Here is a 115,343-nt window from a genome sequence, read left to right as displayed (position 1 = left end):
TAGCGTTATTGGCAGGAGAAGTAATGCTCGTTACCGGCGGTTTATTAACGGTAGTACCACCAAAGAAGTATTCGTAATAGGTATTCGCAAATTCATCATTATTTACCTTATCCCAGTTAACAGACCAGGTCATGATACCTCTAACTCCTGGGTAACCGGCTGGTTTGCGCAGGGTATAGGCACCACCGAAGGTTTGTCCTTTGATCAGGTAATCCAGTGCTTTTTTCACGTTGGCAGGAGTAGTATAACCGCCACCAGCTGCTCTGGAGGAAGCAGGCAAACCAAAGGCTACCTGATCTTCACGCAATGCAGGGAAAGTTTTTCCGGTACCGGATACAGGGAATCCTTGCAACAACATTTCTGTCATAGAAACGATGAAGTCGGAAGTAGTCTGGCCATAGATGCCATTATCCAGTCCCATTACAGAACCGGTATTATAGTATTGTGTATGGATGAAGGTCAGTTCTGAACGCAGCGCATAGATTACCGGCAGATAAGCACCTACCAGCGGAGCGTAGTTAGAACCGTAAGCGGTTTGTACATAGTAAGTTTCAGGAGCCATTGTCAGCCAGCCGTTTTTACCCAGCCCTTTACGATAGCTCAGTACTTCTTTCACACCTGCAATGAGGTTTACTACTTTCGGTGTAGTTGGATTGGTGAAGTCATTGTCGCCATTGTTCAGTTGCAGGTTAGCACCACCTTCCAGGTCAATATCAATACCATCGAAATTGTATTGATCCAGTAATCCTTTCAGGGAAGTGATGAAGGCTTGTTTCTGTGCTGCTGAAGTCAGATCCAGGGAACCGGTTTCGCCACCGATAGACAGCAATACTTTTTTACCTTGTGACTGGAGGTACTGTACATCTGCTGCAAATGCGGCAGGAGTCGTATTTTCAGGTACAAAGTTCAAAGTAGCCTTGTCTGTTCCGCTCATCGCAAATGCAATCTGAATAACATTGTATTTAGGGTTTACATCACGGAGAGGAATATACGGAGAAGCATCTGTTGGTGATCCCCAGTTCTGCCAGTAACCAACGATTACTTTACCGGAATCTCTGATAGGACCACTACCTACTGAAACGCTTACAGCGGAGGAAGTAGTAGAAGCGCCTTTATCGTCTGTAGCAACAGCCGTCAGGGTATAACTACCCTGGCCAACGTTTGTCCAGCTATAGCTATATGGAGCTACGCTGTCTGTAGCCAGTACAGAGGTGCCATTGTAGAAAACTACTTTTTTTACTACGCCATCTGTATCACTGGCAGCAGCTGTGATATTAATGGTAGCAGGCGTAGTATAGGTAGCATTGTTTGCAGGAGAGGTAATGCTCACTTTAGGAGACTGGTTACCAGTACCGCCAGCGGCGAATGTTTCATTGATTTTATTTACCAGTGGGTGACGGGTGTTAGGGCAGAAAATCAGTTTGCCTTTAGGCACTGTGGAGGAAGTCATGTTTACCATGTCTCCGTATACCTGCCATACAATCGTACCTGCCAGGTTATTATCTTTAATATACTGTGCTTTTGCAGCTACAGAACGCTCATTATCATAACTCAGGAAATATTTACCATTGGTTTTGTATGGCACCTTTGCCACATCATCCCAATATTCCGTCCAGCCGGAACCACTGCCTGTGTTATTCACGATATAGCTATAGCTGGGGGTACCATCCCATACGTCTTTAGCCCAGTTGGTATAATCCGCACAGGTTTGTATCGGACCATCCGGCTGAACCGTTTCAGGACGTTTGGTAGTAGGACCGTTTAAGGCAGCATTGCCGGTAGTGATTACACCACGGCCATAGAAAGGAGCGCCCAGGGTTACTTTGCTCAGGTTAACACCCAGTGTACGCAGTGCTTTGGTAGCAGCATCCAGGGAGAAGTTGTTGTACTCAGCACCTGGATAATCGTATAAAGGAGAGTTGTGTCCTGCTTTGTTTGACCAGCCACCGTTAAAGTCGTAGGTCATGATGTTGAAGTAGTCAAATGAATTGTTGAGCCGGGGCCAGTTGAAACCCTGCAATTTAGCCGGAGCAGCGGAGAAGCAGGAAGTCAACAGTTTGTTAGGTCCGATGGCTTCACGTACTTTTTCTGCCAGTGTCGCAAAGTTGGTATAGTCGGCAGCGCTGTAATTTTCGATATTCATACCGATATCGTTGGGGTATTCCCAGTCGAAGTCGATACCATCAAAACCCATGGCAATCAGCTCTTTCACACCAGCAATGAAGCGGGCGCGTTTAGCTGTATCCTTTGCCATTTCAGGGAAGTGTTTACACATACTCCAGCCACCAATAGCTGCCAGTACTTTCACACCTTTCTGATGGGCCAGGTCGAGCAGGCCGGGAGCACCGCCCTGTTTAGGAACAGACAACGGGAAAGAACCGGATTTACCGGTGTTTACGTTGGTCCATCCACCGCCTGAATTGCGGTAGCCCAGGGAGTAGGCATAACTGTTATCTGCAACGTTATACAGCACATCCAGTTCGCCGTAAAGCAAATACAGATCCCAGCTGCTATAGATATCTGTATTCAATAAAGCGGCAGGTTGTTGTACAGCGCCTACCTGATAGATATTTTTGTTCCGGTAATCTCCGCTGTGTAACGAACCGTCTACCGCTACACCGAAGAATGAAAAGTTAAGAATTGTGTACTGTGAATAATCCAGGTTCAATTGGTTGTAACCACCTAATGGAACGGTTCCTGCCACATTTTTCCAGGCGTCCCACTGGGTAATATAGCCAATTACCTGCTTGTTGTGTTGCTTTGTAGTGGCCGCTACAGGCGGGCTTACCTGTGCCATGAGATTGCTATGCAATACCCCAAGAAATAGCCAACATGTCAATAACGATCGACATAATTTGCCTCGTTTGGATGTAAAAAGGGAAATCATAATACTCTCAGTTTTATTTTATGGTTGAAAAAAATGCTCATTTACTCGTCGCTGATATGGTTATCAGAATAATGCTACAGGTTTTCTATCTATGCTATTTTTCCAGGTTTTCTATCTATGCTGTTTTTCAGTGAACTGTGGGCTAAGCTGATCGAATAATTCCGTTTTATAAAGTCAATATTAGGCTCTCCTTGAAGACGGTGTGACTCTTCATAACGATTCCAACAGGCACAATTGTGACTGCAGGGAATGTCGGTTAGGTATGCAGATGGTACCATTTACATTGAAAAAATATATTTTGTCCACTGCGATGTGATTTCTGCCAGTACAACACTACTACGTCTTCAGGGTTTTCAAACGCAATGCAGCCGGTTATTTACAGCTAAAATATTCTTTGGGAACGTACACTTATTAATGTTTTTCTATCTCCTGGTACAATTATTTTTCAGGTATCTATTAAATGAGGGTTTGTTTTTGTAATGCGTGCAGTATTTTCTGTTAATATGGTTTTCTGTTATAAAAATTGCCGTTCCATTATTTCAAAATCGTGACAGGTAATTTTTAAATTACGACGAAACACAATACAGTCAATCATTTCATCAAAATAACTTTTCTTGATAAGGTAATATATCAGACAGATGATAACTTGATTACATTTTCATTTTCACCACAAATCAACACGACAAAAATGTCTTATTACTTTTCCATATCGATTATTAAATAAGGTATCCTTCCCTTTTTTAAAGAGAAGGACACTTATGATATGATTGCAATTGTTGTGCTAACCGACCCGGTTTATTATCTTCTTTTTTAACACGCCTCTTTACCTAGTGGCAAAACGGAGATCCCGCATAGCCACTGGCAACGGTATTCACGCCCTCATAGGTATTGGCCCAAATATCATAGCGGGCATAGATGCCACCACTGAACAGATATAATTGTGGGCGGCCTCCATAATGCCAGGTATCCACATATGCCGCATCTACACTAGTGAAAGGCATATTCGGGAAATTGGTAATGGAAGTAGTGCCTTCAAATGTATTGGCTAAAATATCATAACGGGCATACCGGTTGCCGCTGAACAGATACAATTGCGGCCGGCCTCCGTAATGCCAGGTATCCACATATGCCGCATCTACACTAGTGAAAGGCATGTTGGGGAAATTGGTAATAGCAGTAGTACCTTCAAAGCTATTGTTCTTCATATCATACCGGGCATATTGGTTGCCGCTGAACATATACAATTGCGGCCGACCTCCATAATGCCAGTAATCCACATAGGATGCATCGATGGAACCGAATGGCATATTGGGATAATTGGAAATGGAAGTAACGCCATTGAAAGTATTGGCTAACACATCATACCTCGTATATTGGTTACCGTTAAAAATGTATAGCTGCGGCGTATTATTGTAGTGCATCGTATCAATATAGGTACCGCTAAAACAGGATTGCGGTCCTTTTTTTGATACCTGTACGGCGGCCGTTTTATCAGACAACGCTGCTTCCGTGGAATGATTCAGCTCATTTTTCTGACATGAAGCCCACAGCAGGGCCATAGATCCCGACAGGATCAGTAATACAAGATTTCTTTTCATAAAATTAAAGGTGGATGTTGAGTTTCGCTGTAAGGTTTTTTGTTACGGGTTCAGGATTAGTGTTTAAAAGCAAACATGCGATTAAATGTAGGGGGAATTATTTATAACAACCTTTATTTATAATCCTTGTAAAGATTATTACTGTCGTCAAGACAATTATATTTTTCGGCGTAAAAAACCGGCAATCGCTGTCTCCCTTATCTAATACGGTCTTACCGTTCCGGGAGTTGCTATTGCCGGTTACAATCATTTTTTGCTGCGCCATCCGGCAACTATCCGTGATATACGCGGGAAGCTGTGATACTACCATCTTTGATCTCGAGTACTTCCGCGACCAGCATATCCGGTTCGGTACCTACCTGACGGATGTATTCCATGAATACCCGATCGTTATTGGCGGTTAAGGTAGTTACTTCATAGTGCAGGGTGGGTAAGCGGTCAAATGCATCTTTCCACCAATCGCGCAAGGCCTGCTTGCCCCGAACCAATCCATTGGTTTCCGGCAGCCGGATCTTCAGTTTAGGGCTGTAATGCACGGCTTCATCATGATAAAGCGATAATAATTTTTCCAGGTCATGTTCATTAAAGGCGGCAAACCATCTGGTGGCTATTTGTTCTGGTGTTACGGGTGCTGACATACCATATTGCTTTACCGGTAAAAGTACAGCTTACCGGTAAAGCAGCCAACAACCGTTTAATCCGTAATTTTGGTATTGTTCACGGATTGCCGTTAAAATGTACATATAGCGATGAAGATCGATGATAAAGTAGCCGCGCTGCGCCAGATAGTGCCCATAGGTATTCGTTATGCCATCACCCTGCTGGAGCAGACGAACGGTGATCTCCTGCAGGCACAGCAACTATTTGAAGCAGCCACGATAAAGCTGATTATTGACAAAGTATCCGTTTCTCCGGAAACAGCCGTACAACATCTTCGCAAAAACAACTTTGATATTCCTGCAACACTTACCAGTATTGATGAAGAACGGTTTACCCTTACAGAACGTATCCTGAAAAGATATGCGCATAACATCACTACCGGTTTGGATCATATCATCCTCGCCATTGCTGATATTAAAAAAGTGCAACGGAATTACTGGATACAGCTGGATGAACCAGGTACCTTAAATCCCTATGAATATTGCCTCGTAGCGGTGAATGAGTGGCTGAACTACGAAGCGTATGAAGGGTTTGATGCAGCCGTTTATTTCTATCCCGAGGTAGTCACCAACCAACTGATCACACAACTGGAACTACCGCAGGTAGCCGCCTGTATCCGTGCGGCACGTAGCCGGCTGGATGACATCAGGCTATTACATACCGATATGATGCAACTGTCACAGGCGATAGCCGCAGATCCTATATACCAGGAAAACGAAGCCTCCTTTGCAGCCGCCAAAGACCAGGTGGTTGACCGGTTATATACGTTTGTCAAAAACAATATCACACAATTTCCGTAACCCATCTGTTTAAAAGATGATGGGATAACCGTCCCATACAGCTGTTGTCATCCTGTTCATTTATCTGATAGCTGTTGTATCCACTGGTTCTTTCACGACTTAATATGCACAGTCATGCCTACACGACGATCCCATTGCATATAGCCATATGCCAGGCATACCATCAGGTCGTGGACATACATTAACAGTAGTAATAGTAGTAAACAGGTGATTAGAATGCTGCGGGTTATAAATGAAGTATGCAGAAAGTTGAGTCGTGGTACTCAGGCTGAAGTTTGTTTTTTCTTTTTCTGTATGTTGTTCGCGTTAATAATCAATGTTGCAATGACGATTTCGTTTAGGCCTATTAACTCCGATAGTTTGGTAATTTCCTTGATGGTAAAACGGCTGCAATCTTTTAGTTTATTCGTAAAGTTATTATAGTTGAGTCCCATGTGCCGGGCTACAGTTGATGGCGGAACAATGTCGAAAATACTGTGAAACTCAACATTGCTGCTATTTTCTATTAGCCGCTTAATGGTCTTGTATCGCTTATCCTTATCCATGTTTAGAAAAATAGCATAAAATAACAAATATGTAACAAATTGGTTATTAATGATAAGCAAAATGGTTACAGATAATACTATTTTGCTTATCATTAATAGCATTTTTTTATTTATTTTTATTCAACGGGAATTTTAAGGAGCTGTATCAGCCACCTCCATACAGCATATCACCTGTTGTTTTAGATGCTGTTTCAAATGTGAGAATATTACAAAAGCAATATAGCACGCGTATGGTGCCTCCGGGTATCTTAAGTTTATTACTGCCTGGCAGTAAATAATGTGTTATGGATGCCTGCTCCTGAAAGTCCTTTCCTTCCGCCTGTCATCCTGTTTTGGGAGAAGGAACATCTCTTATAACCATTATCCTAAACATGCAGAAAATGAAAACATTATCTGATAACCGGGAAACTGCCAGTAACATCACTGCTATAGGAATGACGCACTGTCCGGATCAATCCGGAGGTGAGGTCTGTTATAACCCCGCGCTCCTGTATGGAAGCGGCGGTTACCATATAGTTGCGGTTTGGCGGACATACCCGGCCTCCATGTAATATTATCCCTGTATGATAAAGGGGCTTAACGATACCCTTACAGCAGACAAAACTACATCACGCTAGTTTTATCATATAACCCCGGTACTATTCCTGGTACCGTGCTTTTAATTATCAAAGTAACCATCATGAGTAATGTATATACAAAAGATACCGTAAGCCTTGAAACGCATCGATACTCGCTGAAACTGGCTGTTACAGCGGCAGAAGCGCGTGCCCATATACAAATGCAAGTGCAGCTCAGCATGTATAAACAACTGTGCCGGTTGTTGATAATAGTACTGGTATTGATGGCATTGATATCCATATGGATATCTGCCACGGTGCAGCAACACCGTATGAAAATCAATAACAGCAGCACGTTATCTGCTACAGTATACACGAACGACCCACATAAAATTAACATGTAAATACGCAATACCGCGGCCTTTCAAGGTCGGGGTTTATTATATATGACGAAAGGTGTATGCCTTTTTCATATATCGTATATGCATGTACGTTAATTCATGTAAGGCTTTGTTCATGAATTGGGAATACAGCTATTGTCGGTAGCACAACGGCATCCCTGGAGTACACATTCCAATCCGGCCAGCAGGGAGCCACAGATTACACGTGGACATATAATTTTCGCCTGGCCACCCAGGACGGTTTTCATTTCATTTCTGTTCAGTTTTTTACCGGTAAACGTGTGTTTTTTCATACAATAAATATAGAAGTGATGGAATCGGAATACCAGGCTAAAAGGTTACGAATATACAGGCCGGCAGGCTTTACTAAATTAACTTCCGGCAGTGCTAATAAACAGCAGAACAGATTTACCTGTTTCTTCCCGCATTTGTTTATATAGCTGGCAGGAGAGGGTGGAGCAGGGAAAGCACATCGTTGTTTTGCCAGGCAGCTGTATGGGTTACGGTATCAGCCTTTTACCTGCAATACCTTGTATAGCGGTTCTTCGAGTGCAACGCATAGTTTAATGAGCGTCGAATAGGTAGGGTTAATTTTACCTCGTTCGATTTTACTCACATCACTTTTATCTATACCACTCCAGGCTTCTATCTGAAGTAAAGTATATCCCTTTTGCGTCCTCGTTTTCCTGAGGCTTGCTCCTAGTTCCTTTAATAACGCTATTTCATTTATTTCTTCCATATTCCCTGAGGGGGAAAGTGGAATGATTTTTCAAATATCAATTAGGGATAAAACCCTAATTGAAGAAAAAAGACTATCTTTATAAACAAAAAAAGCACCAAATTTCTCTGATAAATTAAATAACAGATTGATTTTTAATATATTAATCTGTTTAATATAATTTCTATAAAAAAATTAGATTTGCGATTCTAACTTATTGATCGCATTGTCATCGATCTTATCTCATGTAGCTTGGCGGCCCTGAGATAATGAAGGCGATGCCTGCACCTTATGGCGCAGGCTCGCTTGCATGTACCCGGGGCCGCCAAGCTACACGGACTGCAAGTTGAGCCCTGCGCCTTTTTTATATCTTTAAAAGGCTCCGGAGCGTCAACACATCAATAACCATTATTACAGACAGGATCTGCCGGCAACCGGCTCCTGTATCGGGTATTCAACCCTGCATCCTGCCGGATGAAAACTAACGTATCCGTAAACGACGCCCAATCTTGCTATGAAAAGTATAAAAGAGTTTCATAAAACGGTGGTTTTTACCAATGTGTTTGAAAAACTACCCCCCATCCCACTATTATACACCGCTGAAGAGCGGAGAGAACTGGAGAAAAAAGCACAGCAGATAGGAGCGAGGTATTTCAGATCTATAGATCCTACTGCCACCTGCAGCGTGGTCATTGCAGACGGCGCTTACAACATGTATGTACATACCGGCAACATCGGTGCAGGTGCTACCTTTCAAAGCTATAGTTATAGTTCAAATACTCCCTGAGTGCTTTGTGACACGCTGATAAAATGATAGATAAAATAAGGGAAGATAATGACGACCTGATTCAATTTCTTTTTCAAGATCGATACCCCAGCGCTATTCCTGGCTGCCGGGCATTTTCTTTCTGATAACCACAACATCATATTGCCTTCAACAGTATAAGATATCAATTTATAATTTAGACATATGACCGAACCCTCCGGCTAATCATAGCCGGGGTTTCGCTTGGCAGCGACGCGCACTACAGCCTGTAATCCGGATACCATGCAGCACGAACACTACACAACCGGCCAAACCTTATCCAAACAAAAACCCCGGCAAGTTGGCTGTTACAACTTACCGGGGTGCTATTACAAAGTGTATTCGGCTATTTATCCCTGATGATGGTAATAAAGCCTTTAGCCGTTTTATTACTACCTGTTATATGCAATATATAGTAATAGGTGCCTTCTGCCAGCGGATGCCCGTTTAAGGTACCATCCCAATCATTGCTGTAGTTCCTGCGATGAAATACCGTACGACCAGACCGATCATAGATCGTCACCTCGTTGTCCGGATAGCTGTCCAGGTTACGGACTACCCATCTATCATTTTTCCCGTCTCCATTAGGCGTCAGGATATTGGTGGCATCTATCTTAAAGTCATCAGTTACCTGAATCGTTATTTCCCCTTTAGCAGCACATCCTACGGCACTGGTGGCCGTTACCTGGTAAACATTTGTTTGCTGTGCCCGCACGGTTAATACCGCTTGCTGTTCCCCGCTAATGATCCCTGCAACAGGCGCCCAGCTGTAAGTCTTGCCACCACTGGCAGTCAGCCGGACTACATCTCCCCGCGAAACAGTAGTACCATTATCACTGGTAATGGACACCACCGGCGTACTATGAACAGTTAAGGCGAAAGTCCTGCGTAAGGAATCAACACCGCCATGAGCAGTCCCCCCATTATCTTTTACAATAACAGTTATCCGCGCAACACCACTTACATCCGGTTTCAGCTGGTAACTGATTTTCCCGTCAGCACTGATCGTAAGCTTATTAAAATAAGGCCGGTCTGCTATTACCGCGAAGGAGAGCGTTTGCCCATCTTCCACAGGAGATACCCCTGTTACCGTTATTTGCTGCATATCATCCGTATAGCAAATCGCCTGATCTTTAACAGGGTCCATTACCGGCGCCTTATTTACCAACAATAAGTTGATGGTAAACATCTTTTCAACAAATAGTCCTGTAGGCTCTGCGGCACGTACCCTTATCGCATACGTCAGTTTTGCGGTGTTCAATATTGCTGCCGTGGTAAGCTGATTCGCCGTAACAGTAAACAAGTGGTTATCATCACTACCGGCACCTGCTACCAACTGGTAGGTAAATGCCGTAGACGCCGGGTCTGCGGTAACAGCCGACAGATTACCCACCAATGTACCCACCGGACTATTTTCCTTAATGGAATAGTTATCCAGCAGCAAATCCGTTGGTGGTAATGCCACATATAATACCTTGATACTAACTGTAACGGGTACACTAACATTAAGCCCATCGCTCACACTTACCTGTAAGGTGACTGTCGTATTCATCCTGCTGTTCAGCATGGTCACATCTTTGACAGTAATAGCGCCGGTAGCCGGATCTATCGCCAGTGCGCCGCCTGCACCATCCTGCGTAATTTTCCATTGCTGCAGGATACCGGTTGTTTCAACAGCAGCGACTGTGCCCACTACCTGTCCGGCCGGGCTTCTTCCTTTTACACTAAACACCTGCCCTGCAGTAATAACAGGGGCAGTAAGATCTGCCCTGGTAACCAGCACATTGGAAATAAGATTACCGTTCAAACCAATATTCACAGCTGCATCTGCCGGCAATCCAACACTAACACTACCATCTGCCGCCGGCGTTACCAATAGGGTATAGGTAGTGTTACCCGTTGTTGTTTGCAGGTTACTCAAGGTGGCATTTGAAACAACAAAATCATTTAATGAAAGACCGGTTACCCCTTCGCTGAAAACTACATTTACAATGAAAGCCTTGTTGACAGGGGATACTGCAGTAGTAGACAACGTAACTGCCGGATGTACGGTATTCACAAAGATGTTATTGGTATTACCTGTATTATTCAAAGTGAGAATAGCCACATTGCCCGCCACATCCACTATACTACCACCATTTAACAACAACTGCGGCACCAATACAATACCATCCATATCCAGGTCGCCGGGTTGTACCGTGTAACTGAACAAGAGGTTGTTTGTACCCGAACCACTGCTGTAAACAGCCTTCACCACTGCGCTACCCAGGTTGATGTTCAATGATGGTGTACCACCTACTGTATGAACCATTACCGGCTCACTATATTGGACGGAGAAGGTCAGCACCTTGGCTGCGTTATAATAACCATTAGCCGGTACCTGTACCTGTGTAATAACCGGTGCGGTGATGTCTGCAGTTAGTTGAAGGGAATTAGCTGCTGTATTACCATTACCACCCATATTCACGGCCACATCTGCCGGCAACGATATATTCACCAAACCATTGGTATTAGGTGTTACCTGTACCGTGTAGGTGATACCATCAGTCGTCTGCAGGTTACTCAAAGTAGCATTTGAAACCACAAAATCATTGAACGAAAGCCCTGTTACGACTTCACTGAAAGTCGCATTTACAGCAAATGTTTTATTGACAGGAGATACCGCAGTAGTAGCTAACGTTACGGTTGGATGCGCGGTATTCACAAATACACCACTGGTATTACCCACGTTATTCAGGGTGAGTGATGCTGCATTACCGGCTATATCCACCAGAGTACTTCCATTTAATGATAACTGCGTACCCAATACAACACCATCTATATCCATATCTCCCGGTTGTACTGTGTAACTGAAGGAGAGGCTATTCGTACCCGAACCACTCTTGTAAACAGCCTTCACCACTGCGCTACCCAGGTTGATATTCAGTGATGGTACACCACCTCCCATATGAACCGTTACCGGCTCACTATATTGGACGGAAAAATTCAGCACCTTGCCCACATTGTAATAGCCATTAGCCGGCACCTGCACCTGCGTCACAACCGGAGCAGTGACGTCTGCGGTTAATTGAAGCGTATTAGCTGCCGTATTACCATTACCACCAATATTCACGGCCACATCTGCCGGTAACGATACATTGACCAAACCATCGGCAGTTGGCGTTACCAATACCGTGTAGGTGATATTATCAGTCGTCTGCAGTTTACTCAACGTAGCATTTGAAACCACAAAATCATTGAACGAAAGCCCTGTTACGACTTCACTGAAAGTCGCATTTACAGCGAATGTTTTATTGACAGGAGATACCGCAGTAGTAGTTAACGTTACTGCCGGATGCGCGGTATTCACAAATACACCACTGGTATTACCCACGTTATTCAGGGTGCGTGATGCTGCATTACCGGCTATATCAACAATAGTACCGCCATTTAATGCCCCCAATGCAATTCCGTTCATATCTATGTCACCCGGTTGTACCGTGTAACTGAATAAGAGGTTATTCGTACCCGAACCACTGCTGTAAACAGCCTTCACAACAGCACTACCGATAACAATATCCAGCGATGGCGTACCTCCTCCCGTATGAACAATTACCGGCTCACTATATTGAACAGAGAAGGTCAGCACCTTGCCGGCGTTGTAATAACCATTAGCCGGCACCTGTACCTGTGTAACAACAGGAGCGGTCATATCTGCGGTTAGTTTAAGTACATTAGAAGCTGTATTACCATTACTACCGATGTTTTCCACTACATCTGCCGGTAAGGAGATGCTCACCAAACCATCAGTGGCCGGCGTTACCTGTACTGTGTAAATAATACGATCGGTTGTTTGCAGATTACTCAAAGTCGCATTTGAAACCGTAAAATCAGTTAATGATAATCCGGTTATTGCTTCACTGAAAACTATACTTACCGTGAAAGGAGCATTGACAGGGGATACCGCAGTAGTAGACAACGTTACTGCCGGATGTACGGTATTCACAAAAATGTTATTGGTATTACCTGCATTATTCAAGGTGAGTCCCGCTACATTGCCCGCAGCATCACTGATCGCACCACCGTTCAATGACAACTGTGTTCCCAATACAATGCCATCCATATCCAGGTCGCCCGGTTGTACCGTGTAGCTAAATAAAAGGCTATTCGTTCCTGATCCGCTACTATAAAGCGCTTTCACAACGGATCTGCCCATCGTTATCGCCAGCGATGGTGTACCTCCTCCCGTATAAACAATTACCGGCTTATTATATTGGACAGCGAAAGTTAACACCTTCGCCACATTATAATAACCATTAGCCGGCACCTGTACCCGTGTAACAACAGGAGTGGTCATATCAACGGTTAGTTTAAGTGCATTAGAAGCAGTATTACCATTACTACCGATGTTCTCCGCTGCATTTGCCGGTAAGGAGAGGTTAATCAAACCATCAGCGCCTGGCGTTACCTGCAATGTGTAAATAATACGATCGGTTGTTTGCAGATTACTCAAAGTCGTATTTGTGGACACTATAAAATCACCTACTGATAATCCGGTAACGGCTTCGCTGAATACCACATTTACAGTGAAAGCACCTTTGACAGGAGATACTGCAGCTGTAGATAACGCTACGGTTGGATGCACCGCATTTACGAAAATACCATTCGTATTACCCACATTATTCAAGGTGAGTAGGGCTACATTGCCCGTCATATCAGCAATAGTACCGCCATTTAATGTCAATTGTGTCGCCAGTGCAATACCATCCATATCCAGGTCGCCTGGTTGTACTGTATAGCTAAATGAGAGGTCATGCGTTCCCGAACCACCCGTATAAAGTGCTTTCACGACGGATCCGCCCATCGTTATCGCCAGCGATGGCGTACCGCCTCCAGTCTGAACGATTACCGGCTCACTATATTGAACAGAGAAAGTTAACACCTTACCTGCATTATAATAACCATTGGCAGGCACCTGTACCTGTGTAACAACGGGTACCGTTACATCCGCGGTTAATTGAAGCGAATTGGAAGCAGTATTGCCATTATTACCAATGTTTACGACTACATCCGCTGGTAACGATACGCTAACCGGGCCATCACTGATCGGCGTTACCATTACAGTATAGGTAATATTATCGATCGGGTGCAGATTACTTAAAGTGGCATTACCAACAGTAAAATCAGTTAATGATAATCCTGTAACGGCTTCGCTGAATATCACATTTATGTCGAAAGCAGTTTTAACAGGAGATACTGCCGTAGTAGATAACGTTACTGTCGGATGTGCCGTATTCACTAAGATACCATTGGTACTTCCCACATTATTCAACGTGAGTCCAGCTGCATTACCAGCCATATCAACAATAGTTCCCCCATTTAATGACAACTGTGTTGCCAGTGCAATACCATTCATATCCATATCTCCCGGCTGTACTGTATAGCTAAACGACAAGTTATTCGTACCAGTACCGCTGGTATAAAGGGCCTTCACAGCAGATGCGCCAATAATGATCTCAAGAGATGGCGTACCGCCTCCCGTATGCACGATTACCGGCTCACTATACTGAACGGAGAAAGTTAACACCTTTGCTTCGTTATAATAACCATTGGCAGGTACCTGTACCTGTGTAATAACCGGTGCGGTAACATCGGCAGTTAATTGTAGTGTATTGGCCGCCGTATTACCATTACCAGCAACATTCACCACTACATCCGCCGGTAAGGAAATGCTTACCAGCCCATCGCCGGAGGGCGTTACCAACAAGGTATAAGTAATGTTATCGGCAGTTTGCGGGTTACCTAAAGTGGCGTTCGATGCTATGAAATCATTAGCAGACAGTCCGGTTACGGTTTCGCTGAAAACAGCACTTACGGTGAAAGCCACATTAACAGGAGACGCCGCCGTAGTAGATAATGTGACGGTCGGATGCGCCGTATTTACGAAGACACCATTGGTACTTCCCACGTTATTCAACGTGCGTACAGCTGCATTACCGGCCAGATCAACAATCCTTCCGCCATTTAATGACAACGCCGCAGGCAAGGCAATACCGTCTATATCCATATCTCCTGGCTGTACTGTATAACTAAACGACAAGCTATTCGTACCACCACCACTATAAAGGGCCTTCACAGAAGATGCACCTATAATGATATCAAGAGATGGCGTACCACCTCCCGTATCCACGATTACCGGCTCACTATACTGAACGGAGAAAGTTAACACCTTTGCTTCGTTATAATAACCATTGGCAGGCACCTGTACCTGCGTAACAACAGGTGCGGTAACATCCACATTTAACTGCAGCTGATTGGAGCTGGTATTACCATTACCACCTGTGTTCTCTGCAGCACCTGCGGGTAAGGATATACTCACCACACCATCCCCGGCAGGAGTTACCAACAGGGTATAAGTAATACCATCGGTTGTTTGCAGATTACTTAAAGTGGCATTCGATGCATTAAAATCACCAGCTGATAATCCGGTCACCAGTTCGCTGAACACCGCACTTACCGTGAAAGCGGTATTGACAGGGGATACCGCAGTAGTAGATAAGGTTACTACCGGAGATCCTGTATTCACAAAGATGTTATTGGTATTACCCACATTATTCAACGTGAGGACAGGCACATTACCCACCACATCAACAATTCTACCACCATTTAATGACAACATCGCAGACAAGGCAATACCGTCCAGGTCCATATCTCCCGGTTGTATTGTATAGCTAAACGACAAGCTGTTTGTACCCGATCCGCTATTGTAAAAGGCTTTCACGACAGACTTTCCAATCGTTACGTCCAGGTATGGTCTGCTACCGCCACCTATATTCACCGTTACCGGCTCACTAAACTGAACAGAGAAGTTCAACGCCTTTGCCGCGTTGTAATAGCCATCGGCAGGAACCCCTACCTGTGTAACAACCGGCGCAGTGATATCGGCAGTTAATTGCAACTGGTTGGAAGCCGCATTACCGTTACCACCTGTGTTTTCCACCACATTGGCCGGTAAGGAGATACTTACCAAACCGTCGGCGGCAGGCGTTACCTGTACCGTGTACTTAATGTTATCTTTAGTTTGCAGGTCACTTAAAGTAGCATTTGAAACCGTAAAGTCACTTAACGATATTCCTTTAATGTCTTCACTGAAAGTTACGTTCATGATAAAACTACTGGCAGGAGACGCGGGGCTGGCAGATAACGTTACGGTCGGATGTACTGTACTCACGAAAATACCACTGGTATTACCGGCATTATTCAAGGTGAGTAGGGCGGCATTCCCTGCCACATCAACAATACTACCCCCATTTAAAGACAACAGTGCAGACAATTCAATCCCATTCAGGTCCATATCTCCCGGCTGCACCGCATAGCTGAATGACAAGCTGTTTGTACCTGAACCGCCATTGTAAAGGGCATTCACAACAACGTTGCCTACAGTTATCTCAAATGATGGCGTACCACTAACCGTTACCGGTTCACTAAACTCTACAGAGAAGTTCAGCGGCCTGGTTACATTATAATAGCCATTAGCTGGCACGTGTACGGCTGTAACAACAGGTGCAGTAACATCCGCAGCTAATTGCAGCGTATTCGCCGCGGTATTACCATTGTGTCCTATATTTTCCGCCACATCCGCCGGTAAGAATATGTTTATCAATCCACTGGCAACAGGCGTTACCTCTAATGTGTAAGTAATATCATCGGTCGTCTGCAGGTTACTTAACGACGCATTTAACGCCGTAAAATCACTTAATGATAATCCCGTTACCACTTCACTGAACACCGCACTTACTGTGAACACCCTATTAACAGGGGATACCGCAGTAGTGGATAATGTTACTGCAGGATGTACTGTATTCACGAAAACGTTATTGGTATTACCCACACTATTCAATGTAAGTATGGCTGCATTACCTGCCACATCAACAATAGCACCACCATTTAATGTCAATTGCGCCGCTAATACAATACCATCCATATCCATATCTCCTGGCTGCACCGCATAGCTGAATGACAAACTGTTTGTACCTGCTCCACTCTTGTAAAGTGCTTTTACGACAGCTCCACCAATAGTTATATCAAGTGACGGCGTTCCACCTCCTGTATTAACCGTTACCTGTTCACTAAACCAAACGATGAAGTCCAACACCCCTGTCGCGTTGTAATAGCCACTGACAGGTACAAACACCTGCCCGACAACAGGTGCAGTGACATCAGCAAAGAGATGAAGGGAATTAGCCGCTGTATTACCATTATTACCAATATTCACGGCTACATCCGCCGGCAAGAAAATATTGATCGCACCATCGCCAGCGGGCGAAACCTGTATCGTATAGGTAATATAATCAGTTGTCTGCAGGTTGCTTAACGTTGCATTTGACACAGTAAAATCACTTGATGATAGTCCGGTTACCACTTCACTGAACACCGCAGTTACGGTGAAAGCTGTATTAACAGGAGACGCCGCTGAAGCAGACAATGTTACCGTCGGATGTTCGGTATTTACAAATACACCTGTTGTAGCCGGCACATTATTCAGCGCAGATGGCGCCAGGTTACCGGCGACATCATTAATAACAGCACCATTTAATGACAACTGCGTGTCCGGTGCAATACCATCCATATCCATATCGCCCGGCTGAATCGTATAACTGAAAGTAAGCGCATTGGTACCGAAACCACTGGTATACATAGCGCGTACGGTAGTACCCTGCATATTCACCGCGAGATAAGGCACCCCGTTCAGGGTATTTACTTCCACCACTTCACTATAATGTACCGTAAAAGACAGCGTATGGCCGGCATGATGATACCCGTTGGCAGGCACGTCTACACTTGTTATCTGCGGAGGTGTTATATCCGCCATACCACTAAGCTGATTGGAAGCACTATTACCATTTAACAATCCATTCACAGCAGCATCTGCAGGTACTGCGATACTTACAGCCCCACTGGCCGATGGTGTAACTACCATCGTGTAGGTAATGTTGTCTATTGTTTGTAATTGGTCAGCAGTGGCATTTACCAGACTTAAATCTGCCGCGGTAAATCCGGTGACTACTTCACTGAAAACAGCTTTTATAGTAAAGGGATCTTTCAGTATAAGCGGCCACACAGCTGATAATGTAACAGTAGGCCGTATGGTGTTTATCACAATCCCTCCCGGATTATTGACAGGCAGCTTCGTAACAGCGATGTTGCCTGCAAGATCCTGAACAAGTCCGCCACCAAAAGAAAAACCTGTACCCAATGATATACCACTCAACGCCTGGTCGCCATACTGGGTGGTATAAGTGAATGTTAGTGCATTAGTACCACTGCCGCCTGTATAAAGTGCAGGAACAGTTTTCCCTTCCAAATTAATTGCCAGATAAGGCGTACCGCTACTGGCAACGACTACCGGTTCATTAAAATGTAGCTTAAATAACAAAGTACTACCCGCTCCATACGTTTTACTCAAAGGCAGATCCAGTGTTACCGGCTTGGGATCCCGGTAGTCCGCTGTGAAGCTCAGTGTATTCGATGCCGTATTACCAGTTGAAAAACTGTTTACAGCCGCATCCTGCGGCAGGGATATTTGTACCGCTCCATTCGTTTGGCCCGATACCTCCACTACGTAATGAATATTATCACTCGTTGTCACGTTATCCACATAGCAGTTGGTTAACAGAAAGCTGGCCGCTGTAAGTCCGGTTACGGCTTCACTAAAATCAGCCAATACGGTGAATGGATTATTGATAAGCGCCGGAGCGGTCGTGGATAATACTACCGAAGGCCGTACAGTATTGATCAATATACCAGCCGGATCAACCACCGGTAATTTAAGATCAGCCTTATTACCACCATTATCTTGTATCCGCGCGCCTCCCAGGATAAGATTATTCTCCAACGCAATACCATCCATATCCACGTCTCCATCCTGAATGGGATAACTAAAAGTCATGGTGTTGTTGTCATAAGCGGTTAGGTTGGCAGCAACGGTTTTGCCGCCAATGCCTATATTCAGATAGGGAGTTCCTCCCTGTTGCCGCAAGACCACATCTTCACTGAAGTGCAGGGTAAAGTCCAGGGTATTGGTGGTACCATATTTTCCTGCAGCCGGAATATCCACCTGCGTAATAACAGGTGGTGTGAGATCTGCCACTACATCAATCTGGATAGAAGCTGTATTCCCATTAGGACCATTGTTAAAGGCTACATCTGCCGGAATAGAAACACTTACAGGTCCATCATCTATTGGCGTGATCTCAATAAAATAGTTACGGACATCAGATTCCGGCGTGATAACAGCAGTAGCATTGGTTAATACAACATCTGATGCCGTAAATCCCGTTACATCTTCACTAAAAACAGCCAATACCGTAAAGGGGCCTTTCACGATGGTATATCCCGGACCTGAAAGGTCTACCTGGGGCTGCGTGGCATTCACCTGTACCTGTCTTGTATCAGCTACCTGGTGTAAGGCAGGCAAGGCCTGTACGCCCGAAGCATGTTGTATGGCAGCCGGGGCAACCAGCAAGGCTGGTCCCACTTCTATACCATCGATATCTTTGTCTCCCGGTTGTATTATATAGCTGAAAAGGATATTGTCCCCGCCAGATCCTGTATGATAAGCCACCTGTACCTGTTTTGCGCCAATGGTAACAGGCAGGTAAGGGGCACTGCCAACCTGGTTGACTATTACGTTATCAGAAAAATTCACCTTAAAAAAAATCTGATCACCGGTAGTATAGTTGCGCGCTGCCGGCACCTCCACACCAGTTACTTCCAACACAGTATTATTCACTGTCAGCAGCAACGGATCTGAGGCCTTATTACCATTACCCGCTGTATTAACCACTTTATTCGCAGGTAAACGGAAGGTGAGCGTGCCTGTTGCCGGTGACGGTACTTTTAGTACAATAACATAACCAAAGGGGGGTGTAAACCCAATACTCTCCACTACGGTACCAGGCACACCATCCAGTTGAAAGTCATCAGTCGTCAGGCCGGAGATGGTTTCATTGAAAGTAAGCGTCACAGTGGCTGTTCTGCTGTTACTGGCAGTTGCCCCTGAACAGGTAGCCTTTGGCTGCACACCATTTACACCAGATCTCAATTGCAGGGACGGGATATTATAAGAGAAAGTCAGTGCTACATCTTTTCCCCCTGCATTTTTAATGGCGCCTCCGTCCATCTCCAGGTTATTGCTGAGGGTCAGCTCATTCGCAAGATCATCTTCTGCTACCGTATAACTGAAGATGAGGTCATTGGTTCCGGAACCACTTCTATAAACAGCCTTTCTGGTAAGGGCGCCAACCGCAACCGGCACATAAGGTGTACCCGTTACCGTTACATTCTCCGTGAACCTCAGCGTAAAATCAACCCGCTCTCCCAGCTTATAGTTGCGGGGAGCCGGCAAAAACACGATCGATACATAAGGAGCGGCCGTGATGTTCATCTTTAGCTGGTTGGATGAAATATTACCATAACCATTCGGACTGGTAATTTTGTTAGCCGGCACATATATGGAGAATAAACCGCTGCCATTAGGTACTACGGTGATGATAGCTCTTGTACCATAGATGTACTTTATGCGGGTAACGGAGCCATTTGTTACGGTAAACGCTTGTGCTGTCACCACATTTATCTGCTCCGAAAAATCAATGTTGATATCAAATGGTATGTTTGCGACAATAGTGGAAGCAGTAGTGGATAAGGCTACATTAAAACCGGCCCTTCCCGTGCCAGGCTTCGTATCCTTCGCTGCTGCCGTCAGCCGGTGCGGTGAGGCTTTCGCCGCCAGGGCAGTCAGTATAAGGAGAGATAAGGTAAGATAACGGCGTAAATATGTCTTCATATATATTTGTTATTGCCGGGAAGAACGGCTGAAAAGAGATAGGGATATTATGTGATGTTGTACGCTTAGCGGAACAGGTGCAGGGTAGCGCCTACTTCAAAGGCGCCGTTTACGTGCGTACCGATTCCTCCGGTCTGGGCTGTGTATAGCAGGCTGATATCGAGTGTTTCCTTTATGTTCACGCCGAGGCCGGCGGTAATACTCTTAGAAGTATGGTACATCGCCATTACATGGGCAACGTTATGCAGCAATGCCATCTTTACACCGATATCGACAATATTGTCATACCCCCTTACACCGCGGAAACATATTTTAGGCTCCACACTGGTGATAGCTGCATCAGCGGGTGTAAACCGGTAAGATGTTGCCGCGAAGAATACATTACCGCCGTCCACCGTGTTATGATCTCCTTTAAGCAATCCCCGTATATTGGGGATCGTTCCCTGGATAGACCATCGGCCATCAGTGTATGCTGCTCCGAATTCTCCTTCAAAATAATCGTCCCGCCGGTTGAATGCCCCAATGGAAGGATCGCTGGCATCACCATTCAACTCTTTAAGGTTTAAACGCTGCATCTGCAACGCCAGGGAAAGTCCCAGGCTTAATTGTTTTCCTTTTCCGTTTAAGGGAAGATGATAGGCATAGGAGAGCGCGATCCGGGTACGGGTCAGCAGCCCTGCTACGTCATTGAATACACGTATCCCCGTACCTACCCGGTTCATAATGTTCCCGTCGGCCGACATAAATTTCGTGACCGGCGCCCCATCAATACCTTTCCACTGACTGCGGTAGGCCGCCGTTACATGCAGCCCGGTATCTATGCCTGCCGTCGCAGGATTAGCCAGGTATTGATTTTGGAAATATTGCATACCGGAAGGTTCCAGTAATGCAGGGGTATTACTGAGTGTTTGCGCTGTGCCCCTCATCGATAACAGAAAAAAAGCGGACAGGTATAAAAAGCGGATATAGGGATTGTTATACATCATCTCTTATTGGTTCATTTTTAGCCGGTTGTACTAACAGGCTCACAAGAATATTTTGTGGGTGATGAATAGCTGTTAGCAGGCCAGACTTCCAGGGGTCAAAGAGAGCATATCCGGCATTAAAAAACCAATAACAGGTGTATACAAAGTGTATACATGTCAAAATTTGTCAGGAATGAAACAGGGGTGTTATATGTATAATCAATTAGTAATAAGATAATTATGCTACATTTTGTTTTACAGGTCTTCATCCGGAGCAAGCAGGGTGTCCGGGGTCTGGGTGTTCATCTTTTTGTTTAGCCGAGCTTTGGCCTGCCTCACACTGGCCGGAGCAATATTAAGTAAAGTGGCAATTTCCTTGGTAGATAACTGAATATGAAAATAGGCATATAAGCGCATTTCATTCCGGGTTAAAGCAGGATGGGCCAGCAGCAGGTCTTCAAAGAAACGGGGATGCACCTGTTCAAAATGCAGTTTGAACTTATCCCATTCTGCATCCAGGAACAAGCCTTCATTGATGGAAGACTTCATACTTTTTAAACCGGGATGCTTTATATGTGGATAAAGTTGGTCAATATCCTGTAGTTGATGTTTGAGGTCTGTCAGTAATTTATTTTTCTGATGGATATACAAACTGTTACCGACTAACTCCCGCTGATTGGCTTCCAGTTTCTGTTGCAATACATCATTTTTATCCTTTTCCTCCCGGATGGTGAGGACTATCTGTTCATTCTCCTGTTCAATCAGTTTACACTTATAGGTCGCCTCCACGATATCTGCTTCCAATCTGGTTATTTCCAGTTCTTTGGTTTTCAGCTCTCCGGTAACCACTTCCATACGGGCTATCAGGGCTACCGCAAAAGTGAATATCTGAGAGAAAACAGCCATTTCCGGTAGCAGGGATTGATGATTCAGATAGGAGGGAGCCGAATAAACGATAAAGTAAATGGCAATACCAGCCACGAAGAAGAGGGGGACTATATTGGCCAGCAAAAAATATTTGGCCGCCCGTATCCGATGCCGGTAAGCGACTATACACACCGCCATGATGATCAATGCAATCAGCAGAATAAAAATATTGTCAAACAACAACGTATAGTTATCGAGATAAAACAATCGGGTAATAGTGACCGTAGCCGGTACCAGTTCAAAAACAACGAACCCATAACAGAGGTATTGCAATAGCCGGTCGCAGGATGGCAGCAGTTCCCTGGTTTGCAAATAGAGGCGGGTTAATTGTATAATACCGAAGAGAATAATCAGCATACCCATATGCAAAAAGAAAGCGTTAAGATCATAGGTATAGGCTGACCCGTCTTCATTTAACCGGATATGATAGATGCCTGCAGGTAAAAACAGGTTAAAGAAATGTTTGAAGGAAGTGATAAAGAGCATGGCGCCACTCTGGATCATCAGATAATACAGGTAGATGGGATCCCGCAACTGAAAATAGACATAGAGATTATAACACGAGAAACAGACCAATAACACACCAGCAATAATCCAGGAATACCATAAAAAATTTTCCCGGCTATCAAGTGATAGTTTTTTTTCCAGTATCACAGTAGGGTTGATGAAATAGGGATAAGATTGTACGTCCTGTAAGGCTACTTTTAAATAGAGGGTAGTGGTGGATCCTCCTGGTAAAATACAGGGTATGCTGCCTTTATCGCGTTGCCGGCGATCGGATGCCAGTCCGGCCTGCTGCTGCAGCCATCTTCCATTGGTACGATCCAGGGAATAAAGCGTATAGTTCAGCTGTAACGACAGCGAAAGCTGATATCTCTCCGTATTGGGATAAGGATTTGTAATAGCCAGCCGTATCCAGTAATAACCTCCTGCAGCCACACTGAATGCATGATTCGGTTCAAAATGCAATGTTGTATCCGTGCGTATTTGTCCGAAACTGTACTGGTTGTCCTTTAATACATCGTAAGCATGTATCTCTAAAACCTGATTGTTGGTTAATACGTGAGCAGCCTGCGTATGCCATGCTACAACCGTGCAAAGCAATATCGTGAATAAATATTTCATTGGGAAGCGGTATCCGGGATCCAGGTAGCGGGAAAGTCCGTACAGCCCTTAAAGTTAGTAACTTTAAGCTATTCCGGAAAATTGTACATCATTATCTTGATGCTGATGCAATAAAATCTTTGTGAGTTAACTGCAAACGGTGGCCAATAATATCCTGTTAAGAGGGGATTCAGTACAATAAAACACACAAATCGGGGACACGTTGTACCAAGTAAAAACTTAAAATTGGCATATGAATAAATTACAATCTATATTTTTATTTTCTATTTTACTGATTGGTTGCTCAATTACTACCCAAGCGCAGAATAGTGAAAAGCAGCAGTTGGAACTTGCCATCAAGAAACAATTTAGATACCCGATGGACTTATCCTTGAAGAAGGTTACATCTTTATTTGCTATACGGATTTTCTTATCAACAGATAATAAGGTAGATAGCATCCAAACGTCTAAACACACCCCGGAAAAGATGATTAAACAGTTAACCAATACCACTTACTTGTCTGATATAAACTGGGAAAATATTATCCGGCATAAAATTCAAAGTGGAGAATCCGTAATTATTCCGTTGGCTGCATATTATGACTCAGGAGAAAACGTACAACTCTTTTATGAGTATACATTAGATGACCTTTATAATTTTAATGGAAGAAATGATATTATTTCAAATTGTACCATTGTTCCAACTATTACTGTGCCTTATCGTGTGTATCATTAACAGATAAAAATGAAGGTAGCGGTGTGGGGCTTTCGCCGACGGGAGTAAAAGGTGACAGAAAGCCACCTTTTACTCCCGTTTCTCTGATTAATGATCTTGACTATCACTGAATAAAGGAGTAAAGTACGCTATCTGATAACTATTTTCTCCAGCCTGTTAACCCTCAATAGTGCCAATGTATAAATTTTACTTTTATAAATAAGATTGCCTTTAGATCGTCTTTACTTTATCTATCATTCCTTTAATTAAATCCTCATCGCATTTCGCCCAAAAAATATCATCATTACTGCCTTGCCATTCATTGACGGTATTAAACGTGAAAAAATGAATGTTATCAGTTAGTTCATATACTAATTTTCGATTGTTGTCATTAACAATTTTTTGAGTAAAAAGAATAATTTCCGTTTTTTTATTGTTTAGAGAATAAATACCCTTTAATTCATTTAAGTGCTTTAATAACAATGGGAAATTGGAGTTTGCGCAAACTCTATGATGATAAAAGATGTACACTTCTTTCTTATTGAGATGTTTTTTAAGATCTACCACTCTTTTATGCATCTTATCCCTTGTTTCACTATTTTTAATCACATCATGATGAGTGAACTCCACGCCATTCATATGAAGCTCATTATAATTATTTTGAATGTTGGTATATTTCTTCAATCTAGGTACTGATTTTCCGTCGACGCTTTCATACTTTAAAAAACCAAGATTCAGGAAATCTTCAAAATTGGCTTTTTCTAATTGTAAAATATATTCAATATTAGATCGCCCATGTGAAAAGGCTGTTGTCAGAGATTTTAAATTATGTCTATCAAGGATATTATCTGTTAAGCAATTTTCACCAAACGAAATATAAACTTTCCGCTGAAACAAAAGCTTAGATTTCCAGATCGTTTTTTTGACAGCAAGAATGGCCAGGCTTTTTAACACTTTAAAATTCAGATTCATGAAACTTATTTTAAACCCAATTATATATTAAAATAAAAATGTACAGCATCAATAAGTAATGATTGAAAATCATATTTAGGCCTATCCATCTATTGATGTATGTAGAGATGATATATAGAGAGAGTATTATGTCCGTCAGAATCTTGCCTTTGGGAAATACACTGCTGGCTATAGGGATAGGGAGAATGGTATAGATTTCAATTATTTTATCGTTTGTACTTCTCGAAAAGAGGTCAAATCTTATTTCATCAACGGTTGGCTATTCGCCGGCAATTAGAAAGTAATAAGTCCTCCACTTTCTATAGTTTAGAATATTGAGATTTATCTAAAAACACTGATGCAAAAAAAGCTTTCCACGGTTAACCGTGGAAAGCTTTTGTATAATGTGGTCCCACCAGGGCATGATCCTGGGACCCCCTGATTATGAGTCAGGTGCTCTAACCAACTGAGCTATAGGACCCGTTCCGAAGAACTAAAATTCCCTTTTGAAGGGAGGGCAAAATTAATTATTTTCCTGAATTATCCTAAATTTTTTATTTATTTATTTCCCGCCTACTACGCTCATGCCTATACTATGAGAAAAACTGTTTTCTTTGTATTCAACTTATGACCATATGAAAGGTATTAAAAACATCATATTTGATCTGGGAGGTGTTATTCTCAATATTAATTACCAGCTGACCAACGATGCTTTTGTGAACCTGGGCGTTAAAAACTTCAGTGAACTGTATAATCAGTTCCATGCGTCCAACCTGTTCAACGACCTGGAAACGGGGCATATAAGTCCGGATGCATTCCTGGCTGAAATGCACAGGCATGTACCGGAAGGGGTGACCGATGCGGATATTACAGCCGCCTGGAACGCCATGCTGCTGGACTTCCCGTTACAAAGACTCCAGTTGCTGCAGCAATTAAGGCAGCATTACAACCTGTATTTGCTCAGTAATACCAATGCGATCCATCTGGAAGCATTTAATCAGCTCCTGCAGGAGAGCAGGGGTATACCGTCGTTAAGTACGTTCTTTGATAAAGCATATTATTCGCATCTGATGGGCTACCGGAAGCCGGATGCCGCCTGTTATCAGGTGGTATTGGATGAAAATGGCCTACAGCCATCCGAGACGGTGTTCATTGATGACCTGTTGCAGAATATCGAGGGGGCGAAAGCGGTAGGGTTGCATACGATCCACCTGAAAGCGCCGAAAACCATTTTAGATATCTTCCGCCCGCAAAATGTGGCATGAGTATAAATAGAGAAGCCGGTTCCTGGGAACCGGCTTCTCTATTATAATATGGTCAGTACTGCCGTGGGCAGGTTATTTGATCTCTTCAAAGTCGATATAATCATCTTTGCCGGGTTTACCTGCCGGTTTCTGTACAGGAGGGTGCTGGGTAGTATATCCCTGCTGGCTCGCCTGTTGTTCTTCATATTGTTCACGCATACGCTGCTGAATATCACTCATCTGCCTACGCGCCTGTTTGGTCAGTTTATAAGCTGGTATGAGAAAGTCAAACACCAGTTTATAGAGCAGCCAGGCAATGAATATAGTTAATGCAAATTTCAACATAATAGCGCGAAGTTAGGGTAATATCTTTTCCAGCACTTTGAGAATCACTTCATTTTAAGTTTTTTTTAACTTTCCGGGAAGCTTATAAACCCAGCAAAGCCGCTGTGCTCACGGCTTCCTTCTTGTTGAACTTCCAGGCCAGCTTGCGGTAGTTGATAGCATCTATAATGGTGCCGATTCCGCAGAAGCCAATCGTTATCAGGTATACAATGCCCATGGCGATCTGGTTCAGCAAAAAACGCTGAACGCCGGCTACACCGGTAAATCCGATCAGGCTGCAGATGAGTATTACCTGGGGATCTTTGCGGCGGGACTGATATACGGCCAGGAAACGTTGTTTGTTTTCCGGGGTATAGTTGCGGGTCAGTTCTTCCAGCCATAACATTTCCTCCGTTTCGATGCCTGGTAACATAGCAAAAGAGAAACTATTCATAACAAATGATTATTATTTGAAGCCGGTATATTGTTCCCAGGCGAGTTGCCCGGTACGATATATTAAAATGCAGGTAACTAAAGGGGCGAACCAGTGATAGTGAAAAGCCAATGCCCAGTGCCCGTGTAAAAAATGATGAATGCCGTGTCCGAGGCCACATCCGGGGCAAAAAGGCAGCCCGGCTGCTTTAAAAATACACAGGGAAATCGCGTTGTTATCGGGTGTTTTACAGTAGAGCCATACTAGTCCGGTCAGCCATGCAGGCAGCTCTATATCTGTTTTCTGCCGGAAAACCATTCGCATGTTAGATATTTTTAAAATATATATGAAAGATGGGAGTGCATCTGCCGTAAATATTTACATACAAGTTAAAGAAATAGTTTTTCAATCAAATAAAAATCCTAATTTTGCATAAGGAAAAATGATTCAAACGAAGGGGACGAGATATTGTCCCCTTCGCGCTTTTTGTATGGCAAACGAACACGTGATAAAAACTATCCGGGAATTAGCAGAAGGACTGCTGGTAAATGATCCCGACAACTTTGTGGTAGATATCAGAATTAAGCCCACCAACAATGTAAAGCTCTTTTTAGACGGGGATAAAGGGGTGCCGGTAGATAAACTGGTTTCTTTTAACCGTAAGCTATACCCCTTATTGGAAGCGGCAGAACTGTTTCCCAACAACGATTTCTCCCTGGAGGTATCTTCCCCCGGATTAGACGAACCGCTGAAACTTCACAGACAATACCTTAAAAATATTGGCCGCAAAGTAGAGGTAACCCTTTTGGATGGTTCCATAAAGGAGGGGACCCTGATATCAATTACCGAAGAGGTAATTAATATCGAAGAGCTGGTGGGTAAGAAGAAAGAAAAGAAATCAACCGATTTACAACTAAATGAAATAAAGCACACAAAGGTGTGCATCGTGTTTTAAAATATAACAACTAAACATGGCTAGTATTAACCTGATTGAGTCATTCACCGAGTTCAAGGAGGCGGAAAACATTGACCGCCCTACATTGATGAAGGTCCTGGAAGATGTGTTCAAAACACTGCTGCGGAAAAAGTATGGCTCGGATGAGAATTTTGACGTGATTGTAAATACAGAGAAAGGTGACCTTGAAATATTACGCCGTCGTACGATTGTGAATGATGGAGAAGTAGAAGATGATAATGCACAAATTGCTTATGCAGAAGCAATTAAAATTGAACCCGACTATCAGGTAGGTGAAGATTTATATGAAGAAGTGGAGATAATGGACTTCGGCCGCCGGGCAATACTGGCTGCCAAACAAACCTTGTCAGCACGTATCGGGGATCTGAAAAAGAACATACTTGTAAAGAAATATGCAGATAAAGCGGGCGAAATAGTAAACGGTGAAGTTTATCAGGTTTGGAAAAAAGAAGTTTTATTGCTTGATGATGAAGGGAATGAGTTAATTTTGCCTAAATCTGAACAAATCCCTACAGATTATTTCAAAAAAGGGGAGAACGTTAGAGCGGTGGTGAAAAAAGTAGAAATGAAGAATAATGCCCCACTCATCATTCTTTCCCGTACACATCCATCCTTCCTTGCTAAATTGCTGGAAATTGAGGTGCCGGAGATCTTTGACGGGCTTATTGTCATCAAAAAAATCGTTCGTGAACCTGGCGAAAGAGCTAAAGTCGCCGTAGAATCCTACGATGATCGTATTGATCCGGTAGGTGCCTGCGTGGGGATGAAAGGTAGCCGTATACACGGTATCGTTCGGGAACTCAGAAACGAAAATATCGATATTATTAACTTTACCACCAATATTCAGCTGTTGATCCAGCGCTCTCTGACACCTGCCCGGATCAGCCGCATGGAGGTAGATAACGAAAATAAATACGCTTCTGTTTACCTCAACCCAGACCAGGTATCACTGGCTATCGGTAAAAAAGGCGTAAACATCAAGCTGGCTTGTGAACTGACCGGTTTCGAAATAGACGTATTCCGCGATGAAGCACAAGAACAGTCCGAATTTGATATCGATCTGGAAGAATTCTCAGATGAAATCGAAGAATGGATCATAGATGAATTAAAGCGAATAGGTTGTGACACTGCCCGCAGCGTATTAGAGCTCACCACAGAAGAACTGGTACGCCGTTCTGACCTGGAAGAAGAGACAGTGCAGGATGTAAGAAGAATATTACAGGAAGAGTTTGACAAAGAATAAAGCCGAGCCACAACCCTTCCCAGGTAAAGGCCTTATTAGAAAGGGAATTGATTTTTTCGAGTTATTGTTTAAACGTAAAAAAACATCCGCCTTCGGCGGAAACAGGGGAGGCCCGAAATACGATATGCCTGAAACAACAAACAACACACCACGATTGCTGGCTGCAGCCAAGGAGTTTAATATTGGTAAGGAAACCCTGATCGATTTCCTTGGCAATAAAGGCTTTGACATGGGCGGCTTTGGTTCACCAAATGCCCGCCTTACGGCTGTTATGTACTCAGCACTGCAGTCGGAGTTCCAGCAGGATAAGGCTAATAAACGCAAAAGCGATCAGATAGCCCTGCCTAAAGGAAGCGTGTTAGAAACGATGAAGAAGAAGGAGAAGGAGGAAGCGGAAGCGGCGGCTAAAAAGAAAGATAATAAAGAAAAAGAAGAGGCAGCTCCTGCTACAGAAGCACCTAAACAAGAACCCAAGCCTGAACCTAAACCGGAACCCAAACAGGAACCCGTGAAGGTAACTCCTAAACAGGAGCCACAGGCCGTTGTTGTACCAACACCACCTCCTCCGGCCAGGGAGAAAGAAGAACCGAAACCGGAACCGCCCGTTGTTACAGCTCCCCCTGTTGCGGAAGTTCCTAAGGCACCGGTTACTCCAACACCTCCGCCACCAACTCCGGAATCCGAAGTAGTAAAAACCGAAGCACCCAAAATTAATGGGCCTAAAGTCATTACCACCATCGATCTGGACGCATTAAACCGCAATAAAAAACCTGTTGCCAGAAAAGCAGAACCGGAAGTACCAGCTACTCCGGCACCGGCTCCACAAGCAGAAGCAGTAAAACCTCCGGTTCCTGTTGTTCCTCCAAAGGAAAACAAACCGGAACCTGTTACGCCTCCTGTTGCGGAAAAACAACCGGAACCGAAACCGGAACCTGCTCCTCCAGTACAGGAACCAACACCAGCACCGGCTCCTAAGGCCGAAAAAGCTGATATTGCCGAAAAAGTGGAAAAACCAGCTCCAGCTCCTAAAGCTGAAACCACTCCGCCGGCAGAGAAAGTAGCGAAAACAGACCAAACCGATACGACAGCAAAAACGGAAAAAGCCGCACCGGTTGAAGATAAACCTGTAGTTAAAAAAGTGGAAGAAGTATTACAAGAGGCAAAACCGGCTGCAGCTAAAGAACCGGCGCACATTCCTGTTAAACAAGCCGTAAAGGAAGATCAGCACAAAACCACTGTTGCCGATAACAATACCAGTCAGCCAACACCTCCTCCTGCACAGGATGAGCCTTCCGGCGCTGCCGTTATCGAAAACATCCAGGCGGAAAAATTAACCGGTCCTAAAGTGATCGGTAAAATTGACCTGCCGGTTCAATCAGACAGACGCGATAACAATAAAAATAACTTTAGCCGGGACGAGAAACGCAAACGCAAGCGTATCATCGTGGAAAAGAAACCTGAACCCGTTCAGCCTAAAGATTTCAAAGAAGGAGACCGCAAGGATACTCCTCCAGGTGAACATCGCCCTCACCAACATGGCGGACAAGGCGGCAACCGCCCTCACCATGGTGGCGACAACCGCGGCGGTGGACATCAAGGTGGCGGCAATCGTCAGCATGGCGATAACCGTAACCACAACCGTACCGGCGGTGGCGGTGGAAATACCGGCACAGGCGGCGGCGGATACAACAAACCTGCCGGTCAGGGCCAGGGTGGTGGCTTCAACAGAACTCCGGGCCAAGGTACCGGAACTGGTGGCAACAGACCCGGCGGACACAGCGGTGGCGGTTATAACCGTACAGGCGGCCCTGGTGGCAACAGACCTGGCGGTGGTGGTAACTTCAACAGACCCGGACAAGGCGGCGGATATAACAGAAATGCCGGCCCTGGCGGTCACCGTGGTGATGACAAACGTGCAGAAGACAAGGAAATCGATAAAAACGAAATCCAGAATAAGATCAAGGAAACAATGGCCAAACTCGGTGGTGGTGGTCGCGGTAAAAACGTGAAAGCCAAACACCGTAGAGAAAAACGTGAGGAAAGAGCACACCAGAAAGCGAAAGAGGGCAACGAAGACAACAAACTGCAGGTAACGGAATTCGTTTCCGTAAGCGAACTCGCTAACCTGATGGATGTAAGCTTCGCCGAAGTGATCTCCAAGTGTATGGGTCTCGGTATCATGGTGTCCATTAACCAACGTCTGGATGCGGAAGTAATAGAACTGGTAGCCGGCGAATTTGGCTACGAAGTGGAATTCATCGGACTGGAAGATGCAGAAGAAACTGATGATGAAGATGAAGTAGATGATCCGGCAGACCTGGTACCTCGTGCTCCGATCGTTACGATCATGGGTCACGTAGACCATGGTAAAACCTCCCTGCTCGACTATATCCGCAGCGCCAATGTGGTAGCGGGTGAAGCAGGTGGTATCACCCAGCACATCGGTGCTTACCAGGTGACTACTGCTACCGGTAAGAAAATTACCTTCCTCGATACACCTGGTCACGAAGCCTTTACGGCGATGCGTGCCCGTGGTGCCAAAGCAGCAGATATCGCTGTTATCGTGGTAGCAGCAGATGACGCCATCATGCCACAGACAAGAGAAGCGATCTCCCACTCACAGGCCGCCGGTCTGCCAATGGTATTCGCTATCAACAAAGTGGATAAAGATGGTGCCAATCCAGAAAAAATCAAAGAACAACTGGCTCAGTTGAACCTCCTCGTAGAAGACTGGGGTGGTAAATACCAAAGCCAGGAAATATCTGCGAAAAACGGACTTAACATCGATGTACTCCTTGAAAAGATCCTGTTGGAAGCAGAACTGCTGGAACTGAAAGCCAACCCAGACCGTGAAGCATCCGGTAGTATCGTGGAAGCTTCCCTGGATAAAGGCCGCGGTTACGTAGCATCCCTGCTGGTACAAAATGGTACCCTCCGTCAGGGCGATACCATCGTATCCGGTTCCTTCTATGGTAAAATCAAAGCCATGTTCAACGAACGTGGTCAGAAAATGGAAGAAGCAGGACCATCCATGCCAGTACAGGTACTCGGTCTGAATGGTGCACCTCAGGCAGGGGAGAAGTTCAAAATGTACATAGATGAATCTGAAGCGAAAGAGGTAGCTAACCGCAGAGCACAGATCGTTCGTGAACAAGGTATCCGTACCAAGAAACATATCACCCTGGATGAAATCGGCCGTCGTCTGGCACTGGGTAACTTTAAACAGCTGAACCTCATCATCAAAGCTGACTTTGATGGTTCCGTAGAAGCATTGAGTGACTCCCTCCAGAAACTGTCTACCGAAGAAATCGTTATCAGTATCGTACACAAAGCAGTGGGTCAGATCACCGAATCAGACGTATTGCTGGCTACCGCTTCTGATGCCATCATCCTCGGATTCCAGGTACGTCCTTCTTCTCAGGCAGCTAAACTGGCAGAGAAAGAAAACATCGAAATCCGTAACTACTCCATCATCTACGACGCCATTGATGAAATCAAGAGCGCGATGGAAGGTATGTTGGAACCAAAAATCGAGAAGAAAGTGGTGTGCAACGTACAGGTGCGCGAAACTTACAAATTCGACAAGGTTACCGTTGCAGGTTGTTTCGTACTCGATGGCAAGCTGACCCGCAATACCCGTATCAACGTGGTACGCGACGGTATCGTGGTACACACCGGCGAACTCGGCTCTCTGAAACGTTATAAAGACGACGTGAAAGAAGTAGCTTCTAACATGGAGTGCGGTCTGAGTGTACGTGGATACAGTGATCTGAGACCAAACGACATCATCGAAGGTTTCGAAGAAGTAGAAGTAAAAAGAACCCTGTAATAAGGGAAAATAATATACTGTTGAAGCGAAGAGATAAGCCGGGCACAAAACCGCTTGTTTCTTCGCTTCAACAGCTTTAACCAACGACCTCCCTCATTCATCTAAACTTTTGTTAAATCCGTCAGTTGCAGCTTCCATACTGATTTTTAAATGGTTATTTTTGAATTTTACCGCTTTTGTATGAAGAAACTTTTGGCATTATCTGCAGGAGCATTGCTGCTTTGGCAAGCTTCTACGGCCCAGCAAAAACTGGTGGCAGACAAAATTATCGGCGTTGTCGGTGATAAGATCATCCTTAAATCCGATATGGACGGCACCCTGGCCGACCAAATGCGCAACTCCCCGGATGGTACTTTGCCTCCCGATGCTGCCTGCAACACACTGGAAATGCTGATTTCCCAAAAAGTGATGGTACTCCAGGCCGAACGAGACAGCTTACCTGTAAACGACGGCGATGTGGAAGCCCAGATGGAAAACCGTATCCGCTATTTCGAGCAGCTCTACGGCTCCAAAGAAAAAATGAAAGAAGTAACCGGCTACTCTGTATATCAGCTCCGTGAACGCTTTCGCCAGCCCATCAAAGAAGGGTTGCTGGCACAGGCGATGCGGAACAAAATCATAGAACCGGTAAAAGTAACACCCTCTGAAGTAAAACGTTTCTACGACGCCATTCCTAAAGACAGTCTCAAATTTTATGAGTCTGAACTGGAAATAGGCAGCATCGTTCTGCAACCCAAAGCCACCCGTGAAATGGACCAATACGCCATCGACCGGCTGCTGGACTTCAAAAAAAGGGTGAACAGCAAAGAATCTGAATTCGGCTCTCTCGCCATCCTCTACTCAGAAGATCCAGGCGTAAAAGATAACAAAGGGATTTATGTCCTGAACCGTAACGATAAACACACCTGGGATCCTGACTTCCTCGCAGCGGCTTTCCGTTTAAAGGAAGGAGAAATCTCTTCTCCGGTAAAATCCCAGTTTGGCTATCACCTGATCATGATGCTGAAACGCCAGGGCGATAACGTAACCGTACAACACATCCTCGTAAGAGCAGCGGTAACCAAATCAGATCTCGCTTCCAGCACTACTAAACTGGACTCTGTACGCAGCAACATACTGGCAGGAAAAATTACTTTCTCCGAAGCAGTAGCGAAATACAGTGATGCTCCTTCCGCCAAATTTGATGGCGGTATGCTGCAATCCAAAACCGGCGAAGGCGGTACCCTCATCACCATCGATCAGCTGGACGATGCTTCTGAAAGAGATATTGTGCTGATGCTGGATACCCTGAAACCAGGCAACATCTCTGCACCGGTACAGTTTACCGACGAAAACGGTCGTGCTGCAGTACGTATCGTATACCTGAAAACACGGACACAGCCACACCGCGAAAATCTTACGGATGATTATTCCCGCGTACAGGCCAGAACCCTGGATATTAAACGCGCTGAAGCCATCAACAAATGGCTGATCGAAAAAATACCAACCTTCTACGTACACGTAGATAACGAATACAAAGAATGCCGCCACATCAGTCAGTGGATGGCCGGATTAGCAAAAGAATAGGCTTGTCTTACATACATATAAAGCAAGAGGGAGATGACTGATATGAAAGTCATCTCCCTCTTGCATTTTGTATATGTGTTGATTCCTGATTTTTTGGCGTACCTTTGCGACTTCAATTTTCCTGAATGAGCGATGCAATCAAACATGAATGCGGTCTTGCATTTATAAGATTAAGAAAACCGTTCTCCTATTACCAACAAAAATATGGAACCGTTTTCTATGGGCTGAACAAACTGTATCTGCTCATGGAGAAACAACACAACAGAGGCCAGGATGGCGCTGGTATTGCTACTGTAAAACTGGATACGGAACCGGGTGTTCCATTCATGCACAGATTACGTAGCAGTGCACCACAGGCGATCGGTGAACTGTTTGGAAAGATCCGTGAAGAAATACAGGAAATAGAAAAGTATCAGCCGGAAATTACCAAGTACCCAGGTCTGATGAAAGGCCACAACCGGTTTCTCGGTGAATTGCTGATGGGACACCTGCGCTATGCTACCCAAGGCAAAAACAACGTAGAACTTTGCCATCCTTTCGTACGCTACAATACCATTCCTGCGCGCAACCTCGCCATGGCCGGTAATTTCAACCTGGTAAATGCAGATGAACTGTTCAAGTTCTCCAAAGCAGAACCAGGTGAAGTACACAAAAACAGCGACCTCGCGGCCATGCTGGAAACCGTACACCATTTCCTGACTAAAGAAGACGAAGAACGCCGCAACGGCCTGGATGTAAAACGCATCCTGCAACAGTCTTTCTCTATGTTTGATGGCGGTTACCATGCGTGTGGACTGATCGGTACCGGTGATGCTTTTGTGATCCGTGATGCACACGGTATCCGTCCTTCTTACTATTACGTCAATGATGATGTGATTGTAGCTGCTTCCGAAAGAGCCGCTATCCGTACTACTTTCAACGTAGGCGAAAACGAAGTACTGGAGCTGATGCCGGGGCATGCATTAATCGTTAAAAACAACGGTGAGTATAAGATCGAGCAAATCCTGGAACCGAAAGAACGGAAAGCGTGCAGTTTTGAAAGAATCTATTTCTCCCGTGGTAACGACGAGAAAATATATAAAGAACGTACTTCACTGGGTCGTAACTTATCCGGCACTGTTCTGAAGGCCATCGATAATGACCTGCGTAATACCATCTTCTCTTTTATTCCGAATACCGCTGAAGTAGCCTTCTATGGCCTGTTAAAAGGACTGGAAGATTATCTCAACAAAATAAAAGTAGAACGTATTCTCTCCTGGGGTGAAAACTTCGATGAAGAGAAACTCAATGAAATGGTGAACCGCCGCATCCGGATCGATAAAATAGCGATCAAGGATGTGAAGATGCGCACATTCATTACAGAAGATTCCAGCCGGAACGAAATGGTGCAACACGTATACGATATCACTTATGGTACCGTAAGACCTGGCATCGATTCCCTGGTTGTAATAGATGATTCCATCGTACGTGGAACCACGCTGAAAGAAAGCATTATCAAGATGCTGGATCGCCTGGGACCTAAAAAGATCATTGTCGTGTCTTCTGCACCACAGATCCGCTACCCGGATTGCTATGGTATAGATATGAGCAAGATGGGGGATTTTGTAGCCTTCCAGGCTGCCATTGCCCTCCTGAAAGATCATGGCAAGGAACACATCCTCCAGGAAGCCTACGGCCTTTGCAAGGAGTTAGACCGTACCAACACCCTGCATGCACAAAACGTAGTAAAACACGTATATAAGCCATTTACACCGGCACAGATTTCTGCGAAAATTGCAGAGATCCTGACGCCGGCCGGTATTGGTGCAGAAGTGGAAGTCATCTATCAATCCATAGAAAGCCTGCATGAAGCCTGCCCGAATAACCTCGGTGACTGGTATTTCACAGGCGACTATCCGACTCCTGGTGGCAACCGTGTGGTAAATAAGGCTTTCATGAATTTCATGGAAGGCAAAAACGAAAGAGGTTACTAAGCATAACCAATAAAGGTTTTAGATACATTACGCATGATGTGGTGACAAACTACATCATGCGTAATTTTTTTAAGGCATCCCTCAATAATAAAGCCTACAGATACCTTAAATGACTATTACTTTCCATGTTAATTTTATCTTAAATAAGCCCACAGCAACTGGCGATATTAGCCTAACAAGTTAACTTCCTGTAAAATCTGTATTTTCGTTTTCGTTAACTATCCGTTTTCAGGCTATGAAAACATTACTACTCATCCGTCATGCAAAATCCAGCTGGACCGATCCGGACATGGATGACTTTGACCGCCCCCTGAATAAGAGGGGGAAACAAAATGCCCCGGAAATGGCAAACCGCCTGTTGGAACGGGGAATGGTACCGGAACTGATCATTGCCAGCCCTGCCAAACGTACCCGCACCACGGCCAAAATAATGGCCGGGGAATGGAAGTACCCCAAACAGGCCATCCTGCTGGAAGAAGAGCTGTATCTGTGTTACGCCGCCACCTTCCTCAAAGTAATCACCAAAATTGATGATGATTTCAACGCAGTCGCCATTTTCGCACACAACCCCGGAATCACTGACTTTGCCAACTACCTGACCGAAGAAATCAGAATTGATAATGTGCCCACCACCGGTATTTTCGCCGTGCAGGCAGATACCAACTGCTGGAAAGATTTTGACCTGGCAAAGAAAAAATTCCTCTTTTTTGAATACCCCCGAAAGGACTAGTCCTTCGCAATTTTCTGGTACGAAGCTGTAATTCCTTTAATAAGAGAAGAACTGAACCCCTGGTGCTCCATTTCATTGAGACCTGCTATTGTGCACCCTTTAGGCGTGGTTACCTTGTCTATTTCTTCTTCCGGATGACGTTTCTCCCGGATCAGCAGCTCGGCAGCCCCCTTTACGGTTTGCGCGGCTATCAGGCTGGCTGTCTGGGCATCAAACCCTATTTCAATCCCTCCCTGGATATTAGCCCGGATATACCGCAAGGCATAGGCAATACCACAGGCTCCCAGCACTGTTGCAGCATCCATCAGTTTCTCATCAATACTTACGGTGGCGCCCAGCTGGTCGAACATCCGCTTTACATAACCGATCTGCTCATCCGTAGCATTTTTAGAACAGATACAGGTAATCGACTCCTGGATGGCAATCGCCGTATTAGGCATCGCCCGTACAATGGTCACTCCCGGCAGGATCTGCGACAGGTCGCCCAGACTTACACCGGTTACCACACTGATCAGGATATGTCTGGCAGGGTCAAAAGATGCTTTAAACTCCTGTAATATCTCCCGTACATTGTAGGGCTTCAGCGCTACCACTATTACTTCTGATTCCTGTATCGCCACGGCATTATCTGTCAGGGTATGTACCCCTGCTTCCCGCAATGCACTTAAGGTACCTGTGTTACGTTTTGTAACGGTAATATCTCCGGCTGCAGAAAAACCACTCTTCAGCAATCCCCATGCGATCGCTGCTCCCAGGTTACCTCCGCCTATAATGGCTATTTTCTTGGCTGACATATGAGATGATGTTTTTAAATTAAATGACAAATTACGAATTAAGCATTACGCTTTATACACAAGATTTTCAGGAAGATACCGGCATAGGATTCTGCGGTATGATTGCACGATTCCTGCGCGCTTATTCGTAATTTCCCCGCATGCAGGTATCACACAAGGCAGCAGCGTTCTACGCCCGGATAGGAGAAGCACATCATATCGCTGATTCAGCAGAGAAAACCCGTCATTACAGACTGATACTGGAAAGCCTTTTCCGGGATCTCACCCGGAAAGAATCCCGTTCATTCGGTAACCTGTTTGCCCGGATGCAGTTTTACCTCGATCAGCAGGAAGTACCGGCTGCTATTCAGCAACAACTCACAGCCCTGCGCATACTAACGAACAGGGATACACGCGGATCTGCTCCACTGTCTCCGGCCCTGCACCTGCTATGTATCAAAGCACTGGCGCAGAGTGTAGCGTGGTGTTATCAGGTAGCCATACCAGCACAGCTGCAGGAACAATATGCTGCCTGCGGCGCACAAAATTTATTGTTATCACACCAGCACAGGCCCGAAAGTATGGCCGTGCTGAAATGTATGATAACGGCGGTAGAGCCGCTATATACCACTACCTCCGGCAGGCCGGCATTTGTGGTAGCCGCCAAAAACGATGAGCAGGGGGCCTTCCGGTTGCTGCTCTCGCACATGGATCCGGATGCCATTCCGGTGTTGCACTCGCTGCTACGTCCCTACGATACCATACAGGTACTGCACTGCCGGCAGGAAGATACCAGCTATGCCACCACACCGGAAAGCCAGGTAATATTGGAACCGGATCTGCTGATAGATATCAGCGACCTGGCAGAATGCTTTACCCATAAGGGCACCAACAGCCTTTCCTATATTGTCAGAAAACTAACGCCTCAGCAAACCAGTCCGGCGATCCTGAAAGGAAACCTGGTAAACACGCTGCTGGATGAGATGTTACGCAACAGTGAGGTAGATTTCAAACAGTCTTTTGTAGCAGCCGTAGCAGAAAATGTATTGCAGGCAGCTGCCTGCGGCCGGGAAAAAATCAATGAGATGTTCCGCGATATCCGGCAGCAACACTGGGGTAACCTCTATCAGACGGTCAGGGAGCTACAGGGTAAGCCCATCCGGATAGAGCCTACTTTTTTCTCTGCCCAATTCGGGCTGCAGGGGAGGCTGGACCTGCTGGCAGAAGATGATACCGATCAGTCACGTAAAGAGATTTTTGAATTGAAAAGCGGCAGGGCCCCGGATTACAATACCTGGAAAAATCATGAGATGCAGGTAGTAGGCTATAACCTGTTGCTGCGTTCTGCTTTTGGCCGGCAACGGAAAGGTAGTTCTGCGATCCTGTATTCTGCGGCCGCCGATAGTCCGCTGCGTAATGTGAGCAGTACCCATCAAACAGAAAACAACCTGTTGTTGTTGCGCAACGAAGTAGTGGCCATGCTGTTGCGGCTGGCCGGCGGCGAATACGATATGCTCTCCCGGATTACAGCAGCTGCAGCCAAAGACCTGCCACCTTTTGCGGCCGCTCATTTTATTTCTTTTGAAAAGGCCTGGCAAACCGCGCCAGACATCGCCAGAATTTACTATCAGCAGTTCCTGGCATTTACCCTGCGGGAGTTCCTCCAGGCCAAATGCGGTATGTTTTCCGCCGTTCACCGCGAAGATGATACCGATGGATTCGCCGCCCTGTGGCTGCAACAGGAAACTGATAAAACCGCCCGGTTCAATATTATACCGGGACTTCGCTTCCGGGAATTCGACACGGTTAACAGCTCCGTACTTTTTGATATAGTGGTTCCCGTTAGTCATAACTTCCGGACCGGCGATACAGCGATCATTTATCCCCGCACCGGCCGGGAATTACAGCCATTGCAACAACAGTTGCTGAAAGGCCGGATTGAGGAACTGGGTAAAGACAAGCTGGCCTTCTCTCTTAACAACCGGCAAATGACGCTGGACTTTTTCAGCCAGTACGAGGAGTGGATCATTGAACACGATATCTATGAATCCAACTACTGGACGGGAGCTGCCGCCTTGTTTCATGTACTATCCCCACAATACCGGGAGCGTACCGATCTGATATTGGGCCTTACTGCTCCCCGCTGGCAGCCGTTGCAGCGGAATACCCCGGCTATGTTTAATACCAACCAGGAACAGCTGGTCAGACAAGCCCTGGAAGCGCAGGACTACTACCTGCTACAAGGCCCGCCAGGCACGGGCAAAACCTCCGCCTTACTCACGACCATCGTAGGAGAGATGGTAAAACAAAATAAGTATGTCACCATTGTGGCCTTTACCAATAAGGCGGTAGAAGAGATCTGCCATAAGCTGGACGCCGGCCATATTCCCTACCTGCGGATGGGTGGCCGCAACGCCGGTTCTTCTGCGCAGCTCCGGCAATATTGTCTGGATGGCTCCCTGGAGGATGCCCGCCAGTATATTACCGGCCAGCATGTATTTGTGGGCACCGTAGCCACCATGACATCCCGGCTGGAACTGTTGCTAATGTTAGGCATCCCACTGGATGTACTCATTGCGGATGAAGCATCTCAGTTAACAGAGCCACAACTACTAGGTTTGCTGATGCCTTACCGGAAATTTATCCTGATCGGGGATCAGAATCAGCTACCGCCGGTGATTGCACAGGAAACACATTTCTGCCAGGTAACGGCGCCGCAGCTACAGGAACTGGGCATAAACGATTTACAGGGCTCTATCTTTGAACGGTTGATGCAGCGTTGTAAAACCCAGCACTGGCGACATGCCTGGGGCATGCTGAATACCCATTTCCGGATGCATGATTCTATCGCGCTGCTGATCAACCACTATTATGCAGGACAACTGATGGCCGGTACTCCCGGGCAACATGCCACTTTTGAGACAGGAGACAACCGCGAACAGGTAGGATGGGAGCGGGTATTATCGCTAGGGCGTAAGGTTTTTCTTCCCAGCCCGTATGAGGCTACCTCCAAGATGCACCATACAGAGGCTGCCTGGGTGGTATCGTTGTTACATCACCTCAAGGCACGGTATGGCAGCGATTTCAGTAAAAATACGGTAGGCGTGGTTACTCCCTGGCGTACACAAATCAGTCTTATCCGTGAACTGATAGCGGATGATGAGGTGTTACAACAGCTAAATATAGATACGGTAGAACGTTTCCAGGGGTCTGAGAACGATATTATTATTGTATCACTGGCAGTGTATCATGCTGCGCAGATAGATACTCTGCAATGCCTGGGGAGTTTTGAATGGGAAACAGCAAAGATAGAAGTAGATCGTAAGTTGTTGGTAACGTTATCGCGTGCACGAAAACAGGTGATCCTGATGGGGCATGAGCCGGTATTGAGAGTCAGTGCACATTATGGAAAAGTATTGGGAGAGATGATCCGGGCGACCCTGTAGCCGGGTCGTACTGTCACTTCCGGGCAGTGGCGATATCCAACAATAACTATGGCCACACTAGCTGTGCGGCCATAGTCAAGACAACATCATATATGATCATTCCTGGGAAACCAGGCTTTAATCCAGTGTTACATGAGACCAGTTTTCACCGCTTTTAATACGATACAGCTGCATTTCGCTGATATCGAATTGTTCGGCAATCTGTTTCATGGTTTTTTTGCCAGGTTTGTTGAGTAAGCGTTTAATGTTCTTCACTTTACTCACATTCAGCTTCAACCCTTTAATACGGTTGCGTTGCTTTTCTTTATAGGCCAGCTTGGCAGGGCTTTTCTGCTGATGGTCTTCCATTTCCTCCTTGGTTGCCCAGCGGAGGTTGGTGGCCTTATTGTTCTTTTTATTGTAGTCCAGGTGGATTACATATTTGTAGGTTCTACCTGTTTTTTTGTTGAAAAGTTTAGCTACTTCGCGGTGCAGGTAGAGTGACTGATAGCTGTCGGCCGGCTTTACGTTTAAAACCGTATAGCCTTCTACGGTAGACCCCGTAAGCAGCTTACCATCTTCGGTACTTTCATGATAACTGATCACTCTCCCCATGTTGGATACAGCGTATTTTTTACGCAGGGCAGATTTGTTTTTAATCTGTAAGTCTTTCCAGACTTCATTTTTCAGATTTTTAATTGTGGTCATGTGAAAGTAAATTTTATAATTTTTATTTTCCCGGGGTATATCCGTTTATCCGTAAACGTTACAACCTGCCATTTCATTATTAGCTGGTGGAAAATCTTGTGCAGCTAATTGGGGGACAGCCCTTTCAAATATATGATCCTTGTATTCAGATACAACAGTGTCTAATACTTCCTCTATCTCTGCTAATGTCTTGTAAGTTACTAATTGTTGTCTGAATTCCTTTATATGCGGTAACCCTTTGAGGTAATTTGTATAATGCCGGCGCATTTCCAGTATGCCAACAATATCGCCTTTCCATATTACAGACTGACGCAGGTGCTTCTTGCAGACCTCTACTCTTTCCAAAACAGTCGGAGGTGGTAAATGTTCGCCGGTCTGCATAAAATGCTTGATCTCTCTGAAAATCCAGGGATAGCCAATAGCAGCCCTTCCTATCATTACACCATCCACGCCATATTTCGCTCTGGCAGCAATTACTTGCTCCGGCGTACATATGTCACCGTTACCAAAGATAGGAATTTGTATGCGTGGATTGTTTTTTACTTTTCCGATCAGTGTCCAGTCTGCATTGCCTTTGTACATCTGGGTGCGGGTACGGCCATGAATAGTGAGCGCTTTGATCCCCACATCCTGCAGTCTTTCCGCTACTTCTTCAATATTTTTAGTGTCGTCATCCCAACCGAGGCGGGTTTTAACGGTCACCGGCAGTTTGGTGGCCTTTACCACGGCAGCAGTCAGTTTGACCATCTTAGGGATATCTTTCAGGATACCGGCGCCAGCACCTTTACAGGTTACTTTCTTCACCGGACAACCGAAGTTGATGTCCAGCAGATCGGGGTTAGTAGCCTCTACAATCTGGGCAGCCATGGCCAATGGCTCTTCATCGCCACCAAAGATCTGGATACCGACCGGACGTTCGTATGGGAAAATGTCCAGTTTTTTACGGCTTTTGATGGCATCACGGATAAGCCCCTCCGAAGAAATGAACTCCGTGTACATCAGGTCAGCCCCGTTATCCTTGCAAACCGCCCGAAAGGGAGGATCACTTACATCTTCCATGGGCGCCAGTAATAAAGGGAATGGTCCCAGATCAATATTTCCTATCTTCACCATAAATTATACAACCACAGCTGTTTTCGCTGTAGTTATGATTTTATTAATTTATATATTATTCGTTTACAAAGCAGGGTATTTGCAGTGAATGGTCGCCTGTTTCAGTAGTTCAAACGATGTGATAAGCATTGCGAAAATGCTGTCCCGCTACTGCAATACTAAGATTCGCGCTGTAAATTTACGCAAATTTAATACAGTATTTCGTTATGACCGGTTATCTGAAACAGTCTCCCAATTTTCTACAGTTTGTTACATTTCTCGGTTTTTTCTTTGGATTCTTTTTCCTGTACATTTTTGCCCTGGGCTCCATCCTTCCAGCCCTTACCGGTCATACCATTGTGGAGATTCAAAATGGCGACCTTACCGACCCTAACCTGATCGGCTATCTGAAAATAACACAACTGCTATATACCATCGTCGTTTATTTTGTGCCGGCTGCCGTTTTTGCCTACCTGTGGCAGCCCGAACCCATGCGCTATCTGGGACTGCATACCTTCCCGAAAGCCTGGCCACTGGTACTCGGACTGATGGCACTCATCTGTGTATTGCCCTTTGTAGGCCTCACTGCCGAGTGGAATCAAACCTGGAAGGTGCCCAAAGAAGCCCGTGAAATGCAGGCGCAGGCAGAAAAACTGATCCAGGTGATGTTGCGCATGCCTCGCCTGAGTGATCTGTTTATCAACCTGTTACTGGTATCTGTTGTACCGGCTATTGGGGAAGAACTCTTTTTCAGGGGCGTATTACAACGCCTGATTTTGAACAGTACCCGTAAAGTATGGCTCTCTGTAGTGATCACCGCGCTGGTGTTCAGCGCCATTCATGGCGAGATGCTGGGCTTTATGCCCCGGGTGGTACTGGGTATCATACTGGGAGCAGTGTATGTAATCAGCGGCAATCTGTGGCTGGCGATCCTCGTACATGTACTCAATAATGGTTCTCAGGTAGTATGGATGTACCTGTTCCAACATGGCGCCACTACCTCCGATCCGGCAAAAGACACTCCCGTATCCATATGGCTCGCAGCCGTGAGCCTGTTGGTGACCGCAGGCTTGCTATGGGCATTGCAGAAAAAATCACCCGATGTAAATATGCTGGCCCCTGTAGGCGCAGCAGCGGAAGAGACAGACGAGGCAGAAATGGATTAAAAATTGTAATTTAATTCAGCCACTAAAACAATCACTATGGAAAAAGACTGGATAAAAATATTTTCGAGCGATCGCCCTTTTGAAGCAGAAATCGTGAAAGGCATGCTGCTGGACAATGGTATAGAGGCTGTTTTACTGAACCGGCAATCCTCTTCCTATAATATTACACTTCCCGGACAGATCGAGCTGTATGTACACAAAACGCAGCAGGACACGGCCGAAAGCCTGGTTAAAAACCATAACAATCTGCCTACCGGCGATCCTTCCGGTACAGATACAGAATAGGGGATTTGCTCCATCGGGTAATTTTGTACACTTTTGCGCATAGAATTTAATCAACAGATTTACGCATAATGAAGACATTCTTTACCCGCACTGCCTCTGCACTGGTGTTTGTGGCAGTGATGCTGGGAGGTATCTTATGGAGTCCCTTTACCTTTTTCCTGCTGTTCTTCCTGATAGGCTGCTTTGCCCTACAGGAATATTTCAAATTATTACGGCTCATAGATACCGATTATGCAGCAGTATCCGGCTGGCATAAATGGGGTGTATTGGTTGCCGGAGCAGCCATCATGCTCACTTTTACCGGCGATACTTTTTCTATCGGCCATATGGCAGCAGGCCTTATCGGCTGGTGGATAGCCGTCATCTTCCTGCTGGTACTGCCACTCGGGGAAATTTTATTGGGAAAGGATTTTTCCCTGAAAAACCTCGGCTACTCCGCCATGGGGTTATTGTATGTCATTATTCCCTTCAGCCTGCTGATACACATCCGGATGAACGCCATTGACCTGCAGTATACGCCAGGTAATGTAGGCACGGCACCCGGATGGCTGATTCCCTTGCTACTGATCATTTTCATCTGGATCAACGATACCATGGCCTATATCGTAGGCTCCCTGATAGGCCGTACGCCTTTCTTCCCGGCTATTTCTCCTAAAAAAACCATGGAAGGCTCCGTAGGCGGAATGATCCTGGCGGTAGTCGCAGCTGGTGTATACGGCTATTACTGGGGACAGGAATACCTGGCCCTGCAGCACTGGCTGGTATTGGCCGGGCTGGCCGCCATATTTGGCACCATCGGCGACCTGCTGGAATCCAAACTGAAAAGGATGGCTGGCGTAAAGGATTCCGGTGCTATCATGCCCGGACATGGTGGATTCCTGGACCGTTTCGACTCGCTGCTCCTGGCTGCCCCCTTTGCCTGGATCTATGTCCACTTTTTTATGATGGCCTGACACCTGCATACCTGATGCAGGAAAATCGAATTAAAGTACCTTTGTCGTACGACATAACATATAAACCAATAAACTAATAAAAAACAATGAAGATCCATCGTGAAGGATTTGCTACCATTTCCCTTGTATTTCTGGTACTGGCGTTCATTAACGGAGCCGTATTCTATTGGTTCGGCAACGCGCCTGCGCTTTGCTGGACGATAGCTGTCATCTCCCTGGTCTTTTTCCTGTTCATCGTTTCTTTCTTCCGCGTACCTGCCAGAACAAATACAACAGGTGACGCACTGGTCATCTCTCCCTGCGATGGTAAAGTGGTGGTGATAGAAGAGGTATATGAACCGGAATATTTTAAGGATAAACGCCTGCAGGTGTCCATCTTTATGAGCCCGGCCAATGTACACGTTAACAGAAACCCGATCAGCGGTACCGTGAAACTGTCGCAATACCACGCCGGTAAATACCTGGTGGCCTGGCATCCTAAATCCTCTACCGAAAATGAAAGACATTCCATAGTAATCGGTAATGGTAAAACAGACATCCTGGTAAGACAGATTGCCGGCGCACTGGCCCGCAGAATAGTAAACTACCTGAAACCCGGTATGCAGGTAACACAGAACGACGAAATGGGCTTTATTAAATTTGGCTCCCGTGTGGATCTCTACCTGCCTATTGGTACCGAAGTAGCCGTACAGCTGCAGGAAGTAGTGAAAGGTGGCGTAAGCGTTATTGCGAAAATCTAGTATTTTTAAATACTCAAAAACTGTGTATGAAAAAAGTTCTCTTTGTTACAGCAGCCTGCTTCCTGGTTTTGAATAGCTCTTTTGCACAAGATAAACAGGCGGCGCCCAAAGACTCCGTAAAGAAAGTAACAGCGGCATGCACAGTAAAAAAAACAGGTAATACAACGGCTTGTCAGCCTGGCGCAAAAAACAAAAAGAGCTGCTGCCGGCAACCATCCGGAACAGCTGCGCTAAGGGCGAAACATTAAACACGGTATCATTACCCTATAATAGCAGGGGAGCAGCCCATGACGGATTATATCCAACATGGGCTGCTCCCCTGATCTTTTTGTATCGTGTGTATACGAATAGCTCGTTTACAGAATATCCCGCAGTTCTTTCAGGTGGCTGATAGAAAAGGTAGGCAGGAAGTCTGCCGCCGGTTTCGCCGGATTAAAATATACCTGATCCATCCCTACACCGTGCGCGCCTTTAATATCCAGCTCCATGGCATCTCCGATCATAATACTTTCTGCTGCAGTCGTTCCTGCTTTCATCATCGCGTAATCAAAGATTTCGCGGTAAGGTTTCAGACTGCCGGCTACCTCCGAAGTAATAACATGCGTGAAGAAATGATCAATACCGCTGTTCTTCATTTTCAGCAACTGCGTTTCTTCAAAGCCGTTGGTGATCATGTGCATCGGATATTGCTTCGCTGCCAGGTAATTCAGCGTTTCTACGGTTTCCGGAAACAGTCTTTTTTTATTGGGCAAAATGGCCAGGAACTGATCGCTGAGGGCCAGATTCAAGGCTTCATCGCCAATTTTAAAATCCAGCAGGGTAAGCCGGAAACGTTTATAGCGAAGGTCATTACGGGTAATAAATCCTTTACGGAAACGATCCCACAGGCGCTCATTATGTCCTGTATAGGAAGTAGAGAATTCTTCAAAAGTAGGCACTCCTCTGCTCTCTAAAGCGTGATGGTGATACAGCTCCTGTAATGTCTCCTGTTCGTTGGTCTCAAAGTCCCAGAGCGTATGGTCCAGGTCAAAGAAAAGATGTTTGTATTTCATGACTGCGCAAAGGTACAAAATACTGCACAGATGGATTTCGGGCGGGTGGCCATTCAAACTAAATTCACTATTTTACTGCTTTAATTCAATGAAAACTATGAATGCAGTTATTACGGGCGCCAGTAAAGGGATTGGAAAAGCGATTGCAGAAAGGCTGGCGCAGGAAGGATTTAATGTAGCTATCTGTGCAAGAAATGCGGATACACTGGCAGCTGCCCGGGCGGATATTCAGGCAAAAAACCCCAACGTAACCGTACTGGCTGAAATTGTAGACATGGGCGAAGAAGCACAGGTACTTGCATTTGCGGCCAAAATAAAAAACACTTTTTCCACCGTAGATATCCTGGTAAATAATGCAGGGATCTTCATTCCCGGAGCCATTCATCAGGAAGAAGCCGGATTGCTTGAAAAGTTGATGGCCGTGAATGTATACAGTGCCTATCACCTCACCCGTGCCTTGTTACCGGTAATGCTGCCACAAAAAAACGGACATATTTTTAATATGTGTTCTACCGCCAGCTATAAAGCCTATCCCAACGGAGGGTCTTATAGTATTACCAAATATGCACTGCTGGGATTCAGCAAAAACCTGCGGGAAGAGATGCAGCCCTATAATATCCGGGTGACGGCTGTAAGTCCCGGCCCTACACTCACTGCTTCCTGGGATGGATTTGAAGCGGCGCCCGACAGAATGATGCCTCCTGAAGATATTGCCAATGTTATCTGGTCTGCATGGTCACTTGCCAGACAAACTGTCATAGAAGAAATTGTGCTACGCCCCATGCTGGGAGATATATGATTGTTTTAAATCCCTGATACTTAAGCGAAAGGAAACATGTTTATCCTGTGATACACACTGCTTAAATATTAAAATATCAGAATGTTTTAACTAACTTTTAACGGGAGCTTCGCCGCATCCACAGCGGCTTTGGTTAAATTTGTTGACATAATTATGATGGACAGATATTGTATAAGGAAGTGTATTTACTCTCTATTGTTATGTATAGGGCTGGTAGCTGGTGCCAACGCACAGGAGTTCCGCTTTACCACCACTGTGAGCAGTAACACCGTGATGATGGATGAACCGTTTCAGATTCAGTTTATGCTGGAAAACGGGACAAACGTGAGCAGCTTTACTCCTCCCAGTTTCAAAGACTTTGATGTCCTGCAGGGACCTTCCCAGATGCAGGGCCAATCCATTTTCAATGGCAGGCGCTCCGAATACTACGCGCTTACCTACACCCTCCAGCCCAAACATGTGGGTAACTTCACCATCGCCGGTGCACAGGCACGGGTAAACGGGAATATGGTTAAATCCAATCCCGTATTGATTGAAGTAAAAAAAGGGAATACCCAGGCGATGCAGCCATCTCCCGGACCAGCTTCCGGCTATCCGCCACATCGGGCCCAGCAGGGAGGCGATGATTTACCGGAAGGTGTCCTGAAAAAAGGCGAAGACGTCACAGAAAAATTACGCAAAAACATCTTCCTGAAAGTAGATGTGGATAAAACCAACCTATACGAAGGCGATCAGATTACGGCTACGTATAAACTGTATACCCGGCTCCCGACCAACTCCAGCGTCACCAAGGTGCCCGCCTTTAAAGGTTTTTCCGCTAAGGATATTGAATTGCCCAATCCGCCGCAGGCCACAGAAGAACGTGTCAACGGTGTTCCCTACAAGGTATTTACCATCCGTAAAACCTTGCTGTTCCCGCTGCAGTCCGGCGCTTTGGAACTGGACCCGGTGGAAGTGGATAATCAGGTACGCCTGGTGAAAGTTGTCAGCAACAACAACAAAAAGAACCGCTCGCACGACCCGTTCGAAGACTTCTTCAACGACCCGGCTTTTAAAGATCCGTTCTTCGATGATTTCTTTAACCGCCCGGAAGTAGAATACCAGGATGTTCCCTATAAGATTCAAAGCAATCCGATAAAAATTACGGTAAAACCACTGCCCGTAGATGGCAGACCACTCAGCTTCAACGGCGCAGTAGGTAAGTTTAACATGACGGCTACTGTGGATAAAACCAGTCTTTCCACAGATGAAGCCCTCACATTAAAAGTGGTAGTCAGCGGAGAAGGCAATGTAAACCTGCTCAACTCTCCTAAAATCGACATACCCAGCGGATTCGAAAAGTATGATCCCAAGGTTACCGACGACATCGAGAAAAACAGTAACCCGCTTTCCGGCAGCCGTACCTTTGAATATGTACTCATGCCACAGGAAGCCGGCGACCATACCATACCGGCCGTAGAATTCTCTTTCTTCGACCCGGCCTCCAACGGCTTTAAAACGTTACGTTCCACCCCTTTTGTGATTCACATCAGCCAGGGCAAACGGATCAAACAGGATAAACAGGATTTCAGTGTTGGCAAAAATGAGCTGGTAAAAAATGATACCGGTATTCTAACCTGGACCAAACAGCAAAGCTGGCTTATACGCAGCCCCTGGTTCTATATCCTCCTCTTGCTGCCACTGCTGGTGGTAGCGGGCATTGTGGTATACAAACGCCGGGCTGATTATAAAACAACCAATGCCGCCTTACTCAAACACAGATACGCCAATAAAGTAGCACTGAAAAGATTGGAACTGGCTGCGCGCTACCTCAAAGATGGAAAGGATAAATCTTTTTATGAAGAAACATCCAGGGCGGTGTGGGGCTATCTGAGCAACAAACTGAAAATCCCCATGGCCGACCTCAGCAAACAACTGGTACAGGATAAGCTGAGTGCCCGCCAGATCAATGGCAGCAATACCAATAACCTCTTTGAGCTGATCGACAATTGTGAGATGGCCCTCTATGCTCCTGCACATAATAACCATAAAATGCAGGGCACCTATGAACAGGCTGTCAATGTTATCAGTAACCTGGAAGATGCGTTGAAGAATTAATCATTTAATGAAAGGGCAAAATGCGGAACTATAGAAAATCAACAATAATCTTTTTTGCCACCGGACTATGGGTATTGCTGGTAACAGGCTTCGGTAGCCGGGCAAGCGTTCCGGAACCGCAGCAACGCTTCGAAGCCGCCAATAACCTGTATAACCAAAGTAAGTATACAGCGGCAGCCGGTATATACCAGGAGCTGATCACCGAAGGATATAATGAGCCTTCTCTGTATTTCAACGCCGGCAATGCCAGCTACAAAGCCGGTAAAACAGGTACAGCTATCTACAATTACGAAAAAGCACTGCAGCTATCTCCGGATAATGCGGCTGTTAAACATAATCTTGCTATTGCCAACCAGAAAGTAAGCGGCTACGTACAGGAGTTACCGTTAGTCTTCTTTCAGCAGTGGTGGCAACAGCTACAACACCTGCATCGCGCCAACGGCTGGGCCATAGGTTGCCTTATCTTTTTCTGGCTCCTCGTAGCTGGTTTTCTGTTAAACACCTATCTGCCGGGCTGGAAAAACAAGTTTCTCCGCTGGGGTAATTATGCGCTGGGAGCGTTGTTTTTACTGTATGTAATCATGGCGGTCGACGCGTATCTGATTGCCAATGATCATTCTGCAGGTATTGTGATGAGCAGCAATATCCGGGCAAAAGCAGCACCGGATGATAACAGCAAAGATACCTTTGAAGTAGGAGAGGGCATGAAAGTACAGATCACCGACGCTACCAATGACTTTTGCAAGATAACCCTGGCAGATGGAAAAAGCGGCTGGATCGCCTGCACCAACATCAAACGGCTGTAGCCATTACATTCTTTCTATCCGTAACAAAAAATCGTGTTTCCGTTCCCGGGATACCGGCACACTGTGACCATCACGCATAATAATCTCTCCACCGTCTCCTTTGATATATTTATCCATCGAAGACAAATTCACCAGGAAAGAGGGATGTACCCGGAAAAAGCCTTTTCGCTGCAGGATCGTTTCCATCTCAGGAAGGGTATGCTGCACCACAATCGGTTTTGTCTGCAGCTGCAGGTAAACGGAGGTACGGGCGCCACCGGCCTCACAATACAGGATATCTTTTACAGTCATCATCCGCAATCCATCGGCAGTAGGTAATGCCAGGCGTTCATCCTGATGCAGCTGTTCCTCCAGAAAGGCCAGCAGCCGCGCCACTTTTTCCGCATATATGGCGCCTGATTGTTTACCGGCTTTGCTCACGGCTGTTTGCAGCTCCTGCAGGTCGATAGGTTTGAGCAGATAATCCAGCGCACTGTGATGCAACGCCTGTAAGGCATAGTGATCATAGGCTGTGGTGAAAATAACTGCGAAAGCGGGGTGGGGGCAGGCCTGCAATACCTGGAAGCCATCTATATCGGGCATTTCAATATCCAGGAAAATCAATTCCGGCTGGTATTGTATAATAGCATCCAGGGCTGCAGCGCCGTTACTACAGGCCGCCTGTACCTGAATTTCCGGGCAATACTTCTGCAGCATGATATGGAGTACATCCCGGCTGTGTTTTTCATCATCAACGATAAGGGCACGCATGTGATATGATTAATGGTAAAGTGCAAACGATTTGCCTGCTGCCAATGCTATCTGTATATAATAAGTTTAATGATTCATCACACCTCTCCAATGATCCCTTCTCCTGCCAGTGATGGGTGTGTAGTTACATGCAACATCCGGATGGAAAGCCGGTTACCTGCCGGCTGCTGCCGCTCGTCGAACAGTTGCTGCGCCTGTATACTGGCCTGCATCCCGTATTTTTCACTCATCATATACAGCCGTTCTGCCGCAATACCAATGCCGGTTGCCTGTTGCTCGCCGGTTTCGCCGAGCATTTCCGTACACAGGATGCCGTTGTCTTCCAGCTGAATATGCAGCCGCTCGCCTTCATGACTGATGGTGATCCGTACACATCCGCCGTTATGCTGCGGCCGCCGCAGTACACTATGCCAGATGGCATACTGTACATAAGGCTGAATGATCAGGGGAGGAACACGGGTAAACTGCTGATTCACCTCCGGCATTACCTGCAGCTGGTAGCTGAACTGCTGGTCGAAACGTAACTGTTCCAGTTGCAGGTAGAGTTCCAGGGCTTCCAGTTCGTCGTAGAGGGAAATCCATTCTTTGTTGAAGTTGCTGATCATCAGCCGCATCAGCCTTGAAAAACGGGTCAGATACAGCGAAGCCATATCCGTACTGGTGGTAAGGATATAATGATGAATAGCATTAAGGCTGTTGAATATAAAATGCGGGTCCATCTGCGCCTGGAAAGCATGAAGCTCCAGGTTAATCAGCGTATGATGCAAGGTCATTTCTTTCATTGAAGCTTTCCTGATCCTTCTTTCCCGAAGGATAAAAACGACAACGAGGGTAAGGATGCTTAACAAAAAAAACAGCCAGTAGGGCCAATCCGCAGCAGAAACTATTTCATGATAATAATGTGCCACACATAAGGTTTACAAAAGGGTTTTCTCTTTCTGATAAGTACATTAAATATCGGCTAAATCATTACCAATTGGAAGAGGGAATTAATATGAGGCAGATTTTGGGCGGAAACCGGGAAGAAAACGCGGAAAAGTGGCGGCGGCTGGTGGTCAGGCGGCTTCAAAACAAAGCGCTGTTACCCTGTGTAAAGGCAACAGCGCCATTATTGGCCGTAATACTCAGGCTTCGGTAAATTTATAGCCAACGCCTCTTACGGAGTGGAAATACTTGGAGTTCCGGCTGTCTTCTTCAAAGTACTTGCGGAAGTTGAGGATAAAGTTGTCGATAGTACGGGTAGTCGGATACACGTTATATCCCCATACCACCTGCAATATCTTTTCGCGGGTGACCACTTCTCCTTTATTTTCGATGAGCAGTTTCAGCAACATCGCTTCTTTCTTACTCAGCTCATAGTGTTTCCCGTCTTTGCCCACACATTCCTGAGCGGCGAAGTCGATCATGTTATCCCCAAAACGATAGACATTAGGTACACTGTCTTTATCCTGTATTTTCTTGTTTTTAACGATCAGCTTTTCTACCCGGAGTAATAATTCTTCCAGATTGAAAGGCTTGGTCATGTAGTCATCCCCGCCTTTTTTGAGGCCCAGTACACGATCAGCGCTACTGTTTTTGGCACTCAGGAAGAGGATGGGTACTTCATTATTTTGAATACGGATGTTTTCGCACACAGCTATACCATCCATTTCGGGCAACATGATATCCAGTATAATAAGATCAAAATATTCGTTCTTGACTGCTTTCAGCGCAGTAGTACCATTGTCTACAGCAGTTACTTCATATCCTTCCAGCTCCAGGTTCAGCTTCAGTGCTTCCTGGAGATTTTCTTCATCTTCCACCAGCAGTATTGATGCCTTAGTCGCTTCCTTCATGTGTTATTGTTTGATTGTACTACAAATACCGGATCAGGTATTACATAATCCGTCATCTAATTTACGCTGTTTGCACGGAATATTCAGGTAAGGTTATTTCAAAGCAGGTGCCGGTGGGGGCGTTATCTTTTACCGTTATAGTGCCTCCGTGTTGCTCTACAATCTTAGCCGTCAGGAATAAGCCCAGTCCGGAGCCTTTGGCTTTGCGGGTATTTTCGTTACCCACCCGGTAGAATTTCAGGAAGATTTTTTGCTTCTCGTCTCCGGGAATACCGGGACCTTCATCATTCACCTGCAACTTCAGCTGTTTGTCACTTTCAAAAAGTCTGATATTGATGGTTGTATTACGGGGCGCATACTTAGCTGCATTTTCCACCAGGTTGTTCAGTATAATCTGCAGGGTAAGTTTATCTCCTTCCACCCATACGCCTGGCAAAATACTGAAGGTGACCGTGTGTGTACTGATACGGGCACCTAATTCGCGGATGCCTGTTTCCACCAGCTCCGAAAAATTTAACCGTTCTTTGAACAACTGGTATTTGTGTGTTTCCAGTTGGGCTGCCAGCAGGATATTGTTACACAGCTGATCCAGCCGGTTGGTTTCACGAATGGTGTTGTTAATGAGCTTCAGCTGTTTTTCTTCATCCAGTTTATGTTTCCGGATGGTTTCCAGATTCAGTTTTGCAGCTGCAATAGGTGACTTTAGTTCGTGCGTAACCGCCATCATAAAGTTCTGTTGCTGACGGCTTAATTTCATATACTTCCATACTGCCCTGTATACAAAGAGTGCGCCGAGCAGGATAATTCCCAGAAAAATGATGCCTTCTCCCACATATTTAAAGGACCGCATCTGTTCTTCCTTGTTGATCCGTTGCAGCTCCAGCTGGTGTTCTACCGGCATGGCCAGGCTATCTACCCGCAACGAGAGGTTTTGCTGTTCAAAACGTCTGATCTGTTCACTTTGTCTGAACAGGAGTATGCCCCACCATACCAGGGCTACTATTGTATAGGCTAAAACCAGAAAATAGACGAAGGAAACTGATTTCCCTTCCTGCATTTTATTAAAAAGATTTCTCATCATGGCCGTTTACCGGCTTTCTCAATCCGCAAGCCAACATTCATCACATGGGGGAGCGGATTTTGCCGCATGTTTTGTTCAAAGGTAAACCGGTAGGTACCGGGTTTATTAAAAATGGCTTTTTGCTGAATCGGAATACGGCGTTCATAAATATCATCCAGGCCGGTTCCCAGCCATTTGCCGGAAAGTTCGGCCAGCTGCAGTTCCACCCTTTGTTCCTTTATAACGCTGTCGCCAGGATACTGTGTACCAATCATCACCCAGATATTGCTGTAAGGGTAGGCATCTGTATGCCTTACATTCACAGCAATATCATAGAGGTTGGCGGTATCTTCCGGTTGAAGTGTTATCTCGAAAAAAGGCTTGTAGTCATACGTCCAGTCGTGGCCCGGTATTTCCAGGTTCTTTTCGTAAGCGTCCAGTTTAGGTGGTTTGCAGGCAGCAGCCAGCAAAAATAAGCCTGTTGTTACCAGGAATAATCTGTTCATACGGTGTACGCCTTGCTATAAAACGTTTAAAACTTGTTCTTTGGCTTTTTCCAGTTCATCCTTCATCAGTACCACCCATTGCTGAATCCCGGCATCATTGGCCTTAGAGCCGGTGGTATTGATTTCACGTCCTATTTCCTGTAACACAAAACCCAGCTTTTTACCTTTCGCCGCTTCACCTTCTCTCAGGATTTCCAGGAAATAGCGCAGGTGATTTTCCAGTCGGGACAGTTCTTCAGAAATATCGAGTTTTTCCAGATAGAAGATCAACTCCTGTTCCAGTCTGTTGGCATCTACATTTTCTTTCCCTACATGTTCTGCCAGCAATCCTTCGATACGTTGACGGATACGGTCTTTACGCAAGGGGTCCAGTTCCCGGACCTTCAGCATATAGGTTTCTATATTGGCAATCCGTTGCTGCAGATCTGCTTCCAGCATCTGTCCTTCGTTCAAACGGTGGTCATCCAGATCATTGAGCGCCTGGCGGATCGTCACTTCCACGTCTTTCCATTCTTCCTCCGTGATTTGTTCTGTAGCAGGACTTACCACTTCCGGCAGTTTCATCAGCACATTCAGCATATCCGTCTGTGGCAACTCCAATTGAGCAGCCAGCGTAGTGATAGACTGATAGTAGAACTTAGCCAGGTCTGTATTGATCACAACCGGACGGGTAGCACCATTCTGACGGATATTGATCGTGGCATCCAGGGTTCCCCGTTGTAACACTTGTTGCATCAGGGCGCGGATGTCGAACTCATAGGGTTTTAAAAGCGGAGAGAATTTCAGGTTCACCTCAAATTGCTTACCATTAAGCGACTTGATTTCCACAACAATACTGGTTTCGCCTCTAGTACTTTCTGCCCTTCCGAAGCCGGTCATTGATTTCAGCATAATAGAAATTTGTAGGTGACAAACCTAGTTAAAAAAGCTGAAAGCGTAAAGCTAAATGCATAAAGCCGCTAAAGTGAGTACTGGCGGCACTTCCCCATAGCCGGAAAGCCCATCGCTATAACCTTTTAGCTTTATTGTCTAAGCTTCAACTTTTTATAGAGCGTTTCCCGCGACAGTTCCTGCATTTCCCCGGGTTGCATACCAGCAAGGGTCAGTTCCTCCATCCGATAACGGACAAGCCTCAACGTAGGAAAGCCCACCGCCGCCGTCATTTTCCGAACCTGGCGGTTTTTCCCTTCCTGTAATACAATGCTGATCCAGGGCGCCGGAATACTCTTCCGGAAACGGATAGGAGGGTGGCGGGGTGGTAGTTCCGGCTCAGCGGGGAAAATAGTGGCCTGGCAACGCCGGGTCTGATAAGCCTTTCCATCTACCGTAATCTGTACCCCTTGCTGTAACTGCGCTACAGCGGCCGGGGTCACGGCTCCGTCTACCTGCACCCAATATTCTCTTTCATGGGCATGCCGGGGTTGCAGCAACAATTGATTCAATGCTTTGTCATTGGTGAGAATCAGCAACCCTTCACTGTCATAATCCAGCCGGCCTACCGGGTACACATCTGACGGCACTTTAAAAAAGTCTGCCAGACAAGATTTATTCCCTTCCGGGGTAAACCTTGTCAACACCTCATATGGTTTATAAATTATATAATATTTAAACGCCACTCTTGCATTTACTTTGGTTAAGGAGCCGTAAATTAGTACTTTTGCGCAATTCGTTATGGCTACATCATTCCAAAACCCTTCGTGTCAGCACTGCAAGGACCGCTTCTCTTCTATATTCTGCAAAGCAGAACAATGCAATCTGGAACAGATTGATGAGGCGAAAGTGTGCTCTGTTTACAAGAAAGGACAGGTTATCTTCCATGAAGGTGCCTACCCGTTTGGTGTATATTGCATTAACGACGGAAAGATTAAACTCTCCCACAGCGGCGACGACGGCCGGGAACAAATTATCCGCCTGGTGAAAGCCGGCGACATCATGGGGTATAAAGCCCTCCTGAGCAACGAAAGATATACCGCCACCGCTACTGCACTGGAAGACTCCTCTATCTGTTTCATTCCCAAAGACCTGTTTCTCAACATCCTGCAAAGAGATGCCACCCTTTCTTTTGAAATGATGCGTATCTTATCCAGTGAGTTACGCAAAGCGGAACTGAAAATCACGCACCTGGCACAAAAGCCGGTAAGAGAAAGGCTCGCAGAAACATTACTGTTCATTAAAGAAACTTACGGACTGGAAGAAGATGGCCACACCCTCAGTGTACGCCTCTCCCGGGAAGAAATTGCCAACCTGGTAGGTACTGCCACAGAATCCGCCATACGCCTGCTCTCCGAATTCAAAAAAGATGGTTTGATTGAACTGGAAGGTAAAAAGATCCGGTTACTGGACATGCAGGAAATCATCAAAACAGCTAATCTGCAGGATTAATAATCCCTTTATAGTTTCGGCCGTACACACCCGCCATCCGCGGATGCAGTACTTCCATGACAAATATCATATTCTCCCTTGACACATATCATTGCCCTCCGCCCTTATGCCCGGTATCTTTGTGCCAGTACAAAATACCAGCCATATGTATGCTTCCGCGATTATCAACTTCCATGAATTATCACCCGCTACGCTCTGCGATGTGATCACCAATAAATTCCATCTACCGATAGAACACACAGCTGCGCAGATCATGGCCTACTTCAACCTGGAAAAACAGGAAGACAGCAGCGCACCCGCCACAGCTGATCTCCAGCAACTCCTTTTTGTAAAACTGCAGACCGAGATATCGCAGCTGATCCGGAAAGAAGCCACCATCCTGTTTCCCGTGATTCGAAATATCACCACCCACAATACCGGTAAAAAAAGCATACAGCCTGCCGCCTATGACAGCGTACTGCAGTCGTTCCAGAAGATATTACTGTTACTGCAGAAAATCCGGCAGGTATCTGCCAATTACCTGCTGCAACGCCATTGGAGCAGTGCCTATAAAATCTGCATCAGCGACTTGTATAGCCTGGAACAGCTCACACAGCAATGGATATACGTAGAACAGAATATCCTGTACCCGGCTGCCATGCCCGGACATGCCCCCGCCATGCAAGAAGATGAATTTAATAACCAGTTAAGTATAGATTAATGGATACTACACCGCATACCCACACACAAACCTCTTGCTTTCATTGCGGGGAAGATTGTTCCAGCCAGGATATCACCCTGCAGGAAAAAGTCTTTTGCTGCGAAGGCTGCAAACTGGTATATGAAATATTAAACCAGCATGACCTTTGCACCTACTATGATCTGAACAGTGAACCAGGTGTGAGCCAGCGTATGCGGGTAAGACCCGATAAATTTGCTTTTCTCGAAGACGATAAAATACAACAACAGCTCATACAGTTCCGGAATGAACAGCAAACACATGTTTGTTTCTATATTCCGCATATCCATTGCAGCTCTTGTCTGTGGCTGCTGGAAAACCTGCACCGGCTGGATAAAGGCGTACAACGTGTAACCGTTAACTTTAGTAAGAAAGAAGCACAGATTATTTTTTCACACAGCGAGACTTCTTTAAGAACCATAGCGGAACTACTTACTTCCATTGGCTACGAACCGTATATCAGCCTGCAGGATCTGCAGCATAAAAAACCACGGGTCAACCGCAGCCTCATATATCAGCTGGGGGTAGCAGGATTTTGCTTCGGAAATATTATGCTGCTTAGCTTTCCGGAATACTTTGCCGGCGATGGTTACATAGATGAATCCCTGAACAGATTATTCCGGCATATGAACCTGGTACTGGCATTACCGGTATTCTTTTACAGCGCACAGGTATTTTTTAAATCGGCCTGGGGCGGACTTAAACACGGATTTCTGAATATTGACGTACCCATTGTACTGGCAGTAATTGTAACGTTTATACGGAGTATAACAGAAGTATGGAACGGGCATGCCGGCTACTTTGATTCGATGACCGGTATTGTGTTTTTTATGCTGGCAGGCAGGATACTGCAGGATAAAACCTATCAGGGACTTTCCTTCGACAGGGACTATACCGCTTATTTTCCTATAGCCGTCAGCGTTATGAAGGACGATAAAGAGGTACCCACCGCATTACCTGATCTTAAAACCGGCGATACCCTGCTGATTCACAACAGCGAACTGATACCAGCCGATGGCATTATTGTAAGAGGCAAAGCCCTGATAGACTATAGCTTCGTCACCGGCGAATCGGTACCGGTCAATAAATCCGTCGGAGAAATCATTTATGCCGGCGGGCGGCAACTGGAAGGCAATCTGGAAATGCTGACCATTAAAGAAGTCACACAAAGTTACCTCACCAGCCTGTGGAACCGCGATGAGCTGCAACATAAAGAAGAACGGCAGGTTTCTTTCATTCACTTGCTGAGCCGGTATTTTACCTGGGTAGTGCTATTGATTGCCACCGTCAGTGCCGCATGGTGGGCCGTACATGAACCAGCCCGCATCTGGCCGGCAGTTACCGCCATCCTCATTATTGCCTGCCCATGTGCATTACTACTGGCTGCCTCTTTTACAAATGGACATATATTAAGGATACTCAGCAGAAACGGATTATACCTGCGCAACGCACAGGCCATAGAAAATATCGCCAACACCACGCATATCGTATTCGATAAAACCGGTACCCTGACGGGTAAAACCGGTACAGAGGTAACCTATTATGGTATCACCCTCACACCGCCGCAGGAAGCCATGATCGCTACCCTGGCAGCGCAGTCGTCGCACCCGCTGAATAAAGCCATTGTTCAGTATTGCGGGCCAGCCTCTCCGGAAGCTGTATTCGATTTTCAGCACATTACCGGAAAAGGCGTCTGCGGCTGGATAGATGGCGTATTCATCAAACTGGGGAGTGCTGATTTCACCGGTGCACACAGAAAAAATGAAATTGACGGCAGCGTGGTATATGTTGCATTGAATGAAAAGTTAACCGGATTATTTACCATCCGTAACCGTTACCGGACCGGCATTCACGGACTATTACAACAACTCGCTACCCGTTATCCTATATCCGTGCTGTCCGGTGACAATAACCGCGAAGCAGCCAACCTCCGTAAACTGCTGGGGCATCACAATACATTGCTTTTCGAACAACAGCCGGCAGATAAGCTGGCCTACATTCTTTCATTACAGGAAGAAGGAAAAAAAGTAATGATGATTGGAGATGGGTTAAACGACGCCGGTGCATTAAAACAAAGTGATATCGGCATTTCAATCACAGAAGACAGCAACAACTTCACACCGGCCAGTGATGGCATTCTGGAAGCAGGTCAGCTACCCCGGCTAACGGCGCTCATTGCACTATGCAAAGCCAACAAACGCATTATAGTAGCCAGTTTCATACTATCGCTTGCCTACAATATTACAGGATTATACTTCGCAGTACAGGGCATATTGTCTCCGCTGGTAGCGGCGATACTGATGCCTGCCAGCTCTATCAGTATTATACTGATGACATTCGGGCTGAGTGAATGGTGTGGTAAAAAGCTTCACCAGCGCGAATTACAGGGAATGTCTGATAAAAATCATATTTCAGGTTGAGTTATATCATTGTAGCCACCGGCGGCTAATACTACCTTTACATCATAACACGAAACATACATAGTTAAGATCTAAGCTCCACAGTTGACACCCGATGAAATGGGCGTGCAGACAGTTCCTGAAAGAGGCTGTTTGCACGCAACGGGTGAGGCATGTTTCAACAAAAGCATTGTATTACATCACAAATATTTGCCCATGAAATCCATGAACGTAATGCAGGTTGCGGGAAACGAGAAAATAAAAAACTATGCTGTATTAAAAACAAAACGTTTTGATGCCAACCTGATGATTCTGCAGCAGGGACAACAGATTCCGCCGCACACTTCACCGGCAGATGCCATGGTGGTAATACTCTCAGGGAAGGTAGCTTTTATGCTGAATGAAGAAGTGACCGTGCTGGAAACAGGAGATGTATTTACGTTCCGGGCAAACGAGATACACGCTTTACAGGCACTGGAAACCGTTCGCTTTTTACTGATTAAATAACACATAAACCACACAACATATGAGTGTCATCATTCTCTTACTGAGCGTAAGCCTGCTGGTAGCGCTCGGATTTCTGATCGCTTTCATATGGTCAGTGAAAAACGGGCAGTTTGAAGATAGTTTTTCTCCGGCGCACCGCATCCTGTTCGACGAAAAAAAAGATAACGGGAAAGAATAAACGTAATTATCATACCAATTAAGAAACAATTAAACAGCATTATGTCACTCGAAAAATTTTATTACGACAACCGCACGGTAAAATGGTTTGCCTACGCTTGTATATTCTGGGGACTGATAGGCATGCTGGCCGGCTTGTGGGCCGCGCTGGAACTGGTAATTCCCGGTTTAAACATGGGCTATGCACCTATTACCTTCGGTCGGTTAAGGCCCGTGCATACCAACGCCGTAATTTTTGCTTTTGTGGGTAATGGTATTTTCATGGGCGTATATTATTCCCTGCAACGGCTTTGTAAAGCCCGTATGTTCAGTGATCTGCTCAGTAAAATCCACTTCTGGGGATGGCAGGCCATCATTGCCGGAGGCGCCCTCACCTTATTCATGGGTTACACTTCCGGTAAAGAATATGCCGAGCTGGAATGGCCTTTTGATATTGCCATTACCCTTATCTGGGTTGTATTTGGGGCCAACATGCTGGGTACCATTCTCCGGCGCAGGGAATCTCACCTGTATGTGGCCATCTGGTTCTATATCGGTACCTGGGTAGCCATTGCCATGTTACACATCATCAACTCATTTGAGTTCCCTTTATCGCTGTTTAAAAGCTATAGCTGGTATGCCGGCGTACAGGATGCACTGGTACAATGGTGGTACGGACACAATGCAGTGGCATTTTTCCTCACCACGCCTTACCTCGGGCTGATGTACTATTTTGTGCCGAAAGCCGCCAACAGACCGGTATATTCCTACCGCTGGTCTATCATTCACTTCTGGTCATTGATCTTTATATATATCTGGGCAGGCCCGCACCACCTGTTGTATACCGCTTTACCGGAATGGGCCCAGTCATTGGGTACCGCTTTCAGTGTGATGCTGATTGCGCCTTCCTGGGGAGGTATGCTCAACGGGTTATTAACACTCCGCGGCGCCTGGGACCGGGTTCGGGAAGATGCTATCCTTAAATTCTTCGTTGTGGCACTTACCTGTTATGGTATGGCTACCTTCGAAGGCCCTATGTTATCCCTTAAAAATGTGAATGCGATCAGTCACTACACTGACTGGACGATTGCACACGTGCACGTAGGTGCATTGGGATGGAACGGATTCCTCACATTTGGTATTCTCTACTGGCTGATCCCACGGATTTTTTCCACACAGCTGTACTCCCGCAAATGGGCCAACACCCACTTCTGGATCGGTACCCTGGGTATTATCTTCTATGTAATACCATTGTACTGGGCTGCATTCACGCAAAGCATGATGTGGAAACAATTCACGGAAGAAGGCCAGCTGAAATACCAGTTTCTGGAAACCGTCACCACCATTGTACCTATGTATGCACTAAGGGCTGTAGGCGGACTGTTATATATCAGCGGAGTGGTACTGATGTCTGTAAACCTCATCAAAACCATACGCCGCGGCTCTTTCGTAGCCAACGAAGCTGCTGAAGCGGCGCCTTTACCAAAAGAAATCGTTACCCACGGTAAAACACACTGGCATAACTGGATTGAACGCCGTCCGATTCAGCTGGTGGTATTCAGCCTGGTGGTAGTAGCGGTAGGCGGTGCACTCGAAATGATGCCTACCTTCCTGATCCGCAGCAATATTCCTACCATCAGCAGTGTGAAACCCTATACGCCGCTGGAATTACACGGCAGGGACATTTATGTGAGAGAAGGCTGTTACACCTGTCACTCCCAGATGATACGTCCTTTCCGTGATGAAGTAGCCCGTTACGGTGAATATTCCAAAGCCGGTGAGTTTGTATACGACCATCCCTTCCAATGGGGCTCCAAACGTACCGGTCCGGATCTGGCCCGTATTGGTGGAAAATATCCTGATTCCTGGCACTACAACCACATGCTGGACCCAACGTCCATGTCGCCCGGATCTATCATGCCTGCCTATCCCTGGCTGTTTGAAGAACGGATCGATAAAGGTAAAACACCAGCCATGATCAATGTGATGCGGAAACTGGGTGTACCCTACGCAGATGGGTATGAAAAACAAGCCATCGCCGACATGGAAAAGCAAGCCGCTGATATCAGTGCCTCCCTGGAGAAAGATAAATTACCCATTAAACCAGACCGGGAGATTGTAGCATTGATCGCCTATCTGCAACGCATGGGGAAAGACATTAAACTGGCGCCTAAACCTGCACCTGTAGCTAATAACAATGATTTTTAATCATTAAAAAACGATTCGTCATGAAGTTCATTAATTATCTGCAATCCATAGCCGGCATCAGCATTTACCCGATGGCCTCCCTGCTGATATTCTCCGGATTTTTCCTGATAGCAGCATGGTGGGCCTTTAAAGCCGACAAAAATATGGTGGATCATATCAGCCGCATCCCGCTGGATAATGATGAAACTAATAGCCTCTAAAAGACAATATGGTATGAACAGGAAGCTTATAACAATACTCACCGGCAGCCTTTTATGCAGCTTACCCGTACTGGCAGACGGCGGCCCGCAGCCACCCTCCGAACTTTCCGACCCGGTAGCGCTGGTATTACTGACAGTGGCCGGCGGCTTATTGCTGGCCATCGGGGTACTGGGCAATGCAGTGATTGGAGCGATGGATATTTTCAGGGAGAAGATGAAAAATGCCGGCGATAAAATCATCATGACTACCGGCATCCTGCTGCTGTCTTGTATAGGACAAAGTGCTTTTGCCCAGGATGCACCAGTAACCGGCAACACCTATTTCACCCACCTGTCCGACAACTCTTTTTACCTGCTGATCTCCGTGATCATGCTGGAACTGGCAGTGATCATCAGCCTGTTGTTCCTGCTGCGTTACCTGGTAGGTATTAAACGGAAACGTAAACCGGCGAAAGCGGTAGTACCAGGCAAAAAACGTGTTTCCTGGTGGGAAAAAGTAAACAATACCAAAACCCTGGATGCCGATTCTGAAGCAGAACAGGATATGGGGCACGACTACGACGGCATACATGAGCTGAACAATCCGACACCACCCTGGTGGAAATGGGGATTCGTATTCACGGTATGCTTCGGTATCGTATACTTCTGGCGCACAGAGATTTCCCGGTCAGCCCCTAATCAACTGCAGGAACTGGCGATGGAAGAAGAGAAAGCGGCTATTGCCAAAGAAATCCGCCTGAAAAATGCCGCTAATAACATTGACGAAAACAACGTAAAACAGCTGGAAGATCCCAACGATCTGGCTGCCGGTCAGAAACTGTTTATCTCCAGCTGTGCGCCCTGCCACGGTCCACAGGGACAAGGAGTGGTGGGTCCCAACCTTTGTGATGATTACTGGCTGCACGGCGGCAAAATCAACGAAGTATTCAAAACCATCAAATACGGCGTAGCCGACAAGGGTATGAAAGCATGGGAGGAAGACTTTTCACCGAAACAACTGGCGCAGCTGGCAAGTTTCGTCAAGTCTATACAGGGTAGCAACCCTCCCAATCCGAAAGAGCCACAGGGCGTAAAAGAACAGTAGTTGTAGTTAAAGCACAGTAGTTATGGCCGATAGCACCACATTCAGAGATAGTATAGCCACAGTTGATAAACAAGGTAAACGCAACTGGATATTTGCACAGCAACCCAAAGGGCGCTGGTACAATATCCGTAGCATGATCAGCCTTTTATATTTTAGTGTTTTTTTTAGCCTGCCGTTTATTTCTATTAATGGCAGGCCCTTATTTATGCTGAATGTGGTAGAAGGGAAGTTCATTTTATTCGGTGCTATTTTCTGGCCGCAGGACTTCTTCATTTTCGGGCTGGCCATGATGGCTTTTATTCTGTTCATCATAGTGTTTACCATGGCGTTCGGCCGGCTTTTCTGTGGCTGGATATGCCCGCAAACCATTTTCATGGAGCTGTTGTTCCGACGGCTGGAATATTGGATTGAAGGGGATGCAGCGGCGCAGAAAAGATTGCAGCAGGCGCCCTGGAATACCGATAAAATTATTCGGAAAACCGGTAAACACCTGGCATTTTATGCCTTATCTTTTTTAATCGCCAATATTTTTCTCGCGTATATCATTGGTGCCAAAGCACTGCAGCAGATTATTGCGGAACCACTCTCCCGGCACACGGGCGGCTTTATTGCCATCCTGGTTTTTTCCGGTGTTTTTTACGGCGTTTTTGCCTTCATGCGGGAACAAATCTGTACCACAGTTTGTCCTTATGGCCGCCTGCAGGGAGTACTCCTCGATAAAAACTCTATCCTGGTCGCCTATGATTATGAAAGGGGAGAGCCCCGGGGGAAATTCCGGAAAGATGAAGCCCGGGCTATCGGGGATTGTATCGACTGCATGCAGTGCGTAAAAGTTTGTCCTACGGGAATAGATATACGTAATGGTACCCAGCTGGAATGTATCAACTGTACGGCCTGTATAGATGCCTGTGATTTTATGATGGAGAAAACCGGCCGGCCTAAAGGGCTGATCCGTTACGCATCAGAAAATGGTATTGCCCGTAAGGAACGATTGAAATTCACCCCCCGGTTGAAAGTATACAGTGTTATACTGGTCATCATTCTGGGTGCTATCAGCTTTATGCTGATGAGCCGCAAACCGGTCAGTGGTACCATTATGCGTACCGCCGGTATGTTATACCAGGAAAGAGGAAAAGACAGCCTCACTAATCTTTACCGGATCAAGCTGGTCAACAAAACCACAGGAAATATCCCGCTGGAACTAAGACTGGAAAATGTGGCCGGACATATAGAAGTCATCGGTAGTAAAAACAGCATACCGGTGAAAGCAGAAGGGCAGGGGGAAGGTACTTTCTTTATTGTATTGCCACGGGAAGCTGTACATAGCCGCAAGTCAACATTATACATCGGATTATATCATCAGGATCAACAGATAGGCCGCCTGCGTACCACCTTTTTAGGACCGGTACAATAGACAGGCAACCAGCTGTATCCGTCAAACTTATTTACCATGCATTGGGGACATAAAATCATTCTTGTATTTGTAGTTTTTGCAGCCGGCATGCTTACGCTGGTGACCAAAAGCATGCGTACCAAAATTGATATGGTAACGCCTGATTACTACAGTGAAGAGCTTAAATATCAGCAGATAATCGATGGGCAGCAGCACGCGGCTGCCCTATCTGCTCCCGTTGTTATCTCACAGCCGGACGATCATGTTGCCGTAAGCTTTCCCGCCGAACTGCACGGCAGGTCCTTTACCGGAAAGATTACCTTCTATCGCCCTTCCGATTCCGGCAAGGATGTCATCCTCCCTTTGCAAACCAATACCGAAGGACAACAGCTGATCAGCAAATCATTGCTCACCAAAGGTAACTACAAGATAAAGCTGCAATGGGAGATGGATGGGAAACCATTTTATCAGGAACAGTCCCTTCACATCCACTGAGGTAAGTGCCTGTAACTGACAGCGCATACAAACAGATGATCCGGTATCGTGTAAACGTTAAAATAAAAATATCATGTTCGTGTTCACCGCTTTTGTATTGGGTTTTGTAGGCAGCTTCCACTGCATTGGCATGTGCGGTCCGATAGCACTGACACTGCCGGTACAACATCTTACCGGCAGTAAAAAACTGGCAGGTATTCTGCTTTACAATGCCGGCCGTATCACGTCCTATGCATTGCTGGGCATGATCTTCGGGTGGCTGGGAAGACAGTTTTACCTGGGAGGCCTGCAGCAATGGTTATCTGTTGTTACCGGTGCGTTGTTGCTGGCTGTGGTGTTATTTAAATATACCGGTCTCCGTATCTCCCGCAACCATGCGTACACGAATATTTTCACTACAAAAATTAAAACTGCATTAGGGCAATTGCTCCGGCAACAACGCCTGGGTACTCTCTATATAATAGGCCTGCTCAACGGTTTATTACCCTGCGGATTAGTATACCTGGGTATTGCCGCAGCCGTTGCTACCGGTGGCGTAGGAAAGGGGATGTTGTTCATGGCAGCATTCGGCGCCGGCACATTGCCCGCCATGACTGCCGTTACTTATTTCAGTCATCTTATCAGCATAGGCGTGCGGAACAAAATGCGCAACATGATACCGGTGGTAGTAAGCGTCATGGCAATACTGCTGATCATGCGTGGGCTGAACCTCGGCATCCCTTATATCAGTCCGGTTATGTTACCTCACAGCGAAAAAGTAATTCAAAATTGTTGTCATAAACCATAAGTGATTATGAACCTCATCCGTAAATACAATGTAGCCGCACCGCGTTACACCAGCTATCCGACTGTTCCTTACTGGGACGAAAACAGTTTTAATACAGATACCTGGAAAACATGGTTGAAAAAATCCTTTCAGGAATCTAACCATCAGGATGGTATCAGTTTGTATATCCACCTGCCTTTCTGTGAGAAGCTGTGTACCTACTGTGGTTGCAACAAACATATCACGGTCAATCATCAGGTAGAGGAGCCTTATATAGCTACCTTGTTAAAAGAGTGGGAGCTTTACCTGCAGGTCTTCGGTAGCAGGCCCCGTATCCGGGAAATACACCTGGGTGGAGGCACCCCGACTTTCTTTAGCGCCGAACATTTAAGCACGCTGCTGGAAGGTATTTATCGTACTGCTGATATACTACCGGATGCCGCCTTCAGTTTTGAAGGACACCCGGGCAATACAACAGCGGAGCACTTACAAACACTCTATCAACTGGGCTTCCGCAGAATCAGTTTAGGCATACAGGATTTCGACCCCAAAGTACAGGAAGTCATCAACCGTCCGCAGTCTTATGAAACGGTGGCTACGGTAGTGGAAAATGCCCGCAAAACGGGTTTCACGGCTATCAACTTCGATCTCATTTATGGGCTGCCGTTACAAACAGCAGCAGGTATGGCGGATACAGTCCGCAAGGTGATGCAGTTACGGCCCGATCGGATTTCTTTCTATAGTTATGCCCATGTGCCCTGGATAAAAGGAGTAGGGCAGCGGAAGTATTCAGAAGCAGACCTTCCGGGTGAACAGGAAAAAAGGCAGCTGTATGAACTGGGAAAAAACCTGTTCAACAGTCATGGCTATACCGAAATCGGGATGGATCATTTTGCGCTGCCGGGAGATGAGTTGCATACCGCTTTCCAGCAGGGGCAACTGCACCGCAACTTCATGGGATATACCGTTTCCCATACTTCCCTGCTGGTTGGGTTGGGGGCTTCTGCCATCGGAGATAACTGGTATGCCTATGTACAAAATGAGAAACGTACTGCTACCTATCAGGAACTGGTAAACAAGGGTGAGTTTCCGGTAGTTCGGGGGCATTTGCTGAGTGGGGAAGACCTCTTGTTGCGCCAGCATATTCACGACCTTATGTGCACGTTTGAAACCACCTGGCATAAACAGGACACCCAGTGTGATGCCATTGTGGAAGGACTGCAAAGGTTACAGGAAATGGAGAAAGACGGGTTGGTACAGGTGATCCCTAAAAAGGTGATGGTTACACCGGAAGGCCGGCCATTTATCCGGAATATCTGTATGGCATTTGATGCGCGTATGTGGCGGCAGTTGCCGGATTCACAACTCTTTAGTAAAGCAATATAGGCAGTATGCCTGCTTGTTTTGTCCTGCCCGGATGTAAAGTTGTTCGTAGCTAAAAAAGCATCTTCATGCTTTCTCGCTGGTGTGTATTTTTCTTTGTTGATCTTGCAAAATTAAAAAACAGCAGTTACGTGATCACTTTCATCCGGCGCAAGACAAAAAAATTTTCCCCGGAACTTCTTTTTTGATCAGAAACAGGACCCAAAAACCGAAAAATTGGCGATCTCGTCATTTTTGACCCGTGCGGATAAAAGTGCTTAAAAGCGATGGTGCAACAACTGTTTTTTTGGGAGAGATAAAAATGCGATCGGCTGTAATGTAGTATTCGTGCGGGTTTCAGCGGCAATAAAAAAAGTCTGACCGTTTAAACAATCAGACTTTCTTGTTATGTGAATGGGTTAGTAAGTACAGGGAAACAAAATTCCCTACACAATATTAAAAAGAATTTCATGACAAAAGAAAAATTTTACAAAAAATTTTATTCACACTACTAAAATAATTGTGGATAACAGCACCTCAAATTTCACAGGTTGTCATCATGATACAACTACATTTTCTTCATTGCTATCTCCGATTCACTACCTTTGTCGCACTTTAATATCACTCAATAATTCAGATCATATGAAGTTCGAAGCACCTGTTGCGATAACGGAAATAGCAGCATTCATAGGCGCAGAGCTGGTTGGTAACGATCGGCTCCTGGCCACCGGTATCAATGAAATACATAAAGTAACAACCGGAGATATCTCCTTCGTTGACTTTGAAAAATACTATAACGCCAGTCTGCAATCTGCAGCCTCTATTATCATTATCAACAAAAAGGTAGCATGCCCGGAAGGGAAGGCATTGCTGGTACTCGAAGATCCCTTCAGTGCTTACATAAAACTGGTTAAAAAATACCGCCCTTTTGAACCGGCTACAAAAGCCATCAGCGACACCGCAGTGATAGGTGAAGGCACCGTGCTGCAACCTAACGTATTCATTGGCAATCATGTGCGCATTGGCCGTAACTGTCTGATCCATCCTAACGTTACCATTTACGACCACACCATCATCGGCGACAACGTCATCATTCATGCCGGTACTGTCATCGGTGCAGACGCTTTTTATTTCAAGAAAAGAGCGAACCGTGAAGTGATGTACGATAAAATGGAAAGCTGCGGCCGGGTGATTATTGAAGACGATGTGGAAATAGGAGCGGGGTGCACGATCGACAAAGGCGTAAGTGGCGACACCATTATTGGCCAGGGCACTAAATTCGACAACATGATCCACATCGGACATGGTACCGTTATCGGTAAAAACTGCCTCTTCGCAGCGCAGGTAGGTGTGGGCGGTAAGGCGCATATCGAAGACAACGTAATCCTGTGGGGTCAGGTAGGCATATCCAAAGACCTGACTATCGGCAAAGGAGCCATTGTTATGGCACAAAGCGGAGTACCTTCCAGCCTGAAAGGTGGTGAAGCTTACTTTGGATCTCCGGCAGAAAGTGCCCGGACCAAAATGAAAGAACTGAACTGGATCAAACGGATACCGGAGATCTGGGACATCATCAAGAAAAAGCAATAACCGGAGACTTTCTCCCGTTTAGAATATTCCTTAAAACTGCGCAGCGAAGATCCGCCCATAACGGTATCTTCGCTGTGCTGCTTTAATACCGCCGGGTTACCGGATAACAGCCGACAAAACATCATTCTATTCATCACGCATAACCGCCTGTTCATGAAACAATTTTTTATGGCTTTGCCCTTGCTGCTGTTGTTTAGTTGCAGTACCACCCAACACACGGATAGCTCACAGCATTCATTGTATCACAAAAGCCAGCAATGGACTGTTAAAGAGAAAGATAGCTGGTTCTCTGCCAAAACGATCTCCCTGGAAGACTATACTACCACCTCCCGGAAAAACGGCCTGACAGAAACCATTTTCATCAAAAATCCGAAAGATCCCTTTAGTTTCTACCTGACCGGTCATGATGAAAAAATACTGATACAAACCATGAACACCCGCCGCGCTGCTTTCGGGAATCGTTCATTGCCGTCATTTCTGGAGAATCTGTCCGATGATGCTGCCATTGGCTACGTGCTGATCAACGGCACCAGAAATGCCCCGTTAAAACGCTGGGAAATGATATTAAAACCGCTTACCTATCTGGAGCTGAATGATAATAAGCCGGCAGGTATCCTGCGCACCACGGAAACAGATATACGGATTACCGCCCATAACCGTTTCGGTAAAGTCAATTCCTACGAAAATATCTGCTATGAGTTCCAGTATCGTGGCCAGCCTGTGGCTGCCGTCATTCCGGGAGGAGAGAAGCCCCGGGTGTGGATACAAAAAGAAACCGACCCGGAATTGACCAAAACACTGGTCGCAGCCATCGCGGCTTTATTGTTGAAGTAATGACTGATCTTTTAAAAACGCGGCAGAAATATCCCGGATAGTATCTGCCAGCGGACGGAAGTCAAATCCGGGTAAGGTTTGCAGGATCTTGTTGTTGTCATAATACACCTTAAGCCGGGCAGTACGGGCTGTTTCCCGGGTAATTAACGGGTGTTTGCCAGTGAGCAGTCCTTTGAGCCTTTCTACACGCCATACGGCTTCCGTCATCCAGGGTTTTGCGGCGATATGCGGCGGCTTTTTCTGTAATGATGCCGCCATAGTAGTAAACAGCTGCCGGTAACTCCAGTTATCGGCCGAAAGAATAAACCGCTCTCCGATAATATCGCTGTCCATCAGCTGTATCATCGCTGTTACCACATCCCGTACATCCACAAAACCATTGACCCCTTCCGTATAGAACGGGAATTCATTCCAGGCTTTTTTGATCAGGGCGCCGGAACCATCTTCCCAGAAGCCGGCCCCCAGAATAATGGAAGGATTCACCATCACGGCATCCAGGCCTTCGGCGATTCCCCGCCACACTTCCATTTCTGCCTGCAGCTTACTGATACTGTATTGTGAATTGTTTTTACTGTCTTCCCACTCGCAGTCTTCATTAATAGCGCCCCCTTCTTTCGCCCGGCCAATGGCCGCAACGGAGCTTACATGCAATAGCTTTTTAACGCCGGCATCCAACGCCATATTCACCACATTGGCCGTACCTTCCACATTGATGCGGAGCATCCTGCTGCGGTCTGCAGGCAGAAAAGATACCACTGCCGCACAGTGATATACCTGGGTAATACCCACCATCGCATCTTCCAGTGCACATACATCCAGTATATCACCGGGTACCCATTCTATTTTATCGGCAATATCCTGCAACCGGGGAGAAGGTTGTTTACGGTACAATGCCCGTACAGGCTTGCCTGCATCGACTAAAGACCGAATTAAATAACTACCTAAAAAACCTGTTCCGCCGGTTACTAAAATCATGAAGATTATATTCTTTTTACGAGAGAAGGCCCAAAAGTAACAATGATTATTGTGATTCGGGCAGGTAAAGCATTTTATTGTTCATACCGGTAGAAACCCAATCCTGTTTTGCGTCCCAGCTTACCTTCCTGTACCCGCTTTTCCTGCAGTACATTGGGTTTAAAACGAGGGGCCTGTTGAAAGGCATCATACAGTGATTGTGTAACGGCCAGGTTAATATCGTTGCCAATGAGATCCATGAGGGCAAAAGGACCCATCTTAAAGCCGGCACTTTCCAGCAACTGATCAATGGTGCTGAAATCCGTATTGCCCTGTTCTGCCAGGTGCATGGCTTCCAGGTAATAGTGCCTGGCCACCCTGTTTACAATAAACCCGGGGGAATCTTTTACCCTAACCGGCGTTTTACCCATTTTCAATGCCAGCTGGAAAATGCTTTCCGCAGCTTCCGGTGAAGTTTCTTTCCCACTCACTACTTCCACCAGCTTCATCAGATGAGCCGGATTAAAGAAGTGCATGCCCACCACCCTCGATGGGTTTACCGGGAGCGCAGCTGCAATTTCAGTAACCGATAAAGAAGAAGTATTGGTGGCAAACAACGTTTCCGGTGTATTGATCGCTGCCAGCTGGCTAAACAACGCTGTTTTGGCCGTGATGCGTTCTACAATGGCTTCAATGATGACATCAGCCACACAGTCTTCAATGGTGGCAACGTATCGGATACGTTCCAACGTAGCCGCTCTTACTTCGGCGGTCAGCTTCCCTTTATCAACAGCGCCCTGTAAACTCTTTTCGATCTGTGCCCGGGCCCTGTCCAGTCCGGCCTGCTGTATATCAAACAATACGGTGTTGTGACCACTGAAAGCAGCTACCTGTGCTATTCCTGCACCCATGGTGCCTGCGCCGCATACGGCAATAGATTGTACCACTTGACTGAGGATTTTTTATCCTTTTGATTTCATCTGAAAGGTAAACAGGTTGACTAATACCCGGGATGAAATCAAAAGGAGCGGATATCTGAATAACTATACAGTCCCTTCAAACTGTTCCAGGAAACGGGTATCATTTTCTGAGAACAGGCGTAAATCTTTGATCTGGTATTTCAGCATGGTAATACGTTCGATCCCCATACCAAATGCAAAGCCGGTATATTTTTCCGGATCAATACCACAGTTGGCCAGTACTTTGGGATGTACCATACCACAGCCGAGGATTTCCACCCAACCGGTTTGTTTACATACGGAACAACCGGTACCACCACAGATGAAACAGGAGATGTCCATTTCAGCACTAGGCTCCGTAAATGGGAAATAAGAAGGACGGAAACGGATACCGGTATCTTCGCCAAACAACTCTTTCACGAAGTGATACAGCGTTTGTTTCAGGTCTGCAAAAGATACATTTTCATCAATATACAACCCTTCTACCTGATGGAAAAAGCAGTGTGCACGGGCAGAAACGGTTTCATTGCGGTATACTCTTCCCGGGCTGATAATACGGATAGGCAGCTTACCTGCTTCCATTACCCTTACCTGGGCAGAAGAAGTTTGTGTACGCAACAGCCAGTCCGGATTCTTGCTGATAAAGAAAGTATCCTGCATATCTCTCGCCGGGTGATTTTCCGGCAGATTCAGGGCGGTGAAGTTATGCCAGTCATCTTCTATCTCCGGACCTTCCGCAATGGTAAAGCCCAGTCTTTCGAAGATGCGGATAATTTTATTACGCACCAGACTGATAGGATGACGGGTACCCAGCCTGTGAGGAGTAGCCGGTAAAGTATAATCGATATCACCGGAGGCTGCACCGGCAGACTCTTTCAGTTCACTAAACTCCTCGTAGCGGGATTCTGCGAGTTGTTTAAATTCGTTTAATATCTGTCCGAATTCTTTCTTACGGTCGTTCGGTACCTGCTTCATTTCCCCGAAAAGGGCTTTCACGATACCTTTTGTACCCAGAAATTTAATACGATACTGTTCCAGATCGGCCGCGTTGGCAGGCGTAAAAGCCGTTATTTCCTCCTTATAGGTGGCTATTTGCTGTACTAACTGTTCCATAAACGACAAAGATAAGCGATTAGCAGTAAAACCGGTGCTTATCTCCTGATCCCTGTTTCTGGGAAATGATGTATATTTTCAGTAGCTAATTGCACATATGACTGTGACTCTCACCACTCCCTCAATCACGCTGACCGTTACGGGCCTGTTACTGCTTTTCCTGGGCCTTATCCACTACATGTCCAGAAGTCGCGTGTGGCACCGCAGATACAGTGCTGCTGCCCACCTGGCTGCCTGCCGCCAGGAAGACATGGAGCTGCTCCGGCAGCAACTGGCAGCCCAGAAACTGCTATCCCTCAAAGCACAGGTCAATCCCCACTTTCTTTTCAATTGCCTCAACGGCATCCATAATACCATCGTAACCGGCGAAACCGCCAAAGCCCAGGACTACATTTCGGGTTTTGCCCGGCTGCTCCGCATGATGCTCATGCTGGCAGATAAACAGTTTATCACCCTTCAGGAAGAAGCAGATATGCTGGAATATTACCTGCAGCTGGAACAAATGCGTACCAATAACGGCTTCGACTATACGCTGCAGATAGATCCCCTGATTTCTCCGTCCGTACTGCCGGTACCGGGTATGCTGATCCAGCCTTTCCTCGAAAATGCCATCTGGCATGGTCTCATGAATAAAGAAAACGACCGGCAGCTGCACATCCACTGGAAAAAAATAAATGAACAGCTCTTTTGCTGTGAAGTAACGGATAATGGTATTGGCCGCGCACTGGCGGGCCAGCGCCTGCCGGAAGGACTGAAAGCGGTACGCCACCGCTCCCGGGGTATGGAACTCTGTATGGAAAGGGCCGAACTGTACCGTAACATGTACCACAGCCGGTTTAATATAGATATCAGCGATATTCCCGGCCCCAACGGAACGGCCGGCGGTACCTGTGTACATATCGTTTTTGAGGTAACCGACGATATGATAACAGGATACTAGAAGATAAGCTTATAACCCACTCCGCGGATATTCACAATCTGAACACGGGCATCGTCTTTCAGGTAACGCCGGAGCTTTGTGATAAAAACATCCATGCTGCGGGCATTAAAGAAATTATCGTCTCCCCAGAGATCCAGCAATACCGTTTTTCGCTCCATCACTTCATTCTTGTTATCATAGAGCCGCCGGAGTATTTCTGCCTCCCGGTGGGAAAGGAACTCCGTAGCATTATTGCGGGAAAGCGTTTGTTTGGTATAGTTAAACATATATTGCCCGATTGCCACCGATCCTTCTTCTATTTCCTTTACACCCGGATGATCGTTGAAACGTTTCAGCAACGCTTTAATACGTACAATCAGCTCATCCATGCTGAACGGCTTTTTCAGGTAGTCATTGCCACCCAGCTCAAAACCCTTTACCACATCTGCCGTCTGTGATTTGGCTGTCAGGAAGATGATCGGCGTATATTTATCGGTTTTCCGGATCTCCGCGGTCACCGTAAATCCATCCATATTGGGCATCATAATATCCAATACCACTACATCCGGATGCTCCTGCTGATACAGCCGTAATCCTTCTTTTCCATCTGCTGCGTACAGCATCTCAAATCCCCGCATTTCCAGGCTGTCTTTCACAATCTGCCCCAGCTGCCATTCATCTTCTATCAGTAATACTTTTGCCATAAACCTGTTTTATAAGATTTGATATTATGCAATGGGAATAATAATCATAAACTCTGTGCCCTTTTCCGGTTCACTATGTACCCGGATACTACCGCCGTGCATTTCCACAATCTTCTTCACATAACTGAGCCCCAGCCCGAAACCCTTTACATTATGCAGGTTGCCGGTAGGTACCCGGAAAAATTTATCGAAAATATTTTCCAGATATACCCTGGGAATACCAATACCATTATCTTTTACCCGGATCTTCAACATCTTGTTTTCGATACTGGTATGAATATATAACTGTACCTGTTCTCCTGAATATTTAATCGCATTATCCACCAGGTTATTGATGGCATTGGACAGATGTCCCTTATCCACAAAAACAGTTTGTCCGGACAGGTTGTTATCATAGCGTAATTGCAGTGGTTTCAACGCTTTCAGCTGATGATTGGAAAGGATATTATCAATCACTTCATCCAGGTCTGTTGGCTCCCGGAACAGCTCTATATCTTCTTTTTCTTCTGCAGCAATATGCAATACCTTTTCCACCAGATCAGACAACCGTTGCAGTTCATTTTTGGAAATATCCAGGTAAGTCTGTGTTTTCCGCTGATCATTCAACGCATTGAAGTTCTGTAACGCTTCCACCGCTGCAGATACAGTAGCAATAGGTGTTTTCAGCTCATGCGTCATATTGTTGATGAAATCATTTTTTACTTCCGACAGCTTTTTTTGTTTGAGTATCGTACGCAACATGTAGATAAAACAAAGCGTGGTAAGTACCAGTAACACGACAGAGCTGAGCAATGTCCACATCATCTTCTGCAGAATAAACTGGAGCGGAGAATCGAAACTCGCTCTCACAAAAAGACTGCTGGCCGGATTAAAAGGAATTTTACTGGTTTGCCGGGGTTCTCTTCTGCGGATGCTATCCCGGAATGTTTCTCTTTCAAATCCGCTGTAGCTGAGGTGGAAGGTATCGAGTTGATAAGGGGTATTGATTTGTCTGCTGCTTAATTCTACCCGGAAAACAGAATCCAGTTTTTTGAGGTTGGTACTGTCGTCGTGCAGGTTGTTGGTAACCAGAAATTCTGAAATCTGCCGGGCCAGGGTATCTACGTATATCCGTTTGGGAGAATCTCCGGCAGTCAGCTCCCTGATACCCGGTGGTGGCGGCAGCTTATCGTGACTGTGCCGCCGGCCTCGGGGAACCCCGATTTCCTCCAGCTGATTGGCCAGCCCTTTCATAGGCACCCTTAAGGAATCCTTATCTTTACCGAAATAGCGGATATACCGGCGTACATCCGAAAACTGCTTGTTAAATACCGCTGTCCGTAACGCCTCATTAATCTCTTTATTAAACTGCTCTTCCCGGATACGGTAGGAATTATACAACCAATAACCCTGGAACAAAAAGATACCGAGGATGCAGCTGCACATAAGCATAAGTATGTTCCTGATTCGTTGTCGCATAAGGATTTGTTGATATCCTGGCAAAACTATCTATTCCCGCGGTAAAACAGGTCATCTCCTTAACAGTAATTAACAATAAATAAGGAAGATTAACGGAAGCCGGCTGCTATTAACAATAAATAACAGTAAATAAAGCTTTTTAACCCAATAAGCACGCCCGAATGCGCACATTTGTAACATAAAACAACCATTATGCAAAGAACGATCCGTTTATTACTGGCGGCAGCGGCCTCGCTGCTGGCAGCACAGCCGGTATCTGCACAGCTTTCCGGCGTTATCGAATACGAAGTAACCACCAAAACAGATCCGGAACGGATGCGCGGCTTCCGCGGCAACCAGGAAGAAGCCCCTGAGATACCAGACCTCATCACCTTCCGGCAAACCTTCACCTTTAACAAGCAGACCGGCAAACTGGTTACCGAAAGACCCGCTTTCCGTGGTGGCGGCAACATCGGCGACAGCAGCCGTTATCCCCGCAGGGAAGGCGCCAGGTTCCGGGGCAACAATGCCCTCTATGCCGACCTCGCGCAGCGGAAATTCCTGCACCTGTTCACAACTTCCGGCGATACAGCGGCCACCTATTACACCACTGAAGACTTCCTGATCAACAGCGGCGATGCCGCCGGCGGGAAAACGAAAAAAATTGCCGGATACACCTGTCGGAAAACCACCATACAGCTGAAAGATGATAACTATACAGTGTGGTATACCACCGAACTGCCGTTTTCTTTTTCGCCTATTAATGGCCTGCTGCCAGACAGCAATGCGGTAGTATTGGCGGCCACCGGCAGCAAACGCGGCTTCACGGCAACCAGTGTGCGCCTCCAGCCAGTCGATGCCCGGGAGCTGGTGCTGCCTGCCAACGCCATCAGCATTTCCCCTGATCAGCTAAAGGCACTCAGGAAACAGGAAATGGAGAAATTACGTAAGCGGCAATCACAAATGTAAAATCATCCTTATCTTCCCTTCCTGCTCATTTATATGAAGAAACGCTTATTATTGCTGCTCACCGGCATATTGGGAATACTGCACGCTGTTGCGCAAACGCAACCTGGAAAAATCAATGGACTGCTCACCGATAAAACCACTAAGGAGGCCATGCCGGCAGCAACCATTGTATTATTGCACGCAAGAGACTCTACAGTCGCTGCCACCACTATGACAGATACCAAAGGTAACTTTGAACTATCCAATGTGGCTGCCGGCAACTACCGCCTGTATGTAAGCTTCCTGGGATACCAGCCCGTCAACAAACCCATCAGCATCGACACCAGCCACAAACTGGTGGCACTGGGCAACATCGCCATGGAACACAAAGGCGTAGACCTGCATGCTGTGGAAATACGGGAAGAAAAACCTCCCATCGTCGTTAAAAAAGATACCCTGGAGTTTAATGCAGATGCCTTTAAAACACGGGAGAACGCCGTGGTGGAAGATCTTCTCAAAAAGCTGCCAGGTGTAACCGTAGATAAAGACGGCGCCATCACCGCGCACGGCGAAACAGTGACCAAAGTTTTTGTAGACGGCAAACCCTTCTTTGGCAACGATCCCAAACTGGCCACCAAAAATCTGCCAGCCAATATCATTGATAAAGTACAGGTCATAGACCGTAAATCCGATCAGGCACAGTTTACGCAGATCGATGATGGACAAACAGAAAAGGCCATCAATATCGTCATCAAAAAAGATAAAAAGAAAGGCATCTTCGGCCGGGCAACCGCCGGCTATGGCACAGACGATCGCTTCGGCGGCAACCTTAGCCTGAACCGCTTCCGCGAAAACCAGCAAATGTCTTTACTGGCTGGTGGTAACAATGTGAATAACCTGGGTTACTCCATGATGGACCAAATGTCGTTTGGCGGCGGAGGTGGAGGCGGGGGACGTGGCGGAGGCGGGGGAGGCCGCAGCGCGATGCGTGCCATGCAGCAAAGTATGGGCATGGGCAACAATGCCGGTATTACCCGCAACTGGAACGCCGGTCTTAATTTCAACCAGACCTATGGCAAAAACCTTATCGTTAATGGCGGCTATTTTTACAACGATACCAAAACAGACATCAAACAAAAAACAGCCCGGCAGAATTTTTTACCGGATAGTACCAACTATTATAACAATAATGCACAATCGCTGACAGATAACAGCAACAACCGCCTTTTCGGCCGGGTGGAATACCAGATAGATTCACTGCACTCCCTGATTTTTTCGCCTACCTATTCCCTCACCAATGCCAGCAGCAACAGCATCACAGATTATCAGTCGCTGAACAGCAAGCGGGATACAATCAACAAGGGTATGACGATCAATGAAGGCAGCGGCAACAGCCAGAACCTGGGCGGGACCTTGCTTTTCAGGAAGAAGTTCAAAAAGGCAGGGCGCACCTTTACGGCTAATTTTTCCTACAATAACACCACCAACGATCAGGAAAACTATAACCGGTCTACCATTACGTATTTCAATCCGGATAGCGTAGTCACCTTCAATCAGCTGAATGATATACATTCCACCAGCCGTAATGCCGGTGTAAATGTGACCTATACAGAACCGGTATTTAAAGACCGCTACCTGGAAGTAAACTATGGCGTCACCAAATACAACAGCAACAGCACCAAATACACCTACGATTTTGATGCCGGTAAAAACACCTACAGCCAGCTGAATGATTCGCTGAGCAATGCTTTCACCAACAGCACATTGAATCAGCAGGCGGGGCTGACACTGCGTACCACCAAACTGAAATACGACTATTCCTTCGGGTTGAATGTATTGTTCAATAATCTCGACAACAATACCTATTCCTTCCGCACGGGTAAAGACAGTCTGATACAACAACACACGGTTAACTTTGCACCTAATGCCACGTTCAACTATACGTTTGCCAAAAACAAACGGTTACGTATCAACTACAACGGTAGTACGCAGCAACCTACCGTACAACAACTACAGCCCGTACCGGACAATAGTAATCCGTTGTATATACAGCTGGGTAATCCTGACCTGAAGCCGTCTTTCAGCAATACCCTGTCTGTTAATTATAATCAGTTTAACAACATTACCTTCCGGGGGATGTTTGCTTCACTCAATGGTACTTTTGGTTCCAACAAAATTATCAATGCCACGTCTCTGGATGAAAAAGGCCGCCAGGTAAGCAAGCCTGTCAACGTAAATGGTTATTTCACTGTGCGGGGTATGTTGCACAACTCCATACCCTTGTCTAAAACACCGGGACAAAACCTGAATACCAGCAGTACCGTGAGCTACAGCCGTGATGTAAATATTACCAACGGACAAATGAACTACAGCAAAAGCCTGTTGCTGTCACAAGCAGCCAATGTAAGTTACATGTACAAGGAATTGCTGGACATTGCCATAGGCGGTAGTGTTAATTATAACGCTACCAGCTATACGCTGGCACAATCCCAGAATACGCAATACCTGGACTTCAACGCCAATCTGGATTTCAACATCAACCTGCCTTATGGCTTCCTGATAGGCAGCGATGTTACCTGTACCCTGAACCGTGGACGCACAGCAGGTTATAACCTGACCTCCACCATGTGGAACGCCAATATCTCCAAATATGTGTTTCCTAAAAAACAGGGGATGATAAAAGTGCAGGGATTTGATCTGCTGCGGCAATATGTGAATGTTTCCCGCAGTGTGAGTGATAACTATATTGAAGACGTACAAAGCAATGTATTACAGCAGTATTTTATGGTCAGCTTCACTTATTTCCTGAATAAATTTGGCGGCAACACCAAAGGAGGCGACCGGAATATGCGAATGAGTATGCCGGGTGGTGGTGGCAACCGTTTCCAACGGACACGGTTCTAAATAAAACATAAGGAGAAGATCAGCGCGGAAATAATCCGCGGCTATCTTCTCCTTATAACTTACCTGCTGATGCTGTATAATCACACAGTTACCGCCTGTTTCGATGCCCAGATACGTTTTAAGATCCAGGAAATGGTAAACGTGGGGATAAAGTCGGTACCCGGAAATAACTCTTCTATAAAATTAAACACACCTCCGAAAGTACCGATGGAACCACCAAACATGCGATAAAAAATAAATGCGGAAATGGGTGCCCAGACAAAATCGCCAACTTCACCTAAAACGGGAACAGCGTAACTGGCGCAACCCAGAAGATCCATGATAATACAGATCCACAAATTGGGAGTATATTTTTTTTCCATATCAACCTCCACTTTTTCAAGACCAATAAACAAATTACTTACCAAAGTATAATTCTTAGTGCAATTTAAGATATATACGCCATCCGGCCACCGTTGGTTCCACTTGAAAAGTAAAATGCGTATTTTCCCGTTTATTTTTCGGGTTATCCTCATGCAGGACTTGCTACTACCCGTTATTTCACCTAAATTCAATCCTGTTTTAAAGCCATCAAGTATGCACGAGGACAACTCCCTCCGCGATATGCTCAAAGAAAAGTCTGCCACAGCATTCGCTCCCACGTTATCAGCAGCAGCAACCAATACGCCGCTCAATGGAAAAATCAACCACTCCGTGTGCGCCTGGTGTTATGACATGCCCCTGGAAGATCTTTGCAGGGAAGCCCGGCAAATCGGTATTCCGGCAATCGACCTGGTGGAACCAACAGATTTCCATATCCTGCAAAAGTATGACCTTACCTGCGCCCTGGTAGCCACCAACGGCCCGGAATGGGGGATTACAAAAGGGTTTAACACGCCCGCCCACCATGACGCCCTGGTAACCTATTTCAAATATTATATCGACGAAACAGCCAAAGCCGGATTTTCCAATGTGGTTTGTTTCTCTGGTAACCGCAACGGCATGGACGACCAGCAAGGGCTGGAAAATTGTGTCAAAGGCCTGCAGCGCATTATCAGTTATGCAGAAAAGAAAAAGGTCACCCTTGTCATGGAGTTGCTGAACAGTAAAGTAGATCATCCGGATTATCAGTGCGATCATACTGCCTGGGGGGTAGCCCTTTGTGAATCAATAGGTTCTCCTAATTTCAGGCTGCTGTATGACATCTACCATATGCAGATTATGGAAGGAGATGTGATCCGGCATATCCGGCAGCACCACGCCTGTTTTGCACATTACCATACCGGCGGCGTACCTGGCAGGAATGAAATTGATACCACCCAGGAACTGTATTACCCGGCTATTATGAAAGCGATTTACGAAACAGGTTTTAAAGGGTATGTGGCCCAGGAATTCGTACCAGCCGGCCCTGACAAGATCGCGTCCCTGCGCCAGGCCATACAGATCTGCGATATCAGTTAATGATAACCGAAATAATTAGTTTCAGAAACAGAATTATCCTACTTTTGCGCCCACTAGTCCACCAAAACAGTAGAGTAATAACATGAAACAGTACTACAAAAAGCCTTTATCATGGCTGCTTAAAGAATCGGCAGACGAGAGCAAGGATACCCTTAAACGTACGCTTAGTGGTTTTCAGCTGGTCATGCTGGGGCTGGGCGTTATCATCGGTGCGGGGCTCTTTTCCCTGACCGGATTAGCCGCCGGCAACAATGCCGGTCCGGCCGTAACACTTTCATTTGTAGTAGCAGCGGTAGGCTGCGCCTTTGCCGGCCTGTGTTATGCAGAATTTGCGTCTATGATTCCCGTAGCAGGAAGCGCATATACCTATGCCTATACCACTATGGGAGAACTGTTTGCCTGGATCATCGGGTGGGATCTGGTACTGGAGTTTTCCGTAGGGGCGGCAACAGTATCTATCAGCTGGTCTAATTACCTGGTGGAGTTCCTGAAAGGCTATAATATTATCGTACCGGCGCAGCTGGTGCATTCTCCGTTTGAAACCTTCCAGCTGGCAGATGGTACGCTCGCACACGGATATCTGAATCTGCCTGCTGCCCTGGTGGTTATTTTAATGTCCTTTATCCTGATGCGCGGTACCAAAGGTTCTGCCATCTGGAATGCCGTGGTGGTATCCTTAAAAGTAGGGGTGGTACTGGTATTTATCGCCCTGGGATGGAAGTATATACAACCAGCTAACCTGACCCCTTATATACCCGCCAACAACGGAGAATTCGGGCATTTTGGTTTCTCCGGTATTATCCGGGGCGCCGGGGTTGTATTCTTTGTGTTCCTGGGATTTGATATCGTGAGTACAGCTGCACAGGAAACCAAAAATCCCCGTCGGAATATGCCTATCGGGATATTAGGCTCTCTGGCCATCTGTACTGTGCTCTTCATACTGTTCAGCCACGTCATGACCGGACTGGCGCCGTATACCGAATTTAAGAACAGCGGAGCGCCCGTGGCAGTAGCCATTGGACATACTCCTTTCAAATGGCTTGGTCAGGTGATTATGCTGGCCATTATCATTGGGTATACGTCTGTCATCATGGTGGATCTCTGGGGACAATCCCGCGTATTTTACTCCATGTCCAAAGATGGACTGTTGCCTAAAATATTTTCAGACATACATCCCCGGTACCGTACCCCGTGGAAATCCAATATCCTGTTTTGTATTTTCATCAGTTTATTTGCCGCACTGGTCCCGATTAAAGTAGTAGGGGAGATGACCAGCATTGGTACCCTCCTCGCATTTGTAATCGTTTGTGCCGGCGTGTGGATCATGCGGTATTCCATGCCGGATGCACCCCGCGCGTTCAAAACACCCTGGGTACCTTTCGTTCCTATCATGGGTATCCTTACCTGTGTAGGCATGATGGTATTTCTGCCACTGGACACCTGGCTGCGCCTGATCATCTGGATGGCTATCGGCATGGTGATTTATTTCGCTTATGGTAAGAAACACAGTAAAGTGCGGAAACATGAAGCGGGCAACGATCAGAATTTCCAGTCCTGACGCAGGATACCCATTACCACCATATCCACATACTGCCCATGCAGTTTGGCACTATGGCGTAACGTACCTTCTTTGGCAAATCCCAGTTTAATTGGGATTTGCCCGCTGCGTTCATTCTGCAATACAAAACGTATTTCAATTTTATTCAGGCGGAGCTTTTTGAAAGCATAGGTGATCAGTCCTTTACACGCCGCCGTAGCAATCCCTTTTCGCTGAAAGGGTTCACTGATCCAGTAGCCGATTTCAGCTTTCTGCAACTGGTGATCCCAGCCATGCAGATCTATCACACCACACAGCTGTTGCTGATACCAGACCCCCAGCGCAACGGCTTCCTGTTCTTCGGCCTTGCGTAACATCAATTGAATAAAACGACGGGAATGTTCTTCATTGGTATTGTAATCCACCCAGGGTAAAAATCTGCGCAGGCTTTTACGGGAAATATCCAGTTGTTGATATACCAGCGGGGCGTCCTGCAGTTGTAATTGCCGCAGGAATAAGTTTTCATTAACGTTTACTTCGAACATATCCGGATTTAAAAGCGGGATTAAACATACATCGATTTCCCGGAAAAACCAACCCGCACTGCGGCGGCAAAAAAAACGGCGGGTAGCTGCCAGCCTTATACTGCAAGGCTGCAACTACCCGCCGGTAACGGATAAATCCGGCATCAGTTACTGGCCAGCAACTGATGTTTATACATATCTTTTACGACCTGCTGGGCATACAGTACGGCCATTCTCTCGGTTGTGGGCGGATCAAATGACTGCGATTGTACGCTATACAACAGCTGGCCACTGTTGAGGTCATACAGGTTGCCTTCCCATTGATATTTGGTATTATAGGTATAGTATCCGGGATCATACATCCGGGAATACCACCTGGAGTAGTAAGGCCAGAATCCATAATAACCATAAGGCTGATACATACTGCCTGGAACATAACTTTTTTCTTTCCCTTTATCCAGCATAACAATGGTCATTACCTGGTTTACATCGCTGCCTTGTAACTTGCGCAGCACTTGCTTTTCAGACATTTTGCCCAGTTGTTGCGGACCATATTCCTGTAAAGCAGATACCGCATTATAGCCTTTCTTCTTCAACGCTGCTACCGTATAACTTTCCATCTGGCTCCGGAGGGAACGGTCTTTCTCCGGCACCAGGGCCATTACCATAATTTTATTTTCTTTTTGCAGCTGTTTCGCATCATTGGCCCGCCAGGAAGATGTTACTTTTGTACTTGAACAGGCGCCCAGTGCCATGATTACTACACCTGCCATTATTAAACCCAGCTTTTTCATAGTCCCTCCTTTGTTTTGATTGGTTAGTATCTGTTAGACGTAGTAATCACTGTTTTGTAACAGGGCAGGAGAGGGTTTAACAATAATTTTAGATATAAAAAAAATTACGCATTCCAAATAAATACAGGCTGTATTTATCTGGAATGCGTAATCAATATGGATCGTAATAACCGGTCTTAATAATCGATTACCTGTTCTTCGATCGCTGCAGGTAATTCCCGGAAGGTATACAGCTGGTTACGCAGCTGCGGCTCGAAGCCTGCTTCCCGGATAGCTTCCTGCATAGTCAGGTAGGTAAAACGATGCGGAGCTCCCGCCGCGCTTACCACATTCTCTTCGATCATGATAGAACCGAAATCGTTGGCGCCTGCATGTAAACACAATTGTGCTACCTGTTTACCTACAGTCAACCAGGATGCCTGAATGTTTTTGATATTGGGCAGCATGATGCGGCTCATGGCAATCATGCGGATATATTCTTCGGAAGTGGTCATGTTATGTACCCCGCGAATACGTGCCAGCAAGGTATCTACATCCTGGAAAGTCCACGGGATAAAGGCAGTGAAGCCGTAGTGTCCTTCTGGTTTTTCGCTTTGTACCTGTCTGATATCCACCAGGTGTTCAAAACGTTCCATCACGGTTTCCACGTGTCCGAACATCATGGTAGCGGAAGAAGCAATATTCAGTTTATGTGCTGCCCGCATCACGTCCAGCCACTCCTGTGCACCACATTTACCTTTGGAGATCAGGCGTCTCACACGGTCATTCAGTATTTCTGCACCGGCGCCGGGTAAGCTGTCCATACCCGCTTCCTGCAAGGCGCGCAATACTTCTATGTGCGTGCTTTTCTCCAGTTTGGTGATATGCGCTACTTCGGGGGGCCCGAGCGTGTGTAATCTTAATGCGGGATATAATTGTTTCAGCTCCTTAAACAGGTCTACATAAAAACGTAAGCCCAGTTCCGGATGGTGGCCACCCTGCAGCAACAGCTGATCGCCGCCATATTTCAGGGTTTCCTCTATCTTCCGCTTGTACTCATCAATCTGTGTGATGTAAGCATCTTTATGGCCCGGGATACGATAGAAATTGCAAAACTTACAGTTGGCCGTGCACACGTTCGTCGTATTCACATTCCTGTCTATCTGCCACGTGACCTTGCCGTGCGGTACCTGCTGTTTACGTAGCTCGTTGGCAATATGCATCAGTTCTGCCAGTGGGGCGTTTTCAAATAGGAAGACCCCCTCCGCTGCTGTCAGAAACTCAAAATTCTGCGCCTTTTTGTATAAGTCCTGAAGTTCCATGTACTAAGTTTCAATCTCTGAATAACGGCAACAAAGGTAGTATTTCGGGAACTAACCGCCTTTAATAAAAAAAATTTAATATGAATAGTTTTAAGTGTTAAATTTAGGTAATCACGACATCCCTGCTTCCACTGTATGCATAGACCAAATCTGTTTTGCTTATTACTCCTCCTGATAACAACCGGTATCACTTCTGCTGCACGCGCAGTAAATAATACATTTGACAACGATAGTACCAAAGAATCTGCACTGATTACCCGCTTTCATTTTAAACAATATTACGGTGGGGTAGTAGTCATACAGGCATTGGTCAGTAACTATCCGGATACCCTGCAATTCATCCTCGACACCGGCAGTGCCGGTATTTCGCTGGATACCGCTACCTGTTTAAAGATGGGTATTACCAATACGCCTTCTGACAGAATCATCAAAGGCCTGGGTGGCGCCAAACCGGTGTCCTACGCCATGCATCATACCTTACGGTTACCCGGTCTCAATATCGACAGCCTCGATTTTCATATCAACGATTATGAGCTGATCAGCCAGGTGTATGGTATTCAGGTAGATGGTATCATTGGTTTCAGTTTACTTAGCCGGTATATTGTAACCGTTGATTACGATACAGAAGAAATCCTCATTTATTCAAAGGGCAGGTTTAACTATCCCAAAGGTGGACAACTGCTGCGCCCTTCCCTCACACAGATTCCGCTGATATCTGCGCCGCTGCGCGTCAACAAAAAATACATCAACAACCGTTATTACTTCGATACCGGCGCCGGTATGTGCCTGTTGTTATCTACGCAGTTTGTGAAAGACAGCAGCATCATGGAACGCCGGAAACGCAGCAAAAAGATTATACAAACAGAAGCCCAGGGTCTGGGAGGTAAAATGCAAATGTCGCTGACTACGGTATCCGAATTCCGGATCGGCAACTATGCCTTCCGCAATGTACCCACCTATATCTTCGACGACAAAAGCAATGTAACCGCCTATCCCTTTCTGGGAGGCATGATTGGCAACGATCTGCTACGCCGGTTCAACATCACGCTCAACTACGCCAAAAAGGAAATTTACCTGGTACCCAATTCCCATTACCGCGATGCATTTGATTATTCCTACACAGGGCTGATCATCTACCTCATCAACGGACGGGTGGAAGTAACCGATGTGATTAAAAATTCTCCGGCAGAAAAAGCCGGTTTCCGGAAAGGAGATATCATCATGGCTATTAACAACAACCTGGGCGCCAACCTCCAGCTTTTCCGCGAAATCCTGAAAAACATCGGTTCTAAAGCCATCATCCTGATCAGCCGGGACAATGACCTGATTATTAAAAAGTTGCCAATAAAAAGTATTCTTTAACGTTATTTGTGGCATGTGGCGTTATTCCTGGATAGTAATCATCCCGCTTTTTTGCTTTGCCGTTTTACCCGCTACCGCACAACGCAGGGGTATCACCGCAGTCATAGATAATAAAAAACCGCTGGCCGTCATCCCTTTTCAGTTAAAAGGCAAACAGGTAATCATTCCTGTAACCCTTTCCGGCAGCAGCGATACCCTGCGGTTTATTTTTGATACCGGGGCAGAAGTGACCGTACTACATAGCGGCACTGCAGAAAGATTAAAACTGGGCAGCAGCCGGCAGGGATTCATGAGTGGTACCAACAACGCCATGATCAAAACGCCGATGGCTACCCTCAATGCCCTGTATTTCAAAGAAGTAAGGATGCCCTACGTAAGTGCCTATCTGGAAAATCTCGATAACCTGGGCCAGGTAGATGGAGTAATCGGTATCGCCCTGCTGAAAAACTACATCGTAAAAATTGATTATCTCCAGCAACAACTCCTGCTATTCCGCCAGGGAAGCACCCCAACAAGTAATACCGGCCGCCTGCTACATTTCCAGCTGAATTTTACAACACCCGTAATAGAAGCCGCTATTCAGCTGCCTGATGGCAGCAACCTGGCCGGCCACTATCACATTACCACCGGTGGCGACTATGGTATACTTTTCAACTGGCCCTATGTGGAAAAGTACCGGCTGCACGAACGGCTGCCAACCCTGAGTACCGATAGGGTACAGGACATGGTAAAAGTATTAACCTATACCAACAGCAGCGTATCGGAGCTGAAACTGGGCGGATACCCCATCGGCAGCGTACCGGTCAGCTATTGTAAAGATATCAACGACCTGGGGGTATTCACGGAAGTAGCCGGTGCTATTGGTTTCGACGTCTGGAAACAGTTTACCGTCACGATAAATTACGATAAAAAAGAGCTCTATATAGAGCTCCCCAAAGGGAAACAGCAATAAGCAGCCAACGTGTAGATATACCTGTTATAAACCGCTTATCCGTTCATCTGCCTGCAAATCCACGGGTAGCAATTCGTTATTCCTTATTTTTATCCTTATTTTTACTTCTCACCAATACAGTCATATGATTCATTATAATAAATTCACACTGGCTAACGGACTCAGGGTAGTGGTCCACGAAGACCACACAACCCCAATGGCTGTAGTAAATGTGCTGTACGATGTAGGCGCAAGGGATGAAAATCCTGAACAAACCGGCTTTGCGCACTTATTTGAACACCTGATGTTTGGTGGCTCCGTCAATATTCCTGAATATGATGAGCCTTTGCAAATGGCCGGTGGTGAAAACAACGCTTACACCACCAGCGATCTGACCAACTATTACATACAGCTACCCGCAGAAAATATCGAAACCGGCTTCTGGCTGGAAAGCGACCGGATGTTATCCCTGGCTTTCAGCGAAAAAAGTCTGGATGTACAACGTAAGGTAGTATCTGAAGAGTTTAAAGAACACTATATCAATAAGCCTTATGGCGATGTATGGCACAAAATGCGGGAACTGGCTTACTCCAGTCACCCTTATCGCTGGATGACCATCGGCAAGGAATTATCGCATATTGAAAATGCTCAACTGGATGATGTAAAATCCTTCTTCTTTAAATTCTATCGTCCGGTTAATGCCATTCTTTCCGTGGCAGGTAAAGTAACCGTAGCACAGGTAAAAGAACTGGCAGAAAAATGGTTCGGCGATATTCCTTCCGGGGAAAAATACGTCCGTAATCTGCCTGTTGAACCGGTGCAGACAGCTGCCCATAAACTGGAAGTAAAGGCCAATGTGCCATTGGATGCTTTGTATAAATGCTACCATATGCATGCCCGTACCGACAAACGTTATTATGCGGCAGACCTGATCTCCGATATCCTCGGTGGCGGCAGCTCCTCCCGTTTGCATCAGACGCTCGTAAAAGAGAAAAAACTGTTCAGCAATATCGACTGTTACCACTTCGGTACACTGGATGCCGGCTTGCTGACCATTGAAGGCAAACTGGTGAAAGGTGTAAAAATGAAAGACGCCGAAAAAGCGATCCAGATAGAACTCGAAAAGCTGCAACAGGAGATTATTCCGGAACGGGAATTACAAAAGGTAAAAAACCGTGTGGAAAGCCTGCTGGCCTTTGAAGATATGAGCTTGCTCAACCGTGCCAACAACCTGGCTTTCTATGAGCTGTTAGGCGACGCGGAATTAATGAACAAGGAGTTTCAAAATTATGAAGTAGTAACGGCAGCAGAGCTCCATGAAGAAGCCCAACAGCTTTTCGATGAGAAAAACTCCAATACCATTTACTACCATGCAGCTAACTGATAGCATGGATATTACCCTCATGCTGGTATAAAAAAGATACAATGAACAGAACTATTCCTCCTCCCATTAAAGATGCCGTGGAGTTTGACATAACGCTGAAGCCGTACGAAAAATTCACCCTGGACAACGGTATTCCCGTATATGTGGTCAAGTCCGAAGAACAGGATACACTGCAACTGGATCTGGTATTTCCGGCAGGTAGCTGGTATGAAAATGAAAGCATGGAAGCCGCGGCTACCAACTTTCTGATGAAGAACGGTACCAGCAAACATACTGCCCTGGAAATAAATGAAAGCATTGATTATTATGGCGCTTATCTGAACAGAAACGCCCATCATGAAAATGCCACCTATACCCTGCATTGCTTAACCAAGCATACAGAAGTATTGTTGCCGATACTCCAGGAAGTAATACTGGACCCGGCATTTCCGGAAGAAGAGCTGAACCTGTATAAACAGAATCAAAAACAAAAACTGGCGGTGAACCTGCAGAAATGCGATTTTGTGGCCAATCGTTTTATTGATAAATACCTGTTCGGCGACTTCCATCCATATGGCCGCGTAAGCAGTATGATGGCCTACGATGCCTTACAGGTGGAAGGGCTGCGTGCTTTTTATAAAAAACACTACACCTACAACAACTGCCGCATCTTTGTAGCCGGTAACATGCCGGCAACTATCATTCAGCTGCTCAATCAGTATTTTGGCACCACACAGTGGAACGGTACTTCCGAATTGATTAAGCTGGATCTGCCTGTGCAACCGGCGGAAGAAAAAAAATTCCGCATCTTCAATGATGAAAATGGGGTACAGGGCGCCGTACGCGTTGCCCGTCATTTCCCGAACCGTTATCATCCTGATTTCCCCAAAATGCTGGTGCTGAACACCATCCTGGGCGGATATTTCGGATCTCGGCTGATGAGCAATATCCGGGAAGAAAAGGGGTATACCTATGGTATCTATTCCCAGCTGTATAATTTCCGGCAGGTGAGTGCTATCAACATCCAGACAGAAGCCGGCCGCGATGTTTGCGAGGCTACCATCGATGAAGTATACAAAGAATTACTTCGCCTGCAACAGGAGCCTGTGCCTGCAGAAGAACTGGACCTGGTACGCAACTATATGATCGGTTCTATCCTGGGCGACCTGGATGGTGCCTTCCAGTTGATCCAACGCTGGAAAAACCTGATCCTCAACGATCTGGATGAAAATTATTTCTATAACAATATCCGTACTATTAAAACCATTACGGCCGCGGAAATCCAGCAACTGGCGCAACAATATTATACGCCGGGCGATTTCTATGAACTGGTGGTTATTTAGACTGGTATCATCACTATATTAAAAGGTTTCGTTGCCGGAACCTTTTTTTATTTTAAATCATTTATCCACCATGGATACTACACACGATTATCTCAGCGCCAATAAGGAAATGTGGAATCAACGTACAGGCGTGCACGTTAAGTCCGACTTTTATGATATGCCAGGTTTCCTGCAGGGAAATACCTCCCTGAAAGCCATTGAGCTGGCGCTACTGGGAGATGTACAGGATAAAACCATTCTCCACCTGCAATGCCATTTCGGACAGGACACTTTATCCCTGGCCAGAATGGGGGCGACTGTTACTGGTATGGATTTATCCGATGCAGCTATCCACCAGGCCAATACCCTGACAGAACAATTACAGCTGACATCCAAAGCCCGCTTTGTTTGCTGTGATCTTTATAGTCTTCCGGCTCACCTGGAAGGTACTTTTGATAGGGTATTTACCTCTTACGGCACCATTGGCTGGTTACCCGACCTCGACAAATGGGCCGGTGTAATTGCCCATTTTTTGAAGCCCGGCGGCCACTTTATCATGGCGGACTTTCACCCGGTGGTATGGATGTTCGATGATAACTTTACCACCGTTGCCTACGACTATTTCAATACGGCGCCCATCATAGAAGAAAGCACCGGTACGTATACCGACCGGCAGGCAGACCTTAAACACGTCTCCTATTCCTGGAATCATCCGCTCAGCGAAATCATTACTTCCCTGACCAGCAAAGGATTACAGTTACAGGTGTTTGAAGAGCATGATTATTCTCCTTACAATTGTTTTAATAATACGATCGAAAAAGACGGGCGTTTTTATATCAAAGGCATGGAAGGAAAATTACCTATGGTATATGCTTTCAAATTTTTAAAACCATACTAAAATGAAATCACTTTTAGTTTTACTGATGCTGATCATTGCCGGCACCGGTGTTGCTTTTTCACAGACGCAGGGAGCGATGAACAAGGAAGCAGCACAATCCTACAAAGAAGCGGATAAAAAACTGAACGACGTTTATCAGCAGATCCTGAAAGATTATGCCGCCAATAAAACTTTCATTAACAACCTGAAAGAGGCACAGCGCCTGTGGATACAATTGCGGGACGCGCAGGTAAAAGCCATGTTCCCCGCAGCGACTAAAAGTTATGGTAGTATGTTCCCGGTTTGCAAAGCCAATTATCTCTCCGAACTCACCCAACAAAGAACGGAGACCTTACTGGTATGGCTAAACGGACTACCACAGGGCGAAACCTGTACCGGTTCCATAGGGGCGAAGGAGTAACATGCAATTAATATATTATTATATATAATGTTTCGTATATTCGTTGTTCACACAGCGACTATGCGAAACCTTATCCTTATCCTGACGACCTTCCTGTGTACGACTGCCTACTCACAATCACGGCAAACGGCACTGGACACCCTCGAGGCCCGCTACCAGCGATGCCTCACCCAGGGCCATCATACCTATGGTTGCGCCCTTACCTATTACAAACAGCTGGACAGCCTGCTGTACACCACCTTACAACATCTTTACGCCAGCCTGACGCCTAACCGGCAACTGAAACTGCAAACAGAACAGGGTACCTGGGAAGAAAAGAAAGAGGAGTTTTTTAAGAAGATGGATGAACGGGTGGAAAAGCTGCATAAAAGCACGCTGAATGGCCTCGACGACGATATGATATCCACCGATAATAAAGCCGCCTATCTGAAAGTAAGGGTCACCGCACTGCTGGACCTGGATACAGAATAAAATACAACGCCTGGTGCAGCAGCGAAGGCTTTTGCACCAGGCATTATACCGCTTACGCTTATAGGGTTTACAACCGCTCCTGGTGTCTTAACCAGCGTTCCGGCATTTCATTGTTACTCGCCAGTAAATAATCATTATACGCACAGGGAACAAATTCCCGGTCTGGTAATTGCATCCACCAGCGACCGGTTTTTTTGCTTTTCAGAAACACGGTTTCTATATCGGAGAAGGCTATATGAAATTCCCAGAAGGCGTCCCGGTCTTCCAGCAGGGCTTCTTTCTTTTTCACCGCGCGGCCATCCATAAAATACCACATCATCTGGGAGATTTGCCGGGCAGTGAGTTGTTCTTTATCTTTTTCCGGCTGATAGCCATAAATACCAAAAGAGGAGAGACGGCTGCTCATGCCCGCATAACGGGCAAGCGAACATGCTTCTTCTCCACTGAATCCGTTAGGGGAGAGGTGATTGGCAGGAGCATCGGTATGCCGGATAATGTTAATATCCAGGCTGAATAAATCTGAATGCCGCAGCACCGGTTCTGCTTCTTCCATATTCTCGCGGATACGTCCTAACCGGTAGCAGTCGAAGCGTAATTTATCCAGGGTTTCCAGCATCCGGGGATGTACAAAGTAACTTTGAAAACCCAGGTGGTTATAATGCCGGAGATAATTAGGCTGTTCTGTGAGTATATCCATCAGGAAACGTTCACTGCGAACGGAGGACTCTTCCTGGAGATCAATCAGTGCGTCTGCCACCGTAGCTTCAATGATAAGTTGCTGGGCAGCATAGGCTTTATATTGTGCGTAGGTAAGATCGTGGGAACCACCCAGTATAATAACGGTTTTATTGGCCTGCAATAATTCAGCGACCACTGTTTTCATAGCAGCATAGGCATCTGCCAGAAATGCGCCGGAACGCAGGTTACCCACATCGGCGAGTTTAATATCTCTATGCCAGTTATACAAACGGAAAAATTCGCGGCGGATAGCATCGGGGCCACCGGTAGCCGTTCTGCCACTGGTCGTACCTCTTTCTTCACCTACGCCCAGTAATACTACATCTGCCGCATCAATATCGGGTTGATGATGTTCATCATATACATCAATCACGCCGCCAATTTGAAACGGATCGTACTCCTGATCGTCGTTCAGCAATGCCTTTGAAACAGGGTGTAAAAAATCCTGCAGGTGCGAAAAATCTGCCATCTGTTATTTTGGGTTTGATCTGATGGCAAACGTACAACAAGAATTTAATAAATATAGCACACGGAGGCAGATAAAGCAGCGGGTTAAAGCCACAATAAGGCGAGTTTCCGGATGTGGTAACTACTTAGTTCCTGTGAATAATAAATTCAAACGGTTTATGTGTTTTGCGCGAAATCGCTTTTTCCAACACCGACCGTTTGCTGGTTATACGGTTTTTGTTACAATCTACTACCTCCATTACTGCACACAGATAATCCATGGTTTCAATCAGCGAAAGCATTTCACTGATCTGCCTAACGGCAGATTGAATCTGTTGTTCTGTGTACCTATCTTCATGTAGCAGGATTAGTAAATCTCTATCTACAGGTTTCATGAATAAAAAATTTGACTGTTCCCCGAAATATTGTTTGGCTAGGTAATCATGGGATCTTCAAAAGATAAGGTAAAAATTGTTATGTTGATCTTGTCAGTTTATTGTTGTCGTTAGTTATTGTCGTTGTCTCGTACAGATGGCAGCGTTATTAGTGCATGCGTTTTTTATTCATAGTGGGACATCCGCAATTGTTTTTCTTAAACACCTGGCATCCACTCATTGCTAAACTTCCACAAAGAAAAAAAATCACCATCCATTTTAATCGTTTCATACTGCAGTTTAATATACATCCTTGTTTTATAAAAATCCTGTCTCAGAGTTTACCTTTTCTTAACAATGTCCATTTGTAATTTAAGCTAAATTCGCAAAAAAAATCAAATTATTTGTCCACAACTCCTACCGCCCGTAAAATTCTTGTGGTACCCCTGGATTGGGGCCTTGGACATGCCACCCGGGATATTCCGTTAATCCATGAAATGCTTAACGCAGGATGCGAAGTTTTTATTGCAGCAGAGGGCAAACACGCTGCTTTATTACGACAGGAATTCCCACAGCTGACCATTCTTCCGCTTCCCGGCTATCGCATACTGTATGCGCAGAAAGGAAAGTTCTTCGGCTGGAAAATTATCCAGCAGATACCTAAAATATTCCGGACAATCAGGTATGAACAACGCTGGTTGAAGAAGATAGTCGCTGAGTATCAGATCGATGCAGTTATTTCCGACAACCGTTTCGGCCTGTATCACAAAGATATTCCCACTGTTTTCATCACCCACCAGCTGTTGATAAAAACACCTTTCGGCGGCGCCATAGAGCGTTTCCTGCAGAAAGCCAACTACCACTTTATCCGCAAATACAGCGCATGCTGGGTACCTGACTTTCCCGGAGATAATAACCTTTCCGGAGAACTGGCCCACCCGGCACACTTACCGCCGCAGCTAACCTACATTGGTTGCTTAAGCCGTTTTGAGCCCCGTACAGACGTACCCAAAAAGTATGATCTGCTGGTGCTGATTTCCGGACCGGAGCCACAGCGCACCAACCTGGAACAGATGATCCTGGAACAAATCCGGTCATTGCCCATCACCGCCCTGATTGTCAGTGGAAAACCAGATATGCCGCAGCAAAGTGGGGTAACCCCGAACGTTACACAGGTAAACCACCTCAATGCTACGCAGCTCAATGAAGCCATGCTCGCCTCAGATATCATCCTGAGCCGATCCGGCTACACCACCCTGATGGACCTGGCCAAACTGAATAAAAAGGCAATCCTGATCCCCACACCGGGGCAGTCAGAACAGGTATATCTGGGAGAATACCTGATGGAGAAAGGATACTTTTATTCCCTTCCCCAGGAAAAATTTGACCTGAAAACAGCACTGGATGCCGCCGCCAAATTTCCGTTCCGTTCATTTCACCATGAACAGGATATGAACCAGTACAAACAGGTGGTACACCAGTTCCTGGAACAACTCAAGAAAAAATAAGGACCTTACAACGGTGTTGTTTAGCTGGTAACCAGCTAAACAACACTTATACTGCACTAGGCGTTTTTCACCTCAGCGCCGATATAAATTCTGTTGCCCAGCACAGCTACCGGACGTTTCAGAAAAGAATATTCCTGTAAAATCAAATCCCGGTAATCTTTTTCACTCAGCTCTTTTTCATGCAGCCCCATAGGCCGGTATTGCTGCGACCGACGGCTGAATAAAGCTTCGTAACTTCCTGCCAGCGCATGCATTTCCTCCAGCTGCTCCGGCGTAATCTTCTCTTTCTTGATGTCCTGTAAAATAAATCCGCGATCCTTCGCTTTTATTTCCTCCAGTATTTTCTTGCAGGTACCGCAGGTAGACAGATGATAAATTTTATTCATGATGCAGTATTTACGATCCCAAAGTTACACCCTCACCGTATATGGTGGTACTATCTTAATTTTGTGCATTCAAATTAATTCTTGTAGGTTTATCAAATGCAAAAGAAATTATTTTTACTGGACGCTATGGCACTGATATACAGAGCTTATTATGCTCTTATCAGAAATCCCCGTATTACCAGTACCGGGCGTAATACCAATGCGCAGTTTGGCTTTACCACTACTTTACTCGATCTCATCAATAAAGAAAAACCCACACATATCGCTGTGGCGTTTGATACACACGCGCCTACTGAACGGCACACCACTTTCACCGACTATAAAGCGAACCGCGAAGATGCTCCGGAAGATCTCCTGGATGCCCTCCCTGATATTAAACGAATCATTGAAGGTTTTAATATCCCGGTAGTGGAATTAGATGGTTACGAAGCGGATGATGTGATCGGTACCCTCGCCTGGCAGGCCGCTGATGCCGGTTATACCGTATACATGGTGACTCCCGATAAAGACTACGGACAACTGGTGCGCCACAACGTTTTCATCTACAAGCCTCCTTACATGGGCAACAAGGAAGAAATCATGGGGCCTAAGGAAGTATGTGAAAAATGGCAGATTAAAGACGTACACCAGGTAATCGATATCCTGGGCCTGATGGGAGATGCTGTGGATAACATTCCTGGTATTGCAGGCATCGGAGAAAAAACAGCCATGAAACTGCTGGCCCAATATGACTCACTGGAAAATGTGCTGGCCAATGCAGATAAAATCGGTGGCAAAATGGGCGAAAAAATCAAAGCCGGCCACGACAATGCCATCCTCTCCAAAGAGCTGGCTACCATCATTACCGATGTACCCGTAAGCTTCCACGAAGAAAATTTCTGCATCAAGGAAAGCGACAAGGATAAACTGACAGAAATATTCACAGAACTGGAATTCAAAACACTGGGTAAAAGAATTCTGGGAGATGGATTTGCCAATAATGCAGGCGCAGATATTAAACCAAAAGTAGTCCAGACAGACCTCTTTGGTACGCCGATAGAAGCAGAAACACCCGCGCCGGTTGAAACCGCAGAAGCCATCAACATTTTACTGGCAGACAAAAACATCAACAATACTCCGCACGACTATCAGCTGACCGATACACCGGAAAAAAGAGCCGCACTGCTGCAGTTACTGCTGCAACACGCAGAGGTTTCTTTTGATACCGAAACAACCGGTACGGATGCCAATGCCGCAGATATTGTGGGCATGAGCTTTTCTGTACAAAAAGGAACCGGTTACTACATTCCTTTACCCGCAGATCATAACGCCGCCAAAGCCATTATACATGAATTCGAACCTTTGTTCCACAGCGATAAAATCATGCTGATAGGACAGAACATCAAGTATGATATGCTGGTGCTGAAATGGTATGGTATGGAAATTACCACACCGGTATTTGACACCATGCTGGCCCACTACCTCATTGAGCCGGAAGGACGCCGCAACATGGATGTACTGAGTGCCCAATATCTCCAGTACGAGCCCGTTTCCATTGAAACGCTGATCGGTAAAAAAGGAAAAGGCCAGGGCACCATGCGGGATGTGGAAGTGGAAAAGGTAAAAGAGTATGCCGCTGAAGATGCGGATATTACCTTACAGCTGAAAGAAAAATTTGCGCCCGTACTGCCGGAAAGAAAAGTGGATAACGTATTTTATGAAGTGGAAAACCCACTGGTAAAAGTACTGGCCGACATGGAGTTTGAAGGGATTGCCATCGATACACAGGCACTCGCTGATTATTCCCGCGAACTGGAAACGGAAATCAAGCGTGCAGAAGAAAGTGTGTATGAACAAGCCGGCGTCAGATTCAAACTGGCTTCTCCGAAACAACTGGGAGAGGTGTTGTTCGAAAAACTACAGCTGGATCCCAAAGCGAAAAAAACACGTACCGGACAATATGCTACCGGTGAAGACGTACTGCAGAAGCTCTCCAACAAACATAAAATCGTAGAAGATATTCTCATTTTCAGAGAGCTGAGTAAATTGAAATCTACCTACGTAGATGCGTTACCGTTATTGCTGAATAAACGTACCAACCGTATACATACTTCCTATAATCAGGCAGTAGCGGTTACCGGTCGTTTAAGCTCCAATAATCCGAACCTGCAAAACATTCCGATCCGCACAGACAGAGGCCGGGAAGTACGTAAAGCCTTTGTGCCGCGTAATGAAGAATTCGTGTTGCTGTCTGCAGATTATTCCCAGATAGAATTACGGATCATCGCTGCTATCAGTGAAGATACGCAGATGATGGAAGCGTTCCGGCAAGGCATCGATATCCATGCTGCTACTGCCGCTAAAGTGTACAACGTGGCATTGGAAGACGTAACATCTGATATGCGTCGTAATGCCAAAAGCGTAAACTTTGGTATCATCTATGGCGTGAGTGCATTCGGGTTATCAGAAAACCTGGGCATTCCACGTAGTGAAGCTAAAATGCTGATCGATAACTACTTCGCACAATACCCCGCTATTAAAAAATATATGGATGACCAGATCGCCTTTGCACAGCGTAACGGTTACGTACAAACGATATTAGGCAGAAAAAGATGGCTGAAAGACATCAACTCTTCCAACGCAGTTGTACGTGGCTTTGCCGAAAGGAATGCGATCAACATGCCTATACAAGGTACTGCCGCTGATATGATCAAACTGGCCATGATCAGCATCCATAAAGCCTTCAAAGAACATGGCTTTAAATCCCGCATGATCCTGCAGGTACATGACGAATTGGTTTTTGATGCACATCGGGATGAAGTGGAGATGATTAAACCCCTGATTATAGATTGTATGCGCAATGCTTTGCCATTAGCCGTACCTGTCGAAGCAGAAATGGGTGTCGGTAATAACTGGCTCCAGGCGCATTAATATTTCTCAGTGCTAACTTATTGCTGTTTAATTATTTACCGGCAGTCTTCCTATGGAGGACGGCCGGTAAGTAATTAAATATTTTTTAAAAGATTAAATGCACTTATCTATTGTATTTCCCAAAACAGTTTACTAGTTTCAAATATGATCCAAACACCTCGACTACAATTATTGCCATGCACCCTGGAGCATTTCGAATCACTATTACATGGTAATGATACACTGGCCGACCTGCTTGGTATAAATATTCAGGAAGGTTGGACCGAGTATCCGGAAATGGTACTGGTGGCATATGATAAATTACGCAATGACCCTTCCATGCTGGGATGGTTCTTTTACCTGGTGATACACCGGGAAGATAAACAACTGATCGGCGCAGGAGGCTTCAAAGGAAAACCCAATGCAGCAGGCCTGGTGGAAATGGGATATGAAATTGCCCCCGGGTACCGGGAAAAGGGCCTCGGCACCGAGATGGCCAAAGGACTGATTCGCTTTGCCTTTGGACATTCCTATGTACAACGGGTCATCGCCCATACCGAAGAAGAATATAATGCCTCCGTTAAGATATTACAAAAAGCAGGAATGCGTTTTGTCGGCACATTCAAAAACAAAGAAAACGAAGACCTGTGGGAGTGGGAAATTACCCGGGATCAATACCATGAAGAATAAAGCCTATCCTTCATCCGTATACCAGCAACGATTCCGTTCATCCATCTTTTCATCGGCTGAATAACAGCTTTCCCTTATTTTCGCCCTTTGTTCAGAAAATACAATTATCATACACGCATGAAGAAATGGATTATGTGCGCAGCCGTGCTTTACAGCACTGCAACGTTTGCACAAAACAGCACGAATGTGGAAGGTAGCAGCTACCAGTTTACCGTTTTAAAGAACCTGGAAGCAGGGGATATCCAAAACCAGGGCCGCACCGGCACTTGCTGGTCTTTCTCCGGTCTGTCTTTTTTTGAGTCTGAGTTATTGCGCAATGGCAAATACAAAGGCCTGAATCTGAGTGAAATGTTCGTGGTTCGTAAAATGTACCCACGGAAAGCAGCTAATTACGTACGTATGCATGGTAACGCCAACTTCGGTGAAGGGGGTGGTTTCCAGGATGATCTGTTGTGTCTCCGCGAATATGGCCTGGTTCCGCAGAGTGAATACGATGGTAATAAAGTAAAATCATACAACCACGCAGAAATGGAAAGCCTGCTGGGCGGTATGATCAAAAAACTGAGTGCTACCGAAGGCACCATCAATCCAAACTGGACCAAAGCTTTCGACGGCGTACTGAATGCCTACATGGGCGAAGCGCCGGAGAAATTCCAATATAACGGCAAATCCTATACGCCGCAGTCTTTTGCTAAAGAACTGGGACTCAATGCAGATGATTATGTACTGATCTCTTCTTTCACCCACCATCCTTACAATAGCCAGTTTGTACTGGAAGTACCGGATAACTGGAACTGGGAAAAAGTATACAACGTAAACCTGAACGACTTCACAGCGATCGCAGAAAACGCCGTAATGAACGGTTATTCCCTCGCATGGGCAGCTGATGTAAGCGAAAAAGGTTTCAACTTCAAAGAAGGCTTAGCGGTTGTTCCGGAAAAAGACTGGGCTGATATGTCTCCTGAAGAAAGAAAAAACCTGTTCCTGAAACCAGGTAAAGAAAAAGCGATCACTCCGGAACTCCGTCAGGAAGCTTTCGATAACTTCGAAACCCAGGACGATCACGGTATGCACATCATAGGACTGGTAAAAGACCAGAACGGCAACAAATACTTCCGGGTTAAAAATTCCTGGGGTACCGATAATCCGGGTCAGGGTTACTTCTACGCCTCCGTACCTTATTTCGCTTATAAAACCACCTGCTACATGGTGAATAAAAAAGCGTTACCAGCAGAAGTAGCAAAGAAATTAGGTATCAAATAAATCTTCGCCTATCGGCATAAAAATACGCCTGATGCAACAGCCTATTACATCGCTGTTACATCAGGCGTACTTATTTTATGGCGTTATTTTTTTCCTTCCAGTTGCTGCGTATAGGCATAGTTGCCTAACCGTAGCTTTACCGGTATCCCCGTCTGTTTCTGCCAGTTCCATTCCTGTTTGCAGAAAAATCCGAAATGCTGTTGATAGTAAAAGTTGGGCGCGACCAGGTATACCGGATAAACCGGTGGCACTACCGGCATCACATAGGTCGCTTTCTTTTCCGGCAGCAGTGTTACGGGCTTCCGGAAAATCGCCTGGCCGGCAGCACCCTGAAAAGCGCCACCTAAGCATATAATCAGCCAACACCAACCACTCTTTTTCATATATCAGGTTATAGCGTCAAAACTTCCTAATCCTTCCCGGATCAATACCGGTTCCTCTCCCGTACAATCCACCACGGTAGAAAAGGCGATGCCACCCGGGCCGCCATCTACTACAATATCTACCTGTTTACCAAACTTCTCATAAATGATCTCCGGGTCCGTATATTCTTCCACGTAATGTTCCACTGGCAGGGTTGTACTCATCAATGGATTATCCAGCTCCTTTACAATCGTTCTGCAGATATTATTGTCCGGTACGCGGATACCTACCGTATCTTTTTTTGTTTTCAGCAACCGGGGTACCATACGGCTGGCCGGCAGAATAAACGTATAAGGGCCGGGCAATGCTTTTTTCAGCATTCTGAATACAGGCGTATCCACACTTTTGGCGTAATCCGATAAATGACTGAGATCATAGCAGATGAAGGAAAAATGTGCTTTCTTCAGATCTACCTGTTTGATCCGTGCAATCCGTTCAATAGCTTTGTGCTGTGTAATGTCGCAACCAAGGCCATATACCGTATCGGTTGGGTATATTATAACACCGCCATCCTTCAAACATTCTATAATCGTTTTAATGTGACGGGCATTCGGATTATCCGGGTGTATATTTAACAACATGCCTAAAGTTACGAATAAAGCAATAGCAGAAAAGCGCACAGAAGCAGGATATCAGGGATGCTGTTTTCTTACTGCCTGATTTTTTTCTGCAGTGATGGGCTTTCTGCTTTCCACTTTTTAAAGTACTTTCGGCCCGATTTTGCTAAACCTACGCGATGAATTTAAAAGGAATTGTTCCAAGAACGTGGAGGAGATTGAAGAGAGTTTTACTGGTATTATTTGTTGCACACTTTGTTTATATCGTCTTGCTGAGATGGGTAAATCCTCCTATTACGCTTACCATGATTTCCAGTTGGTTTAGTCTGTGGGGAACGGATAAACATTTCCAGAAAAAATGGGTGAGCTATGATGAAATTTCTCAACATGCCAAGCTGGCCGTAATAGCCAGCGAAGACCAGCTTTTCCCTGATCACAACGGTTTTGATTTTAAGTCCATCGAAAAGGCGATGAAACATAACCAGAAAAGCAAAAAAATAAAAGGCGCCAGTACCATCAGCCAGCAGGTAGCAAAGAATGTTTTTTTATGGCAGGGCAGAAGTTATATCCGTAAAGGCCTGGAGGCCTACTTTACGTTTATGATAGAAAAAATCTGGGGGAAACAACGTATCCTGGAAGTATACCTGAATGTGGCCGAAACCGGCGAAGGCATCTTTGGGGTAGAAGCGGCTGCACAGGCCTATTACAATAAAGACGCAGCCAGTCTGAATCGGGAAGAAGCTGCGATGATCGCTGCCTGCCTGCCTAATCCTGTGAAATATACCGTCAACCCGCCGGCACGTATCACGGCTTACCGCCAACGCAAAATCCTGATACAAATGCGGAACCTGTCACCCGATCCGGATATTATGGCGCTGGTAACCGGCAGGGGAGAATAATTCCTTACCGTGCCAGCAGCTGAGTTACAGCGGCAATCGCCTGGGCTTCCCGCTCCGCATAACCTCCCCGGATATCGACCCAGGGTACTCCGGACTGCAACACAATATCCTTGTATACATGATAGAAATAACTGCGCATAGCCGGGTCCGGATATTCGCGCTGGGGATCTTCTTCCCAGGGTAAATCAATATAGGTCAGGAGATACAGGTCACATTGCTGCTGCGCAATTTCGTTCAGGATGCGCACGTCACATTCGCCATACTTATGCTCACTCCATACTTTCACCACATACAGGTCTGTATCACAAATCAGCACCTCCCTCGCCCGGGCAGCCTGCTGTTGTTCCAAAGCCAGCTGGCCACGGGCAATCTGCCACAGGTCTTCCTGTTCGTAGGGGCGTGACAGTTGGTCGATATAGGTACGGGCATATTCTTCCGTCCACACGGTATGGAAGTGACTGGCCAGTTTTTCACTGAGCGTACTTTTTCCTGTAGATTCAGGCCCGATTACAACTACTTTTTTCATGAACGCGCTATTTCCCGCTGTTGTACTGTTTTTCTCCAGCTAAGATATCCGAAAATGGCAATGATAAATAAAAAGATGGTTAACAGTGCGGTCAGGTACAACTGTTTATAGAACAACAATGGTACAGCTACAAAGTTAGAGATGTTCAGCAGGATCCAGTTTTCCACTTTTCTTTTGGCCAGCAGCCACATTCCTGCGCAGGCACTGGCAGAAACAAAGGCGTCCATGACCGGCACATTGGAATCCGAAAAATTCCGCAGCAGGGTATAAAACAGAGCCCAGCCGGCTACTGTAATGACCACCGCCGTCACCAGTTCCCTGCGGGAGCTGCGGGTAATAGGGGTAACCGGTTGCTGCGGTCCTTTTTTACGGGCCCAGTATATCCAGCCATATACACTCATCACCAGGTAATAGGCATTGAGGGTGGCATCTGCATACAATTTAAAATGCTCGCGGGAAAGGAGATAGGTGTAAATACCGGTACTGACAATACCTGTAGGATATACGAGAATATTATTCTGCTTTTGGAAGATGACAGAGAGTACAGCAAAAATGACCGCAATGGCTTCCAGCGCCGTCATTTGATGCAGGCCTGCCAACAGGCCCTGATAGAGTTCATTCATGGTGCAAAAGTAGTAGAAGTTGGGAATTAAGCATACCCGCTGCAGTATCTTTAAGGTAACTGCTGCCGGTATGCTTAATTTGTTTTAATGCCTTACAGCACGCCGGTCAGTGTACCGGATACATTCCAGAAACTCTGGCTGGTACCTTCCGGTTTTCCCTGCGGAATAGCCACCCGAATGGTATGCAGCCCCGGCGTAATATCCGGTAGGGAAATGATCACAGGCGCTGTGAGCGTACCCGGGCACCAGTTGGAACGGCTTAGGTCAGAAGAAGACAATCCGTTACCGAAATTACCCGATGCCGGATTGGATAAGCGGTAAGTAGCACAGTCGGTACGCCATGGAATAAAATGGTATACCCGTTTGCCATCAACAAAAATTTCATTCTGTTTAGGATTAAATTCATCTCCGCCGCCCCAGCCGCCATGGCCGGTAGTGATATAACGTAACTGTACCTGTTTTAACCCCTGCGGAATGTTCACCGTTACAGTCAGTGAGTCTTTGTCGAATAAGGTGGCATATTCCTGTCCGGCCATTTCCATCAGATTGGTGGTATTAAATGCCGGTAAAACCCAGTTAGGGGCTGCCCGCTGCTCGTCTTCCTCATCTCCCGGATAATATTTAAAGCGCAGGCTTACTTTATGGCCGCCTTTATCATAGTTGCCGATATATACGCCCAACCATACTTCGCCCTGCAGGCTGTGTTGCAGTTCAGAAATGTCCTGTTTGTATACCACGGAGTCTGCCCATTGGTAGCCTTGTATTTTTACCTGGTTGTTAAAGTGGTGTACGCCAAACGGGGTAAAGAAGCGCATGATTTCCAAAGTAGGCAGGTAGTTATCGGTAGCCACCATACCCTGGTATTTTTTACCGTTAGCAGCGGTAAAAGAAGGCAATGCCGCCACGCCTTGTTTCAGGCCATCCAGGAAAGAGGTGGCTTTACTGGTAGGAATCATGAATACAGAACCGGTTCTGTCGTAGGCATCTCCATTGGAGTACTGTACCAGTTCGGCAAAGAGGGTTGCTCCTTTTTTGACGGCCGGCAGTTTTACTTTTTTCAGGATCACGGTGCCTCCAGCATAGTGAAAGGTTTGCTGCAGGCTATCGGTAGCCGGATTGGGGGTATTGTTGCCCCAGCTGATCTGCTCTCCCGAAAATACCGGGAAGGTAGTATAGCGGCTGTCTATTACCTGCCGCATATAAGCGGCATCATCTACGTACTGCCCCATCTGTGCAGGCCACGACAATTCTGCCGGTGTGATTTTGCGATAGGTGATTTTACGGGCAATGGTTTCGCTGTTGCCGTTACGCACTATTTTGAGTACCAGCCCCAGGCCAGGTGCAATAGAGAGGTTAGGAGTCCCCTTTAACGCCAGGTCGTTGGTGTACCACACTTCAATGGTGTTGGAACGGATGAACAGTTTTGCTTTTTTACATACATATCCCAGTATGGTAGCCGTATCGGGAAGTAGTTCCGGTGTAGTATAGTCTGAGAATGCCTTTTTCAGCGTATAGGTTTCTCCGTTAGGAGCGGAGAGTACCTGATAGGTATTTTTTTCATCCAGCTGCAGGTACTGTTGTTCTTTGGCACGGGGCCCGCCGGGAAGGAGATGAGCGCGTTGATGGTCGATGACCATTTGCAGGCTGCTGCCGGGAATTTCTTTTCCGTTGCTGCTGAAACCATAGGTAATTATGGCTGCGCTGCTGTCGGTACCTTTCTTCTTTTGTGCCAGCACAGGTTGGCCAATCAGCGCCAAACCGGTAAGGCATGCTAATAATCCTTTCATTGTTGTATGTCCTATTTATCAAATAAAAAAGCACAGCCGGTTAGACTGTGCTTTTGTTTAACACTATCATTCACTCAACTATGGCTTATTCTGCTTCTGCCACTACTTCCTTCACTTCCGGGATCATACGCTTCATCATGCCTTCAATACCGGCTTTCAGCGTAATCATGGAAGAAGGGCAGCCTGAACAGGAACCTTGTAACATCAGTTTCACCACGCCGTCGTTGTAATCTTTGAACTGAATGGCGCCGCCATCCATTTCTACCGCGGGTTTCACATAATTTTCCAATAATTCCTTAATACGTTTTACCACGTCGCTGTCGTCTGCGCTCACTTCGTTGCTGGCAGCATCTTTCGTAACTACTACCTCATCTTCGTTGATAACAGGACGGCTGTCTTCCAGGTATTCTTTCAGGAAGGCTTTCACGGTAGGGATGATATCATTCCAGTCCGTTTCGCTTGTTTTGGTAAGCGTAATGAAGTTCGCCATAATAAAAACGCCCCTGATGAAAGGGAAGCTAAATAACTCTATGGCTAATGGAGATGGTTTCGCGCTGGCTTCATCCGGGAAATCAATACTCTTGCCGGGATACAGTAGTTTGTTGGCTACAAACTTCATCGTTTCCGGGTTGGGAGTCATTTCTGTATATATACTGATGATCGGATTTCCTGTTTTAATCATTTTATCCTAATTTACTTAAGCAAAGGTAGCACTTTCCGCGCAGAATTTCAGACGGCCTTTCTCAAATTCCCCATTGAATTTGACAATATTGTTATAGGCGGAAATGATAGGTGCTGCAGGCAGCGATCTCCCCACGATTCTCTAACTCCAGTTAAATTAAAATCGGTTGTCATGTTACTGAAAGAACTTTCTCCAAAAATCGAAAAAGCATTGAATGACCAGGTAGAAATGGAAGCAGCGTCTTCCCAATATTATCTTGCCATGGCTTCCTGGTCTGAAGTACAGGGCTACAACGGCATTGCCCAGTTCCTTTACCGCCACTCAGACGAAGAAAGGGCACATATGCTGAAATTACTTAAGTTTATCAATGAACGTGGCGGACATGGCCTGGTACCGGCATTGAAAGAACCTACCGTCAAGTTTAAGAACATCAATGCTATTTTTGAACATGTGTTCAGCCATGAACTGCTGGTTTCCAAAGAAATCAACAGCCTGGTGGACATGTGTCTCAATGAAAAAGACTATGCCACGCACAATTTCCTGCAGTGGTATGTAACCGAACAAATCGAAGAAGAACGCCTGGCCCGGTACATCCTCGATAAACTTAAGCTGATCGGAGAGGATAAAGGCGGCCTGTATATCTTCGACCGCGACCTGGCCACACTCGATGGCAACGACAGGCGCTCCCATTAAACATAATTTGCATTTATTTTTTACGTGTGGCTGATTACTTTTGTAAGAGATATGCAAACGACAAAAGTTTTAAAAGCACGCAAACGGATCGCCCTGATCGCACATGACCATAAGAAGGCTGAACTGATAGAGTGGGCCATCTATAACAAAACTGTGCTGAGCCGGCACGAACTATACGCCACCGGTACTACCGGCAAGTTGATAGAAGAAGCCCTGGACGTATCTGTCAGAAAACTGCTGAGCGGCCCACTGGGCGGCGACCAGCAGATTGGCGCCCTGGTAGCGGAGGGTTTATTGGATGTGATCATCTTCTTTTGGGACCCCATGGAAGCATTACCGCATGATCCGGATATTAAAGCCCTCCTCCGCCTGGGTGTTGTATGGAATATACCGGTAGCCTGCAATCGCGCTTCCGCCGACTTCCTGCTCACCTCTCCGCTGATGCACCAGGATTATGAAGTCATATTACCTGATTACACCCAGTACACCAACCGGAAGGTATAACCGCATAGCAGCATAAATTTGCTGCTTTTTGCTGCTGCAGCCGGGATGCATCAGGAATTTTCCGTACTTTAAAAAAAAGCTTCGGGAATGAGATGCGTATTACCCCTTCTGCTCACCAACATATTGGTTGCCTTATCCTTATTATCTCCGGCGCAGACAGACAGTGCTAAAGCCAGCCGCGACTCCGTCACCAATGCCCAGCTGGAAAGCACCACCCGCTTATTACGCGAAAGTGATTCCCTGCTGAAAGCAGATGCCGCCGCCAAACAATCACTGGAACAACAAATCCTGCTGCTGAAAAACGACAATGACCGGCGCAAGCAGGAGCTGGTAAAAAAACTAACAGCCATTGAGCAGGCCGACTCCCTGAAAAAGGCCGCCAACCGGCTTAAAATAAATCAGCTGAAAGCCGTACACTCCGGCATTCCGGTAGCACCGTTCGGCGACACCCTGTTCTTCGTATACAATAAGCTGGGCCCACTGCACCCGGGAGAACGTGCCCGGAATATCCACACCAAACTGGAACGGCTGGAAAATGATCCCTTTTTCGCCGCCGACTCCATCCTCGTTCTCCCCAATGAAAATAATGTGGACGTGGTGTATCAGGATATTATTCTCTTAACGGTAACGGACGATGACGGCTTATGGCTCGACCAGGATAAAGCCGTAGTGGCCAACGAATATGCGGCAGTGATCCGGAAAGCTGTCATACAGGCCAAAGATCAGAACAGCCTGCAGCACATCCTCATACGCATTGCATGGCTGCTACTTATCCTCTTGGTTTTCGGTGTTATTGTATACCTGATCAACCGGCTATTCCGCAAACTGCGGTTTAAGTTCATAAAAGAAAAAGATCACTATTTCAAAGGGGTGAAGGTAAAAGACTACGCCCTGCTCAATCAGCAAAAACAAATAGGGCTGGTCTACAGTGCATTACGTATTGCCCGCATCGTCATCATCCTCCTGGTTTTCTATATTACCCTGCCCTTTATTTTCAGCATCTTCCCCTGGACAAAAGGCATCGCGGATAAACTGATCGACTGGACGCTGACACCCATCAAAAGTATCTTATCGGGGCTGCTGCATTATCTCCCTAAATTACTCACCATTCTGGTGATCTATTTTATCACCCGTTATCTGGTAAAACTGGTGAATTACCTGGCTGGAGAAATAGCCTGTGGCAATCTCCCGATCAAAGGGTTTTACGCCGATTGGGCCTGGCCTACCGCCAGCGGTGTTAAATTCCTGCTTTACGCATTTATGTTTGTGGTCATCTTCCCCTACCTGCCCGGGTCTGATTCAAAAGTGTTCCAGGGCGTGTCTGTCTTCCTGGGCATCCTGTTTTCGCTGGGATCATCTACTGCCATTTCCAATGTAGTAGCCGGTTTTGTAATTACGTATATGCGTCCTTTCAAAATAGGGGATCAGGTAAAGATCGGAGAGATTACCGGAGAGGTAATCGAGAAAAACCTGCTGGTCACCAGATTACGGACTACTAAAAACGAAGAAATTACGGTACCCAATGCCAGTATCCTGAGCGGTCATACAATTAACTTTACCACCTCCAGCAAAGATCCGGGCCTCATCCTGCATACCGGTGTTACCATCGGTTATGATGTACCCTGGAAGCAGGTGCACGAATTACTTATCAAAGCTGCGATGGCCACAGATGGGATTATGAAAGATAAAGCCCCTTTTGTACTGCAGACCAGTCTGGATGATTTTTATGTAGCCTATGAACTCAACGCCTATACGGACCAGTCTCACGAAATGGCGGGCATTTACTCTTTACTTCACCAACAGATACAGGACCAGTTTAATGCCGCGGGCGTAGAAATCATGTCGCCACATTACCGCGCCCATCGGGATGGCGGAGCTACCACCACCCCGGCAGATTACCTGCCGGATAACTATCAGGCCCCTCCACTCCGGGTGAAGATAGAAAAAGCCCCCTGACAACATATCCACATAAGAATCACATAATTGTGTCGCAACAGACTTGCTTTTTGCTATTTTCGCATCTTACGGTTTAAAGTAAGGCAGATGTTGAAGCAATTAATAGCAGGCGTAATATTATGCACAATACTGGCGCAGCAGGCATGGGCCCAGCTGCCGCCCAAACGGGAGCTAAGAGCAGTATGGATAGCCACTGTAGAAAATATTGACTGGCCATCCCGGAGAGGACTCTCCACGGATCAGCAAAAACAGGAATTCATTGCCCTGCTGGATCAGCATCAGCGCAATGGCATGAATGCCATTATAGCACAGATCCGGCCGGTGACAGATGCTTTTTATCCGTCGCCCTATGAACCCTGGTCTGAATACCTCACCGGTGTACAGGGGCAGGCGCCCAATCCCTATTATGATCCGTTACAGTTCATGATAGAAGAAACGCATAAACGCGGGATGGAGTTCCATGCCTGGTTTAATCCATACCGGGCTGTATTCAACGTCAGCCGCAGCAGTGTGGCAGCCAATCATATCACCCGGCTGAAACCACAATGGTTTCTGACCTATGACAATAAAAAATATTTCGATCCGGGCGTACCGGAAGCACAGGAATATGTGACCATGGTTATCCGCGATGTGGTAAAACGCTACGACATCGATGCCGTACATTTTGACGATTACTTTTATCCCTACCGCGCACCAGGCAAAGAATTTCCGGATAACAGCTCTTACCGGCTGTATGGCAACAATATGATGAAGGACGACTGGCGCCGCGCCAACGTAGACGCCATTATCCTGATGCTCAGCAAAGCCATTAAGGCCGAAAAGCCCTGGGTGAAATTTGGTATCAGCCCCTTCGGCGTATGGCGCAACCGCGATAAAGACCCCGAAGGATCCTATACCCGTGGCGGCCAGACCAACTACGATGATTTATATGCCGATGTTGTAAAATGGCTAAAAAATGGCTGGATAGATTACGTAGCGCCGCAACTGTACTGGGAACGCGGACACCGCCTGGTAGATTACGAAATACTGCTCAACTGGTGGAGTCAACATGGTTATGGAAAACATGTATATATAGGACATGGTGTATATCGCATTGGCAGCAATGCCGCCTGGAAAAATCCGAATGAACTGCCGGCCCAGATAGAAGAAGCCCGCACCCTGAATACCGTACAGGGAAGTATGTTCTACAGCTCCAAATCATTCAGTGGCAACCCGTTGGGGATAGAAGACACCATGCGGAATCACCTGTACAAATATCCGGCACTGCGCCCTACCATGTCCTGGTTGCCCAACCTGACACCGGAGGCGCCGTATTTTATAGATGCCTTCGAACGGCCCGGCGGCCTGGAACTGCACTGGGCCGACAACGATACCAGCGGTCATACCAGACAATATGTATTATACCGTTTTGAACAACACGAAGCCATTAACGTCAGCGACCCAACGAAAATCATCGCCATACTGCCGCAGTCATCTGATCCGGAATTCAAAGACCCCGGTTATGTAAAAGGCCGCATGTATACCTACATCGTTACCGCACTCGATCGGCTCCAGCATGAAAGCCTCCAAGGCGATCCTTTACGGATGCAGGTAAGAGGAGGTAAAACGGAGTTTATCTTTGAACCATAATCTTTCTACTATAATAGTATAAGCCGGGATACCAATAGGTATCCCGTTTTTTTTCTCCCTGTCAGTCCTTCCCATTACTTTTTACCGCTCATTGGCCGGTTCCTCCGACAAAATACCGGCAAATGATCTTGTGGGATCCCTATGCCCCGGAAGATTCCGCTTCTACCATCCAGATCTTTCGGGATTTAAGCCCGGCGTAGCAGTCATTTTTTTATAAATTTAAACAAAACGTGATTTTTTTTATTTTTTTCTAAACTTTACCCACTTTACAAAAGTTTATATAAAAAATCCAGCATTCCTTTAGTATCTTTAAACCATTCCCGAATTATATCGTACACCATTCACCTGCGGCGAAAGTCATAGGGGAAAGTGTGCGCCAAAGCAAAAAATCTAAACCACATGGATGAAGTGAAGCAAACGCAAGGTTTATACCGTCCGGAATTTGAACATGATGCCTGCGGAACAGGATTTACAGCCCATATCAAAGGCCGTAAGTCCCACCATATTATTCGTGATGCCTTAACCATGCTGGAAAACATGGAACACCGCGGTGCCTGCGGCTGTGAACAGAACACAGGTGATGGCGCGGGAATACTGTTTCAGATGCCACATGAATTTTTGTACGATGAATGCCTGAAACTCGGCATTCGTTTACCCGAATTTGGTAAGTATGGAGTAGGCATGGTCTTCTTTCCGAAAGAACCTCGCTGGCGCGAAGAATGCCGCGAAATACTGCAACGCAGCGCCGAAAAACTGGGTCTCGAAATCATTGGCTACCGGAAAGTACCGGTACGTCCGGATGGTATCGGCGAATCTGCCCTCTCAGTAGAACCGGAAATTGAACAGATATTTATTGCCTGTCCTCATCATATCAACGATCCGGAAATCTTTGAGCGGAAGTTGTATGTACTCCGTAATTACGTTTCCAAAACCGTACGTAATACAGTGCCCAAAGAAAAGTCACTGTTTTACATTGCGTCGCTTTCCTATAAAACAATTGTATATAAAGGACAGCTTACCACCTACCAGGTACGCCACTATTATACAGACCTCAGCGATGAGAAAATGGTTTCTGCCTTTGCGCTGATCCACTCCCGGTTTGCGACCAATACTTTCCCCAGCTGGAAACTGGCGCACCCGTATCGTTACATTGCCCACAACGGTGAAATCAATACCCTGAAAGGCAACCTGAACTGGCTGCGTGCCGGCGAAAGAGACTTTGTATCCCGGTTTTTCACGGCAGAAGAAATGGAAATGCTGCTGCCCATCGTGGAAGAAGGACAATCCGATTCCGCCAGCCTGGACAATGTGATAGAACTCCTCACCATGACCGGCCGCTCCTTACCACATGTGATGATGATGCTGGTGCCGGAAGCATGGGATGGTAATGAAGATATGGGAGAAGAAAAGAAAGCATTCTACGAATACCACGCTTCTCTCATGGAGCCGTGGGACGGACCTGCTTCTATTTCCTTCACCGACGGAAAAATCATCGGCGCCACCCTGGACCGTAATGGACTGCGTCCCAGCCGTTTTGTGGTGACCAAAGACGATCGCGTAATTATGGCGTCAGAAGCCGGTGTATTACCGGTAGATCCTAAAAACATCAAAGAAAAAGGCCGCCTGCAACCCGGTAAAATGTTTATCGTAGACATGGACCAGGGCCGTATTATAGGCGATGAAGAGCTGAAACAACAAATCTGCTCCCAACAACCCTATAGCGAGTGGCTGAATAAATATAAAATCCGGCTGGAAGAGTTGCCCGAACCACGGGTTACATTCACCCACCTGGAACACGACCAGATCTTTAAATACCAGCGCGCCTTCGGTTACAGCACCGAAGACCTGGATACCATCATTGCCCCTATGGCATTGGATGGCAAAGAACCGGTAGGCTCTATGGGCACCGATGTACCGCTGGCGGTACTCAGCAATCAACCGCAGCACCTGTGTAATTACTTCAAACAATTGTTTGCCCAGGTGACCAATCCGCCGATTGACCCCATCCGGGAAAAACTGGTGATGTCGCTGGCTGCATTTGTGGGAAACAACGGTAACCTGCTGGATGAAGATCCGCTGCACTGCCACACCGTAGCGCTGCGGCACCCGATTCTCAACAACCACGAACTCGAAAAAATACGGAGTATCGACACCGGTATCTTCCAGGCAAAAACCCTGCATACCTACTTCAAAGCCGACGGTAAACCCGGCTCCCTGGAGAAAGGCCTGGCGCGCTTATGCCGCTATGCGGTAGATGCCGTAGAAGATGGATTTGAAGTGATCATCCTGTCAGACCGCGCCATCGACTCCGAACATGCGGCTATTCCTTCTATCCTGGCAGCATCTGCTGTGCATCACCACCTGATCCGCAAGGGTTATCGTGGCCAGGTGGGCCTGATTGTGGAAGCCGGCGATGTATGGGAAGTACATCACTTTGCCTGCCTCCTCGCATTCGGGGTAACCGCCATCAATCCTTACCTGGCACTCAGCACCATCCGGGATATGAAGCTGAACAACAAGCTCGATACCTCTCTCGATGTGGATAAACTGAAAAAGAACTACATCAAGGCGG

Annotated in this window: 96 protein-coding genes and 1 tRNA gene (2 of these 97 cut by a window edge); 55 read left to right on the top strand and 42 right to left on the bottom strand. The window is 46.2% G+C overall.

Features of this window, described 5'->3' with window-relative positions; translation table 11 throughout:
- From OL444_RS03620 to OL444_RS03610, 3 genes are all read right to left on the bottom strand, one after another.
- Positions 1-2,797 carry the 5' portion of a glycosyl hydrolase family 18 protein gene (locus OL444_RS03620; protein ID WP_264734597.1) on the bottom strand. The gene continues 1,043 nt to the left of window position 1, outside the view, so the window shows 2,797 of its 3,840 coding nt (coding positions 1-2,797); its start codon is at positions 2,795-2,797; its stop codon lies off the left edge, out of view.
- Between the two features lie 917 nt (positions 2,798-3,714).
- On the bottom strand, positions 3,715-4,485 hold the full coding sequence (locus OL444_RS03615; protein ID WP_264734598.1) for a hypothetical protein: 771 nt from the start codon (positions 4,483-4,485) through the stop codon (positions 3,715-3,717).
- A gap of 272 nt (positions 4,486-4,757) precedes the next feature.
- Positions 4,758-5,123, bottom strand: a complete 366-nt coding sequence (locus OL444_RS03610) for a nuclear transport factor 2 family protein (protein WP_264734599.1) — start codon at positions 5,121-5,123, stop codon at positions 4,758-4,760.
- 111 nt (positions 5,124-5,234) lie between these two features.
- On the opposite strand from OL444_RS03610, the gene OL444_RS03605 reads away from it, so the two are divergent.
- Both OL444_RS03605 and OL444_RS03600 read left to right on the top strand, forming a co-directional pair.
- Positions 5,235-5,945 (top strand): hypothetical protein, encoded by a 711-nt coding sequence (locus OL444_RS03605; protein ID WP_264734600.1) that lies wholly within the window; start codon positions 5,235-5,237, stop codon positions 5,943-5,945.
- A 1,224-nt stretch (positions 5,946-7,169) separates the two neighbouring features.
- On the top strand, positions 7,170-7,451 hold the full coding sequence (locus OL444_RS03600; RefSeq protein WP_264734601.1) for a hypothetical protein: 282 nt from the start codon (positions 7,170-7,172) through the stop codon (positions 7,449-7,451).
- A 110-nt stretch (positions 7,452-7,561) separates the two neighbouring features.
- Here the strand turns inward: OL444_RS03600 and OL444_RS03595 are convergent, their stop codons facing one another.
- Positions 7,562-7,741, bottom strand: coding sequence for a bacteriocin-like protein (locus OL444_RS03595; RefSeq protein ID WP_264734602.1), 180 nt, complete (start codon positions 7,739-7,741; stop codon positions 7,562-7,564).
- A gap of 215 nt (positions 7,742-7,956) precedes the next feature.
- A complete protein-coding gene (locus OL444_RS31890) occupies positions 7,957-8,187 on the bottom strand; it encodes a helix-turn-helix domain-containing protein (protein ID WP_371878167.1) in 231 nt (76 codons plus the stop codon).
- Between the two features lie 493 nt (positions 8,188-8,680).
- Between OL444_RS31890 and OL444_RS03590 the strand changes: the two genes are divergently transcribed.
- Positions 8,681-8,953 carry a hypothetical protein gene (locus OL444_RS03590; protein WP_264734603.1) on the top strand — a complete coding sequence of 91 codons (273 nt, stop codon included), beginning with the start codon at positions 8,681-8,683 and terminating at the stop codon, positions 8,951-8,953.
- Between the two features lie 364 nt (positions 8,954-9,317).
- On the opposite strand, the gene OL444_RS03585 is transcribed toward OL444_RS03590, so the two are convergent.
- The 3 genes from OL444_RS03585 to OL444_RS03575 form a co-directional block, all read right to left on the bottom strand.
- Positions 9,318-20,795 (bottom strand): Ig-like domain-containing protein, encoded by an 11,478-nt coding sequence (locus tag OL444_RS03585; RefSeq protein WP_264734604.1) that lies wholly within the window; start codon positions 20,793-20,795, stop codon positions 9,318-9,320.
- Positions 20,796-20,860: 65 nt separating this feature from the next.
- Positions 20,861-21,781, bottom strand: a complete 921-nt coding sequence (locus OL444_RS03580) for a PorP/SprF family type IX secretion system membrane protein (protein ID WP_264734605.1) — start codon at positions 21,779-21,781, stop codon at positions 20,861-20,863.
- Positions 21,782-22,015: 234 nt separating this feature from the next.
- A complete protein-coding gene (locus OL444_RS03575) occupies positions 22,016-23,812 on the bottom strand; it encodes a 7TM diverse intracellular signaling domain-containing protein (RefSeq protein WP_264734606.1) in 1,797 nt (598 codons plus the stop codon).
- 232 nt (positions 23,813-24,044) lie between these two features.
- On the opposite strand from OL444_RS03575, the gene OL444_RS03570 reads away from it, so the two are divergent.
- Positions 24,045-24,527, top strand: coding sequence for a hypothetical protein (locus OL444_RS03570; protein ID WP_264734607.1), 483 nt, complete (start codon positions 24,045-24,047; stop codon positions 24,525-24,527).
- A gap of 210 nt (positions 24,528-24,737) precedes the next feature.
- On the opposite strand, the gene OL444_RS03565 is transcribed toward OL444_RS03570, so the two are convergent.
- Entirely contained in the window at positions 24,738-25,478 is a 741-nt protein-coding gene (locus tag OL444_RS03565; RefSeq protein WP_264734608.1) for a DUF1796 family putative cysteine peptidase, read from the bottom strand.
- A gap of 386 nt (positions 25,479-25,864) precedes the next feature.
- A tRNA-Ile gene (locus tag OL444_RS03560) sits at positions 25,865-25,938 on the bottom strand.
- Between the two features lie 154 nt (positions 25,939-26,092).
- Between OL444_RS03560 and OL444_RS03555 the strand changes: the two genes are divergently transcribed.
- Entirely contained in the window at positions 26,093-26,722 is a 630-nt protein-coding gene (locus OL444_RS03555; protein WP_264734609.1) for an HAD family hydrolase, read from the top strand.
- Between the two features lie 72 nt (positions 26,723-26,794).
- Here the strand turns inward: OL444_RS03555 and OL444_RS03550 are convergent, their stop codons facing one another.
- From OL444_RS03550 to OL444_RS03540, 3 genes are all read right to left on the bottom strand, one after another.
- Entirely contained in the window at positions 26,795-27,046 is a 252-nt protein-coding gene (locus OL444_RS03550; RefSeq protein WP_264734610.1) for a hypothetical protein, read from the bottom strand.
- 82 nt (positions 27,047-27,128) lie between these two features.
- Complete coding sequence (locus tag OL444_RS03545; protein WP_264734611.1) at positions 27,129-27,479, bottom strand: TM2 domain-containing protein; 351 nt, start codon at positions 27,477-27,479, stop codon at positions 27,129-27,131.
- A gap of 12 nt (positions 27,480-27,491) precedes the next feature.
- Positions 27,492-27,782 (bottom strand): DUF2752 domain-containing protein, encoded by a 291-nt coding sequence (locus OL444_RS03540; RefSeq protein WP_264734612.1) that lies wholly within the window; start codon positions 27,780-27,782, stop codon positions 27,492-27,494.
- A 166-nt stretch (positions 27,783-27,948) separates the two neighbouring features.
- On the opposite strand from OL444_RS03540, the gene rimP reads away from it, so the two are divergent.
- The 6 genes from rimP (at position 27,949) to OL444_RS03505 (ending at position 37,775) form a co-directional block, all read left to right on the top strand.
- Positions 27,949-28,413 carry a ribosome maturation factor RimP gene (gene rimP / locus OL444_RS03535; protein WP_264734613.1) on the top strand — a complete coding sequence of 155 codons (465 nt, stop codon included), beginning with the start codon at positions 27,949-27,951 and terminating at the stop codon, positions 28,411-28,413.
- Positions 28,414-28,429: 16 nt separating this feature from the next.
- Positions 28,430-29,677 (top strand): transcription termination factor NusA, encoded by a 1,248-nt coding sequence (nusA, locus tag OL444_RS03530; protein WP_264734614.1) that lies wholly within the window; start codon positions 28,430-28,432, stop codon positions 29,675-29,677.
- 124 nt (positions 29,678-29,801) lie between these two features.
- Positions 29,802-33,506, top strand: a complete 3,705-nt coding sequence (infB, locus tag OL444_RS03525; RefSeq protein WP_264734615.1) for a translation initiation factor IF-2 — start codon at positions 29,802-29,804, stop codon at positions 33,504-33,506.
- A gap of 180 nt (positions 33,507-33,686) precedes the next feature.
- A complete protein-coding gene (locus OL444_RS31765; protein ID WP_307734765.1) occupies positions 33,687-35,072 on the top strand; it encodes a peptidylprolyl isomerase in 1,386 nt (461 codons plus the stop codon).
- Between the two features lie 245 nt (positions 35,073-35,317).
- Entirely contained in the window at positions 35,318-37,045 is a 1,728-nt protein-coding gene (locus OL444_RS03510) for an amidophosphoribosyltransferase (protein WP_264734616.1), read from the top strand.
- A 235-nt stretch (positions 37,046-37,280) separates the two neighbouring features.
- Entirely contained in the window at positions 37,281-37,775 is a 495-nt protein-coding gene (locus OL444_RS03505; RefSeq protein ID WP_264734617.1) for a SixA phosphatase family protein, read from the top strand.
- Here OL444_RS03505 and proC read toward each other — a convergent pair.
- Positions 37,772-38,569, bottom strand: a complete 798-nt coding sequence (proC, locus tag OL444_RS03500; protein WP_264734618.1) for a pyrroline-5-carboxylate reductase — start codon at positions 38,567-38,569, stop codon at positions 37,772-37,774. The genes OL444_RS03505 and proC overlap by 4 nt on opposite strands.
- 140 nt (positions 38,570-38,709) lie before the next feature.
- On the opposite strand from proC, the gene OL444_RS03495 reads away from it, so the two are divergent.
- Positions 38,710-41,994: a DEAD/DEAH box helicase gene (locus OL444_RS03495; protein WP_264734619.1), complete on the top strand. Its 3,285-nt coding sequence runs from the start codon at positions 38,710-38,712 to the stop codon at positions 41,992-41,994.
- 117 nt (positions 41,995-42,111) lie between these two features.
- Here the strand turns inward: OL444_RS03495 and OL444_RS03490 are convergent, their stop codons facing one another.
- Together OL444_RS03490 and dusB are read right to left on the bottom strand one after the other, a co-directional pair.
- On the bottom strand, positions 42,112-42,681 hold the full coding sequence (locus OL444_RS03490) for an NUMOD4 domain-containing protein (protein ID WP_264734620.1): 570 nt from the start codon (positions 42,679-42,681) through the stop codon (positions 42,112-42,114).
- Positions 42,682-42,726: 45 nt separating this feature from the next.
- A complete protein-coding gene (dusB, locus tag OL444_RS03485) occupies positions 42,727-43,794 on the bottom strand; it encodes a tRNA dihydrouridine synthase DusB (protein WP_264734621.1) in 1,068 nt (355 codons plus the stop codon).
- A 206-nt stretch (positions 43,795-44,000) separates the two neighbouring features.
- On the opposite strand from dusB, the gene OL444_RS03480 reads away from it, so the two are divergent.
- The 4 genes from OL444_RS03480 to OL444_RS03465 all read left to right on the top strand — a co-directional run bounded on the left by OL444_RS03480 (position 44,001) and on the right by OL444_RS03465 (position 46,917).
- The gene (locus OL444_RS03480) at positions 44,001-44,939 is read left to right on the top strand and encodes a CPBP family intramembrane glutamic endopeptidase (protein ID WP_264734622.1); all 939 of its coding nucleotides are present in this window, start codon (positions 44,001-44,003) and stop codon (positions 44,937-44,939) included.
- Positions 44,940-44,975: 36 nt separating this feature from the next.
- Entirely contained in the window at positions 44,976-45,224 is a 249-nt protein-coding gene (locus tag OL444_RS03475; RefSeq protein ID WP_264734623.1) for a putative signal transducing protein, read from the top strand.
- A 68-nt stretch (positions 45,225-45,292) separates the two neighbouring features.
- Entirely contained in the window at positions 45,293-46,177 is an 885-nt protein-coding gene (locus tag OL444_RS03470; protein ID WP_264734624.1) for a phosphatidate cytidylyltransferase, read from the top strand.
- 86 nt (positions 46,178-46,263) lie between these two features.
- Complete coding sequence (locus OL444_RS03465) at positions 46,264-46,917, top strand: phosphatidylserine decarboxylase family protein (RefSeq protein ID WP_264734625.1); 654 nt, start codon at positions 46,264-46,266, stop codon at positions 46,915-46,917.
- Between the two features lie 356 nt (positions 46,918-47,273).
- Here OL444_RS03465 and OL444_RS03460 read toward each other — a convergent pair whose 3' ends face one another.
- Positions 47,274-47,969 (bottom strand): YjjG family noncanonical pyrimidine nucleotidase, encoded by a 696-nt coding sequence (locus OL444_RS03460; protein ID WP_264734626.1) that lies wholly within the window; start codon positions 47,967-47,969, stop codon positions 47,274-47,276.
- Between the two features lie 97 nt (positions 47,970-48,066).
- Here OL444_RS03460 and OL444_RS03455 point away from each other — a divergent pair, with 97 nt between their 5' ends.
- The 3 genes from OL444_RS03455 to OL444_RS03445 all read left to right on the top strand — a co-directional run bounded on the left by OL444_RS03455 (position 48,067) and on the right by OL444_RS03445 (position 51,671).
- Positions 48,067-48,768: an SDR family oxidoreductase gene (locus OL444_RS03455; protein WP_264734627.1), complete on the top strand. Its 702-nt coding sequence runs from the start codon at positions 48,067-48,069 to the stop codon at positions 48,766-48,768.
- Between the two features lie 153 nt (positions 48,769-48,921).
- Complete coding sequence (locus tag OL444_RS03450) at positions 48,922-50,865, top strand: BatD family protein (protein ID WP_264734628.1); 1,944 nt, start codon at positions 48,922-48,924, stop codon at positions 50,863-50,865.
- A gap of 20 nt (positions 50,866-50,885) precedes the next feature.
- Complete coding sequence (locus OL444_RS03445) at positions 50,886-51,671, top strand: tetratricopeptide repeat protein (protein ID WP_264734629.1); 786 nt, start codon at positions 50,886-50,888, stop codon at positions 51,669-51,671.
- A gap of 3 nt (positions 51,672-51,674) precedes the next feature.
- Here OL444_RS03445 and OL444_RS03440 read toward each other — a convergent pair whose 3' ends face one another.
- From OL444_RS03440 to OL444_RS03410, 7 genes are all read right to left on the bottom strand, one after another.
- A complete protein-coding gene (locus OL444_RS03440) occupies positions 51,675-52,421 on the bottom strand; it encodes a LytR/AlgR family response regulator transcription factor (protein ID WP_264734630.1) in 747 nt (248 codons plus the stop codon).
- Between the two features lie 77 nt (positions 52,422-52,498).
- On the bottom strand, positions 52,499-53,329 hold the full coding sequence (locus OL444_RS03435; RefSeq protein WP_264734631.1) for a sensor histidine kinase: 831 nt from the start codon (positions 53,327-53,329) through the stop codon (positions 52,499-52,501).
- Between the two features lie 216 nt (positions 53,330-53,545).
- Positions 53,546-54,256 (bottom strand): response regulator transcription factor, encoded by a 711-nt coding sequence (locus tag OL444_RS03430; protein ID WP_264734632.1) that lies wholly within the window; start codon positions 54,254-54,256, stop codon positions 53,546-53,548.
- Between the two features lie 61 nt (positions 54,257-54,317).
- A complete protein-coding gene (locus tag OL444_RS03425) occupies positions 54,318-55,337 on the bottom strand; it encodes a sensor histidine kinase (RefSeq protein WP_264734633.1) in 1,020 nt (339 codons plus the stop codon).
- Positions 55,334-55,822 carry a gliding motility lipoprotein GldH gene (locus OL444_RS03420; RefSeq protein WP_264734634.1) on the bottom strand — a complete coding sequence of 163 codons (489 nt, stop codon included), beginning with the start codon at positions 55,820-55,822 and terminating at the stop codon, positions 55,334-55,336. The genes OL444_RS03425 and OL444_RS03420 overlap by 4 nt, the downstream gene beginning before the upstream one ends.
- Positions 55,823-55,837: 15 nt before the next feature.
- Positions 55,838-56,713 carry a YicC/YloC family endoribonuclease gene (locus OL444_RS03415; protein ID WP_264734635.1) on the bottom strand — a complete coding sequence of 292 codons (876 nt, stop codon included), beginning with the start codon at positions 56,711-56,713 and terminating at the stop codon, positions 55,838-55,840.
- Positions 56,714-56,844: 131 nt separating this feature from the next.
- Entirely contained in the window at positions 56,845-57,438 is a 594-nt protein-coding gene (locus OL444_RS03410; protein WP_264734636.1) for a pseudouridine synthase, read from the bottom strand.
- A gap of 55 nt (positions 57,439-57,493) precedes the next feature.
- On the opposite strand from OL444_RS03410, the gene OL444_RS03405 reads away from it, so the two are divergent.
- The 14 genes from OL444_RS03405 to OL444_RS03340 all read left to right on the top strand — a co-directional run bounded on the left by OL444_RS03405 (position 57,494) and on the right by OL444_RS03340 (position 71,916).
- Positions 57,494-58,204 carry a Crp/Fnr family transcriptional regulator gene (locus OL444_RS03405; protein ID WP_264734637.1) on the top strand — a complete coding sequence of 237 codons (711 nt, stop codon included), beginning with the start codon at positions 57,494-57,496 and terminating at the stop codon, positions 58,202-58,204.
- A 145-nt stretch (positions 58,205-58,349) separates the two neighbouring features.
- The gene (locus OL444_RS03400; RefSeq protein WP_264734638.1) at positions 58,350-58,904 is read left to right on the top strand and encodes a hypothetical protein; all 555 of its coding nucleotides are present in this window, start codon (positions 58,350-58,352) and stop codon (positions 58,902-58,904) included.
- The gene (locus OL444_RS03395) at positions 58,904-61,342 is read left to right on the top strand and encodes a heavy metal translocating P-type ATPase (RefSeq protein WP_264734639.1); all 2,439 of its coding nucleotides are present in this window, start codon (positions 58,904-58,906) and stop codon (positions 61,340-61,342) included. The genes OL444_RS03400 and OL444_RS03395 overlap by 1 nt, the downstream gene beginning before the upstream one ends.
- Positions 61,343-61,537: 195 nt before the next feature.
- Positions 61,538-61,828: a cupin domain-containing protein gene (locus tag OL444_RS03390; RefSeq protein WP_264734640.1), complete on the top strand. Its 291-nt coding sequence runs from the start codon at positions 61,538-61,540 to the stop codon at positions 61,826-61,828.
- Between the two features lie 19 nt (positions 61,829-61,847).
- On the top strand, positions 61,848-62,006 hold the full coding sequence (gene ccoS, locus OL444_RS03385) for a cbb3-type cytochrome oxidase assembly protein CcoS (RefSeq protein WP_264734641.1): 159 nt from the start codon (positions 61,848-61,850) through the stop codon (positions 62,004-62,006).
- A 41-nt stretch (positions 62,007-62,047) separates the two neighbouring features.
- Positions 62,048-64,192: a cytochrome-c oxidase, cbb3-type subunit I gene (ccoN, locus tag OL444_RS03380; RefSeq protein WP_264734642.1), complete on the top strand. Its 2,145-nt coding sequence runs from the start codon at positions 62,048-62,050 to the stop codon at positions 64,190-64,192.
- A gap of 20 nt (positions 64,193-64,212) precedes the next feature.
- Positions 64,213-64,392: a CcoQ/FixQ family Cbb3-type cytochrome c oxidase assembly chaperone gene (locus tag OL444_RS03375; protein ID WP_264734643.1), complete on the top strand. Its 180-nt coding sequence runs from the start codon at positions 64,213-64,215 to the stop codon at positions 64,390-64,392.
- A gap of 13 nt (positions 64,393-64,405) precedes the next feature.
- Positions 64,406-65,476 carry a cbb3-type cytochrome c oxidase N-terminal domain-containing protein gene (locus OL444_RS03370; protein ID WP_264734644.1) on the top strand — a complete coding sequence of 357 codons (1,071 nt, stop codon included), beginning with the start codon at positions 64,406-64,408 and terminating at the stop codon, positions 65,474-65,476.
- Between the two features lie 22 nt (positions 65,477-65,498).
- Positions 65,499-66,890, top strand: coding sequence for a cytochrome c oxidase accessory protein CcoG (gene ccoG / locus OL444_RS03365; protein WP_264734645.1), 1,392 nt, complete (start codon positions 65,499-65,501; stop codon positions 66,888-66,890).
- A gap of 36 nt (positions 66,891-66,926) precedes the next feature.
- On the top strand, positions 66,927-67,364 hold the full coding sequence (locus OL444_RS03360; RefSeq protein ID WP_264734647.1) for a FixH family protein: 438 nt from the start codon (positions 66,927-66,929) through the stop codon (positions 67,362-67,364).
- 73 nt (positions 67,365-67,437) lie between these two features.
- Entirely contained in the window at positions 67,438-68,151 is a 714-nt protein-coding gene (locus OL444_RS03355; protein ID WP_264734648.1) for a sulfite exporter TauE/SafE family protein, read from the top strand.
- A 6-nt stretch (positions 68,152-68,157) separates the two neighbouring features.
- Positions 68,158-69,516: an oxygen-independent coproporphyrinogen III oxidase gene (gene hemN / locus OL444_RS03350; protein WP_264734649.1), complete on the top strand. Its 1,359-nt coding sequence runs from the start codon at positions 68,158-68,160 to the stop codon at positions 69,514-69,516.
- 618 nt (positions 69,517-70,134) lie between these two features.
- Positions 70,135-71,082: a UDP-3-O-(3-hydroxymyristoyl)glucosamine N-acyltransferase gene (locus OL444_RS03345; protein ID WP_264734650.1), complete on the top strand. Its 948-nt coding sequence runs from the start codon at positions 70,135-70,137 to the stop codon at positions 71,080-71,082.
- 153 nt (positions 71,083-71,235) lie between these two features.
- Complete coding sequence (locus tag OL444_RS03340) at positions 71,236-71,916, top strand: hypothetical protein (protein WP_264734651.1); 681 nt, start codon at positions 71,236-71,238, stop codon at positions 71,914-71,916.
- Here OL444_RS03340 and OL444_RS03335 read toward each other — a convergent pair.
- From OL444_RS03335 to pheS, 3 genes are all read right to left on the bottom strand, one after another.
- Positions 71,902-72,891 (bottom strand): NAD-dependent epimerase/dehydratase family protein, encoded by a 990-nt coding sequence (locus tag OL444_RS03335; RefSeq protein ID WP_264734652.1) that lies wholly within the window; start codon positions 72,889-72,891, stop codon positions 71,902-71,904. The two genes, OL444_RS03340 and OL444_RS03335, sit on opposite strands and share 15 nt — an antisense overlap.
- 74 nt (positions 72,892-72,965) lie before the next feature.
- A complete protein-coding gene (locus tag OL444_RS31885) occupies positions 72,966-73,817 on the bottom strand; it encodes a 3-hydroxyacyl-CoA dehydrogenase family protein (RefSeq protein WP_264734653.1) in 852 nt (283 codons plus the stop codon).
- A 96-nt stretch (positions 73,818-73,913) separates the two neighbouring features.
- Complete coding sequence (gene pheS / locus OL444_RS03325) at positions 73,914-74,942, bottom strand: phenylalanine--tRNA ligase subunit alpha (RefSeq protein WP_264734654.1); 1,029 nt, start codon at positions 74,940-74,942, stop codon at positions 73,914-73,916.
- Between the two features lie 97 nt (positions 74,943-75,039).
- On the opposite strand from pheS, the gene OL444_RS03320 reads away from it, so the two are divergent.
- A complete protein-coding gene (locus OL444_RS03320) occupies positions 75,040-75,882 on the top strand; it encodes a sensor histidine kinase (RefSeq protein WP_264734655.1) in 843 nt (280 codons plus the stop codon).
- On the opposite strand, the gene OL444_RS03315 is transcribed toward OL444_RS03320, so the two are convergent.
- Positions 75,879-76,565, bottom strand: a complete 687-nt coding sequence (locus tag OL444_RS03315; RefSeq protein WP_264734656.1) for a response regulator transcription factor — start codon at positions 76,563-76,565, stop codon at positions 75,879-75,881. The two genes, OL444_RS03320 and OL444_RS03315, sit on opposite strands and share 4 nt — an antisense overlap.
- Before the next feature lie 24 nt (positions 76,566-76,589).
- Positions 76,590-77,990, bottom strand: coding sequence for a sensor histidine kinase (locus OL444_RS03310; protein ID WP_264734657.1), 1,401 nt, complete (start codon positions 77,988-77,990; stop codon positions 76,590-76,592).
- Positions 77,991-78,215: 225 nt separating this feature from the next.
- Between OL444_RS03310 and OL444_RS03305 the strand changes: the two genes are divergently transcribed.
- Together OL444_RS03305 and OL444_RS03300 are read left to right on the top strand one after the other, a co-directional pair.
- Positions 78,216-78,971, top strand: a complete 756-nt coding sequence (locus tag OL444_RS03305) for a hypothetical protein (protein WP_264734658.1) — start codon at positions 78,216-78,218, stop codon at positions 78,969-78,971.
- Between the two features lie 33 nt (positions 78,972-79,004).
- Positions 79,005-81,854 (top strand): TonB-dependent receptor, encoded by a 2,850-nt coding sequence (locus OL444_RS03300; RefSeq protein ID WP_264734659.1) that lies wholly within the window; start codon positions 79,005-79,007, stop codon positions 81,852-81,854.
- 80 nt (positions 81,855-81,934) lie between these two features.
- Here OL444_RS03300 and OL444_RS03295 read toward each other — a convergent pair whose 3' ends face one another.
- Entirely contained in the window at positions 81,935-82,216 is a 282-nt protein-coding gene (locus tag OL444_RS03295; protein ID WP_264734660.1) for a hypothetical protein, read from the bottom strand.
- 214 nt (positions 82,217-82,430) lie between these two features.
- On the opposite strand from OL444_RS03295, the gene OL444_RS03290 reads away from it, so the two are divergent.
- Together OL444_RS03290 and OL444_RS03285 are read left to right on the top strand one after the other, a co-directional pair.
- Positions 82,431-83,294 carry a hydroxypyruvate isomerase family protein gene (locus tag OL444_RS03290; RefSeq protein WP_264734661.1) on the top strand — a complete coding sequence of 288 codons (864 nt, stop codon included), beginning with the start codon at positions 82,431-82,433 and terminating at the stop codon, positions 83,292-83,294.
- Between the two features lie 82 nt (positions 83,295-83,376).
- The gene (locus tag OL444_RS03285) at positions 83,377-84,852 is read left to right on the top strand and encodes an amino acid permease (RefSeq protein ID WP_264734662.1); all 1,476 of its coding nucleotides are present in this window, start codon (positions 83,377-83,379) and stop codon (positions 84,850-84,852) included.
- On the opposite strand, the gene OL444_RS03280 is transcribed toward OL444_RS03285, so the two are convergent.
- The 3 genes from OL444_RS03280 to mqnC all read right to left on the bottom strand — a co-directional run bounded on the left by OL444_RS03280 (position 84,834) and on the right by mqnC (position 87,450).
- Positions 84,834-85,376 carry a GNAT family N-acetyltransferase gene (locus tag OL444_RS03280; RefSeq protein WP_264734663.1) on the bottom strand — a complete coding sequence of 181 codons (543 nt, stop codon included), beginning with the start codon at positions 85,374-85,376 and terminating at the stop codon, positions 84,834-84,836. The two genes, OL444_RS03285 and OL444_RS03280, sit on opposite strands and share 19 nt — an antisense overlap.
- A gap of 143 nt (positions 85,377-85,519) precedes the next feature.
- Positions 85,520-86,149: a hypothetical protein gene (locus OL444_RS03275; protein ID WP_264734664.1), complete on the bottom strand. Its 630-nt coding sequence runs from the start codon at positions 86,147-86,149 to the stop codon at positions 85,520-85,522.
- Between the two features lie 176 nt (positions 86,150-86,325).
- Positions 86,326-87,450 (bottom strand): cyclic dehypoxanthinyl futalosine synthase, encoded by a 1,125-nt coding sequence (gene mqnC / locus OL444_RS03270; protein ID WP_264734665.1) that lies wholly within the window; start codon positions 87,448-87,450, stop codon positions 86,326-86,328.
- 135 nt (positions 87,451-87,585) lie between these two features.
- Between mqnC and OL444_RS03265 the strand changes: the two genes are divergently transcribed.
- The 7 genes from OL444_RS03265 (at position 87,586) to OL444_RS03235 (ending at position 94,197) form a co-directional block, all read left to right on the top strand.
- A complete protein-coding gene (locus tag OL444_RS03265) occupies positions 87,586-88,812 on the top strand; it encodes an aspartyl protease family protein (protein WP_264734666.1) in 1,227 nt (408 codons plus the stop codon).
- Positions 88,813-88,825: 13 nt separating this feature from the next.
- Positions 88,826-89,764 carry a retropepsin-like aspartic protease gene (locus tag OL444_RS03260; RefSeq protein ID WP_264734667.1) on the top strand — a complete coding sequence of 313 codons (939 nt, stop codon included), beginning with the start codon at positions 88,826-88,828 and terminating at the stop codon, positions 89,762-89,764.
- A 124-nt stretch (positions 89,765-89,888) separates the two neighbouring features.
- Entirely contained in the window at positions 89,889-91,127 is a 1,239-nt protein-coding gene (locus tag OL444_RS03255) for a M16 family metallopeptidase (RefSeq protein ID WP_264734668.1), read from the top strand.
- Positions 91,128-91,168: 41 nt separating this feature from the next.
- The gene (locus OL444_RS03250) at positions 91,169-92,449 is read left to right on the top strand and encodes a M16 family metallopeptidase (protein ID WP_264734669.1); all 1,281 of its coding nucleotides are present in this window, start codon (positions 91,169-91,171) and stop codon (positions 92,447-92,449) included.
- A gap of 70 nt (positions 92,450-92,519) precedes the next feature.
- Complete coding sequence (locus OL444_RS03245; protein WP_264734670.1) at positions 92,520-93,326, top strand: class I SAM-dependent methyltransferase; 807 nt, start codon at positions 92,520-92,522, stop codon at positions 93,324-93,326.
- Between the two features lies 1 nt (position 93,327).
- Complete coding sequence (locus tag OL444_RS03240) at positions 93,328-93,726, top strand: lysozyme inhibitor LprI family protein (protein ID WP_264734671.1); 399 nt, start codon at positions 93,328-93,330, stop codon at positions 93,724-93,726.
- Positions 93,727-93,786: 60 nt separating this feature from the next.
- Positions 93,787-94,197 carry a hypothetical protein gene (locus tag OL444_RS03235; protein WP_264734672.1) on the top strand — a complete coding sequence of 137 codons (411 nt, stop codon included), beginning with the start codon at positions 93,787-93,789 and terminating at the stop codon, positions 94,195-94,197.
- A 67-nt stretch (positions 94,198-94,264) separates the two neighbouring features.
- Here the strand turns inward: OL444_RS03235 and OL444_RS03230 are convergent, their stop codons facing one another.
- Positions 94,265-95,404: a formimidoylglutamase gene (locus OL444_RS03230; RefSeq protein WP_264734673.1), complete on the bottom strand. Its 1,140-nt coding sequence runs from the start codon at positions 95,402-95,404 to the stop codon at positions 94,265-94,267.
- 124 nt (positions 95,405-95,528) lie between these two features.
- Positions 95,529-95,777: a hypothetical protein gene (locus tag OL444_RS03225; RefSeq protein WP_264734674.1), complete on the bottom strand. Its 249-nt coding sequence runs from the start codon at positions 95,775-95,777 to the stop codon at positions 95,529-95,531.
- Positions 95,778-96,160: 383 nt separating this feature from the next.
- Here OL444_RS03225 and OL444_RS03220 point away from each other — a divergent pair, with 383 nt between their 5' ends.
- Positions 96,161-97,264 (top strand): glycosyltransferase, encoded by a 1,104-nt coding sequence (locus tag OL444_RS03220; protein WP_264734676.1) that lies wholly within the window; start codon positions 96,161-96,163, stop codon positions 97,262-97,264.
- A 56-nt stretch (positions 97,265-97,320) separates the two neighbouring features.
- Here OL444_RS03220 and OL444_RS03215 read toward each other — a convergent pair whose 3' ends face one another.
- Positions 97,321-97,650: an arsenate reductase family protein gene (locus OL444_RS03215; RefSeq protein WP_264734677.1), complete on the bottom strand. Its 330-nt coding sequence runs from the start codon at positions 97,648-97,650 to the stop codon at positions 97,321-97,323.
- A 96-nt stretch (positions 97,651-97,746) separates the two neighbouring features.
- Here OL444_RS03215 and polA point away from each other — a divergent pair, with 96 nt between their 5' ends.
- From polA to OL444_RS03200, 3 genes are all read left to right on the top strand, one after another.
- Entirely contained in the window at positions 97,747-100,560 is a 2,814-nt protein-coding gene (gene polA, locus OL444_RS03210) for a DNA polymerase I (protein ID WP_264734678.1), read from the top strand.
- 144 nt (positions 100,561-100,704) lie between these two features.
- Positions 100,705-101,229 carry a GNAT family N-acetyltransferase gene (locus OL444_RS03205; RefSeq protein WP_264734679.1) on the top strand — a complete coding sequence of 175 codons (525 nt, stop codon included), beginning with the start codon at positions 100,705-100,707 and terminating at the stop codon, positions 101,227-101,229.
- 117 nt (positions 101,230-101,346) lie between these two features.
- Positions 101,347-102,492, top strand: a complete 1,146-nt coding sequence (locus OL444_RS03200) for a C1 family peptidase (RefSeq protein ID WP_264734680.1) — start codon at positions 101,347-101,349, stop codon at positions 102,490-102,492.
- 83 nt (positions 102,493-102,575) lie between these two features.
- Here the strand turns inward: OL444_RS03200 and OL444_RS03195 are convergent, their stop codons facing one another.
- Positions 102,576-102,875: a hypothetical protein gene (locus tag OL444_RS03195; RefSeq protein ID WP_264734681.1), complete on the bottom strand. Its 300-nt coding sequence runs from the start codon at positions 102,873-102,875 to the stop codon at positions 102,576-102,578.
- A 3-nt stretch (positions 102,876-102,878) separates the two neighbouring features.
- Positions 102,879-103,496, bottom strand: coding sequence for an L-threonylcarbamoyladenylate synthase (locus tag OL444_RS03190; RefSeq protein WP_264734682.1), 618 nt, complete (start codon positions 103,494-103,496; stop codon positions 102,879-102,881).
- A gap of 194 nt (positions 103,497-103,690) precedes the next feature.
- On the opposite strand from OL444_RS03190, the gene mtgA reads away from it, so the two are divergent.
- On the top strand, positions 103,691-104,371 hold the full coding sequence (gene mtgA / locus OL444_RS03185; RefSeq protein ID WP_264734683.1) for a monofunctional biosynthetic peptidoglycan transglycosylase: 681 nt from the start codon (positions 103,691-103,693) through the stop codon (positions 104,369-104,371).
- Positions 104,372-104,375: 4 nt separating this feature from the next.
- On the opposite strand, the gene OL444_RS03180 is transcribed toward mtgA, so the two are convergent.
- The 4 genes from OL444_RS03180 to OL444_RS03165 form a co-directional block, all read right to left on the bottom strand.
- Positions 104,376-104,897, bottom strand: a complete 522-nt coding sequence (locus OL444_RS03180; RefSeq protein ID WP_264734684.1) for an AAA family ATPase — start codon at positions 104,895-104,897, stop codon at positions 104,376-104,378.
- Positions 104,894-105,520, bottom strand: coding sequence for a nicotinamide riboside transporter PnuC (gene pnuC, locus OL444_RS03175; protein ID WP_264734685.1), 627 nt, complete (start codon positions 105,518-105,520; stop codon positions 104,894-104,896). Before pnuC ends, OL444_RS03180 begins: the two co-directional genes overlap by 4 nt.
- 92 nt (positions 105,521-105,612) lie before the next feature.
- Positions 105,613-107,307, bottom strand: coding sequence for a PNGase F N-terminal domain-containing protein (locus tag OL444_RS03170; RefSeq protein WP_264734686.1), 1,695 nt, complete (start codon positions 107,305-107,307; stop codon positions 105,613-105,615).
- Between the two features lie 85 nt (positions 107,308-107,392).
- The gene (locus tag OL444_RS03165) at positions 107,393-107,989 is read right to left on the bottom strand and encodes a NifU family protein (RefSeq protein WP_264734687.1); all 597 of its coding nucleotides are present in this window, start codon (positions 107,987-107,989) and stop codon (positions 107,393-107,395) included.
- 171 nt (positions 107,990-108,160) lie between these two features.
- Here OL444_RS03165 and OL444_RS03160 point away from each other — a divergent pair, with 171 nt between their 5' ends.
- The 5 genes from OL444_RS03160 to gltB all read left to right on the top strand — a co-directional run.
- On the top strand, positions 108,161-108,682 hold the full coding sequence (locus OL444_RS03160; protein ID WP_264734688.1) for a ferritin: 522 nt from the start codon (positions 108,161-108,163) through the stop codon (positions 108,680-108,682).
- Positions 108,683-108,733: 51 nt separating this feature from the next.
- Positions 108,734-109,186: a methylglyoxal synthase gene (locus tag OL444_RS03155; protein WP_264734689.1), complete on the top strand. Its 453-nt coding sequence runs from the start codon at positions 108,734-108,736 to the stop codon at positions 109,184-109,186.
- Between the two features lie 87 nt (positions 109,187-109,273).
- Complete coding sequence (locus tag OL444_RS03150; RefSeq protein WP_264734690.1) at positions 109,274-111,142, top strand: mechanosensitive ion channel family protein; 1,869 nt, start codon at positions 109,274-109,276, stop codon at positions 111,140-111,142.
- Between the two features lie 87 nt (positions 111,143-111,229).
- A complete protein-coding gene (locus OL444_RS03145) occupies positions 111,230-112,771 on the top strand; it encodes a family 10 glycosylhydrolase (RefSeq protein ID WP_264734691.1) in 1,542 nt (513 codons plus the stop codon).
- A gap of 399 nt (positions 112,772-113,170) precedes the next feature.
- On the top strand, positions 113,171-115,343 hold the 5' portion of the coding sequence (gene gltB, locus OL444_RS03140) for a glutamate synthase large subunit (RefSeq protein ID WP_264734692.1). Its footprint extends 2,357 nt past the window's final position; only the first 2,173 of its 4,530 coding nucleotides appear in the window; its start codon is at positions 113,171-113,173; its stop codon lies off the right edge, out of view.

This window comes from Chitinophaga nivalis, assembly GCF_025989125.1.
Lineage (GTDB): Bacteria > Bacteroidota > Bacteroidia > Chitinophagales > Chitinophagaceae > Chitinophaga > Chitinophaga nivalis.
This window is presented reverse-complemented; position numbering and strand designations above follow the sequence as displayed.

Bases quoted from the DNA above. Each gene is read 5' to 3' on its own strand.
- OL444_RS03615 (WP_264734598.1), bottom strand. From the start codon at position 4,485: ATGAAAAGAAATCTTGTATTACTGATCCTGTCGGGATCTATGGCCCTG.
- OL444_RS03610 (WP_264734599.1), bottom strand. From the start codon at position 5,123: ATGTCAGCACCCGTAACACCAGAACAAATAGCCACCAGATGGTTTGCC.
- OL444_RS03605 (WP_264734600.1), top strand. From the start codon at position 5,235: ATGAAGATCGATGATAAAGTAGCCGCGCTGCGCCAGATAGTGCCCATA.
- OL444_RS03600 (WP_264734601.1), top strand. From the start codon at position 7,170: ATGAGTAATGTATATACAAAAGATACCGTAAGCCTTGAAACGCATCGA.
- OL444_RS03595 (WP_264734602.1), bottom strand. From the start codon at position 7,741: ATGAAAAAACACACGTTTACCGGTAAAAAACTGAACAGAAATGAAATG.
- OL444_RS31890 (WP_371878167.1), bottom strand. From the start codon at position 8,187: ATGGAAGAAATAAATGAAATAGCGTTATTAAAGGAACTAGGAGCAAGC.
- OL444_RS03590 (WP_264734603.1), top strand. From the start codon at position 8,681: ATGAAAAGTATAAAAGAGTTTCATAAAACGGTGGTTTTTACCAATGTG.
- OL444_RS03585 (WP_264734604.1), bottom strand. From the start codon at position 20,795: ATGAAGACATATTTACGCCGTTATCTTACCTTATCTCTCCTTATACTG.
- OL444_RS03580 (WP_264734605.1), bottom strand. From the start codon at position 21,781: ATGATGTATAACAATCCCTATATCCGCTTTTTATACCTGTCCGCTTTT.
- OL444_RS03575 (WP_264734606.1), bottom strand. From the start codon at position 23,812: ATGAAATATTTATTCACGATATTGCTTTGCACGGTTGTAGCATGGCAT.
- OL444_RS03570 (WP_264734607.1), top strand. From the start codon at position 24,045: ATGAATAAATTACAATCTATATTTTTATTTTCTATTTTACTGATTGGT.
- OL444_RS03565 (WP_264734608.1), bottom strand. From the start codon at position 25,478: ATGAATCTGAATTTTAAAGTGTTAAAAAGCCTGGCCATTCTTGCTGTC.
- OL444_RS03555 (WP_264734609.1), top strand. From the start codon at position 26,093: ATGAAAGGTATTAAAAACATCATATTTGATCTGGGAGGTGTTATTCTC.
- OL444_RS03550 (WP_264734610.1), bottom strand. From the start codon at position 27,046: ATGTTGAAATTTGCATTAACTATATTCATTGCCTGGCTGCTCTATAAA.
- OL444_RS03545 (WP_264734611.1), bottom strand. From the start codon at position 27,479: ATGAATAGTTTCTCTTTTGCTATGTTACCAGGCATCGAAACGGAGGAA.
- OL444_RS03540 (WP_264734612.1), bottom strand. From the start codon at position 27,782: ATGCGAATGGTTTTCCGGCAGAAAACAGATATAGAGCTGCCTGCATGG.
- rimP (WP_264734613.1), top strand. From the start codon at position 27,949: ATGGCAAACGAACACGTGATAAAAACTATCCGGGAATTAGCAGAAGGA.
- nusA (WP_264734614.1), top strand. From the start codon at position 28,430: ATGGCTAGTATTAACCTGATTGAGTCATTCACCGAGTTCAAGGAGGCG.
- infB (WP_264734615.1), top strand. From the start codon at position 29,802: ATGCCTGAAACAACAAACAACACACCACGATTGCTGGCTGCAGCCAAG.
- OL444_RS31765 (WP_307734765.1), top strand. From the start codon at position 33,687: ATGAAGAAACTTTTGGCATTATCTGCAGGAGCATTGCTGCTTTGGCAA.
- OL444_RS03510 (WP_264734616.1), top strand. From the start codon at position 35,318: ATGGAGAAACAACACAACAGAGGCCAGGATGGCGCTGGTATTGCTACT.
- OL444_RS03505 (WP_264734617.1), top strand. From the start codon at position 37,281: ATGAAAACATTACTACTCATCCGTCATGCAAAATCCAGCTGGACCGAT.
- proC (WP_264734618.1), bottom strand. From the start codon at position 38,569: ATGTCAGCCAAGAAAATAGCCATTATAGGCGGAGGTAACCTGGGAGCA.
- OL444_RS03495 (WP_264734619.1), top strand. From the start codon at position 38,710: ATGCAGGTATCACACAAGGCAGCAGCGTTCTACGCCCGGATAGGAGAA.
- OL444_RS03490 (WP_264734620.1), bottom strand. From the start codon at position 42,681: ATGACCACAATTAAAAATCTGAAAAATGAAGTCTGGAAAGACTTACAG.
- dusB (WP_264734621.1), bottom strand. From the start codon at position 43,794: ATGGTGAAGATAGGAAATATTGATCTGGGACCATTCCCTTTATTACTG.
- OL444_RS03480 (WP_264734622.1), top strand. From the start codon at position 44,001: ATGACCGGTTATCTGAAACAGTCTCCCAATTTTCTACAGTTTGTTACA.
- OL444_RS03475 (WP_264734623.1), top strand. From the start codon at position 44,976: ATGGAAAAAGACTGGATAAAAATATTTTCGAGCGATCGCCCTTTTGAA.
- OL444_RS03470 (WP_264734624.1), top strand. From the start codon at position 45,293: ATGAAGACATTCTTTACCCGCACTGCCTCTGCACTGGTGTTTGTGGCA.
- OL444_RS03465 (WP_264734625.1), top strand. From the start codon at position 46,264: ATGAAGATCCATCGTGAAGGATTTGCTACCATTTCCCTTGTATTTCTG.
- OL444_RS03460 (WP_264734626.1), bottom strand. From the start codon at position 47,969: ATGAAATACAAACATCTTTTCTTTGACCTGGACCATACGCTCTGGGAC.
- OL444_RS03455 (WP_264734627.1), top strand. From the start codon at position 48,067: ATGAATGCAGTTATTACGGGCGCCAGTAAAGGGATTGGAAAAGCGATT.
- OL444_RS03450 (WP_264734628.1), top strand. From the start codon at position 48,922: ATGATGGACAGATATTGTATAAGGAAGTGTATTTACTCTCTATTGTTA.
- OL444_RS03445 (WP_264734629.1), top strand. From the start codon at position 50,886: ATGCGGAACTATAGAAAATCAACAATAATCTTTTTTGCCACCGGACTA.
- OL444_RS03440 (WP_264734630.1), bottom strand. From the start codon at position 52,421: ATGCGTGCCCTTATCGTTGATGATGAAAAACACAGCCGGGATGTACTC.
- OL444_RS03430 (WP_264734632.1), bottom strand. From the start codon at position 54,256: ATGAAGGAAGCGACTAAGGCATCAATACTGCTGGTGGAAGATGAAGAA.
- OL444_RS03425 (WP_264734633.1), bottom strand. From the start codon at position 55,337: ATGATGAGAAATCTTTTTAATAAAATGCAGGAAGGGAAATCAGTTTCC.
- OL444_RS03420 (WP_264734634.1), bottom strand. From the start codon at position 55,822: ATGAACAGATTATTCCTGGTAACAACAGGCTTATTTTTGCTGGCTGCT.
- OL444_RS03415 (WP_264734635.1), bottom strand. From the start codon at position 56,713: ATGCTGAAATCAATGACCGGCTTCGGAAGGGCAGAAAGTACTAGAGGC.
- OL444_RS03405 (WP_264734637.1), top strand. From the start codon at position 57,494: ATGGCTACATCATTCCAAAACCCTTCGTGTCAGCACTGCAAGGACCGC.
- OL444_RS03400 (WP_264734638.1), top strand. From the start codon at position 58,350: ATGTATGCTTCCGCGATTATCAACTTCCATGAATTATCACCCGCTACG.
- OL444_RS03395 (WP_264734639.1), top strand. From the start codon at position 58,904: ATGGATACTACACCGCATACCCACACACAAACCTCTTGCTTTCATTGC.
- OL444_RS03390 (WP_264734640.1), top strand. From the start codon at position 61,538: ATGAAATCCATGAACGTAATGCAGGTTGCGGGAAACGAGAAAATAAAA.
- ccoS (WP_264734641.1), top strand. From the start codon at position 61,848: ATGAGTGTCATCATTCTCTTACTGAGCGTAAGCCTGCTGGTAGCGCTC.
- ccoN (WP_264734642.1), top strand. From the start codon at position 62,048: ATGTCACTCGAAAAATTTTATTACGACAACCGCACGGTAAAATGGTTT.
- OL444_RS03375 (WP_264734643.1), top strand. From the start codon at position 64,213: ATGAAGTTCATTAATTATCTGCAATCCATAGCCGGCATCAGCATTTAC.
- OL444_RS03370 (WP_264734644.1), top strand. From the start codon at position 64,406: ATGAACAGGAAGCTTATAACAATACTCACCGGCAGCCTTTTATGCAGC.
- ccoG (WP_264734645.1), top strand. From the start codon at position 65,499: ATGGCCGATAGCACCACATTCAGAGATAGTATAGCCACAGTTGATAAA.
- OL444_RS03360 (WP_264734647.1), top strand. From the start codon at position 66,927: ATGCATTGGGGACATAAAATCATTCTTGTATTTGTAGTTTTTGCAGCC.
- OL444_RS03355 (WP_264734648.1), top strand. From the start codon at position 67,438: ATGTTCGTGTTCACCGCTTTTGTATTGGGTTTTGTAGGCAGCTTCCAC.
- hemN (WP_264734649.1), top strand. From the start codon at position 68,158: ATGAACCTCATCCGTAAATACAATGTAGCCGCACCGCGTTACACCAGC.
- OL444_RS03345 (WP_264734650.1), top strand. From the start codon at position 70,135: ATGAAGTTCGAAGCACCTGTTGCGATAACGGAAATAGCAGCATTCATA.
- OL444_RS03340 (WP_264734651.1), top strand. From the start codon at position 71,236: ATGAAACAATTTTTTATGGCTTTGCCCTTGCTGCTGTTGTTTAGTTGC.
- OL444_RS03335 (WP_264734652.1), bottom strand. From the start codon at position 72,891: ATGATTTTAGTAACCGGCGGAACAGGTTTTTTAGGTAGTTATTTAATT.
- pheS (WP_264734654.1), bottom strand. From the start codon at position 74,942: ATGGAACAGTTAGTACAGCAAATAGCCACCTATAAGGAGGAAATAACG.
- OL444_RS03320 (WP_264734655.1), top strand. From the start codon at position 75,040: ATGACTGTGACTCTCACCACTCCCTCAATCACGCTGACCGTTACGGGC.
- OL444_RS03315 (WP_264734656.1), bottom strand. From the start codon at position 76,565: ATGGCAAAAGTATTACTGATAGAAGATGAATGGCAGCTGGGGCAGATT.
- OL444_RS03310 (WP_264734657.1), bottom strand. From the start codon at position 77,990: ATGTGCAGCTGCATCCTCGGTATCTTTTTGTTCCAGGGTTATTGGTTG.
- OL444_RS03305 (WP_264734658.1), top strand. From the start codon at position 78,216: ATGCAAAGAACGATCCGTTTATTACTGGCGGCAGCGGCCTCGCTGCTG.
- OL444_RS03300 (WP_264734659.1), top strand. From the start codon at position 79,005: ATGAAGAAACGCTTATTATTGCTGCTCACCGGCATATTGGGAATACTG.
- OL444_RS03295 (WP_264734660.1), bottom strand. From the start codon at position 82,216: ATGGAAAAAAAATATACTCCCAATTTGTGGATCTGTATTATCATGGAT.
- OL444_RS03290 (WP_264734661.1), top strand. From the start codon at position 82,431: ATGCACGAGGACAACTCCCTCCGCGATATGCTCAAAGAAAAGTCTGCC.
- OL444_RS03285 (WP_264734662.1), top strand. From the start codon at position 83,377: ATGAAACAGTACTACAAAAAGCCTTTATCATGGCTGCTTAAAGAATCG.
- OL444_RS03280 (WP_264734663.1), bottom strand. From the start codon at position 85,376: ATGTTCGAAGTAAACGTTAATGAAAACTTATTCCTGCGGCAATTACAA.
- OL444_RS03275 (WP_264734664.1), bottom strand. From the start codon at position 86,149: ATGAAAAAGCTGGGTTTAATAATGGCAGGTGTAGTAATCATGGCACTG.
- mqnC (WP_264734665.1), bottom strand. From the start codon at position 87,450: ATGGAACTTCAGGACTTATACAAAAAGGCGCAGAATTTTGAGTTTCTG.
- OL444_RS03265 (WP_264734666.1), top strand. From the start codon at position 87,586: ATGCATAGACCAAATCTGTTTTGCTTATTACTCCTCCTGATAACAACC.
- OL444_RS03260 (WP_264734667.1), top strand. From the start codon at position 88,826: ATGTGGCGTTATTCCTGGATAGTAATCATCCCGCTTTTTTGCTTTGCC.
- OL444_RS03255 (WP_264734668.1), top strand. From the start codon at position 89,889: ATGATTCATTATAATAAATTCACACTGGCTAACGGACTCAGGGTAGTG.
- OL444_RS03250 (WP_264734669.1), top strand. From the start codon at position 91,169: ATGAACAGAACTATTCCTCCTCCCATTAAAGATGCCGTGGAGTTTGAC.
- OL444_RS03245 (WP_264734670.1), top strand. From the start codon at position 92,520: ATGGATACTACACACGATTATCTCAGCGCCAATAAGGAAATGTGGAAT.
- OL444_RS03240 (WP_264734671.1), top strand. From the start codon at position 93,328: ATGAAATCACTTTTAGTTTTACTGATGCTGATCATTGCCGGCACCGGT.
- OL444_RS03235 (WP_264734672.1), top strand. From the start codon at position 93,787: ATGCGAAACCTTATCCTTATCCTGACGACCTTCCTGTGTACGACTGCC.
- OL444_RS03230 (WP_264734673.1), bottom strand. From the start codon at position 95,404: ATGGCAGATTTTTCGCACCTGCAGGATTTTTTACACCCTGTTTCAAAG.
- OL444_RS03225 (WP_264734674.1), bottom strand. From the start codon at position 95,777: ATGAAACCTGTAGATAGAGATTTACTAATCCTGCTACATGAAGATAGG.
- OL444_RS03215 (WP_264734677.1), bottom strand. From the start codon at position 97,650: ATGAATAAAATTTATCATCTGTCTACCTGCGGTACCTGCAAGAAAATA.
- polA (WP_264734678.1), top strand. From the start codon at position 97,747: ATGCAAAAGAAATTATTTTTACTGGACGCTATGGCACTGATATACAGA.
- OL444_RS03205 (WP_264734679.1), top strand. From the start codon at position 100,705: ATGATCCAAACACCTCGACTACAATTATTGCCATGCACCCTGGAGCAT.
- OL444_RS03200 (WP_264734680.1), top strand. From the start codon at position 101,347: ATGAAGAAATGGATTATGTGCGCAGCCGTGCTTTACAGCACTGCAACG.
- OL444_RS03195 (WP_264734681.1), bottom strand. From the start codon at position 102,875: ATGAAAAAGAGTGGTTGGTGTTGGCTGATTATATGCTTAGGTGGCGCT.
- OL444_RS03190 (WP_264734682.1), bottom strand. From the start codon at position 103,496: ATGTTGTTAAATATACACCCGGATAATCCGAATGCCCGTCACATTAAA.
- OL444_RS03180 (WP_264734684.1), bottom strand. From the start codon at position 104,897: ATGAAAAAAGTAGTTGTAATCGGGCCTGAATCTACAGGAAAAAGTACG.
- pnuC (WP_264734685.1), bottom strand. From the start codon at position 105,520: ATGAATGAACTCTATCAGGGCCTGTTGGCAGGCCTGCATCAAATGACG.
- OL444_RS03170 (WP_264734686.1), bottom strand. From the start codon at position 107,307: ATGAAAGGATTATTAGCATGCCTTACCGGTTTGGCGCTGATTGGCCAA.
- OL444_RS03165 (WP_264734687.1), bottom strand. From the start codon at position 107,989: ATGATTAAAACAGGAAATCCGATCATCAGTATATATACAGAAATGACT.
- OL444_RS03160 (WP_264734688.1), top strand. From the start codon at position 108,161: ATGTTACTGAAAGAACTTTCTCCAAAAATCGAAAAAGCATTGAATGAC.
- OL444_RS03155 (WP_264734689.1), top strand. From the start codon at position 108,734: ATGCAAACGACAAAAGTTTTAAAAGCACGCAAACGGATCGCCCTGATC.
- OL444_RS03150 (WP_264734690.1), top strand. From the start codon at position 109,274: ATGAGATGCGTATTACCCCTTCTGCTCACCAACATATTGGTTGCCTTA.
- OL444_RS03145 (WP_264734691.1), top strand. From the start codon at position 111,230: ATGTTGAAGCAATTAATAGCAGGCGTAATATTATGCACAATACTGGCG.